Source organism: Variovorax paradoxus (genome assembly GCA_016806145.1).
Lineage (GTDB): Bacteria > Pseudomonadota > Gammaproteobacteria > Burkholderiales > Burkholderiaceae_C > Variovorax.
Map to the genome: position 1 here is coordinate 4458430 of CP063166.1, position 112203 is coordinate 4570632.

Consider the following 112203-nt stretch of genomic DNA (forward strand, 5'->3'; position numbering starts at 1 on the left):
TCTCGTAGACGTAGGCATTCGTGTCGGAGCGCCGGTTCTGCTCGACGAAGCCGCCGAGCGCGTAGACCCGGCCGCCGTCGGCCGCCACGGCCACGTGGTTGGCGCCGCGCGGCAGCGATGCGCCGTCGAGCCAGCGATCGGCCTGCGGGTCGTAGATGTGGTGGTAGTCGCGGTTGACCGCGCCCTCGCCGTAGCCGCCGACCACGTGCATGCGGCCCTGCGCGGCCGTGGCCCAGGCCATCTCGCTGCGCGGAAGCGGCAGCGCCGCGCGCGCCGTCCAGCGCCCCTGCGGGCCGCGCGGCGCGGGGCTGTCGGTGACGCGCTGCGACTCCTGCTCGGGCGTCATGTGGTGCGGCACGCCGCCCTGCAGCCGCGCATAGGGCTCGGCCGAGGACGGCACGGGCTGCGGCGCGGCGTGCGAGGCCGGATGCTGGGCGCGCGCGGCACCGCTCAGCGCGGCGGCGCCGGCCAGGACGAAATCTCGGCGTTGCATCGCGGTCTCCTCGTTCTTGGGATGGTCGGGGCGGGCGAAGGCGCTCGCTCGCGGGACGCTGCGCTCACGACAGCGGCGAAGCGGGGGGATCGCCGGCGCCGGCATCGGCGGCGGGCGGCGCGGCCGACTCGGGCACGGCCGGCATCGCCGGCAGGCTGCGCGACGAATCCGGGGGCATGTTGCCGCGGCCGATCGCGCCGCCGGCGGGCACCGTCATCTCCATGCGGATGCGCCCCGGCGTCTTGCCGCCGCGCAGGCCGCCACCCCGGGCCACCGAGGGCTTGAGGTAGGCGTAGAGCTGCAGCACCGTCTGCACGTAGTTCTGCGTTTCCTTGTAGTTCGGGATCTTGTTGCCCGCGCGCTGCACCGCGCCCTCGCCCGCGTTGTAGGCCGCCAGCGCCAGCTCGATCTGGCCCGGGAACATCGCGATCAGGTCGCGCAGGTAGTGCGAGCCGGCGGCGATGTTGATGCGCGGGTCGAACAGCTTCTTCTCGAGGCTCGCGCGCTGGTCGCCCGCCACGCCGTAGCGCTGCGCGGTGCCGGGCATCAGCTGCATCAGCCCGCGCGCGCCCTTGGGCGAGACGGCCTGCGCGTCGAAACCCGACTCGGTGGCGATCAGCGCCTGCAGCAGCTCGTAGTCGATCGCATGCTTGTTCGAGGCATCGCGCAGCGCGCTCTTGGCGATCTTGTAGCTCGGCGAGGCCTCGAACATGGCCAGCAGCGTCTGCGAGGCCGGCGACACCTTGCCATCGAACTTGCCGTCGAGCTTGCGGTTGCCGCGGCCCAGGCGGCCGAGCGGCGAGATGCCCTGCGTGGTGTCGAAGCTCTGGCCGTCGCGGAAGAACACCTGGTAGCGCTCGTCGACCTTCTCGGCCGCGAAGTGCGCCACGCCGTTGGCGTCGATGTAGCCGTAGACGTCAGCGGCGCGCGCCGGCCCCTGCAGCGCGAGCAGCAGGAAGGCCAGGAGCAGCGAAGGCTTGAGGAGGGACATGCGGGGTGGAATCAAACATCGATGTCGACGTCGTCGGCGCGCAGTTCCATCAGTTCGCGCCGCGCCGCGGCTTCGCCCTTGCCCATGAGCTTGGTGATCTCGCCCTGGGTGGCGCTGAAGTCGAAACGGCCCAATTGGACCTGCATCAGGCGCCGGGTGTCCGGATTGAGCGTGGTTTCCCACAATTGTTCCGCGCTCATTTCGCCCAGGCCCTTGAAACGGCTGATGCTCCAGGCGCCTTCGCGCACGCCGTCCTTGCGCAGCTTGTCGAGCGTGGCGGTCAGTTCGCCCTCGTCGAGCGCATAGACCTTGGAGGCCGGCTTCTTGCCGCGCGCGGGCGCGTCGACCCGGAACAATGGCGGCTTCGCGACATACACGTGGCCGGTTTCGATCAATTTGGGGAAGTGCCGGAAGAACAGCGTGAGCAGCAGCACCTGGATGTGCGAGCCGTCCACGTCGGCATCGGAAAGGATGCAGATCTTGCCGTAGCGCAGCCCGCTGAGGTCGGGCGTGTCGTCGGGGCCGTGCGGATCGACGCCCACCGCCACCGAGATGTCGTGGATTTCGGTGTTGGCGAACAGCCGGTCGCGCTCGACCTCCCAGGTGTTGAGCACCTTGCCGCGCAGCGGCAGGATGGCCTGGCTTTCCTTGTCGCGGCCCATCTTGGCGCTGCCGCCGGCCGAGTCGCCCTCGACCAGGAAGACTTCGTTGTGGCCGATGTCCTTGCTCTCGCAGTCGGTCAGCTTGCCGGGCAGCACGGCCACGCCCGAACCCTTGCGCTTCTCGACCTTCTGGCCCGCGCGCTGGCGTGTCTGGGCGGCCTTGATCGCCAGTTCGGCGAGCTTGCGGCCGTAGTCGACGTGCTGGTTGAGCCACAGCTCGAGCGCCGGGCGCACGAAGCTCGACACCAGCCGCACCGCGTCGCGCGAGTTCAGGCGTTCCTTGATCTGGCCCTGGAACTGCGGGTCGAGCACCTTGGCGCTGAGCACGTAGGAAGCGCGCGCGAACACGTCCTCGGGCAGCAGCTTCACGCCCTTGGGCAGCAGCGAATGCAGCTCGATGAAGCCCTTGACCGCCGTGAACAGGCCGTCGCGCAGGCCGCTCTCGTGCGTGCCGCCGGCGCTGGTGGGGATCAGGTTGACGTAGCTCTCGCGCACCGGCTGGCCGTCTTCCGTGAAGGCCACGCACCAGTCGGCGCCCTCGCCCTCGGCGAAGTTGTCGGCGTTCTTGTCGGCATGGCCGCTGCCCTCGAACAGCGGGATGACCGGATCGCCGTTGAGCGTCTGCATCAGGTAGTCGCTGAGACCGCCCTTGTAGAGCCACTGCTGCGTTTCCTTGGTCTTCTCGTTGACCAGCGTGACGCTCACGCCGGGCATCAGCACCGCCTTGCTGCGCAGCAGGTGGGTGAGCTCGCCCATCGGCAGCGCCGAGGACTCGAAGTACTTGGCGTCGGGCCAGGCGCGCACCGTGGTGCCCTGCTTGCGCTCGCCGGCCTCGAGCTTGCGCACCTCGAGCTGCTCGATCACGTCGCCGCCGCTGAAGGCCAGCTTCGCCACCGAGCCTTCGCGGTGCGTCGTCACCTCGAGCCGCTTCGACAGCGCATTGGTCACCGACACGCCCACGCCGTGCAGGCCGCCCGAGAAGCTGTAGGCGCCGCCCGAGCCCTTGTCGAACTTGCCGCCCGCGTGCAGCCGGGTGTAGACCAGCTCGACCACGGGCGCCTTCTCCTCGGGATGCAGGCCGAACGGGATGCCGCGGCCGTCGTCCTCGATGGCGACCGAGCCGTCGGCATGCAGCGTGACCCTGATCTTCTTGCCGTGGCCCGCGAGCGCTTCGTCGGCCGCGTTGTCGATCACTTCCTGGATGATGTGCAGCGGGTTGTCCGTGCGGGTGTACATGCCCGGGCGCTGCTTGACGGGCTCGAGGCCCTTGAGCACGCGGATCGAGCCTTCGGAGTAGCCGGAGGCGTCGGAGGAACTGGTTGGAGTCTTGGGGGGAGTCGCCATGGGGGCGGATTGTAGTCAGTCGCCGGGAAAAGAACTGGATGCGCATACAGGTGCGCGGCCCGGCGCGATTTTGATGCGATTCACGCATCGATCGGCCGCCGATAAATCATCAATGGCTGTCGCCGGCGGCGCGCATGCCGCAGCCGGCTCTTGGCTACAGTCGCCGCATGCAACCGTCTCCCACTCCCACCCTCTCGATCAGGCAGGTGCTGTTCTGCGGCGCCATGATCGTCACGCTCTCGATGGGCATCCGCCATGGCTTCGGGCTCTGGCTGCAGCCGATCACGCAGGCGCAGGACTGGAGCCGGCAGACTTTCTCGTTCGCGCTGGCGATACAGAACCTCTCGTGGGGCATCTTCGGGGTGTTCGCGGGCATGCTGGCCGACCGTTTCGGGGCGTTCCGGGTGCTGATCGGCGGGGCGGTGTTCTATGCGCTGGGCCTGCTGGGCATGGCGCATTCGCCGACGCCGCTGCTGTTCACCTTGAGCGCGGGCCTGCTGATCGGCGCGGCCCAGGCCGGCACCACCTACGCGGTGATCTACGGCGTGATCGGGCGGCAGATCCCGGCCGAGCGGCGCTCGTGGGCCATGGGGGTGGCGGCGGCGGCCGGCTCCTTCGGCCAGTTCCTGATGGCGCCGGTCGAGGGCCGGCTGATCGGCCAGTTCGGCTGGCAGACCGCGCTGGCGGTGGTCGCGGTGCTGGTGCTGGTGATCGTGCCGCTGGCCTTCGGCCTGCGCGAGCCGCGGCGCGAGGCGGCGGCCGCGCAGCGCGAGCAGTCGGTGCTGCAGGCCGTGGGCGAGGCCTTCCGCTACCCGAGCTTCGGCCTGCTGATGGCCGGCTACTTCGTCTGCGGCTTCCAGCTCGCCTTCATCGGCATCCACATGCCGACCTACCTGCGCGACAAGAGCCTGCCGGCCGACGTGGCCGGCTACGCGCTGGCGCTGATCGGCCTGTTCAACGTGTTCGGCACCTACACCGTGGGGCTGCTGGGCCAGAAGCTCGCCAAGCGCAAGATCCTGGCCGCGATCTACTTCGCGCGGGCGGTGTCCATCGCGCTGTTCCTCGTGGTGCCGACCTCGCCGCTGAGCGTCTACCTGTTCTCGGCCGCGATGGGCTTCCTCTGGCTCTCGACCGTGCCGGCCACCAACGCGATCGTGGCGGGCATCTTCGGCGTGGCCCACCTCTCGATGCTCAGCGGCTTCGTGTTCCTGAGCCACCAGGTCGGCTCCTTCCTCGGCGTCTGGCTCGGCGGCTACCTCTACGACACCACGGGCAGCTACGACGTGGTCTGGTATCTGGCGATCGCGCTCGGCGTGTTCGCGGCGCTGGTCAACCTGCCGGTGCGCGAGAGCGCGATCGCGCGCCCCGTGGGCCGGCCGGCCGCGCACGCGGGCTGATGCCGCGATCACAATGGCGGCCATGACACCCCTCTCGCGCCAACGGCTCGCTCGCACCGGCTGGTTCGCCGCCGCGGCGCTGGCGCTGGCGGGCGTGTTCAGCCTCTACACCCACCCCGAATTCGCGGTGATGCTGGTCGACCAGATCTGGTCGTGCTTCTGACCGTTCGCGAGCCCCGCGGGCGCAAGGCGCCATGAAAGATGTAACCAATCCCCCTTCTTCGCTCCACGGGCTGTCGGCGCCCTCGGAATGGATCGTGCGCTGGAGCCACCTGCTGGCGCCGGGCGCCAGCGTGCTCGACGTGGCCTGCGGCGCCGGCCGCCACATGCACTGGTTCGCGCAGCGCGGGCACCCGGCCACCGGCGTCGACCGCTCGCCCGAGGCCACGGCGGCCGCGGCCGCCTTCGGCACGGTCGTCACCGCCGACATCGAGGACGGCCCCTGGCCCTTCGCCGGCCAGGGCTTCGGCGCGGTGGTCGTCACCAACTACCTGTGGCGGGCGCGGCTGGCCGACATCGTCGCGGCCGTGGCGCCCGGCGGCGTGCTGCTCTACGAGACCTTCGCCGCGGGCAACGAGAGCGTGGGCAAGCCTTCGCGGCCCGACTTCCTGCTGCGCCCGGGCGAGCTGCTGGCCGCTTGCGAGGGGCTGCGCGTGGTGGCCTACGAGGACGGTTTCCTGAGCGAGCCGGCGCGCTTCGTGCAGCGCATCGCGGCGGTCCGGGCGCCCGCCGCCGCGGAGGAGCCGCCGGCGCGCCATCCGCTGAAGGCCGCCTGACCACCCCCTCGGGACCCGGGGCCGCCCGGGTGGCGGGCGGGGGGTGCGCTATTAGAATGCGTGCTTTCGTCCACGACAAAGAGATTCCCCCTTGGAGCAACTCACAGGCAGCATCGTCGCGCTGGCCACGCCGATGCACGACGACGGCAGCGTTGACTATCCCGCGCTGCGCCGGCTGATCGACTGGCACATCGACGAAGGCACCGACTGCCTCGGCGTCGTCGGCACCACCGGCGAATCGCCCACGGTCGACGTGGAAGAACACTGCGAAATCATCCGCGTGTCGGTCGAGCAGGCCCGGGGCCGCGTGCCCGTCATGGCCGGCTGCGGCGCCAACTCGACCAAGGAAGCGATCGAGCTCGCCAAGTTCGCCAAGGGCGTGGGTGCCAATTCCCAGCTCCAGGTCGTCCCCTACTACAACAAGCCCACGCAAGAGGGCCAGTACCAGCACTTCAAGGCCATCGCCGAAGCCGTGGGCGACCTGCCCACCGTGCTGTACAACGTGCCCGGCCGCACGGTCGCCGATATGGCGCACGACACCGTGCTGCGCCTGGCCCAGGTGCCCGGCATCATCGGCATCAAGGAAGCCACCGGCAACATCGAGCGCGCGCAGTGGCTGATCCGCGACCTGCCCGAGCGCTTCGCCGTCTACTCGGGCGACGACCCGACCGCCGTGGCGCTCATGCTGTGCGGCGGCAAGGGCAACATCAGCGTCACGGCCAACGTGGCGCCGCGCAAGATGCACGAGCTGTGCGTGGCCGCGCTCGCGGGCGACGTGAAGCGCGCGATGCAGATCCAGTTCGAGCTGATGCCGCTGCACCGCAACCTCTTCGTCGAACCCAATCCGATTCCGCTCAAGTGGGCCATGTCCCGCCTCGGCCTCTGCGGCGGTGCGCTGCGGCTGCCGCTGACCGAGCTCTCCGAGGCCAGCCGTCCGGCGGTCGAGGCCGCGCTACGCGCGACCGGGCTGCTCAAGGACTGATGCGCGCCGACGCGCCCTCCCCCTCCACAATCCCTCCACGATCTTCTTTTACCCTGCCGCGTCCGAGGTTAAGCAACCTTTTGCCTGAACCGAGCTCAGAACGGGCGGGCACAGCGGCCCATCGATTGACCGAACCATTCCAACAAGGAAGACGACGTTGAAGTACCTCTCGCGATTCGCACTCCTGGCCCTCGTCGCCAGCCTCGCCGCCTGCTCCGTTCTCGAGAGCGACAAGATCGACTACAAGAGCGCCGGCAAGGCCCCGACGCTCGAAGTGCCGCCCGACCTGTCCCAGCTCGCGCGTGACAACCGCTACGCCATCCCCGGCGGTGCCGTCACCGCCAACTCCTACCAGACCGGCGTCGCCAACGCGCCGGGCGTGCCCACCGCCGTCTCCAACCTCGGCGACGTGCGCATGGAGCGCACCGGCTCGCAGCGCTGGCTGGTCGTCAACCGCTCGCCCGACCAGCTCTGGGATCCGGTCAAGGACTTCTGGCAGGAAAGCGGCTTCCTGCTGACCACCGAGCAGCGCAACCTCGGCATCATGGAAACCGACTGGGCCGAGAACCGCGCCAAGCTGCCGCAGGACATCATCCGCGGCACGCTGGGCAAGCTGGTCGACTCGGTCTACTCCACCGGCGAACTCGACCGCTTCCGCACCCGCATGGAACGCACGCCGACCGGCACCGAGATCTACATCAGCCACCGTGGCATGCAGGAGGTCTACACGACCACGCGCCAGGACCAGACCGTCTGGCAGCCGCGTCCGTCCGACCCCGAACTCGAAGCCGAATTCCTGCGCCGCCTGATGGTCAAGCTCGGCGTCTCGCAGGAGCAGGCCAAGCAGGTCGCGGCCACCGCCGCCGCGGCACCGGTGCAGACCGCCCGCGTGTCCAACGTCGGCGGCCAGCCGATCGTGCAGCTCAACGACGGCTTCGACCGCGCATGGCGCCGCGTCGGCCTCGCGCTCGACCGCACCGGCTTCACGGTGGAAGACCGCGACCGCAGCGCCGGCGTCTACTTCGTGCGCTACGTGCCGCCGAACCCCGACAAGAAGGAGCCCGGCTTCTTCGGCAAGCTGTTCAGCTCGAGCAAGACCGAGTCGCCGCTCAAGTTCCGCATCCTGATCAAGAGCCAGGGCGAGAGCAGCACGGTGTCGGTGCAGAACGAAGCCGGCGCGCCCGAGACCTCGGTCAACGCCGAGCGCATCGTCAAGGTCATCGCCGACGACCTGAGGTAAGTCCCATGCTCCGCTTCCGAAGCCTCGGCAGCGGCAGCACGGGCAATGCCGCGCTGGTCGAGGCGACCAGCGGCGGCCGCACTTCCCGGCTCCTGATCGACTGCGGCTTCGGCATCCGCCAGCTCGATCAGCGGCTGGCCCGCGCCGGGCTCGCCGCGAGCGACATCGATGCCATCTTCGTCACGCACGAACACGGCGATCACATCGGCTGCGCCCACACCCTCTCGCGGCGCAACCGCATTCCCGTCTGGATGAGCGAAGGCACCTGGCTCGCCACGGGCGGGCGCGACTTCGAAGGGCAGCTGCGCCTCGCGCGCGACGACGAGGACTTCGCGGTCGGCGATCTCTCGGTGCATCCCTTCACCGTGCCGCACGATGCGCGCGAGCCGCTGCAGCTGCGCTGCACCGACGGCAATCGCACGCTCGGCGTGCTGACCGACCTCGGCCATGCCACCACCCACGTGCTTGCGCGATTGGGCGGCGCGCATTCGCTGCTGCTGGAGTTCAACCACGACAGCGAGCTGCTGGCCAACTCGGCCTATCCGCCGTTCCTGAAGATGCGCGTGGGCGGCAACTACGGCCACCTCTCGAACCAGGCCGCCGCGGACATCGCGCGCGCGCTGCTGCACGACGGGCTGCGCCACGTGGTCGCGGCGCACCTGAGCGAACAGAACAACCGGCCCGAGATCGTGCGTCAGCTGATGGCACAGGCACTCGGCGGCGACGAGGCCGAGATGCTCACCGCGAGCGCGGCCGAAGGCTCGCCCTGGCTCGACGTGTGAACACACGCGTTCGATCGGTAGCCGATCGAAAGGCGATTGAAAGCCCCATGAAGAAAGCCGCCCTGGAGGCGGCTTTGCTTCGTGTGCGGCGACGGCTTACTTGCTCGGCGCTTCGCCCTTCTTCGCGGCTTCGGTCGCGGCATTGGCCGCATCGAGTGCCGACGACGCGGCCGCCGAGGGTGCCGATGCGCCCGCCGACGGAGCCGATGCGGCAGGTGCGGGTGCGGGTGCGGGTGCGGGTGCGGGTGCGGGGGCCGGCGCGGGCTCGGTCACGGGCGCGGGCGGCGGCGTGGTCACGGCGGGCGCCGCATCCTCCTTCTTGCCGCAAGCCACCAGGGCGGAAGCGGCGAGCAGCGAGGCGAGCAGGACGGACGTTGTCTTCTTCATGAAAAGGCTCCTTTGGCAATGAAGGTCTTGAGGGACGAAAAAAATTCTAGACCCGCATGCCGTCGCTCTTATGTCTGGCCGCGGGATTCGCGGCATTGGCTTACAAGCCCAGCGTGCTCGCGGGAAAGGCGGGCCGGGCCTGGCGCCAGCATTCCTCGATCGACTCGCGCAGTGCGCTGCGCGCGCGTGCATCGGCGCTGCTGAGACCGCGGCCATGCTCGACGTCGATGCGATGAATGAACCACGAGGGCGTCCACCACGCGCTCGGCACGCCGCTGCCGGCCTGCGCATGCGGCACGCGCAGCGCGCGGCACTCGACGATGTGGTCCCAGGTGCGGCGCCAGCCGACGAAGCGCGCATGCCGGCGCTCCATGCCGTCGAAGCGCTCGGCCAGCAGCACCAGCCTGCGGCCGCTGGCCGACCAGGCCTGCAGCGCCTCGATGCTCGCGCGCTCGCCCAGCGGCCAGTCGGCGAAGTCGGGGTCGCTGAAGATCAGTTCCTTCCAGCCCTGCCGCGCGGCCGACGCGAGCGCGGTGCGCAGCAGTTGGTCGAATGCCTCGCGGCCATCGAAGCGGCCCTCGGGCAGCGGCGACGGCAACGCGGTGTCACTCGGCATGCAGCCAGCCCGCCTCGCACCATTCGGCCAGCAGCGACAGTGCATCGTCGCTGGCCTTCGCGAGTTCGCGCGGCCCGAGCGCGCGCCGGTCGGCGAGGCGCCGCATCAGCGTGGCATCGGCACCGCCCGCGCGAAAGCTCTCGCCGTTGATGTAGAGATGGCGCGCGTCGTAGAGCATGCGCGTGCGACGGTCCAGCCGCACCGCATGCAGCTCGTCGGGCGCCTCGCCGCCATCGTCGAACCAGGTGCTGGCCTTGGGCTCGGTCAGCGACTCGCCGAGCGCGCGGTCGATCGCATCGGGATCGCGCAAGGCCATCTCGACGGCCTTGCGCGCGAAGGCCTGCAGCGCGGCGGGCATGGCGCCGGGCGCCTCGACCGCGGGCTGCGCGGGATCGCGATAGCGCACGGCGGCCGACGGGCCCGCGTCCTCGAGTTCGTCGGCATGGGCCTGCGCGATGCGCGCGAGCAGATCGGCGCCGAGCTCGCCCGCGGACGGCGAACGCAGCCCGATCGAGAAGGTCATGCAGTCGCCGCCGACCGCCACGCCATCGTGCGCATAGCGCGGCGGCAGGTAGAGCATGTCGCCGGGCTCGAGCACGAAGCTCTGCTCGGGCTCGAAGCGCTCGAGGATCTTGAGCGGAACGTCGGGCTGCAGCCGCAGGTCGCCCTGCTTGCCGATGGACCAGCGGCGCCGGCCCTGCGCCTGCAGCAGGAACACGTCGTAGCTGTCGAAATGCGCGCCCACGCCGCCGCCGTCGCTCGCGTAGCTGATCATCAGGTCGTCGAGCCGCGCGTCGGGCAGGAAGCTGAACTGCCGCAACAGCGCATGGATGCCCTCGTGGTGCAGGTCCACGCCCTGCACCAGCAGGGTCCAGGCGGCCTGCTTCAGCGAGGGCAGCGAGCGGCGCGGCAGCGGGCCGTGCTTTAGGCTCCAGCCGGCCTTGCCGTGGCGGATCAGCCGGGATTCGACCTCCTCGCGTTCGGCCAGCGCGAACAGCGCGGAACGGTCGATGGGTGGCACCATGTCGGGCACCGCCTGTCGCACCAGCAGCGGTTTCTTCTGCCAGTGCCGCCGCATGAACTGCGCGGCGCTCAGGCCGCCCAGCAGGGGCAGCGGTGTTGTGATCTCCATGGGAGAATTCTGCAATGGAAATCTCTGAACAATGCGTGGTCGGCCTGACCTGGACCCTGAAAGACACGCTCGGCGATGTGCTGGACGTGCTCGACGAACCGGTCGAATTCCTGATCGGCGGCGACGATCTGTTCGACGTGATCGAGGCGGCCCTGCAGGGCCATGAGCCCGGCGACCGCGTCCAGCTGCAGGTCGAGCCCGAACAAGGCTTCGGCGACTTCAACGACCAGCTGCTCTTCCTCGAGCCGCGCGCCCTCTTCCCCGAAGGCACCGAGGAAGGCATGAGCTTCGAGGGCAGCGCGCTGCCCGCGGGCGTGAGCGAGAACATCCCGAAGGATGCGATGTACACGGTGTCCGAGATCTACCCCGAGCACCTCGTGCTCGACGGCAACCATCCGCTGGCGGGCATCGCGATCCGGCTCGACATCCTCGTGCGTTCGGTGCGCGAAGCCACCGAGGAAGAGATCGGCCGCGGCACCGCGGGCACGGCCTTCTTCAAGGTGCAGCCGGTCTCGCCGGGCAACGGCACGCTGCACTGATCCCTCGACCGCATCAACGACAAAGCCGGGCAGAGCCCGGCTTTTTTTCGACCGATGCGATCCGGCGATCGCAGGACTACATGCGCGAGAGCTGGCCGTTGTCGATGCGCACGCGGTCGCCGATGCGCAGGTCGCCCGGGTGCTGCACGTCGAAGGCACGGTAGCCGCCGCGGTCGGTCTGCACCGAGATGCGATAGCTCTCGTAGGCGCGCGGACCGTTCTGCTGCGCCTCGATGGTGTTGCCCAGCAGCGCACCGCCGATCACGCCGAGCGCGGTGGCCGCCGCGCGGCCGTTGCCACGGCCGAACTGGTTGCCCACCACGCCGCCGATGACGCCGCCGGCCACGGCACCGCCACCGGTGGTGCCAGTGCCGGCGGTCTCGCTGCGCAGCACCTCGATGTTCGCCACGTGGCCGTACTCGACGTAGGCGGCCTCGCGGTAGGGCACGGCCTGCGGCGGCGGCTGGTAGGGATAGCGGGAGGTCTGGTAGACCGGTGCGGGTGCCACGCAGGCGGTGAGCGTGGCCAGGGCCAGCACGGATGCGGTGACGGAAACGAAGCGCATTGAGATCTTCATGTTGAAAGGCTCCTCGGAAAGAACGGTGCGCCATGCGATGGAGCGGCGCACCCGCCTGTGTGTTCAACGCCGCAGTGGCCACGGCGATGACGCAAGGACACAAGCTGAAACCTGTGAGCCCCGCCCCGCTTCCGAGGTTCCTTTCTTTACCGCCGCGATACGCGCCGTTGCGCGCGGTTGCGCATCGCTGCAGTCAGCTGCCGGTCAGTGCTTGCCGGTGGAACCGTAGCCGCCCTCGCCGCGCTGCGTGGGCGCGAACTCGGTGACGACATGGAACTTCGCCTGCACCACCGGCACGATGACCAGCTGCGCGAGCCGCTCCATCGGCTGCAGCACGAAGGGCGTGTCGCTGCGGTTCCAGGCGCTGATCTTGAGCTCGCCCTGGTAATCGCTGTCGATCAGACCGACCAGGTTGCCCAGCACGATGCCGTGCTTGTGGCCCAGGCCCGAGCGCGGCAGGATCATCGCCGCATAGGCCGGGTCGCCGAGGTGGATCGCGATGCCGGTGCCCACCAGCTGCCAGGCATTGGGCTCCAGCGTGACGGGCGCATCGATGCAGGCCCTGAGATCGAGCCCCGCGCTGCCGGGCGTGGCATAGGTGGGCAACTGTTCCACCATGCGGGGATCGAGGATGCGGACGTCGACTTTCACTTGCTTGCTTTTCCTTGTTGAGATTCGGTCCCGCGGCGGTTCGCCTCCTCGAGCACCTGCTGCCACTTGGCCGCGCCCGGGAAGGCCAGCGTCTTGAGCTTGCCGGCGAACCAGAACGCCAGGCCGGCCAGCACCACCAGCACGTAGATCGGCACGCCGATCGACCACAGGATCACGAAGGCCACGCCGGCCACGCCGAGGATGGGTTTGGTGAGCGCACCGAAGGGCCCGCCCTGCGCGGACTCGGACCTGGCGGCCTTCGTGGCCGCGGCACGCGCGCGGGCCTGCGCCGGCGGCACCACCGCGCCCGGTCCCGCGGTCTGCGTCATGCCGACGTCGAGGCCGTGTTCGCCGGTCACGTCCGCCTGGCCACGCCCGAGGTTGCGCGCGGCCTGGGCCGTCAGCCCCTCGACATAGCGCACGAAGTCGCCATTGGGCGGGGTGTTCCATTCAGCCTTCATCAGACCCTCCAGTCGGGCAGCCGCGCCGCGATCTCCGTCATGAGCTCGCGCGCCAGCGTGAGCTTGGGCGCGCGAGGCAGTTCGCGCACGCCATCGGCGTCCACGAGCAGCAGCGCATTGTCGTCCTGGCCGAAGGTCAGCGGGCCGATATTGCCCACCAGCAGAGGGATGCCCTTGCGCTCACGCTTGGCCTTGGCATGCGCGACGAGGTTCTCGCTCTCGGCCGCGAAGCCCACGCAGAACAGCTTCTTCGCCTGCGCGCGCTCGCCGCGCGCCACGGTCAGCAGGATGTCGGGGTTCTCGACGAACTCGAGCACCGGCGTCTTGCCGCTGCCGTCCTTCTTGATCTTCTGGTCGCTCTGGGTCGCGGGGCGCCAGTCGGCGACCGCCGCCGTTGCTACGAAAACGCTAGCACGCGAGGATGCGCCGACGGTTGCCGCGAGCATCTCCTGCGCCGAGCGCACGTCGATGCGGGTGACGCCGCGCGGCGTCGGCAGGTGCACCGGCCCGGCCACCAGCGTGACCTCGGCGCCGGCTTCACGCGCGGCGCGGGCGATGGCGAAACCCATCTTGCCCGACGAGTGGTTGGTGATGCCGCGGATCGGATCGAGCGCCTCGAAGGTCGGCCCGGCCGTCACCAGCAGGTGCTGGCCCGCGAGCAGCTTGGGATGGAAGAAGGCGGTGATGTCTTCCAGCAACTGGGCCGGCTCGAGCATGCGACCGTCGCCGGTCTCGCCGCAGGCCTGCCAGCCGTTGCCCACGCCGAGCACGGTGGCGCCGTCGGCCGCCACCTGCGCCAGGTTGCGCTGGGTCGCGGGATGCATCCACATCTCGCGGTTCATGGCGGGCGCCAGAAGCAGCGGCACGCGGTCGCGCGGGCGCGCCAGGCACAGCAGGCTCAGCAGCTCGTCGGAGCGGCCCTGCACCAGGCGCGCGATGAAGTCGGCACTGCAGGGCGCGAGCACGATCGCGTCGGCCTCGCGGCTCAGGTTGATGTGCGGCATGTTGTTGGGCTCGCGCGCATCCCACTGCGAGGTGTAGACGGGGCGGCCCGACAGCGCCTGCATCGTGACCGGCGTCATGAACTGCTCGGCCGATTCGGTCATGACGACCTGGACCGTGGCCCCCGCCTTCACGAACAGCCGGCACAGCTCGGCCGATTTGTAGCAGGCGATGCCGCCCGTGAGTCCCAGAACGATGTGTTTGCCGGCGAGGTCTTGCATGGTGGGGCGGAGTGTAATGACCCGCGCATCCCCGCCGCGCCCTGGGGCGAACGGTCGTTCGCGGCGGCCCCGATGTCCCGCGCCGGGCGAGGTAACAGTGTCCACCCGCGCCGGGTGTCGCCGGGGGCACACCTATAATCTCAATTTCCCACTGCCCGGTCCTCGCGTCCGGAACTGGCATGACCAAATTTGTCTTCGTCACAGGTGGTGTGGTGTCTTCCCTCGGCAAGGGAATCGCCTCCGCCTCGCTGGCCGCGATCCTCGAATCCCGCGGCCTCAAAGTCACCCTCATCAAGCTCGATCCCTACATCAACGTCGACCCCGGCACGATGTCGCCGTTCCAGCACGGCGAGGTGTTCGTCACCGACGATGGTGCTGAAACCGACCTGGACCTCGGCCACTACGAGCGCTTCATCACGACGCGCATGCGCAAGGCCAACAACTTCACGACCGGCCAGATCTACAAGACCGTGCTCGAGAAGGAACGCCGCGGCGACTACCTCGGCAAGACGGTGCAGGTGATCCCGCACATCACCAACGAGATCCAGGAATACGTCAAGCGCGGCGCCGGCATCGGCACCGCGCACGAGGTCGACGTGGCCATCGTCGAGATCGGCGGCACCGTGGGCGACATCGAGTCGCTGCCCTTCCTCGAGGCCGTGCGCCAGATGAGCCTGCGCATGGGCCCGAACAACTCGGCCTTCGTGCACCTGAGCTACGTGCCCTGGATCGCCGCCGCCGGCGAACTCAAGACCAAGCCCACGCAGCACACGGCGCAGAAGCTGCGCGAGATCGGCATCCAGGCCGACGCCCTGCTGTGCCGCGCCGACCGCCCGATCCCCGACGACGAACGCGCCAAGATCTCGCTGTTCTCGAACGTGCCCGAATGGGGCGTGATCTCGATGTGGGACGTGGACACCATCTACAAGGTGCCGCGCATGCTGCACGAGCAGGGCCTCGATGGCCTGATCTGCGACAAGCTGCGCATCAACACGCCACCGGCCAAGCTCTCGCGCTGGGACGAGCTCGTCTACGAGGTCGAGCATCCGCAGCAGGAGGTCTCGATCGCCATGGTCGGCAAGTACGTCGACCTGTCGGACAGCTACAAGTCGCTCAACGAGGCGCTGCGCCACGCCGGCATGAAGAACCATGCGCGCGTGAAGATCGACTACGTCGACTCCGAGACCATCACCGCGCAGGACGTCTCGCGCCTGGCCAAGTACGACGCGATCCTCGTGCCCGGCGGCTTCGGCCAGCGCGGCGTCGAGGGCAAGATCCTCGCAGCCCGCTTCGCGCGCGAAGGCAAGGTGCCCTACCTCGGCATCTGCCTGGGCATGCAGGTCGCCACCATCGAGTACGCACGCCACGTGGCCGGCCTGCCCGACGCCAACAGCACCGAGTTCGACCCCGAGACCTCCTGCCCCGTGATCGCGCTGATCACCGAGTGGAAGGACGCCGACGGCACGATCAAGGTCCGCAACGAGAAGTCCGACCTCGGCGGCACCATGCGCCTGGGCGCGCAGAGCTCCGACGTGACCGACGGCACCCTGGCCCACAGCATCTACGGCGACGTGGTCACCGAGCGCCATCGCCACCGCTACGAAGCCAACGTCAACTACCTCGACCAGCTGCGCAAGGCCGGCCTCGTGATCTCCGCGCTCACGCAGCGCGAGCAGCTCACCGAGATCGTCGAGCTGCCGCAGGACGTGCACCCCTGGTTCATGGGCGTGCAGTTCCATCCCGAGTTCAAGTCCACGCCGTGGAGCGGCCATCCGCTGTTCAACGCCTTCATCAAGGCCGCGCTCGACCACAAGGGCCAGGGCGCCGGCAATGCGGGCAAGGCACTGAAGGCGGTGGCATGACCAGCGCCTACATCATCGCCAACGTCGAAGTCACGAACCCGACCCAGTACGAGGAGTACAAGAAGTGGTCGACCGCCGCCATGCAGGCGCATGGCGCCGAGGTCTGCGTGCGTGGCGGCAAGGTCGAGGTGCTCGAGGGCGACTGGGCGCCGCAGCGCATCGTGATCCTCAAGTTCCCGAGCGTCGAGGCCGCGAAGAAGTTCGACGGCTCGCCCGAATACGGCAAGGCGCGCGCAGCGCGCCAGGGTGCCGCGATCATGCGCATGATCGTCGTCGAAGGTCTGTGATCCGTTTTTACTGGAGAAAGAAAAGAAGATGAGTGCAATCGTTGACATCGTCGGCCGCGAGATCCTCGACAGCCGCGGCAATCCCACCGTCGAGTGCGACGTGCTGCTCGAATCGGGCACCATGGGCCGCGCGGCCGTGCCCTCGGGCGCATCCACCGGTTCGCGCGAAGCCATCGAGCTGCGCGACGGCGACAAGAAGCGCTACCTCGGCAAGGGCGTGCTCAAGGCCGTGGAGAACATCAACACCGAGATCTCCGAAGCCGTGCTCGGCCTCGATGCCAGCGAACAGGCCTTCCTCGACCGCACGATGATCGACCTCGACGGCACCGACAACAAGGGCCGCCTGGGCGCCAACGCCACGCTGGCCGTGTCGATGGCCGTGGCCCGCGCGGCCGCCGAAGAATCGGGCCTGCCGCTGTACCGCTACTTCGGCGGCATGGGCGGCATGCAGATGCCGGTGCCGATGATGAACGTCATCAACGGCGGCGCGCACGCCAACAACAGCCTGGACCTGCAGGAGTTCATGATCATCCCCGTGGGCGCGCCGAGCTTCCGCGAAGCCGTGCGCTACGGCGCCGAGGTGTTCCATGCGCTCAAGAAGATCCTGGGCGACCGCGGCATCAGCACCGCCGTGGGCGACGAAGGCGGTTTCGCGCCGAGCGTCGAGAGCCACGAAGCGGCGATCCAGCTGATCCTCGAAGCCATCGACAAGGCCGGCTACGTGGCCGGCGAGCAGATCGCGCTGGGCCTGGACTGCGCCGCCAGCGAGTTCTACAAGGACGGCAAGTACGTGCTGTCGGGCGAGAACCTCTCGCTGTCGGCCGAGAACTGGACCGACATGCTGGCGACCTGGGTCGACAAGTACCCGATCATCAGCATCGAGGACGGCATGCACGAAGGCGACTGGGACGGCTGGAAGCACCTGACCGAACGCCTGGGCAAGCGCGTGCAGCTGGTGGGCGACGACCTGTTCGTCACCAACACCAAGATCCTGCAGGAAGGCATCGAGAAGGGCATCGCCAACTCGATCCTGATCAAGATCAACCAGATCGGCACCCTGACCGAGACCTTCGCCGCGATCGAGATGGCCAAGCGCGCCGGCTACACCGCCGTGATCTCGCACCGCTCGGGCGAGACCGAGGACAGCACCATCGCCGACATCGCCGTGGGCACCAACGCCGGCCAGATCAAGACCGGCTCGCTCTCGCGCTCGGACCGCATCGCCAAGTACAACCAGCTGCTGCGCATCGAGGAAGACCTCGGCGACATCGCCGTGTACCCGGGCCGCGGCGCGTTCTACAACCTCAAGTGATGCCCCCTCCCCGGCCCGACGAGCCGCGCGCATTGCCGCTTTGTTCGCATTTCGCGGACCGGCGCTGCGCCGCCCTTGGCGGGCCGTGCGGGGAGCGCGGGTAAAGTCCGCGGACCATGCGCGCGCGCTTCATTCCCCCCATCGTTCTGCTCGTGCTGCTGGCCATCCTCCAGTGGCAGCTGTGGAACGGGCGCGGCAGCGTGCGCGACGTGGCGCAGCTGCAGGCCAAGCTGGCCTCGCAGAAGGATTCGAACGCCAAGGCCACCATCACCAACGAACGGCTGGCCTCCGAGGTCAACGACCTCAAGGACGGCCTCGAGATGGTCGAGGAACGTGCCCGCCAGGAACTCGGCATGGTCAAGCCCAACGAGGTCTTCGTCCAGATCGCCCACTGATCCAGGCGGGCCGCTCTCGCCGAGCCCTCGGCGCGCCGTGCACGCCGCCCAGCCGATGCCCGAAATCCTCTCCGCCCCCGCCTTCGCGCTCTGGGGCTCCCCCGTCACCTGGCTCGAATGCGTGGCCGCCGTGCTGGCACTGGCCATGGTCGGCTGCAACATGCGCGAGATCCACTGGGGCTGGCCGCTGGCGATCGTCAGCTCGCTGCTCTACGTGGGCGTGTTCGCGCAGGCGAAGATCTATGGCGACGCCTCGCTGCAGGTCTTCTTCGCCGTCGTCGCCTTCTGGGGCTGGCTGCAATGGCTGCGCGGCCACCGGGCCGACGGCTCCGTGCTGCGCGTGAGCCGTCTCTCGCGCCGCGGCCTCGCGCTCGCGCTGCTGGCCTGCGCGCTGGCCTGGCCCGCGGTCGCCCTCTTCCTGCGCCGCTTCACCGACACCGACGTGCCCTGGTGGGACGGCTTCGCCACCGGCCTGAGCCTGGTCGGCCAGTTCCTGCTCGGGCGCAAGTTCATCGAGAACTGGGTCGTGTGGCTGGCCGTCAACCTGGTCAGCATCGGCCTGTTCGTGCACAAGGGCCTGTGGCTCACGGTCGGCCTGTACGCCGTGTTCGCGGCGCTCAGCGTGGCCGGCTACCTGGCCTGGCGCCAGCGGCTGCCGAGGGCGGCCTCCGCATGACGCCCGTGCTGCCCACCGGCTGCATCGTGGCGCTGCTCGGCGCCGAGAGCACCGGCAAGACCGAGCTCGCGCGCGCGCTCGTGCAGCGCATGAACGAGCGCGGCATCCACGCCACCTTCGTCGGCGAGTACCTGCGCGAATGGTGCGAGCGCGAGGGCCGCACGCCGCGCGCCGACGAGCAGCAGGCCATCGCCGAGGAGCAGACCCGCCGCATCGATGCCGCGGCCGCGCTCGGCGTGGCGGTGGCCGACACCACGGCCGTCATGACCGCCGTCTACAGCGAGCTGCTGTTCGCCGATACCACGCTCTACCCCGATGCGCTCGCGGCTCAGCAGCGCTGCGCGATCACCCTGCTGACCGCGCTCGACCTGCCCTGGGTGGCCGACGAGATGCGCGACGGCCCGCACGTGCGCGAGCCGGTCGACGCGATGGTGCGCCGCGCGCTCGCCAGCGCGGGCGTGGCCTACACCGTGGTGCATGGCAATGGCAGCGAGCGGCTGGCCAGCGCCTGGCGCGCGATCCAGAGCGTGGCCGACCGCGGCGGCCTGGCGCGCGACGGCGGACGCGATGCCGCGCTGCCCGATCGCGACGCGGCCACGGCGGGCGAAGGCTGGACCTGGTCCTGCGACAAGTGCTCCGATCCCGAGTGCGAGCACCGCCTGTTCACCGACCTGCTCGCGCGCCGCGAGTGAGGCCGCCGCGCCCGCGCGGTGCCCTCCGACATGGTGCCGGCCGGCGCTGCGCCATCCTCTAAGCTTCGGCGTTCGTTGCCGTTGTTTCCCCTCTTCCTCTCGCCTGGAGAACCGATGCCCCCTCGCCGCCGCTTCCGCACCGCCGCCCTCCTCGCCGCCGCTCTCGCGGCCTCGGTGCTGGTCGGCGCCACCGCCAGCGCGACCCCGTTGCGCGCCACGGTCGAGAACGGCACCACGCCCACCGCCTGCGCCGAGGAGGACAACGTCTCGCTCGTGCTGCGCGGCGAAGGCATCCGGCGACTGCGCATCGAGGCGCTGCAGCCCTCCTACCTCGACAGCATCGGCAACGACGTCACCGCGCCCGACTTCTCGGGCTGCAACTTCGACGGCGGCGAGCATCCCACCGACCCCGCGCACCGCTTCGAGCCGCGCACCGTGGTGCTGCTCGACAACGCGCAGTGGCGCATCGTCGGCATGACGCTCGCGAGCTTCTGGCGGCCGCAGCGCGTGCCGGTGCGCGTGGGCACCGTCAGCGACCGCGGCTTCCATCTGCTGCAGGTGTTCCGCAAGGAAAACGGCAAGGCGCTCGAGGCGCTTGTGCTCTATCCCTCCGACGGCTACTGGCGCATCAAGCCCCTGCCCGAGGCGCGCTTCGGCGACGGCGTCTACGGCTCCTCGTTCCTGCTCGGCCCGGTCGAGCAGGTCGGCCGGCCGGTGGTCGACATCGCCTCGATCCGCATCGTGCCCAAGCCGCTGTCGATCCACCTGCGCTTCACACGCGGCGGCAGCGCCGTCGCCAACGTCGAGGAGATCAGCCGCGAACGCACCGCGCTCGACGTGCGCTTCTCGGCCCCCACGCGCGAGACACGGCCCTTCGCGGTGCTGCGCTCGATGTACGTGACGCCCGACAACGCCGACGTCAGCGAAGTGCGCTGGCAGGCCGCGCCCGACGCGCCGCCGGTCGCGACGCCGCTGCCCGAGGTGAAGACGCTCGAGGGCACGCAGTTCCGCTTCGGTCGCAGCGTGCCGTCGAAGCACAACACGAGCGCGCCCGATATCTTCTTCGGGGGGTTCGACAGCGCGAACCCGCGCGAAGCCAAGGCGCGCTGAGCGCCTCGTTCAACCCGCGCGCCGCACCTCGCCCGGCGTCACGCCGAGCACGCGCCGCATGCAGCGCGCCATGTGGCTCTGGTGCGAGAAGCCGCTCTCCAGCGCCACCTGGCTCGCGGACAGGTCGCTGCGCAGCAGCAGGCCGCGCGCGCGGTCGACGCGGCGGTGCACCACGTACGCGTGCACCGGCAGGCCGGTCGAGCGCTTGAACAGAGTCTTGAGGTGCGAGGCGCTGAGGCCCGCCACATCGGCCAATGAGGACAGCGAAAGATCGCCGTCGAGGTGGGCCTCGATGTGCTCGGTCACGCGGCGCAGCTGCGGCCGCGTGAGGCCGCGCGCGGGCACGGGCTCGGGGCGGCGCTGGCCGCTCAGCAGGTGCACGGCGAGCGCGGTGCCGAGGCTGTCGGCATACAGGGTGCCGTTGGGAAAGCCCGCGCGGCGTTCGGCGTCGAGGGCCCAGGCGATGTGTTCGATGTGGGCATCGCGGAACTGGTGGCGCTGCGCGAGTGTGGCGCACTCGGCAGGCAATCCCATCTCGTCGGCGGTGCGGCGCAGCAGCGCGGTCGACACGCGCAGCATCAGCGAGGTGCTCGCGGCCTCCTCGTGCCACACGTCGCTCACGCCCGCGGGCACGATGTCGAGGTCGCCGCGCGTGTAGAGGAAGCGGTGGAACTGGCAGGCACCGGCCACCGGTGCGCCCGTGTGGAGCTTGATGCGGTGCTCGGGCAGCGGCTCGTAGCCGACGATGCCGGCAGGCGTCTGCCGCAGTTCGATGCGCAGGTCGGTGTCGCTCATCGGGCCATTATCGGCCGCGCGCCGTCGTCCGTTCGTGCGCGGGCCCATCCGATCGTGCGCGACCGCCCTCGGCATGCGCGGAATCATCGCGGCCATGAACACCACTCTCCACCACGACAGCCACACCCGCTACCGCGGCAAGACCGCCGTCATCACGGGCGGCACCATCGGCATGGGCCTGGCGACGGCCCAGGCCCTGCTCGCGGGCGGCGCCCGCGTGATCCTGACCGGGCGCAATCCGACGAACCTCGAGGCCGCGCGGCGCGCGCTGGGCCCGCAGGCGCAGGCGCAGGTGCTGGCGAGCGACGCCGCCTCGCTGGCCGACATCGATGCGCTCGCGGCCACCGCGCGCGAGACGCTGGGCCACGTCGACCTGCTGCACGTCAACGCCGGCATCGCCACGCTCGAGCCCTTCGAGCAGGTCACGGAGGCCGGCTACGACCGTGCCTTCGCGATCAACACCAAGGGCGCCTTCTTCACGGTGCAGAAGCTCGCGCCGCTGATGAAGCCCGGCGCCTCCATCGTCTTCACCTCGTCGATCGCCGACGAGGGCGGCATGCACGGCATGGGCGTCTACAGCGCGACCAAGGCGGCGCTGCGCTCCTTCGCCTCGGGTTTCGCGGCCGAGCTGGTCGGGCGCGGCATCCGCGTCAACGTGGTGAGCCCGGGCTTCATCGACACGCCCACGCTCGGCGTGGCCGACGCCACGCCCGCCGAACGCGCGGAGTTCGTGCGCCTGGGCGACCAGATCACGCCGATGCGGCGCCACGGCAGCGCCGAGGAGGTGGCGCGCGCGGTGCTGTTCCTCGCCTTCGACGCCACCTTCACCACCGGCGCGCGGCTCACGGTCGACGGCGGCCTGGGCCAGAACCTCAGCCCGGCGCACGAGTGAACCGCATGCCCGATCCATGCAGGAAGCAACCATGACCCCCACCGACGTCTCCCTCATCGGCCTCGGCCCGATGGGCATCGCGCTCGCGCGCGCCCTGCAGCGTGGCCACACGCTCACGCTGTGGAACCGCACGCCGAGCCGCGCCGAAGCGCTGCTCGGCCAGGGCACCGTGCTCGCCGCCGATGCACGCGCGGCCGTCGCCGCCAGCCCCATCGTGCTGGTCTGCGTGGCCGACTACGCGGCCTGGCGCGCGATCCTCGCGCAGCCGGGCGTGGCCGAGGCGCTGCGCGGCAAGGTGCTGGTGCAGCTGAGCACCGGCACGCCGCAGGATGCGCGCGACGACTGGGCCCGCCTCGACGGCGTCGCGTACCTCGACGGCGCGCTGCTCGCCACGCCCTCGCAGATCGGCCGGCCCGACACGCCGCTGTTCATCTCCGGCGAGGCGCGCGCGCTCGCGGCCTGCCGGCCGGTGCTCGAGGCCATCGCGGGCCACATCACCTACCTGGGCGAGCCAATCGGCAATGCCGCCGCCTGGGACCTGGCCACGCTCTCGTGCATGTTCGGCGCGATGGCCGGCTTCTTCCACGGCGTGCGCATCTTCGAATCGGAGCGGCTGCCGGTGCGGGACTTCGCACACATGATCGGCACCATCTCGCCGGTGATCGGCGAGATGATCCGCGCCGAGGGCGAGGACATCCATGCCGAGCGCTACGGCGAACCCGAGAGCTCGATGGCGACCTGCGCGGGCTCGGGCCGGCTGTTCGTGCGGCAGGCGCGCGAGGCGAAGCTCGACGCGGGCTTTCCCGATTTCCTGATGGGCTGGTTCGAGCGCGCGCTCGCGGCCGGCTATGCGAACGAGCGGCTCGCGGCGATGGTCAAGGTGCTGCGCCAGCCGGGCTGAGCGCCCGGCACCGGCCTACTGCACCACCGGCGTGCCGGGGATCTGGTCGCCCGGCGGGCGGAAGATCTGCGCCGCATCGACCGCGTCGAAGCGGTACTGCTTGCCGCAGAAGTCGCAGCCCACCTCGATGTCGCCGCGCTCGGCGAGGATGCTCTCGGCTTCCTCGGCGCCGAGGCCGCGGATCATCTGCGCCACGCGCTCGCGGCCGCAGGTGCAGGCGAAGTGCGGGCCCAGCATGCCGCGCTGCGGCTCGAAGCGCAGCAGCTTCTCTTCCCAGAACAGGCGCCGCAGGATGGTCTCGACGTCGAGCGTGAGCAGCTCCTCGCGCGTGAGCGTCGAGGCCAGGATCGAGATCCGGTTGTAGTCCTCGTTGCGGCCGATCTGGTCCTCGTTGGCCTGGTCGCGATCGGCCGGCGAGGTGCCTTCGAGGTTGCCCTCGCCCTTGACCGGCAGGCGCTGGATCAGCAGGCCCGCGGCCACCTTGTCGTCGGCCGCCAGCACCAGCGTGGTGTCGAGCTGCTCGCTCTGCAGCATGTAGTGCTGCAGCACCTCGCTGAGCTTGCCGAGCTTCTCGCCCTCGTCGCCGAACAGCGGCACCACGCCCTGGTAGGGCTGCTGGCCCGGCAGCTTGTCCTTGGGGTCGAGCGTGATCGCGCAGCGGCCCTTGTTGTTCACGTTGACCATGTCGGGCAGCCGCGCATCGGCCGGCAGCTCCCCGATGGTCTTGGCGGTGGCGCGCAGGCTCAGGTCGGGCTTGACCTCGGCCACGGCCACCTTCACCGGGCCGTCGCCGAAGATCTGCAGGATCAGCGCGCCGTTGAACTTGATGTTAGCCTGCATCAGCGTGGCCGCGGCCGTCATCTCGCCGAGCAGCTCGACCACCGGCGGCGGGTAGGCGCCGGTGGCGGTGTTGGAGGCGCGCCGCGCGAGGATCTCCTGCCAGGCGTCCGTCAGGCGCACGATCATGCCGCGCACCGGCAGGCCATCGAACAGGAATTTATGCAGCTCGCTCACAACGGGGTTCTTTCTTCGGGTGCCTTCGCGCGCAGGCTCAGGCGATCTTCTTCAGGCCGGCCGCAAAGCGGCGGGCGTTCTTGACGTAGTGCTCCGCGCCCTGGCGCAGCTTGGCGGCGGCCGCTTCGTCGAGCGTGCGCACCACCTTCGCGGGCGATCCCAGGATCATCGAGTTGTCGGGGAATTCCGAGCCCTCGGTCACGAGCGCACCGGCGCCGACGATCGAGTTGCGGCCGATCTTGGCGTTATTCAAGACCACCGCCTGCATGCCGATCAGCGTGTTGTCGCCGATGGTGCAGCCGTGCAGCATGACCTGGTGGCCCACCGTGACGTTCTCGCCCACGGTCAGCGGGCAGCCGATGTCGCAATGGAGCACCGACAGGTCCTGGATGTTGCTGTTGCGCCCGATGGTCATGGCCTCGGTGTCGCCGCGCAGCACGGCGCCGAACCAGACGTTCGCGTTCTCGGCCAGCGTCACGCGCCCCATCACCTCGGCGCTGTCGGCGACCCAGGCGCCGTCGCCGAGTTGCGGCGCCACGCCGTCGAGTTCATAGAGGGCCATCGTGGGAGTCTCCGGAAAGGGAAAGAGGGGTGAAACCTAGAATTGTAGGGATGCACCCCCGATTGAGCGCCCTGGCCGCGTTGCGCCTCACCGACCCCGACGAGAAAGTGGCGGCAACCCGCGCGCTGGCAGCGCATATCGCTAGCGAAACCATAGCAGACGAACCCGTGCGCGTGCCCGGCGACGAGCTCGGCGTGCCGGGCCGTCCCGAGCGCCCGCTGCGCGTGTCGGCCATGGCGGTGGGCAAGCGCTCGCCGTTCAACACCGAGGGCCGCGCGGCGCTGGTCCATTCGATCTGCCACATCGAGTTCAACGCCATCAACCTCGCGCTCGACGCCGCCTGGCGCTACGACGGCCTGCCCGCGCGCTACTACCAGGACTGGCTGCGCGTGGCCGACGAGGAGGCGCAGCACTTCACGCTGCTGCATGCGCACCTGCAGACCATGGGCTGGCGCTACGGCGACTTCACCGGCCACGACGGCCTGTGGAGCATGTGCGAGAAGACGCGCGACGACGTGCTCGCGCGCATGGCGCTGGTGCCGCGCACGCTCGAGGCGCGCGGGCTCGACGCCACGCCGCTGATCCAGGCCAAGCTCAAGCGCGTGAACACGCCCGATGCGCTGCGCGCGGTCGAGATCCTCGACATCATCCTGCGCGACGAGGTGGGCCACGTGGCGATCGGCAACCACTGGTACCGCTGGCTCTGCGAGCGCGCGGGGATCGATGCGGAAAGTGCCTATCCGGCGCTCGTGGCGCGCTACGAGGCGCCGCGGCTCAAGCCGCCGTTCAACCTCGAGGCGCGCACGCGCGCGGGCTTCAGCGACGAGGAGCTGAAGGCCCTGGGCGGCGGCGGCGCCGCCTGACGCCCGAAGTCAATCCGGCTTCTTCATCACCACCAGCTTGGGCGAGAAGTGCTGCAGCACCTCGCCGCGCTGGTTGCGCGTCTCGCAGCGCACGCGGACCATCGCGCGGCCCGGCTTGGAACGCGAGGGCACGATCTCGACGATCTCGCTGACCACGTGCAGCACGTCGCCGGGGCGCGTGGGCTGCGGCCAGCGGATCTCGTCGCCGCCCGAACCGATGATGCCGTCGGCCAGCGGGATGCCGCTGTCGACCAGGAGGCGCATGGTGACGGCCGCCGTGTGCCAGCCGCTCGCGGCCAGGCCGCCGAAGAAGGTGCGCTTGGCGGCCTCCTCGTCGGTGTGGAAGGGCTGCGGGTCGAACTGCAGCGCGAAGGCCTTGATCTTCTCGGCGTCGAGCGCGTATTCGCCGCTGGTGAAGCGGTCGCCCACGGCGAGGTCGTCGAGGTACAGCTTCGCGCGGGTGGTGGTGTCGTTCATGGTGCGTTCCTCCTTCGCAAGATGGCACGGCGGCATTGTCGCCACCGTGCCGCGTCGTGTCGCGTGGACGCTCAGACGCGCTCGAGGATGGTCGCGATGCCCTGCCCGCCGCCGATGCACTGCGTGGCCAGCGCATAGCGGCCGTTCTCGCGCGCCAGCAGCGAAGCCGCCTTGCCCGTGATGCGCGCGCCGGTCGCGCCCAGCGGATGGCCGATCGACAGGCCGCCACCGTCGAGATTGACCGCGGCCGGATCGAGCCCGAGGTCGCGGATGCAGGCCAGCGCCTGCGAGGAGAAGGCCTCGTTGATCTCGACCACGTCGAGGTCGGCCACGCTCAGGCCCGCGCGTGCCAGCGCCTTGCGCGTGGCGGGAATCGGGCCGATGCCCATGATGGCCGGGTCGACGCCCACGGTGGCGAAGGACCTGATGCGCGCCAGCGCCTTCAGGCCATGGCGCGCGGCGAAGGCATCGCTGGTCACCAGCACCGCGGCCGCGCCGTCGGTCAGCGGCGACGAGGTGCCGGCCGTCACCACGCCGTCGGGACGGAAGGCGGGCTTGAGGTTGGCCAGCGCCTCGGCCGAGGTGGTGGGACGGATGCAGCCGTCGGCCTCGACCAGGTCGCCCGAGGCCAGGCGCACCGGCACGATCTCGCCGGCCAGGCGGCCCTGCTCGCGCGCGGCGGCGGCCTTGCGGTGCGACTCCACCGCCAGCGCCTCCTGGTCGGCGCGGCTCACGTTCCAGCGCTGCGCCACGTTCTCGGCGGTCTCGCCCATCGAGATGTAGGCGGCGGTGTTCGCCAGCAGCTCCGGGCTCGGCGAGAAGTTGAAGCCGCCCTGCGGCACCATGCTCATCGACTCCACGCCCACGCAGAGGAAGGCCTCGCCCATGCCGGCCTCGATCTGCGCGGCGGCAATGTGCACCGCCTGCATCGACGAGCCGCAGAAGCGGTTGACGGTCATGCCGCCCACCTCGTGCGGCAGGCCGGCCAGCAGGCCGACGATGCGCGCGAGGTTGTTGCCCTGTGAGGCCTCGGGGTAGGCGCAGCCCAGGACGATGTCCTCGAGCAGCGCGGGATCGAGGTCGGTGCGCTGCAGCAGGCCCTGGACCACGCCGGCGGCCAGCGTGTCGGGACGCACCCCGGCCAGCGCGCCCTTCTTCGCGAAATGGAACGGCGAACGGGCATAGGCGGAAATGACGGCTTTCATGGTGTGCTCCTTAAAACTACCATCCAATCGGTAGGCTGACAGGTCAAAAAAGAGGCACGCGGGGCGTGCCTGTGGGTGAATGCAGGTGTGTCAGACGGGCAGCGAGCTCCTCAGCTGCGCGATCGCCTCGTCGAAATCCTCCACGCGGCCGGTCATGCGCGACGCGAGCAGCGCGCCCTGGCAGACCGCGAACACATAGGCCCCGAGCGCCGCGGCATCGGGGCCGCCGCCTTCCGCGGGGCGCGCGGGCAGCAGCGCACCGAACACGCCCGCGAGCCACCGCACCTGCAGCTCGCGCAACTCCTGCACCGTGCGGCGCAGCTCGTCGTGGATGCAGTCCCAGCCCGGCGTCAGCGCGCCCGCGGGACAGACGGCCGAGCCGGCGCGCAGGCCGTTGCGGCACATGCGGAAATAGGCGTCGAGCGCCTCGCGCGGCGCGCGGGCCTTGGCCTCGTCCCAGCGCCGGAAGCCCTGGATCGCCTCGCGCAGCACGGCCACGCCCAGCGCCTCCTTCGACGGGAAGTGGTGGTACAGGCTGGCCTTGCGCACGCCGACCGCGTCGGCCACGTCCTGGAAGCTGAAACCCAGGTACGAGCGCGTGGTGATGAGCTCGCGCGCCGCGCCCAGGATCTGGTCGCGCGTGCTGCCGGTGGCGAGTGCCGCTGAGGCCGCTGAGGAAACGCTGCTCATGATGCTACCTACTATAAGGTAGGGAAAAAAGAAGGCCTATCGCACCGGCGACATGCCCGCGTCGGCGCCGGGGTCCGCAGCGCGTTCTCAGTCCGCCTTGATCCCGGCCGCCTTCACGATCCTGCCATTGCTCTCGAACTCGCTGGCGATCTCCTTGGCGAAGTCGGCCGCGGGCCCGCCCGTGGGCACGTTGTCGGTGGCCGTGAGCTTGGCGCGCAGCTCGGGGCTGGCCAGCGCCTTGTTGATCTCGGCGTTGTAGCGCGAGAGCAGCGCGGGCGGCGTGGCGGCCGGCGCGAACACGCCGAACAGCGAGTTGATGTTGGCGGCCTTGTAGCCCAGCTCGCCCAGCGTGGGCACCTGCGGCAGGCTCTCGAGCCGCGCCGGCGCGCCCACCGCGAGCGGCCGCAGCTTGCCCGACTGGATGTGCGCGCCCAGCGTCGGGCTGGCGTTGGTCGAGAGGATCTCGAACTGCCCGCCCAGCGCATCGTTGAGCTGCTGGCCGCCGCCCTTGTAGGGCACGTGCGTGATGTCGACGTTGGCGGCCGAGCGCAGCTGCTCGAGCACGATGTGGCCGAGCGAGGCCGGCCCCGAGGTGGCCCAGCGCACCGCGCCCGGATGGGCCCTGGCGTCGTCGAGCAGCGCGCGGAAGTCCTTCGCCTTGCTCGCGGGCGTGGCGATCAGCAGCACCGGCGAATACATCACGCTGGCCACCGGCGCCACGTCCTTCAGCGGATCGAAGGGCAGCTTGCCCAGGTGCGGGCTCAGCACCAACGGGCTGATGGCCGAGAAGCCCAGGGTCGCGCCGTCGGGCGCGGCCTTGGCCACCGCGTCCATGCCGATCGCGCCGCTGGCGCCCGCGCGGTTCTCGACCACCACCGTGGTGCCGAGCTGCGCCGCGAGCCGGTCGCCGAGCGCGCGCGCGACCACGTCGCTGACGCCGCCGGCCGGGTAGGCCACGATCAGCCGCAGGGTCTTGGGCACGGCGGGCGTTTGGGCCGCCGCGGTGCCGCAGAGGAAGGCGCTGGCCGCGGCCAGCGAGGCGAGCACCGCGGTGCGGCGCGTCGACGGGAAGAAGGAATGCATCGGATTCGTCATGGCCCTCGAGTCTGCCTCCATCAGTCGAGCTGCAGCTTGCGCTCGCGGATCAGCTTCGACCATTTCTCGTTGTCGGCCTTCACGAAGGCCGCGAACTCCACCGGGCCCAGCGAATGGACCTCGGCGCCCGCGGCGGCGAACTTGGCGCGGATCGCCGGCTGCGCGAGCGCCCTGGCAAGTTCGCCCGACAGGCGGTCGACCACCTCCTTGGGCATGCCCGCCGGTCCCACCAGGCCCTGGAAGCCCACCGACTCCATGCCCGCGAGGCCCAGCTCCTTCACGGTCGGCACGTCGGGCAGTTGCGGATCGCGCTGCGGCCCGGTCACGGCCAGCGCCTTGAGCTTGCCGCCCTTCACCTGCGGCAGCAGCACGCTGCCCGCGTCGATCAGGATCTGCGTCTGCCCGCCGATCAGGTCCTGCACCGCGGGCGCGCTGCCCTTGTAGGGCACGTGCGTCATGTCCAGGCCGGTGACCTGGTTCATCAGCTCGCCGTTGAGGTGCGTCGAGGTGCCGTTGCCGCCCGAGGCGAAGTTGACCTTGCCGGGCTGGCCCTTGGCCCAGGCCACGAACTCCTTGAGGTCCCGGGCCGGATGGTCGGGCCGCGTCACCGCGATGTAGCTGCCCTGGCTGATCTGGCCGATGTAGGTGAACTGCTTGATCGGGTCGTACGGCGGCTTGCTCTGCAGGTACGGCGCGATCGCGAACGGCCCGGTGTTGGCCAGCAGCAGCGTGTAGCCGTCGGCCGGCTGGCGCGTGAGCTCGGTGGCGGCGATCATGCCGCTGGCGCCGGGCTTGTAGTCGACCACCAGCTGCTGCTTGAGCGCCTCCTGCAGCGGCACCTGCACCGTGCGCGCCGCGAAGTCGATGCCGCCGCCGGGCGGATAGCCCACGATCAGGCGGATCGGCTTGGCCGACGGATAGCCCTGGGCCAGGGCGGGGCCGGTGGTGGCGGCGGCGGTTGCGGCGAGCGCCAGGCCGGCCAGGAAGACGCGGTGGATCCTCATGTCGATGTCTCTCGTGTTCGAAAGCCGCCGATTCTGCGGCAAGCCGCGGCACGGCCTCGAAGCACGGGAGGCGGGGAGCGCGAACCGCCGCCGCTTCAGGAACGCGCGCCCTGCTGGATCCAGGCGCGCAGCCGGGTCGAGAGGTAGTCGGCGGTCATCACCATGACCACGATGACCAGGATGCAGGTCGCCGTGTCCTGGTACTGGAACAGCTTCATGCTGCCCACCAGCTCGAAGCCGATGCCGCCCGCGCCCACCATGCCCAGCACGGTGGCCTGGCGCAGGTTGGTCTCGAAGCGGTAGACGATGACGCCGATCCATGCCGTCACGACCTGCGGGATCACGCCGAAGACGATGGTCTGGATCGGGCCCGCGCCGGTGGAGCGCAGCGCCTCGATCGGCCCCTGGTCGATCTCCTCGATCGACTCGGCGAAGAACTTGCCGAGCATGCCCGCGCCATGCAGCGCCAGCGCCAGCACGCCGGGAAAGGGGCCGAGCCCGACGGCCGCCACGAAGATCAGCGCGAGGATGATCTCGTTGATGCCGCGCGTGATGTTGAGCACCTGCCGCATCGCATGGAACACCGCCGCGTTCGGCGAGATGTTGCGCGCCGCGAAGAAGCACAGCGGCACCGCGAGCACCACCGCCAGCAGCGTGCCCCAGAGCGCGATCTGCACCGTCTCGATGGCGGGCTTCACCAGCTTGCCCATGAACTCCCAGTTGGGCGGCAGCATGCGGCCGAGGAAGTCGGCGATCCAGGGCATGCCCTTGGCGAGTTCGCCGAAGCTCACCTGGGCGCCGATCGCGGCCCACCAGAGCACGCCGAGCCCGGCCGCCGCGGCGACCAGGTATTTCCACCAGCCGGGGTTGCCGCCGCTGCGGGCGATCAACAGGTTGTAGCGTCCGATCGCGATCATGGCTGCTCCAGGGCGAGTTGCTGGACCGGCGGCAGCGCCGGCGCGTGCGCCGCGGCCACGGCCGCGTCTTCCTTCGGTTCCCCGGGGTCGGGCTCGAGGCCGCCCGGATAGATGCGCTGCAGCACCTCGTCGGTGAGCTCATCGGGCCGGCCCTCGAACACCACGCGACCGCCCGCCACGCCGATCACGCGCTGCGCGAACTCGCGCGCGTAGTCGACCTGGTGCAGGTTGCAGATCACGGTGATGCCGTCCTCGCGGCTGGCCTGCCGCAGGTAGTTCAGCACCTTGCGCGAGGTCTTCGGATCGAGGCTGGCCACGGGCTCATCGGCCAGGATCACCTTGGGCCGTTGCGCCAGCGCCCGCGCGATGCCTACGCGCTGCTTCTGGCCGCCCGAGAGCGTGTCGGTGCGCAGGTCGGCCTTGTGGTCGAGCTCGACGCGGCGCAGGCATTCGCGCGCGATCGCGATGTCGCGCGCCGGAAAGACCTGGAACCACGAGGCCAGCGCCGGCATCGAGCCCAGGCGCCCGGTCAGCACGTTCTTCAGCACCGACAGGCGCGGCACCACGTTGTAGTGCTGGAAGATCATCGCCACGTCGCGGCGCACGCGGCGCAGCCCCGCGCGATCGCGCCGCACCGGCGCGCCGTCCACCCGCACCTCGCCCTGCGTGGGCTCGGCGAGCTGGTTGATGCAGCGAAGCAGGGTGGACTTGCCGGCGCCCGAAGCACCGAGGATGACGACGAACTCGCCCTTGCCGACCGCGAGGTCGACCTGGTGGAGCGCGGTGAAGTCGCCGTAGCGCTTGCCAAGGCCGCGGATCTCGATCATTTCATCTTCCCCAGGTCGAGCTTCAGGATCCTGGCCGTGTCGCGGATCACGTTGTAGGCCGCGTCGTTGGTGGGGTGGAAGCCGTTGAGCAGGCCCTGGTCGGACCAGGGGATGTCCTTCACCTGCAGGAAGGCCGCCTGCACGCGCTGCTTGAGATCGGCGCCGAGATCCTTGCGCCAGACCGTGGGCGACTCGGGGATCGGATCCGAGCGCCAGACCTCGACCAGGTCCTCGCGCTTGACCAGCCCCTTCGCCACCGCGGCGTCGAGGATGCGGTCGGCGATGGCGGCCGCGTCGACCTTGCGGTTCTGCACCGCGATCGCGCTCGAATCGTGCGAGCCCGAGAAGATCACGCGGCCGAAGTCCTTGTCGGGATCGAAGCCGGCCTTCATCAGCCCCGCCTTGGGGAACAGGTGGCCCGAGGTGGAGCTGGGGTCGACGAAGGCGAAGGTGCGGCCCTTCAGGTCCTTCACGCTCTTGATGCCGCTGTCCTTGTGGGCCACCACCTGGCTGTAATAGAAGGTGCGGCCGGCCTTCTTGGTCTCGGCGACCGCGAAGGCCTCGATGTCGGCCACCGTGGTGCCCAGCACGTACGAGAACGGGCCGAGGTAGGCCACGTCGAGCCGCTTCGAGCGCAGCGCCTCGATCACGCCGTTGTAGTCGGCCGCCACGAAGGGCTTGACCGGCATGCCGAGGCCTTGGGCCAGCATGTCCATCATGCGCTGGCTGTTGGCGATCATCGCGCGCGAGTCCTCGGAAGGAATCAGCCCGACCGTGAGCGCCTGCTGCGCCCTCGCCGGTGGAAGGAAGGCCGCGCCCACGGCAGCGGCCGAGCCGAACAGCAAGCTTCTGCGTTTCATCATCTGTGTCTCCAGTCTTGTGCGGTTCCGGTCCCTCGCGCCGCCGTCGTGGCGGCCCGAGGATTCGTGGCGCTCCGGTCGTCTTTTTTCGTGCCGACCTGGAGCACCTGCGGCGAGTACATCACCGGCCCATTCATCGATCCAATTCAAATTTTTTCGTCGATGTATTCAATGAACCTATAGTCGGTTTCATCGAGAATTCCCGCTTTTTCCGGAGCCACCGCATGCGCCTGACACAGCTTCGTTCCTTCTTCGCGGTGGCCCGCGAAGGCAGCTTCACGCGCGCCGCCGAGAGCCTGCACGTGAGCCAGCCCACCATCACGACGCAGGTGCGCTTTCTCGAGGAGGCCTACAAGGTCGAGCTGTTCCATCGCCGCGGCCGGCGCGTGCAGCTCACGGTGATGGGCGAGCAGTTGATGCAGCTCGCGCAGCAGATCTTCAGCCTCGAGGCCGACGCCGTGAACCTGCTGGGCGACGCGGGCGAGCTGCGCACCGGCCACCTGCGCGTGGCGGCCGTGGGGCCCTACCACGTGACGAAGATGCTGGTCGACTTCAACCAGCGCTATCCCGGCATCAAGGTGACGGTGAGCACCGGCAACTCGCAGGACGTGCTGAACCAGCTGCTCGACTACAGCGCCGACGTCGGCGTGCTCGCGCAGATGGTGCGCGACGAGCGCTTCCTCGCGGTGCCCTTCATGAAGCAGCCGGTGGTGATCTTCGTGCCCTCCTCGCACCGCTTCGCGCGCCGCCGCGCGATCCGGCTGGCCGAGCTCGAGGGCGAGCGGCTGATCATGCGCGAGCAGGGCTCGACCACGCGCAAGGCGCTCGAGCTCGCGCTCGACAAGGCGCGCATCCGCACCGACGTGGTGATGGAGATCGGCAGCCGCGAGGTGATCCGCGAAGCCGTGCTGCAGGGCCTGGGCATCGCCGCGGTGTCGGAGGTCGAGTACGTGCCCGCGCCCGACCTGCATCGCGTGGCGATCAGCGACACCGAGATCTTCACCTCGGCCCATGCGCTGTGCCTGGCCGAGCGGCGCGACATGCGCATGGTCAGCGCCTTCTTCGACACGCTCTCGCCCGCGCTCTCCGCCGCGCCAGAGGGCCGGCGCCGCAGGAGCCACTGAGCGGCGGACTCAGCCGCGCGGATGGTGCTGCGCGTGCAGCTGCTTGAGCCGCTCGCGCGCCACGTGGGTGTAGATGGTGGTGGTCGAGATGTCGGCGTGGCCCAGCAGCATCTGCACCGCGCGCAGATCGGCGCCGTGGTTCAGCAGATGGGTCGCGAAGGCGTGGCGCAGCGTGTGCGGCGACAGCGGCACGTGGATGCCGGCCGCGGCCGCCTGCTTCTTCACGATGACCCAGAACATCACGCGCGTCATGCCCGCGCCGCGCGCGGTCACGAACAGGTCGGGCGTCTGCTGGCCGTCGAGGATCACGGGGCGCGATTCCTCGATGTAGCGCTCGATCCAGCGCCGCGCCTCGCCACCGAAGGGCACGAGGCGCTCCTTGCTGCCCTTGCCGAGCACGCGCAGCACGCCGTCGTTGAGGCTGATGTCGATCACCTTGAGCGACACCAGCTCGCTCACGCGCAGCCCGCTCGCATACATCAGCTCGAGCATCGCGCGGTCGCGCAGGCCCAGCGGCGTGTCGACGTCGGGCGCGCCGAGCAGGTCGTCGACCTGCTTCTCCGACAGCAGCTTGATCGCGCGCGGCATCTGGCGCGCGGGCATCAGCCGCAGGCTCGGGTCGGCCACGATGCGGCGCTCGCGCAGCGCCCAGCGGTAGTAGCGCTTGAACACCGTGAGCCGCCGGTTGGCCGAGGTGGCCTTGCCCTTGGCCGACAGCCGCACGCCCATGTAGGCCTGCAGGTCCGACTCCTGCGCGGCGCCGAGCGTCATGCCGCCGCGCTGCTGGTCGAGCCAGTGCGCGAACAGCGCGAGGTCGCGCCGGTAGGCGGCGAGCGTGTTCTTCGACAGGCCGTCCTCGAGCCAGAGGGCGTCGATGAACTCGTCGATGTCGGGGGTGGGTGCGGCGGCGGCCTCGGTCATGGATGGGCAAGATAGCAAAAAAAAGGCCGCTCCCCCGCGACGGGGAACGGCCCTTCCTGCGGATGGCGCGGAATCAGTCGAGCTTGAGCTTCTGCTTGGCCACGACTTCCTTGTAGACCTCGTACTCGGCCTTGATCTGGGCCGAGAACTGCTCGGGCGTGTTGGCCACGATCAGCGAGCCGGTGTCCTCGATGCGCTTCTTCACCGCCGGGTCTTCCACCGCCTTCTTCACGCCGGCGCTGATCTTGTCGACCACTTCCTTCGGCAGGCCCTTCGGGCCGAGGATGCCGTAGTAGGCCATGCGGTTCACCTGCTCGAGGCCGACTTCCTTGAAGGTCGGCACGTTCGGCAGCGCGGCCAGGCGCTGCGGCGCCGACACCACGATCGGGATCAGGCGGCCGCTCTGGATGAAGGGCATGGCCGAGGGGATGTTGTCGAACATGATCGGCACCTGGCCGGCCACCACGTCGTTGAGCGCAGGGCCCGCGCCGCGGTAGGGGATGTGCGTGACGAAGGTGTTGGTGAGGCTCTTGTAGAGCTCCATCAGCAGGTGGCCGATGCCGCCCGTGCCCGACGAGGCGTACGAGTACTTGCCGGGGTTCTTCTTCAGCTCGGCCACGAACTCGGCGTAGTTCTTCGCCGGGAAGCTCGGGTTGACCGCGATGATGTTCGGCGTGGCCGCGATGTTGATGATCGGCGTGAAGTCGTTGATCGGGTCGTACGGCGTCTTCGGGTTGATGGCCGGGTTGGCCGCGGTGCTCGACACCGTGGCCACGCCGAGCTTGTAGCCGTCGGGCGCCGAGCGCGCCGTCTCGGCCGCGCCCACGATGCCGCCGCCGCCGGCGCGGTTGATCACCACCACCGGCTGGCCCAGCACCTTGCCCAGCGGATCGGCCACCACGCGCGCCACGATGTCCGTCGTGCCACCCGGGGCAAAGGGAACGCTCAGTTCGACCGGCTTGTTGGGATAGCCCTGGGCGAAGGCCGGGCCCGCGACCGCGACCAGCGCGGCGGCACCGACGAAGGCACTCCATTGACGACGTTGCATCGATTACTCCTTGAACGATGGGGACGAAAATTGCGAAAGCAGCGATGCTAGCGGCTCGTCGCTGCGACCCGGGCTGTGGAATACCCATGGTTTGGGCGGTTTATGCTCGGCGCGGTGAACTACGCGCAGCTGCTTTTCCCCGACTTCTCCCTGATCGCCATCGGCTGGCTCCTGTGCCGCTACACCGCGCTGGACCGCAAGGTCTGGGACCAGGTCGAGAGCCTCGTCTACTACTTTCTTTTTCCCACGCTGCTGTTCCATTCGATCGTGCGCAGCCCGCTCGATTTTGGTGCGACCTCGAGCCTGCTGATGGCGGGCGTGGGCGTGAGCCTGTGCGGCGTGGCGCTGGCCTATGCGCTGCCCTGGGTGCCCGGCATCGGCTCGCACCTCGATCGGCGCGACCATGCGGCGAGCGTGCAGGTCGCGTTCCGCTTCAACTCCTTCATCTGCCTCGCGATGGCCGAGCGGCTCGCGGGACCCGAAGGCCTGCTGCTGATCGCGGTGCTGATCGGGGTGTGCGTGCCGATGATGAACATCGCGGCGGTGTGGCCGATGACGCGGCATGCGCAGACGGGGTTCGCGCGGCAGCTGGTGCGCAATCCGCTGATCGTGGCGACGGTGGCGGGCTTGCTGGCGAACGTGCTGGGGTTCACGGTGCCTGGCTGGCTCACGCCGACCCTGTCGCGGATCGGGGCGGCTTCGTTGGCGCTCGGGCTGCTGGCGGCGGGGGCGGGGATGCAGTTCGCCACGTTGGGGCGGGGGAAGGTGCTGGCGGCTTCGGTGCTGTCGATTCGGCACTTCGTGTTGCCGCTGGTGGCCTGGGGGCTGGCGCGGTGGTTGCGGCTGGATGCGGCGCAGGCTTCGGTGTTGATGGCTTTTTCTGCGGTTCCTACTGCTTCTAGTGCTTACGTGTTGGCGCAGAGGATGGGGTACAACGGGGCGTTTGTGGCGGGGTTGGTGACCATGTCTACGGTGTTGGGGGTGGTTAGTTTGCCGTTTGCCTTGGCTTTGCCTCGTTGAATCCTTCGACCGCTGTTTTTCTTGATTTTTGTGGGTCCTGCGGAGGCTGTTGGCCGGGTCTCGCCCCGGCGGGCGAGTCACTTTCTCTTGTCTCGCCAAGAGAAAGTAACCAAAGAGAAGGCGACCCCACTGTCTGTGTCCCTCCGCTTCGCTACGGGCAACCTGCGGTGCTCGGAGAAAGCGGGGGTCCGCAGAACTCGCTCCACTTCGTTGCGCTCAGACAGCTGCGGCCCTGATCCCGCTTTCTCCTGCGCTCCTCGGCACAGCCAGAGGGGATCAGGGTCAACGCGCCGTGGCGCGTCCTTGTGTGGGCGGGTGTCCTTCTGTTAGGTATCACACCGTGGCTAGCCGCTCCTTTGCCAGCTTGGTGCCCTCTGCAAGGGCTTTCAGCTTGCGCCATGCCACGTCCCTGCTCATGGGGGCTAGGCCGCAGTTCGTGCACGGGAACAGGCGCTCCTTCGGGACGAACTGCAGGGCGCGGCCGATGGTGTCGGCCACTTCTTCGGGAGTCTCGATCGCTTCGCTGGCCACATCGATCACGCCGACCATCACGTCCTTGCCGGCCAACAGGCTCATCAGGTCGGGCGGCACGTGGGAGTGGATGCACTCCAGGCTCACCTGGTCGATCCGGCTCTTGGCGAGCGCGGGGAACACCAGCTCGTACTGGCGCCATTCCTCGCCGAGGGTGCTCTTCCAGTCCGTGTTGGCCTTGATGCCATAGCCGTAGCAGATGTGCACGGCGGTCGTGCAGGTCAGGCCCTGCGCCGCGCGCTCGAGCGCCTGCACGCCCCAGTCGGCGGCATCCTTCATGTAGACATTGAAGGCGGGCTCGTCGAACTGGATGATGTCCACACCATCGGCCTGCAGCGCCAGGGCTTCCTGGTTGAGCAACTCGGCGAAAGCGAAGGCCATCTTGACCTTGTCGCCGTAGAAGCGGTCGGCCACGGTGTCGACGATGGTCATCGGGCCCGGCAGGGTGAACTTGAGCTTCTTCTTCGTGTGCGCACGCGCCAACTGCGCTTCGAAGGCATGCACGCGGTCCTTCAGGCGCAGGGCCGAGACCACCTGCGGCACCATCGCGTCGTAGCGGTTGTCGCGGATGCCCATCTTCACCTTGTGCTCGAAGTCGATGCCCTCGACCTGCTCGAGGAAACCGTGCACGAAGTGCTGGCGCGACTGCTCGCCGTCGCACACGATGTCCAGGCCCGCGTCCTCCTGGGCCTTGATCCACAGCAGCGTCGCGTCGGCCTTGGCCTGGCGCAGCGCATCGCCCTCGGCCGCCCATTGAGGCCACAGCTTGTTGGTTTCGGCCAGCCAGGCTGGCTTCGGCAGGCTGCCGGCGATGGAGGTTTCGAACATCTGGATTTTCCTTTTCAAGCGAAGACGGGATGGCGAGCGTACTGCGGGGCCTGTCAGGCCGCGCAGCTGTTTGATGGCGTGGGGATGGGGTCAGGCAACGCAGTCGGCAACCCACTGCGCGAGCACGTTCCCGTAGGGCTTGATGAAGTGCTCCTCCGCGAACTTCCCCTGCCTGACCGCCAGCTGGCTGCGTTCCTCCCGGTCGTAGACGATCTGCGTCAACGAGTAGTCCTGGTTCTTCAGGCTCGGGCTGTAGATCTTTCCGGCCGAGGAATTGGCGTTGTAGATCTCGGGGCGATAGATCTTCTGGAAGCTTTCCATCGTGCTGATGGTGCCGATCAGCTCGAGGCTCGTGTAGTCGCCAAGCAGGTCGCCATGGAAATAGAAGGCCAGGGGCGCAACGCCATTGGGCGGCATGAAGAAACGAACCTGCATCCCCATCTTGGCGAAGTACCGATCGGTCGAGGACAGCTCGTTCTGCCGGTACTCGGCGCCCAGCACCGGGTGCTGGTTTCCGGTCCGTTGATAGGTCTTGCTGGTCGAGGCGCTGATGCAGATGACGGGCGGCTTGCCGAAACGCTCCTTGTAGATGCGAGAGTTGGCGAACTGCTGGAACAGCTTTCCGTGCAGATCGCCGAAATCCTCGGGCGTGCCGAATTCCGCCCGGTCGGCGTTGTATGCGGGAAGCAGCACGCTGAAGTCGTAGTCGCGCACGTAGGAAGAGAAGTTGTTCCCCGCGATGCCGTCGATGCGCTGGTCCGTCGTCCTGTCGAGGATGCAGGTCTTCAGTATCTCGATCAGCGGGAATACGGCGTTGCCGCTCTCGGCATCCAGGCTCATCTCCACCGAGATGATCTCGAGCTCGACGGCGTAGCGATCGCCCGTCGGGTTGTCCCAGTGCGCGAGGTCGTTGAAGCGGTTGTCGATCATCCTCAAGGTGTTGCGCAAGTTCTGCTGCCGGCTCGCTCCGCGCGCCAGGTTGGCGAAGTTGGTGGTGATGCGCGTGCTGTCCGATGGCTGGTAGTTCTCATCGAAACGGATGCTCTTGAGGGTGAAGGTGGGTTCTTTGTTCATTGGAATCCGGCGATCAGATTTTTTCGAGAGAGAAGACGAATTCCTGTGTCAGGCCAGCGCCGCTTCCTCGGCCGCGGAGGGCGAGGCGTGGCGCAGCCATTCGATCAATGGCAATGCCCGCTGGACCGCCAGCCTCGACCGCTCGATGAGGGCCTGGTTCCGCAGGCGGTGGTCGACGAAATCGCTGTCGGTCGCGTAGACACCCAGCGGCAGGGTGCGCGCCTGGAAGAAGCTGAACAGCGGTCGCAGCTGGTGGTCGATCACCAGCGCATGGCGCTCGCTGCCGCCGGTGGCGGCCAACAGCACGGGCTTGTCGATCAGGGCGTCCTGGTCGATGAAGTCGAAGAAGTGCTTGAACAGTCCCGTGTATGCGCCGCGATAGACCGGCGTTGCGACGACCAGCACGTCGGCTCGTTCGATCGCCGCCAGTTCCCGCTCCACCGTGTCGGGCAGTTGGGAGCGCCGGAGCGCACCGCCGAACAGCGGTGCGAGGGGACCGAGTTCGATCAGGCGCTGTTCGCAAGGGACCGCGTCGGCGATCAGGTCGAGCAGGTGTTCCGCCAGCGCGGCGGACTTCGATGGGCGTTGCAGCCCGCCGGAAACAGCGACGAGACGGAGTGGACGTGTCATTTCTTCTTTCATCTGGATGAATGCTAGCCAGGGGAATCGATGACGTAAAATGTTTTTATTTCAACAATCCATGAGCGGGAGTCATGTGAATGCTTGAACGCCTCCACCTCAGCATCGTCCGGCAGGTCGAACAGCAAGGCTCGCTGACGGCCGCCGCGGGCGTGCTGAACCTGACCCAGTCGGCGCTGAGCCACAGCATGAAGAAGCTGGAGCATCAGCTGGGCACCGACATCTGGCTGCGCGAAGGCCGAAGCCTGCGCCTGACGCAGGCCGGCCAGTACCTGCTGGCGGTGGCGAACCGCGTGCTGCCGCAGCTCGACCTGGCCGAGGAGCGCCTGGGCCAGTTCGCGCAGGGCGAGCGCGGCGCGCTGCGCATCGGCATGGAATGCCACCCTTGCTACCAGTGGCTGCTCAAGGTGGTGTCACCCTACCTGGCCGCATGGCCCGACGTGGACGTGGACGTGAAGCAGAAATTCCAGTTCGGCGGGATCGGCGCGCTGTTCGGCTACGAGATCGACCTGCTGGTCACGCCCGACCCGCTCCATAAGCCGGGCCTGAAGTTCGAGCCCGTGTTCGACTACGAGCAGGTGCTGGTCGTGGCCAAGGGTCATGCGCTGGCTTCGGCGCCCTACGTGAAGCCGCGGCAGCTGACCGGGGAGGTGCTCATCAGCTATCCCGTGGATGTCGAGCGCCTGGACATCTACAACCATTTCCTGTTGCCGGCCGGCGTCACGCCCAAGCGCCACAAGGCGATCGAAACCACCGACATCATGTTGCAGATGGTGGCCAGCGGCCGCGGCGTGGCCGCGCTGCCGCGCTGGCTGGTCGAGGAGTACGCGCAGAAGATGGACGTGGTGCCGGTGCGGCTCGGCCCGCGCGGCATCGCCAAGCAGATCTTCCTGGGGGCGCGCGAGGCGGACACCGCCATCGATTACGTGCGGGCCTTCATCGAACTGGCCCGACAGCCTGCCATCGCCGTTGCGCTAGAAGCCGGCTGAGGAACATCAAGGCCGAGCGCAGCCGGCCACTCCAAAGAAAGAACCTACTCGGGAGCAACGGCCCCCAAGGCCCACTCCACGTGCTCCCGAACCAAGGCACTGGCGCCGTCCTTGCGGGACACCAGGGCCTCGCGAGCCCCCTCCTCGCCAGCCCTCAGCGCATTCCCCAGGGCCACCGCGATGTTCCGCAGCCACCGCTCATGGCCGATCCGCCGAATCGGACTCCCCTCGGTCCTGCGCAGGAACTCTTCCTCGGTCCACGCAAACAACTCGGCCAAAGTACGCCCCGTCAACCCGTCCCTCGCATCGAAGTCCGCCAGCGAACTCTTCTTGGCGAACTTGTTCCACGGACAGATCAACTGGCAGTCATCGCAGCCATAGATCCGGTTGCCCATCGACGTGCGCAGCTCGACCGGGATCGCCCCGCCATGCTCGATCGTGAGGTAGGAGATGCACCGCCGCGCATCGAGCCGCCGCGGCGCCACGATCGCCTGCGTCGGGCACACGTCGATGCAGGCGCTGCAGCTGCCGCAGTGCGAGCTCACCGGCTCGCTCTCGGGCAGCACCATGTCGACGTAGATCTCGCCGAGAAAGAACATCGAGCCCGCGTTCCGATCGAGCACCAGCGTGTGCTTGCCGCGCCAGCCCTGCCCGCTGCGCGAGGCCAGCTCGGCCTCGAGCACCGGCGCCGAATCGGTGAAGGCGCGATGCCCGAAAGGCCCGACTTCCAGCGCGATGCGCTCGGCCAGTTTCGCGAGCCGGTTGCGCAGCACCTTGTGGTAGTCGCGGCCGCGCGCATAGACCGAGACGATGGCCTCGCCGGGTCGGCGCAGGCGTTCGAACTCGATCGCCTGCCAGTCGGGATCGGTGTCGCGCGGCAGGTAGTCCATGCGCGCGGTGATCACGCTCACGGTGCCGGGCACCAGCTCGGCGGGCCGCGCGCGCCGCGTGCCATGCGCCGCCATGTAATCCATCTCGCCATGGAACCCATGGGCCAGCCATTGCATCAGACCGTCCTCGGCGCTCGACAGATCGACGCCCGCGATTCCGATTTGGGAGAATCCGAGTTCCCGGGCCAAGGCCTGAATACGCACAACGAGTGGATGGCTGCTGACGATCACTTGCCGATTGTAGAAATGCGCTGGCGCGACGAGGCCGACACCGAGGCCTTCGCTCGCTCGCTCGCGGCCTCTCCCGCCCTGCGCGATGCCTTCGTCGAACTGCACGGCGACCTCGGGGCCGGCAAGACCACTTTCGTGCGGCACCTGCTGCGCGCGCTCGGGATCACGGGGCGCATCAAGAGCCCGACCTATGCGGTGGTCGAGCCGCACGAGGCGCCCGACGGCCTCGCGATCTTCCACTTCGACTTCTACCGCTTCAGCGATCCGCGCGAATGGGAGGACGCGGGCTTCCGCGACATCTTCGCGGGCCCGGGCCTCAAGCTGGCGGAATGGCCCGAAAACGCGGCGGGGCGCACTCCAATTGCGGACCTAGCTATTAAAATCGAAGCAATGACCGACGACACACGCAGCGTGAAACTCCTGGCGAACACACCTCGCGGCGGCGACCTGCTGTCCCACGCCGCCGCATGAAGGCGGGCGGCCTCAAGCGGCGCGTGCTGCTGCAGGGCGGCAGCCTCGCGCTGGTGCTCGGCGTCCATCAGATCGCGCGCGGCGCCAGCATCCTCGCGGTGCGCGTCTGGCCCGCGGCCGACTACACGCGCGTGACCATCGAGTCCGACGTGCGCCTGCATTCGCAACAGCTCGTGGTCGGCAACCCGCCGCGGCTCGCGGTCGACATCGAGGGCATCGACCTCAGCAGCGAACTGCGCGAGCTGGTCGGCAAGATCAAGCCCGGCGATCCCTACATCAACGGCCTGCGCGTGGGACAGAACGCACCGAAGGTGGTGCGCATCGTGTTCGACCTCAAGCAGACCGTGGCGCCGCAGGTGTTCTCGCTGGCGCCCATCGCCGCCTACAAGCACCGGCTGGTGCTCGACCTCTATCCCGAGAAGGCCATCGACCCGATGGAGGCGCTGATCACCGAGCGCCTGCGCGACGCCCCGCGCACCAGCGGCAGCAACGACACCTCGGTGGCCAGCGCCCCCGCGGTGCCGCCGCCCGCGACGCCGCCCTCGGGCCTGGCACCCGACGGCGGGCCGCCGATCCTCGTGCGGCCATCGCCCAACGTGCCCGCCCCGCGCCCAGCGCCCACGCCGGTCGCTCCGCCCGTGCGCCCACCCGTCGTCGCAACCGCGCCGCCTCCCGTACAGGATCCGCTGGGCGATCTCATGGCGCAGCAGTCGATGCGGCCCGGTCCCGCGACGCCGCCGCCGGTGGTCGCGGAGAACCGCCCGCTGCCGATGCCGCCGAGCCCGCCCGCGGCCGCGCCTCGTCCCGTGGCTCCGCCGCCGCCGCCGCCGGTGGCGGTCGCGCGCGGCGGTGCCACCACCAGCCGCACCGACCGCATCATCATCGTCGCGCTCGATCCCGGCCATGGCGGCGAGGACCCCGGCGCCATCGGCCCGGCCGGCACGCGCGAAAAGGACATCGTGTTGCAGGTCGCGTTCCGCCTGCGCGACCGCATCAACGCCAGCAGCATCAACGGCAACCCGATGCGCGCCTTCCTCACGCGCGATGCCGACTTCTTCGTGCCGCTGGGCGTGCGCGTGCAGAAGGCGCGACGCGTGCAGGCCGACCTGTTCGTGAGCATCCACGCCGACGCCTTCACCACGCCGGCCGCGCGCGGCGCCAGCGTGTTCGCGCTGAGCCAGAGCGGCGCCTCGAGCAGCGCCGCGCGCTGGCTCGCCAACAAGGAGAACGACGCCGACAAGGTCGGCGGCGTGAACGTCGGCAACCACGAGGCGCAGGTGCAGCGCGCGCTGCTCGACATGAGCACCACCGCGCAGATCAACGACAGCCTCAAGCTCGGCGGCGCGATGCTCGGCGAGATCAAGGGTATCGGCGCGCGACTGCACAAGGGTCAGGTCGAACAGGCCGGCTTCGCGGTGCTCAAGGCGCCCGACATCCCGAGCGTGCTGGTCGAGACGGCCTTCATCAGCAACCCCGAGGAAGAAGCCAACCTGCGCCGCGTGCAGTACCAGGAAGACCTGGCCGACGCGCTGATGCGCGGCATCCAGCGCTATTTCGCGCAGAACCCGCCGCTGGCGCGCAGCCGGCAGCTCTGAGCCGGCCCGCGGGCCGGTTTTCAGAGGGCGGCGTGGGCAGCGCCGACCCCGCGCAGGCTCCCCTTCCCACGCCGCGGCCCGGCGCCCCGCACAGGCAGGCGCGGCGGGCTCCTACATGGGGTGGAACACCGTTCTGCAGAAGATCACTCCATCGATTTTTTAAACAGAAAGGTGGACATCATGAAAGCACGCATCTGGATTGCCGCTGCGGCGGCCACCTCGGTGATGGCACTGGCGGGCTGCGCGTCGGGCCCGAACCAGAACCTGGGCACGGGTGTCGGCGCGGTCGGCGGCGCGCTAGTCGGCAATGCGATCGGCGGCAACACCGCCAGCACCGTGGGTGGTGCCGCCATCGGCGGCATCATCGGCAACCAGGTCGGCCGCAATGCCGACGAACGCAACTACTACAACCAGCAGCGTTATCCGCAGGGCAACTACTACCCGCGCAACGGCCCGACCTACTGACCGTCCGGGTGCCTGGCACCCGTGCTGCACCAAAGAAAAGAGCGCCCCGCGGGGCGCTCTTTTTTTCGTGGGCGGGCGCGGCCTCAGGCGCCCTGTTGCGCACGCGCCTTCTCGGCCCGCGCCGCGCGCCAGGCGCCGAAGATCGCGAGCAGGCCCGGCACGAAGATCAGCGCCCAGATGATCTTGTCCAGATGCTGGCGCACCAGCGGCAGGTTGCCGAAGAAGTAGCCCGCGGTCGCGATGCCGAGCACCCACAGCAGCGCGCCGCCGACGTTGAACATGCTGAACTTGGCGCGGCTCATCTCGGCCACGCCGGCCACGAAGGGCGCGAAGGTGCGGATGAAGGGCATGAAGCGCGCGAGCACGATGGTGATGCCGCCGTAGCGTTCGTAGAAGGCATGGGCCTGGTCGAAGGCCTTGCGGTTGAAGAAGCGCGAACTCTCCCACTGGAACACCTTGGGCCCGAAGTAGCGGCCGATGCTGTAGTTGCACTGGTCGCCGAGGATCGCCGCGATCACCAGCAAGGTGCAGGCGATCGGAAAGCTCATCAGCCCCACGCCGCACAGCGCGCCCACGATGAACAGCAGCGAATCGCCAGGCAGGAAGGGCATCACCACCACCCCGGTCTCGACGAACACGATCAGGAACAGGAGCGCGTAGACCCAGGGACCGTAGGCGATGACGAAGGCCTCGAGGTGCTTGTCGACATGCAGGATGAAGTCGACGAGAAAGCTGATGATTTCCATGGGGGCGGATTATCCTTGCAGCGTCCGCCCCTCGATCGAAGACCCCAGGCCGCGAACGCGCCTGCAGAACACCCATCCCCACCTTGGAGACACCCATGACAGGTCAATACATCCAGCTCGCCGCCAAAGACGGCAGCGGCAGCTTCCGCGGCTACCTCGCCGTGCCGGCCTCGGGCCACGGGCCCGGCCTGGTGATCGCGCAGGAGATCTTCGGCGTGAACAAGACCATGCGCGACGTGGCCGACTACTACGCGGAAGAAGGCTACGTGGCGCTGGTGCCCGACCTGTTCTGGCGCCAGCAGCCCGACGTGGAACTGGGCTACAGCGAGGCCGACTGGCAGCAGGCCTTCAAGTTCTACGGCGGCTTCGACGAGGCCAAGGGCATGGAGGACATCCAGGCCGCGCTCGACGTGCTGCGCGACCGGCCCGAGGTGGTCGAGCGCCGGGCCGGCGTGCTGGGCTTCTGCCTCGGCGGCAAGCTGGCCTACCTCGCGGCCTGCCGCACCGATGCCGACGTGTCGGTGGGCTACTACGGCGTGGGCATCGACGCGGCGCTCGAGGAAGCGAAGAACATCAAGAAACCGCTGCTGCTGCACGTGGCCGAGCTTGACAAGTTCTGCCCGCCCGAGGCGCGCGAGCGCATCGTGCAGACGCTCCAGGGCCATCCCAAGGTTTCGCTGCACGTCTATCCGGGCGTCGACCACGCCTTCGCGCGCGCGGGCGGCGACCACTTCCACAAGCCCTCGGCGCTGATGGCGCACGAGCGCAGCATCGCCGCGCTCAAGTCTGCGATCGGCCCGCACTACGACCTCTCGGCGCTGTGGGACAAGCACTGCGAGTACGAGTTCGGCACGCGCAACGTCGACGACACCATGTCGACCATGGTGGCCGAGCCCTACGTCAACCACATCCCGACCATGACCGGCGGCGTGGGCTACAAGAACCTGCATGCCTTCTATACCCACCACTTCGTCAACAGCAATCCGCCCGACACCGCGCTGACCTCGATCTCGCGCACGGTCGGCGCGACGCAGGTGGTCGACGAGCTGCTGTTCACCTTCACCCACACCACCGAGATCCCGTGGATGCTGCCGGGCGTGGCGCCCACGGGCCGGCGCGTCGAGGTGCCGCTGCTCGCGGTCATCAAGTTCCGCGGCGACAAGCTCTACCACGAGCACATCTACTGGGACCAGGCCAGCGTGCTGGTGCAGGTGGGCCTGCTCGATCCGAAGCTGCTGCCGGTGGCCGGCATCGAGACGGCACGCAAGCTGCTCGACGAGACCCTGCCGTCGAACACGCTGATGCCCTGAACACGCGCGCCGCATGAAGAAGATCGACCCGCGGCTGCTGCAGGCCTTCGTGGCCGTCGCGCGCGAGGGATCGGTGTCCAGGGGCGCGCAGCGCCTCTTCCTCACGCAGCCGGCGGTCAGCCTGCAGCTCAAGGAGCTCGGCGCGCTGGTCGAGCTCGAGCTGTTCCAGCGCACGCCCACCGGCCTGCTGCTGACGCGCGACGGCGCGGCGCTGCTGAACCACGCGGAACACGCGCTCGAGGGGCTCAACGATTTCGCGATCGCCGCCGAGCGCATGAAGGGCGGCGTGCGCGGCGCGCTGCGCATCGGCACCATCCTCGACCCCGAGTTCACGCGCCTGAGCGGCCTGCTCAGGGAGCTGGTGACGCTGGCGCCCGAGCTCGAGACCGAGCTGCACCACGGCACCAGCGGCGAGGTGCTCGCGAAGCTGCTGAACAAGGAGGTCGACGTCGGCTTCTACCTCGGCGATCCCGACGCGAGCGACCTGCCGCAGGCCAGCTCGGCCTCGCGCCGCAGCGAGGGCAAGGCCTTCCATTCGAGCGTGCTCACGCGCTTCAGCTACCAGGTGATCGGCCCGCCGGGCTGGGGGCCGCAGGTGATGGGGCGCGACTGGCCCGACCTGAGCTGCCTGCCCTGGGTGCTGGCGCCGGCGACCTCCTCGCACTCGCGGCTGCTGGCGCCGATGCTGCAGGCGCGCGGGCTGGTGCTGAAGAAGGCGGCGCAGGCCGACCAGGAGTCGTCGATGCTCGCGCTGGTGCGCGCGGGCGTGGGCATCTCGCTGGCGCGCGACGCGGTGGCGCTGCGCGCCAGCCAGCGCGAGGGGCTGGTGATCGCCGACCAGGTCGGCATCGAGAGCGACCTGCGCTTCGTCTGCCTCGCGGGCGCGCTGCGGCGCCCCGAGGTCGACTGTGCGATGCAGGCGCTCGCGCGCGCCTGGCGGCTCACGCTCTGACCCGGCCTCAGGCGCGCGGCAGCGCCGAGCCTTCGAGCGCCGCGCCGGACCGCGCGGCCTCGCGCGGCGCGGCGGCCACCGTGCGCCAGCCTCTGGGCATCAGCGCCAGCATCAGGGCCGCGAGCAGCGCCGCGCCGCCCAGCGTGTAGAGGCCGGCGGCCGAGCCGCCATGGTTCTGTTCGACATAGGTGCGCAGGCTCGGCGCCACGAAGCCGCCGAGGTTGCCGATGGAGTTCACCAACGCGATGCCGGCGGCGATGCCCAGGCCCGACAGGCGCTCCGACAGGAAGGCGAAGAAGATCGGCGTGCCCGACAGCCAGGTCGAGGCGCCGATCGACAGCGCGGCGATCGCGAAGATCGGCGAACCGTGCGCCGACAGGCAGACGCACACGCCGAACACCGTGTAGAGCGAGGCCACCGTGAGGCGTCGCCGCTCGTGGTGCCGGTCCGACCAGCGCGTGACGAAGAAGACGACGAACAGCGCCAGCAGCCACGGGATGCTGGTGACGAAACCCACCATCAGCCCGATCTTCTGGCCGAGGATCTGCGACACCTGGCTCGGCAGGTAGAAGATCAGGCCATAGGCCGCGATCTGCACGATGAAGAAGTTCAGCGCGAAGAACATCACCTTCGGGTTGCGCAAGGTCTGCATCACGGTCTGCGGGCTGCCGGCCGCCTTCTGCGCCGCCTCCTGGTCGAGCACGGCCTGCAGCGCGTCCTGCTCCGCGGGCGCGAGCCACTTCGCGGCATGCGGCCGGTCGACGATCACGAAGAAGGCCCAGATGCCGACCACCACCGCCATCGCGCCCTCGATCAGGAACATCCACTCCCAGCCCTTGAGCCCGCCGATGCCGTGCATCTCGAGCAGCGCGCCCGACACCGGCCCGCCGATGACCAGCGCGCCCGCGAAGCCGAACAGCAGGATGCCGTTGGCCTGCGCCCGCACCCTGGCCGGGAACCAGTAGGTCAGCGTGAGCAGCACGCCCGGATAGAAGCCGGCCTCGGCGATGCCGAGCAAAAAGCGCAGCAGGTAGAACGAGGTCTCGGTGGTCGCGAACATCATGGCCGAGGCCACCAGGCCCCAGCTCACCATGATCCGGCTGAGCCAGATGCGCGGGCCGACGCGCGTCATGATCACGTTGCTCGGCACCTCGAAGATGGCATAGCTCACGAAGAAGATGCCGGCGCCGAGCGCGAAGGCGGCGTCGCTGAGGCCGGTGTCGATCTGCAGCGCGTGCTTCGCGAAGCCGACGTTGACGCGGTCGAGGATCGACATGATGTACATGAGGACCAGCATCGGCAGCAGGCGCCAGCGCGCCTTGTGGACGGCGGCGCCGACCAGGGGGCTGTAGGGATTCATCGTCGTTGTCTCCTTGTGTTCTTGGTGGGGTTCTCTGGCGCTAGTGGTTGCGCCGCGGAATCCCCGCGGTCTGCGCCACGCGCTGGTACTTGACGGCCGGCTTGAGCACCATGCCCTCGGACAGCGTGTCGACCATCGCGCGCTGGATCTCCTGCCACGGCGTCTGGCTCGCGGGGATCGGATAGCCGCCCGCGGCCTCGAGCTGGCGCGCGCGGGAGCGCAGTTCCTCGTCGTCCACGAGCATGTCGACGCGACGCGCCTCGAGGTCCACGCGCACGCGGTCGCCGGTGCGCAGCAGCGCCAGGCCCGCGCCCGCCGCGGCCTCGGGCGAGGCATTGAGGATCGAGGGCGAGCCCGAGGTGCCCGACTGCCGGCCGTCGCCGATGCAGGGCAGCGCCGAGACGCCGCTCTTGAGCAGGTGCGCGGGCGCGCGCATGTTCACCACCTCCGACGAGCCCGGGTGCCCGATCGGCCCCACGCCGCGCATGAACAGGATGCAGGAGGCGTCGATGTCGAGCGCCGGGTCCTCGATGCGGCGCTCGTAGTCCTCGGGGCCGTCGAACACGATCGCGCGGCCGACGAAGGCATCGGGGTCGCCGGGCGCGCTCAGGTAGCGCGCCCTGAACTCGTCCGAGATCACGCTGGTCTTCATGATCGCGCTGTCGAACAGGTTGCCCGACATCACGAGGAAGCCGGCGTTCTGTCGCAGCGGCGCCTCGAAGGGGCGGATCACGTCGGCGTCCTTCACCGGCGCCTGCGCGCAGTTCTGCGCCAGCGTGCGGCCCGTGACCGTGAGCGCGCCCTCGCGGATCAGGCCGTGGCGATGCAGCTCGGCCACCACGGCCGGCACGCCGCCGGCGCGGTAGAACTCCTCGCCCAGGTACTTGCCGGCCGGCTGCATGTCGAGCAGCAGCGGCACGTCGAGCCCCACGCTCTCCCAATCCTGTATGACCAGGTCCACGCCCGCGTGCTTGGCGATCGCGATCAGGTGGATCGGCGCGTTGGTCGAGCCGCCGATCGCCGAGTTGACGACGATCGCGTTCTCGAAGGCCGCGCGCGTGAGGATGTCCGAGGGCTTGAGGTCCTCGCGCACCATCTGCACGATGCGCCGCCCGGTCTCGTAGGCCATCTGCCCGCGCTCGCGGTACGGCGCCGGAATGGCGGCGCAGCCCGGCAGGCTCATGCCCAGCGCCTCGGCCAGCGCGTTCATGGTCGAGGCCGTGCCCATCACGTTGCAGTGGCCGATCGAGGGCACGGTGGAGCCCACCAGGTCGATGTAGCCCGGAAAGTCGATGCTGCCCTTGGCGAACAGCTCGCGCGCCTTGAACAGCGTGGTGCCGGTGCCGGTGCGCTGCCCGTCGTGCCAGCCGTTGAGCATCGGCCCGCCCGACAGCACGATGGCCGGGATGTTCGCAGTGGCCGCGGCCATCAGCGCGGCCGGGGTGGTCTTGTCGCAGCCGGTGGTCAGCACCACGCCGTCGATCGGGTAGCCGGTCAGCGTCTCGACCAGGCCCAGGTAGGCCAGGTTGCGGTCGAGCGCGGCCGTGGGCCGGCGGCCGTTCTCCTGGATCGGGTGCATCGGGAATTCCATCGCGATGCCGCCCATCTCGCGGATGCCGTCGCGCACGCGCTGCGCGAGCTCGCGGTGGTGCCGGTTGCACGGCGTCAGGTCGGAGCCGCTCTGCGCGATCGCGATGATGGGCCGGCCGGACTGCAGCTCCTCGCGCGTCAGCCCGTAGTTGAGGTACCAGGCCAGGTGGAGCACCGAGAGTTCGCTGTGCTCGGGGTTGTCGAACCAGGCGGCGGAACGGAGGGGGCGGGGGGTCATGGGAGGTCTTTCTCGAAGGGCGTTCTCGTGGTGCGGCGGAGCTTAGGGAGCGCGCCGCGCGAGCGCCAATGAGATCGGTTGCGAGGCTGTATAAGCGCTCCAAATACACCCATGCCCCGCCTGTCGGCCCGGCGCCGACGCGGCTTCTAGAATGGCCCGGTGAGCGCCCTTCCCACCTCCTCCCTCCCCCCCGCCGAACGCCGCCCGATCCGCGAACTCCCCGATGAGCTGATCAGCCAGATCGCCGCGGGCGAGGTGGTCGAGCGCCCGGCCTCGGTGGTGCGCGAGCTGCTCGACAACGCGCTCGACGCGGGCGCGACGCAGGTCACGGTGCGGCTGGCGTCCGGGGGCGTGCGGCTGATCTCGATCGAGGACGACGGCCTGGGCATTCCGCGCGAGGAACTCGTGGTGGCGCTGCGGCGCCATGCCACCAGCAAGATCGCGAGCCTCAATGACCTCGAGACGGTCGGCACCATGGGCTTTCGCGGCGAGGCGCTGGCCGCCATCAACGCGATCGCCGAGCTGAGCCTGCAGTCGCGCGCGGTGGGTGCCGACGGCGCCTGGTCGCTCGACGGCCGCACCGGCGAGCTGCGCCCGGTGGCGCGTTCGCGCGGCACCACGGTCGAGGTGCGCGAGCTGTTCTTCGCGACCCCGGCGCGGCGCAAGTTCCTCAAGACCGATGCCACCGAGCTCGCCCACTGCATCGAGGCGGTGCGCCGCCATGCGCTGGCGCGGCCCGATGTGGGTTTCTCGGTCTGGCACGACGGCAAGCTGGTCGAGCAGTGGCGCGCCAGCGAGCAGCGCGAACAGCGCCTGGGCGATGCGCTCAGCGAGGATTTCGTGGCGCAGAGCGTCGTCGTCGAGCACGTCGGCGGACCGGTGCGCGTGGCCGGCCGCGCCGGCATTCCCGATGCCGCGCGCTCGCGCGCCGACCACCAGTTCTTCTACGTCAACGGCCGCTTCGTGCGCGACAAGGTGCTGTCGCACGCGGTGCGCAGCGCCTACGAGGACGTGCTGCATGGCCAGCGCCAGCCGGTCTACGTGCTCTACCTCGAGATCGACCCCGCGCGCGTCGACGTGAACGTGCACCCGACCAAGATCGAGGTGCGCTTCCGCGACGGCCGCGAGGTGCACCAGGCGGTGCGCCATGCGGTCGAGAACGCGCTGGCCGCGCCGCGCGCCGGCGACGCCGCGCAGGCGGCCCAGGCGCAGCAGCCCTTCTTCAAGCCGGTGTCGCCGGTCACGACCGGCTCGTGGTCGCAGCCCGCCATCAATTTCAGGGCCGCCGAGCGCGGCGCCGGCGATTTCGAGGCCATGTGGCCGCGGCGTGCCAGCGAAACCCTGCTGGCGCCCGAACCCTCCGCGGCCCACTGGCCCGTGCTGTCCGATTCCGGCGTCGGCGCGGCGCCGGCCGCCGACTTCGGCACCCAGGCCCCGGCCGCGCCGTTCCAGGCTCCCGCGGGCCTCGCGGCCGAGCCCCAGGCGCTGGCCCACAACGACGAAGCCTGGCCGCTGGGCCGCGCGCTGGCCCAGCTGCAGGGCATCTACATCCTGGCCGAGAACAGCCAGGGCCTGATCGTGGTCGACATGCACGCGGCCCACGAGCGCATCGTCTACGAGCGCCTGAAGACCCAGCTCGACGGCGCCGCCATCTCGAGCCAGCCGCTGCTGATCCCCGCCACCTTCGCCGCCACGCCGCAGGAAGTGGCCACGGCCGAGGCCTGCACCGCCGTGCTCGCGACGCTGGGCCTGGAGATCACGCCCTTCTCGCCGCGCACCCTGGCGGTGCGCGCGGTGCCCGGCACCCTGGCCGACGGCGATCCGGTCGAGCTCGCGCGCAGCGTGCTGGCCGAGCTGTCGCAGCACGACGCGAGCACCGTGGTGCAGCGGGCCCAGAACGAGCTGCTGTCGACCATGGCATGCCACGGCGCGGTGCGCGCCAACCGCAAGCTCACGCTCGACGAGATGAACGCCTTGTTACGCCAGATGGAGGCAACCGAGCGTTCGGACCAGTGCAACCACGGCCGTCCGACCTGGCGCCAGCTGTCGATCCGGGAGCTCGACGCCCTGTTCATGCGCGGCCGCTGAGCCGAATCCGCGCGAAAAGCCGTCCCAAAAGCCGTCAATTGGCGGCTTTTTGAGGGTTTTTCCGGGTTTGGAGCCGTCATCCGCATGGCGGGCACGCACGTTGCATGGTGAGTTCGCCAAGACGCCGCAAAGGCGCTGGTCAGGGAGGTGTCGAAATGCACGTCGGCGTGTTTCGGCAGCAGGCAGATGAACTTTTTCGCCGGCATCGCTGTCCCTCATTCCCATGATGAAACGCTGGACCCTCCTCGCGTCAGTCCTATCGCTTTGCGCCATTCTTGCCGCCGGCTGCTCGACCTTCGACGAGCAGCAGCGTGAATGGATCTTCCAGCCCAGCGACCGCAGCTGGGGCAACACCGCCACCATGGCCCAGGGCATGCAGGACGTGTGGATCGACTTCCAGTCGTCCATCACGGGCGAACCCGCGCGCCTGCACGGCCTGTGGCTCGGCGGCGAGCCCGAGACCACCGAAACGCCGGTGCTGCTGTACCTGCACGGCGCGCGCTACAACGTGGCGGGCTCGGCCCCGCGCATCCAGCGCATGCACGAGCTCGGCTTCTCGGTGCTGGCCATCGACTACCGCGGCTTCGGCAAGAGCTCCAAGGGCCTGCCCTCGGAAGAGTCGGCGCGCGAGGATGCCCGCGCCGCCTGGACCTGGCTGGCCGCGCGCCATCCGCGCCAGCACCGCTACATCTTCGGCCACTCGCTGGGCGGCGCCATCGGCATCGATCTGGCCGCGCGCGTGAACGACGAGAGCGGCACCATCGTCGAGAGCACCTTCACCTCGATCGCCGACGTGGTCGGCAGCTTCAAGTGGGGCTGGCTGCCCTTCCGTCCCTTCATCACCCAGCGCTTCGAGGCGATCGACAAGGTCAAGGACATCGGCGCGCCGCTGCTGGTGGTGCACGGCACCGCCGACAGCCTGATCAACCCGACGCTGGGCCGCAAGCTCTACGACGCGGCCACCGTGCCCAAGCTCTTCGTGCTGGTGGAAGGCGGCTCGCACCACAACACCAACTCGGTCGGCGAAGCCCAGTACCGCGCGGCACTCACGCAGCTGTTCCGCATGAAGCCCGACAACATGGTGGCGCGCAACCAGCCCAAGCTGTCGCCGCCCTCGCCGGCGCTGCCGCCCGCGGTGTCGCAGCAGGACGTGCGCGGACAGGCGCCCGCGAGCGCCGCGCCTGCGGCAATCTGACACCCACCCATCCCCGTTCACGCCGAGCCTGGCCTGTCGCGAGCCCCGCCGAACGGCGAAGCGCTGCGCGAGGCTTCGACAGGCTCGGCCAGAACGGTTCCGGCTGATCGACCGCCAGCCCCTCAGGCCAGGTCGAACGGCAGCCGCCGCAGCGGCTTGCCCGTCAACTGCGCCACGGCATTGGCGAACGCGGGTGCCAGCGGCGGCAGGCCCGGCTCCCCCATTCCCTTGGGCGCATCGGCGCTCGGCACGATGTGGATGTCGAACTCCGGCACCTGCGTGATGCGCGCCACCGTGAAGTCGCCGAAGTTGCCCTGCTGCACCACGCCGTCCTTCAGGGTGATCGCGCTGCCCGGCAGGCAGGTCGACAGCCCCATCACGGCCGCGCCCTGCACCTGCGCTTCCACGCTGCGCGGATTCACGGCCAGGTTGCAGTGCACGCCGCTGGTCGCGCGGTGCAGCACCGGCTGGCCGTCCTTGACCGAGGCTTCCACCACATAGGCGACCACCGATTCGAAGGACTCGTGCACCGCCACGCCCCAGGCGCGGCCGTCCGCGAGCTTCTTCTTGCCGTAACCGCTCTTGTCGACCGCCAGCTGCAGCGCGGCGCGATGGCGCGGATGCTTGTCGCCGAACAGCTGCATGCGGTAGGCCACCGGGTCCTGCTTCGTGCTGCGCGCGATCTCGTCGATCAGCGTCTCCATCACGAAGGCGGTGTGGGTCGAGCCCACGCTGCGCCACCACAGCACCGGCACGTTGAGCTGCGGATGGTGCACCGTCAGGCGCATCGGCAGCGGATAGGGATCGCGCATGCCCTCGACCGCCGTGGCGTCGATACCGTCCTTCACCATGGCGCCGGCGAACACCGTGCCCGCGGTGATGGACTGGCCCACGATGACGTGGTCCCAGGCGAGGATCGTGCCGCGCTCGTCGAAGCCGATGCGCGCGCGATGCAGGTGCATGGGCCGGTAGTAGCCGCCCTTGATGTCGTCCTCGCGGCTCCACAGCAGCCGCACCGGCACGTCGAGGCCGGCGGCGCGCGTGGCCTTGGCGATCTCGCAGGCCTCGACCACGAAGTCGCTGGTGCTCACGAAGCGCCGGCCGAAGCCGCCGCCCGCCATCTGCACGTTGACCTTCACCTGCGCGGGCTCGAGCTTCAGCGCGCGCGCCGCGGCGAAGCCGTCGAGGTCGGCGGACTGGGTGCCGACCCACAGCTCGGCGCGCCCGTCCGACAGCTTCACGGTGCAGTTCAGCGGCTCCATCGGCGCGTGCGCCAGGTAGGGAAACACGAACTCGGCCTCGAGCTTGCGCGGCGCGCTGGCCAGCGGCGCCATGTCGGCGTCGAACTTGCGGTTGCCGGGGCGGTCGGCCAGTTCGCGGTACTGGGCCAGTTGCTTGTCGGAGTCGACCTTCTCGACCGCCGCCGTGTCCCATTGCAGCTTGAGCGCGTCGCGACCCAGCTTGGCGGGCCAGTAGCCGTCGGCCACCACGGCCACGCCCTCGGCGCCGCGGTCGAGCGGAATGCGCACGACGGCCTTCACGCCCTTGACGGCGCGCGCGGCGCTGTCGTCGACCGACGCCAGGCGGGCACCGAACACCGGCGGATGGGCCACCACCGCCGTGAGCTGGCCCGGGTGTTTCACGTCGATGCCGAAGTCCTGCCGGCCGCTGCTCTTGGCGGCCGCATCCAGGCGCTGGGTCGGGCGGCCGATGATGCGGAAGTCCTTCGGGTCCTTGAGCACCACCTTCTCGGGCACCGGCAGCGCCATCGCCGCCTCGGCCAGTTCGCCATAGCTCGCCTTGCGCCCGCCCGGGCCGAGCACCGTGCCGGCCTGCGTGCGCAGGGTGGAGGCATCGACCTTCCAGCGCGCCGCCGCGGCCGACAGCAGCATGGCGCGGGCGCGCGCGCCGAGCTCGCGGTACTGCACGAAGCTGTTCTTGATGGTGTTCGAGCCGCCGGTCAGGTGCATGCCGAAGAAGGGGTCGGCATAGGCGGCGTCGTTGGTGCCGCTGCGGCTGCGCACCAGCGCCCAGTCGGCGTCGAGCTCCTCGGCCAGGATCATCGGCAGGCCGGTCTGCACGCCCTGGCCGAACTCGAGCCGGTTGATGGTCACCATGACCTCGCCGTTGGGCGCGATCTGCACGAAGGCCAGCGGCTGCTGGGTCGGTTTGAGGCCGCCAGCGGCGGGAGCCGCGGCGCCGGCCTGCGCCAGGGCCAGGTGCGGGAAGGTGCCGAGCGCGAAACCGCTCGCGCCGACGATCTTGAGGAAGCTGCGCCGCGGCAGCGCGGCGGGCTCGTCGGCCGCGGGGCGGGCCATCAGGCGTTGCAGCGAACGCGGCAGGTCGTGGTAGTCGATGTGGGGCAGCATGGCTTTTCCTTCAGGCGAGGTTGCGGGCTGCATCGGCCACGGCCGCGCGGATGCGCGCATAGGTGCCGCATCGACAGATGTTGCCGGCCATGGCCGAGTCGATCTCGTCGGCGCTGGGCTGCTTGCCCGCGGGCAGCGACTGCAGGAAGGCGGTCGCGCTCATGATCTGGCCGCTCTGGCAGTAACCGCACTGCGCGACGTCGTGCCGCACCCAGGCGGCGTGCACGGCGGCGCCGACGCGGTCGCTGCCGTCGGTCATGCGTTCGATGGTGGTGATCTTCTTGCCGTCGGCGGCGGCGATCGGCGTGATGCACGAGCGGATCGCCTGGCCGTCGAGGTGCACGGTGCAGGCGCCGCACAGCGCGGCGCCGCAGCCGAACTTGGTGCCGGTCATGCCCAGCGTGTCGCGCAGGGCCCAGAGGATGGGCGTGCCGGGGTCGGCATCGACCGTGTGGTCACGGCCATTGACGTGGAGCGCAGTCATTGCTTGTTTTCTCCGTGGGTGGGTGGGGGACGGGATTCACTTGGCGCCGTCGAGCAGCCATTGCGCGAGCGCCTGCAGGTCGGCGTCGGGCACCTGGGCCTGCGGCGGCATCGGCATCGGGCCCCATTTGCCCGAGCTGCCGGCCTTGATGCTGGCCGCGAGCTGCGCGGCCGTGCCCTTGCCGTCGCCGTACTTCGCGCCAATGTCCTTCCAGGACGGGCCCACCACCTTGGTGGCGGGTTGATGGCAGGCGACGCAGGCGTACTTCTGGGCCAGCGCGAGGCTGGCATCGGCCTGCAGCGGCCACAGCGCGCCGGCGCCGACGGCCAGGGCCAGCACGAGCGGTGCTGCGATGGAGGTGATCTTTTCTGTGTTCATCGTGGAAAGGAGGGTTGCCTGATTCGACGGCGGGCCCGTGGCGCGCGACGCCGCAGCGCCGCTGGCCCACCGCCGGCGAGTGTGGGGCGTAGACCGGCCGCGCGTTTGCCTGATTCGCTCGCGTTCTTGCCTGAAACACCGAGACTGCGACGGAAATGCGCGCCGCGCGAAAGCGGCGGGCTAGACTTTTCGCGACCTGTACTTCGAAAGGATCCAGATGGACCTCGCCGAGCCCGCGCGGCTGGATTCCCCGGCCGTGCTCGACGACCTGCAACGCGCCGTGGCGCGCACCGCGCATGCCGACGGCGACTACCTCACGGCCATTCCTGCGCTCTCGCTGCACCGCCGCAGCGCCGCGACCGCGCCGCTGCACTGCCTCTACGGCTTCGGCCTGGGCATCACGGTCAGCGGGCAGAAGCGGGTGGCGCTCGGCGGCGAGGTGTTCGACTACGCGGCGGGCCAGTCGCTGCTGACCACGGCCGACCTGCCCGTGGTCTCGCACATCACCCGCGCCAGCGCGGCGCAACCCTTCGTCGGTCTGGCGCTGCAGCTCGATCCGCGCGCGGTCGTGCAACTGGCCGCCGAGATGGCGCTGCCCGCGCCGCCCCGCGACGGCAACCAGCGCGCCATGTCGCTCGGCGACCTCGACCCCACGCTGCTCGGCGCGGTGACGCGGCTGGTCGACCTGCTCGCCGAGCCGCGGCTGATCCCGCAGCTCGCACCGCTGCTGCAGCGCGAGATCATGGTGCGGCTGCTCGCGGGCCGCCACGGCCCGCAGCTGCAGCGCCTGGTGGCGATCGGCTCGCCAAGCCAGCAGGTGGCGCAGAGCATGGCCTGGCTCAAGCTCAACTTCACGCGCAACGTGCTGGCCGACGAACTGGCGGCCTCCGCGAACATGAGCCCCTCGACCTTCCGCCAGCACTTCCGCGCCGTGGCGGGCATGAGCCCGATGCAGTACCTCAAGCAGCTGCGGCTGCAGGAGGCGCGGCAGCTGATGCTGAACCAGGGCATCGACGCCGGCACCGCGGGCGTGCGCGTGGGCTACGAGAGCGCCTCGCAGTTCAGCCGCGAATATGCGCGGCTGTTCGGGGCACCGCCGCTGCGCGACATACGGCGCATGCGCGAGACGAGTTGATATAGAAACACAACAGCCGGACGCAGAGGACGCGAAGGTTTCGCGAAGAGCGCGAAAGAGAAATTCGAAAAATCTCCTTGCATTCCTTTTGCGTCCTTCGCGAGACCTTCGCGTCCTCTGCGTCCGGAAGTCCGCTCCCCGTCTTCGTCCCCCTCTATTTGCTACGCTCGACCCCTTCATGGGTCCCTTTTCCTCTCTCCCCGATCCACCGCGCTTCATCGCCCTCGCCGGCCCCACCGCCTCGGGCAAGACCGCCGTCGCGCTGGCAATCGCGCGCGAACACCCGGTGGAGATCGTCAGCGTCGACTCGGCGCTGGTCTACCGCGGCATGGACATCGGCACCGCCAAGCCGAGCGCCGACGAGCTGCGCGCGGCGCCGCACCACCTGATCGACATCCTCGACGCGCGCGAGAGCTACAGCGCCGCGGCCTTCGTGGCCGATGCGGCGCGGCTGATCGACGAGATCCGCGCGCGCGGCGCGATGCCGCTGCTGGTCGGCGGCACGATGCTGTACTTCAAGGCGCTGTTCGACGGCATCGACGCGATGCCCGCGGCCGATGCCGCGGTGCGCGCGCGCATCGATGCCGAGGCCGCCGAACGCGGCTGGCCCGCGATGCATGCGCGGCTCGCGCAGGTCGATCCGGTCACGGCCGCGCGGCTCGCGCCGCAGGACAGCCAGCGCATCCAGCGCGCGCTCGAGGTCTACGAGAGCAGCGGCCAGCCGCTGTCGCACTTCCATGGCAGCGACAGCAAGTCCACGCGCGGCGTCGAAGGCGGCCGACTGTTCTCGCTCGAGCCCGCCGACCGCGCCTGGCTGCATGCGCGCATCGCGCAGCGCTTCGACGCCATGCTGGCCGCGGGCTTCCTCGACGAGGTGCGTGCGCTGCGCGCGCGCGGCGACCTCTCGCCCGAGCTGCCCTCGATGCGCTGCGTGGGCTACCGGCAGGCCTGGGAGACCCTCGACGTCGCCGACCCGCCCGCTGCCGCCGCCCTGCAGGACCTGCGCGAACGCGGCATCGCCGCCACGCGCCAGCTCGCCAAGCGCCAGGTCACCTGGCTGCGCGGCATGCCCCACCGCACCGTGATCGCCTGCGACGCGCCCGACGCGCTGCCGTCGGCGGTGCACCTCATCGCGCCCACGCTTATCCCATGACCCTGCGCCTCTCCGACCTGGGCAAGCACTACGGCCAGGCGCCGGTGTTCGAGCACGTCAGCCTCGCGATAGAGCCCGGCGAGTTCGTCGCCATCGTCGGCGAATCGGGCGTCGGCAAGTCCACGCTGCTCAACTGCATGGCCGGCCTCGACCGCTGGGACACCGGCAGCGTGGTGCACGACGGCACCGACATCGGCGCGCTCGACGCCGAGGCCTGCGCGCTCTGGCGCCGGCGCCACGTGGGCTTCGTGTTCCAGGCCTTCCACGTGCTGCCGCACCTCGACGTGGCGCAGAACGTCGCGCTGCCGCTGATGCTGCTCGGCGAGCGCCGCGACGATTCGCGCATCGCGCGCATGCTCGAGGCCGTGGGCCTGCCGGGCATGGGCGCGCGGCTGCCGCAGACGCTCTCGGGCGGCCAGCTGCAGCGCGTGGCGATCGCGCGCGCGCTGATTCACCGGCCCGCGCTGCTGCTGGCCGACGAGCCCACGGGCAACCTCGATCCCTCAACCGCCGCCAAGGTCATGGATCTGCTGATCGCGCAGACGCGCGAACATGGCGCCTCGCTGGTGCTGGTCACGCATTCGGAGAGCGCGGCCGCGCGCGCCGACCGGCTGCTGCATCTCACGGCCGCGGGCATCCGCGTCGGCTGATGGCGCGCGCGCCCTGGCCGCTGGCCGCGATCGCGGCGATCTATGTCGCCACCGAGCTGTGGCAGGTGGCCGCGCGGCCCAGTTCGATGATCGGCATCCGGCTGGCCGTGTATGCGCTCGTATTCCTGGCCGCGCTGCGCGGCAGCCGCGCGGCGGCCTGGCTCTGGGGCGCGATCAGCGCAGTCGCGGCCGTCGCCAGCGCCTTCGCGCTCTGGACCTTGGTTTCCACACGCAACGCCAACGGCGTGGGCCCGGCGACGATCGCCTTCATCGGCTTCCAGGCCGTCTTCTATGCGGTGGGCACGGCCTACATCTTCGGCAGCCGCTCGCTGCGCGCCTTCCAGCAGTCGCGCGGCGCGTTGCGCGGCAAGGGGTCGGCGGCCCCGTCGCAATCGCCCTACGACGGCGCGCGCATCGCGCTCGGCAGCGACGCGCTGATGCTGGTGCGCCAGGGCAGCGTGCAGACCCGTGTCGAGCTCGCGGCCATCGATGCGATCGCGGTGCGCTCGCAGACCCTGGCCGAGGGCCTGCCGCGCGTGTGGATCGAGCCCTGCGCGCAGCGCGACGGAACGCAGCCGCTGATGGCGGTCACCACGCTGGCCGGCGGCTTCGCGCGCTTCGAGGCCTGGCTGTTCGAGCTGCCGGGCTTCGATGCGCCGGCCTACCGGCAGTTGCTCGAGTGCGGCGAGAACGCGAGCCGCATCGTCTGGCGCCGACCCTAGGCGGTGCCGCCGAGCAGCGCCGCGTAACGCCCCAGGTCCACGTTGCCGCCGCTGATCAGCACGCCCACGCGCTGGCCCGCGATCAGCGGGCCCGCCGCGCAAGCGGCCGCGAACGCGAGGCAGCCCGTGGGCTCGACCACCATCTTCATGCGCTCGGCGAAGAAGCGCATCGCCTCCACCAGCTGCGCATCGCTCACGGTGAAGATGTCGTCGACGTCGCGCCGGATGATGCCGAAGGTGTACTCGCCCAGGTGCTGCGTCTGCGCGCCGTCGGCGATGGTCTTGGGCGTGTCGATGTGCACGATGCGGCCCGCGCGGAACGACTGCTGGCCGTCGTTGCCGGCCTCTGGCTCGACGCCGTAGACCTTGCAGCCGGGCGCGAGCGCGCGCGCCGACAGGGCCGAGCCCGACAGCAGCCCGCCGCCGCCGAGGCAGACGAACAGGTGGTCGAGCGGGCCCGTTTCCTCGATCAATTCCTTCACGGCCGTGCCCTGGCCGCTGAGCACGTCGGGATGGTCGTAGGGCGGGATCAGCGTCATGCCGCGCTCGGTGGCGAGCCGGCGCGTCAGCGCCTCGCGGTCCTCGGTGAAGCGGTCGTACTGCACCACCTCGGCACCGTAGCCGCGCGTGGCCGCGAGCTTGGCGGCCGGCGCGTCCTTGGGCATCACGATCACCGCGGGCATCGACAACAGGCGCGCGGCCAGCGCGATCGCCTGCGCATGGTTGCCCGACGAGAAGGCGATCACGCCGCCCTTGCGCTGCTCGGCGTCGAACTTCGACAAGGCATTGAACGCGCCGCGGAACTTGAACGCGCCCATGCGCTGGAAGTTCTCGCACTTGAAGAAGAACTGGGCGCCCCAGCGGGCATCGGCGGTGCTGGATCGCAGCACCGGCGTGCGGTGGGCATGGCCTTCGAGCCGCGCGGCCGCGGCGGTGACGTCGTCGTAGGTGGGGAGTTGCATGGGCCTAAGTGTCGCGCAGTTGAAAGCGCGCGGGCAAGGCCGCGGGCACGAGAAGGCCGCCCCAAAAAAGAAGCCCGCGGTCTTCTCGACCGCGGGCTCTGCATCTGTTGCACGGGCGCCGGCTCAGGCCTCGGGCGCCACCTGCCCCGGCGACGCAACCGCGTCGGCCTGGCCGGTTTCTTCCTTCTGGTGCCGCGCCGCGATGAACAGGTACATCGCCGGCACCACGAACAGCGTGAACAGCGTGCCGATCGACAGCCCGCTGAAGATCACGATGCCCATCGCCTTGCGGCCCGCCGCGCCCGCGCCCGAGGCGATCACCAGCGGCAGCACGCCGAACACCATGGCGGCCGTCGTCATCAGGATCGGGCGCAGCCGCGTGCCCGAGGCCTCGACGATGGCGTCGAGCTTGCTCAGGCCCTGCTTCTGCAGCCGGTTCGCCACCTCCACGATCAGGATGCCGTGCTTGCTGATGAGGCCCATCAGCGTGACCAGCCCGACCTGCGTGTAGATGTTCATCGAGGCGAAGCCCCAGAAGATGAAGATCATGGCGCCGAACAGCGCCAGCGGCACCGACACTAGGATCACGATCGGATCGCGGAAGCTCTCGAACTGCGCCGCCAGCGCGAGGAACACGATGATCAGCGCGAACACGAAGGTGATGGCGAAGTTGCCCGACTCCTGCACGAACTGGCGCGACTGGCCCGCGTAGTCGACCGTGTAGCCGCTGGGCGCGAGCTGCTGCACCACGCCGCGCAGGTACTCGAGCGTCTCGCCCTGCGTGCCGCTGGGCACGCCCTGGATGGTCACGGAGTTGAGCTGCTGGAAGTGGTTCACCGTCTGCGGCTGCACGCTGTACTTCAGGCTCGCGACCGTGCTGGCCGGCACCACGCCGTTGGGCGTCTTGATGTAGAAGTTCAGCACGTCCGAGGGGTTGAGCCGGTCCACCTGCTGCACCTGCGGGATCACCTTGTAGGAGCGGCCCGAGATCGAGAAGTAGTTGACGTAGCCGCCGCCGAGCGCGGCGCCCAGCGCGTTGCCCACGTCCTGCTGCGTGATGCCGAGCGAGGCGATCTTGTCGCGGTCGACCACCACGGTGGCCTGCGGCAGGTCGATCTTCAGGTCGGCGTCGATGTAGTAGAACTTTCCTTCGGCGCGCGCCTTGTCCATGATCTGCTGCGCGAGCGTGTTGAGGTTCTCGAACGGCTCGGTGGTCTTGATCACGAACTGCACCGGCAGCCCCGAGGCGCCCGGCAGCGCCGGGAACTGGAAGGCCACCACCTTGGCACCGGCGATGCCGTTCCAGCGCTGCTGCAGGTCGGCCTGGATCTCGTGCGCGCTGCGCGTGCGCTGGTCCCAGGGCTTGAGCAGCACGCCGGCGATGCCGGCATTGGTGCTCGGCACGCCGGTCAGCTGGAACAGCTGCGCGTACTCGGGCGTGTCGTGCGCGACCTTGAAGATCTGGTCGGCATAGGTCTGCATCTGCGTGATGGTGGCCGTGGGCGCGCCCACCACCTGCGACAGCACGATGCCCTGGTCCTCCTCGGGCGCCAGCTCGGACTTCGACATCTTGAACATCACGAACAAGAGGCCGATGAGGATCACCCCCATCACGATCATCACCGGCCAGGTGCGCAGCACGCCGCGCAGGATCAGCTCGTAGCGGTGGTGCACGCGCTCGAAGACGTGCTCGATCTTCGACGCGAACTTGCCGCTGTCCTGCTCGGGCTTGAAGATGCGCGAGCACATCATCGGCGACAGCGTCAGCGCGACCACGCCCGACACCACCACGGCGCCCGCGAGCGTGAACGCGAACTCGGTGAACAGCGAGCCGGTCAGCCCGCCCTGGAAGCCGATGGGCACGTACACCGCCACCAGCACCACGGTCATCGCGAGGATGGGCCCGCCGAGCTCGCGCGCCGCGAGCAGGGCCGCCTGCATCGGCGTCTTGCCCTCGCGCATGTGGCGGTCGACGTTTTCCACTACGATGATGGCGTCGTCCACCACCAGCCCGATCGCCAGCACCAACGCCAGCAAGGTGAGCAGGTTGATCGAGTAGCCCAGCGCCAGCATCACGAAGAAGGTGCCGATCAGCGACAGCGGCATCGCGATCACCGGCACCAGCACCGCGCGCAGGCTGCCCAGGAACAGATAGATCACCACCGTCACGATCAGCAGCGCCTCGACCAGCGTCTTGATCACCTCGCTGATCGAGGTGTTGATGAAGTCGGTGGAGTCGTAGACGATCTTGCCGGTCAGCCCGCTGGGCAGCTGGGCCTGCAGCTCGGGAAAGGTGGTGCGCACCTGCTTGGCCACGTCGAGGATGTTGGCCTCGGGCGCGACCTTGATGCCGATGAACACCGAGCGCACGCCGTTGAAGGCGACGTTGAAGTCGTAGTTCTCGGAACCCAGCGTCACGTTGGCCACGTCCTGCAGCCGCACGATGGCGCCGTTGCTGCTCTTGATGGACAGCTGCTTGAACTCGTCCACGCTGTGCAGCGAGGTGCCCGCGGTGAGCGGCACGCTCACCATCTGGCCCTTGCTCTGGCCGACGGCGGCGAGGTAGTTGTTGGCGGCCAGCGCGGCGCTCACGTCGGTCGCCGTCACGCCGTAGGCGGCCATCTTCTGCGCGTCGAGCCAGGCGCGCAGCGCGAAGGTGCGCGCGCCCAGGATCTCGGCGGTCTGCACGCCGGGAATGGCATTGAGCTTGGGCTGCACCACGCGCACCAGGAAGTCGGTGACGTTGTTGTTGGGCAGCGTGTCGCTGTAGAAGCCGATGTACATGGCATCGGTGGTCTGGCCGGTGGCCACCGTCAGCACCGGCTGCTGCGCCTGCGGCGGCAGCTGGTTGCGCACCGAGTTGACCTGGGTGTTGATCTCGGTCAGCGCGCGGTTCGAGTCGTAGTTCAGCCGCAGGGTGGCGGTGATGGTCGACACGCCCAGGCTGCTCGAGGACGACAGGTAGTCGATGCCCTGGGCCTGCGACACGGCGGCCTCGAGCGGCTGCGTGATGAAGCCCGCGACCGTGGCGGCGTCGGCACCGTAGTAGGCGGTGCTGATGGTGACCACACCGTTCTCGGTCTTCGGGTACTGGTTGACCGGCAGGCCGGCCAGCGCGCGCAGCCCCAGCACCACGATCAGCAGGCTCACCACCATCGCCAGCACGGGCCGGCGGATGAAGATGTCGGTGAAGTTCATGCGAGCGGCCTCACTTTTCCTGCGGCGTCGGGTTCGGGTTGTTGGTCGGCTGGACGCTGTTGTCGACCTTCACCGGCGTGCCGTTCTTCAGCTTGTTCTGCCCGCTGCTCACCACCACCTGGCCGGCCTCCAGGCCCTTGACGATGGCGATCTGGTCGCCGCGCGTCGGACCGGTCTCGACGAAGACCTGCTGCGCGACCAGCTGCTGTCCGCTCGGCGCATTGGCGTTGGCCGCCGGCGCGGCGCCCGATGCGCCAGCGGCGGGCGCGGTCGCGGCCTTGAAGGCATCGGCCGTCTTCACCACGAACACCGTCGAGCCGTAGGGGTTGTAGGTGACGGCGGTGGACGGCAGCGTGAGCTGTTCGCGCGCACCGCCGATGTCGATCTTCACGGTGGCGAACATGCCCGGCAGCAGTTGCTGCTTCGGGTTCGAGACGGTCGCCTGCACCTGCACGTTGCGCGTGGCGGCATCCACCTTGGGGCTGATCGCATTGATCCTGCCGCTGAAGGCCTGGCCGGCGAAGGCATCGACCGCGAGGTTCACCACCTGGCCGACCGCGAGGCCGGCGAGCTGCTGCTGCGGCAGCGTGAAGTCGACGTAGATCGGGTCCAACGTCTGCAGGGTGACCAGCTTATCGCCCGCGTTCACGTACTGGCCCGGGTTCAGCGTGGTGATGCCCAGGCGGCCCGCGAACGGCGCGCGGATCGACTTCTTCGCCACCACGGCGGCCTGCTGCTCGACCTGCGCGCGCTTGGCCTTGAGGTCGTTGGTGTCGGCATCGATCTGCGCCTGGCTCACGGCCTGCACCGCGAGCTGCGCCTGGTCGCGCTTGAGCACGGTGGCGGCCTGCGCGGCGGCGGCCTCGGCCGCATGCAGCTGGGCGATGTCGGAGTCGGCGTTGAGTTCGACCAGCAGCGCGCCGGCCTTCACGTCCTGTCCGGACTTGAAATGCACCTGGCGCACCAGGCCGGCCACCTCGGTGCCGAGGTCTGCGCCGCGCACCGGGTTCAGCGTGCCGACCGCGGAGAACTGCGACTGCCACTGCAGCTTCTGCACCTCGACCGTCGACACGGTCTGCGGGCCCGGCTTGGGCACGGCGGCAATCAACGCGCGGATCTGCAGGAACTTGCCGAGCGCCAGCGCGGCAACGACCAGCAGCACGCAGCCGATCATGATGATCATTCTCCGGGTCATGGGTAGGCTTCTCTTCGAGTCAAGGATGAGGGGGTGAGCTGCCGCGGCATGAGGTTGTCATGCCGCGGCGGGGTTCAGTTGCGCGCCGGGGCGGAAGTGGCATCGGCGGCATCGGCGGCCGGGGCGATGGTCGCGTCGGCGAGTTCGCCGCGGTTCCACCAGCCGCCGCCCAGCGCCTGGAACAGCGCGGCCGTGTCGGCATGGCGCGCGGCCTGGGCCTGCACCAGCGCGGTGTGCGTCTGCAGCCAGGCCTGCTGCGCGGTCAGCAGCTGCACGTAGCTGACGGCGCCGGCGCGGAACTGCGCCGTCGCCAGGTCGAGCGACTGCCTGGCGAGCGACTCGGCCGTGGCCTGGGTCTGCAGCGCGGTGGCGTCGATCTCGAGCGCGCGCAGCGCATCGGCCACGTTCTGGAAGGCACCGAGCACGGTGTCGCGGTACTGCGCCGCGGCCGCGTCGTAGGCCGCGACCGCCGCGCGCTTCTGCGCGCGCAGCGTGCCGCCGTCGAAGATCGGCTGCGTGAGCGCGGCGCCCACGCTCCAGAAGTCGGTGGCCGAGCGGAACAGCTCGCGCGAGCGCGTGGCGCTGCTGCCGTAGCTGCCGGTGAGGTTGAACTTGGGATAGAGGTTGGCGGTGGCCACGCCGATCTGCGCGCTGGCCGCGTGCAGCCGGGCCTCGCTGGCGCGCACGTCGGGCCGCTGGCGCGCGAGCTCGGAGGGCAGCGACAGGGGCAGCTCGGCCGGCAGGCTCAGGCTCGCGAGATCGAATTCGGGCAGGCCGGCCTCGCTCGGCAGGCGGCCCGCGTAGACGGCGAGCTGGTGGCGCGTCTGCGCGAGCGACTTCTCGATCGCGGGGATCGTGGCCAGGGTCTGCGCGAGCTGGGTGCGCTGCTGCAGCACGATCGATTTGGCGATCGCGCCGGTGTCGAACTGCTTTTCGATCACGTCGAGCTGCTGCTGCTGCGCCTGCAGCACCTCGCGCGTGGCCTGCAGCTGCGCGCGCAGCGCGGCTTCGCGGATCGCGGTGGTCACGAGGTTGCCGGTGAGGGTCAGGTAGACCGCCTCGACCTGGTAGCGCTGCGCCTCGAGCGTGGCCTGCGCGCCCTCGAGCGCGCGGCGGTTGCCGCCGAAGACGTCGAGCGCATAGCTGACGTTGACCTGGGCGTTGTAGAGCGTGAGCAGCTGGCCGCCCGGCACCTGCGTCGTCACCTGCGAGGCGCGCTCGCGGGTGCCGCCCAGCGAACCGTTGACCTGGGGCCACAGCAGGCTGCCCGACTGCGCCTCGTAGTTGGCCTGGGCCTCGCGCAAGGTGGCCTGGGCCGAGGCCAGCGTGGGGCTCTGCGCGAGCGCGTCGCGGATCAGGCGGTCGAGCGGTTCGGAACGGAACACGGCCCACCACTGCGCGGGAATGTCGCGGCCCGGCAGCAGCAGCTGCGACTGGCCGCCCGGCACCGGCGCCTGCGCGGTGCGCTCGGGCACCGGCGAGGGCGTGTAGTCGGCGCCCTGCGCGGCGGGCGGCAGGCCCGGGGTCTTGAAGTCGGGGCCGAGCGTGCAGGCGCTCAGCAGCAGGGCCGCTCCCAGGACGACGCCCTGGCGGGGCCAGCCCGCGCGCCCGAGCGCGGGGCCGGCCGGCGAGGCGTGGCGAGGGTCCTGCGCTGCTTTGTTGTCTTGGTTTTGCATTGGGCGAGGGTTGTACACCCGGAAGGTCACGAAAAGCTGACCTGAAAAGAAAGAAAGGCCGGCGGAAATCGGGGCCGGGCCGGGCCGGATTGTCTGGCCGCGCGTTACGCGAGCATTGCGCGCGCCGCCGGCCGTTCCGGTGAAAACCCTAGCTGCGCCGCCGCTCCGAATTTCGTACTCTGTATACAGAGTTCAGAAACGGAGTCCCGCCATGCCCGCCCAGCTCGTCAGCATCGAGGTCGCGCCCGACCTCGTCGACCAGGTGTACCGCGCCCTGCTCGGCGCGATCAGCAGCGGCGAGCTCGCGCCCGGCGAGCGGCTCACGCAGGAGGACATCGCGCAGCGGCTTTCGGTGTCGCGCCAGCCGGTGCTGCAGGCGCTGCGGCTGCTCAAGAAGGACGGCTTCGTGCACGACGCGCCGGGCCGCGGCGTGCTGGTGGCGCCGCTCGATCCCGACTGGATGCGCAAGGTCTACCAGGTGCGCGGCGCGCTCGACGTGCTGGCCGCGCGGCTCGCGGCCGCCGAGCGCTTTCGCATCGACCCCAAGCTGATGGAACGCGGACGCCGCGCCGCGCGCGGGCGCAACGTCGAAGCCATGATCGATGCCGACATGGCCTTCCACCAGGCCATCTACGCGGCCTCGGGCAATCCGCTGATCGCGCAGAGCGCCGACCAGCACTGGCGCCACCTGCGCCGCGCGATGGGCGCGGTGCTGCAGGCCGAGCCGCAGCGCGAGTCGCTGTGGGACGAACACGAGGCCATCGCGGCCGCCATCGCCGCGGGCGACGCCGGCGAGGCCGCGCGCCTGAGCGAGGAGCACGTGGCGCGGGCCAGCGAGGCGCTGGGCCGGCGGCTGGCCGAGCAGCTCGCGCGCGCAGCCTCACCCGCATCGGCCCCCTCTTCCCTTTCCCACCCCCGCACGACCCAAGGAGACACCGCATGAAGCTGACCCCCGAGCAACGCGCGCAGTTCGAGCGCGACGGCTACCTGTTCTTTCCCGGCCATTTCTCCCCCGAGGAGACCCGCGTGCTGACCGACGCGGTGCCCGAACTCTACGGCCGCCGCGAGGCCTTCAACGTGCGCGAGAAGGGATCGGATGCGGTGCGCACGAACTTCGCGGCCCACCTCTACAGCGAACCCTTCGCGAAGCTCGCGCGCCATCCGCGCATGGTGGGCCCGGTGCGCGACCTCTTCGAGGAGGAGGTCTACATGCACCAGTTCAAGATCAACGGCAAGATGGCCTTCGAGGGCGACGTCTGGCAATGGCACCAGGACTACGGCACCTGGCTCAACGACGACCTGATGCCGACCGAGCGCGCGATGAACGTCGCGATCTTTCTCGACGACGTGAACGAGCACAACGGCCCGCTGATGTTCATCCCGGGCAGCCACCGCAAGGGCGTGGTCGACGCGAAGCACGACCTCACGACCACCAGCTACCCGCTGTGGACGGTCGACAACGCGCTGATCCGCCAGCTGGTGGATCGCGCCGGCGGCAAGGACGGCGGCATCGTCTCGCCCAAGGGCCCGGCCGGCTCGATGATCCTGTTCCACAGCTGCCTGGTGCATGCCTCGGGCAGCAACCTGTCGCCGTTCAACCGCGTGGCGGTGTATCTGAGCCTGTGCGCGGTCAGCAACCACATCCGCCGCCACAAGCGCCCCGAGTACATCGCGCACCGCGACTTCGCGCCGATCGAAATGCTGCCCGACGACTGCCTGCTGCGGCCCTACCCGGTCGACCTGCCGTGGAAGAACGGCCTGCCCGAGAGCGCGCTGCGCACCTCGACCGAAACGCTCGAAGCCGTCGCCTGAGCCCGCCAGAAGAACCACCGAGACAAGACCCCTTCCATGAGCCTCCACCAGAAACTCCAGCAGCGCGCCGCCGAAGGCCGCCCGATCCGCATCGGCCTGATCGGCGCCGGCAAGTTCGGTTCGATGTACCTCGCGCAGATCCCGCGCACGCCGGGCGTGCAGCTGGTCGCGATCGCCGACCTCTCGCCCGCGGCCGCGCGCGTCAACCTCGAGCGCGTGGGCTGGGAGGCCGCGCGCGCCAACGCAACCTCGGTGCAGGAAGCGCTCAAGTCCGGCGCCACCTGGATCACCGAGGACTGGCAGGCCGTGACGCGCGAGCCGTCGATCGACATCGTGGTCGAGTGCACCGGCAACCCGGTGGCCGCGGTCGACCACTGCCTCGACGCCTTCGCGCATGGCAAGCACGTGGTCAACGTGACGGTCGAGGCCGATGCCTTCTGCGGCCCGCTGCTGGCGCGCCGCGCGCAGCAGGCCGGCGTGGTCTATTCGCTGGCCTTCGGCGACCAGCCCGCGCTGATCTGCGACCTGGTGGACTGGGCCCGCACCTGCGGCTTCCCGGTGGTGGCGGCCGGGCGCGGCCACAAGTGGCTGCCGCACTTCAGCGAATCCACGCCCGAAACCGTGTGGGGCAACTACGGCCTCACGCCCGAGCAGGCCCAGCGCGGCGGGCTCAACCCGAAGATGTTCAACAGCTTCCTCGACGGCTCCAAGCCCTCGATCGAGAGCTCGGCGGTGGCCAATGCCACCGGGCTGGGCGTGCCCTCCGACGGCCTGCTCTATCCGCCGGCCAGCGTGGAGGACATCCCGTTCGTGACCCGCCCGCGCAGCGAGGGCGGCGTGCTCGAGCGCAAGGGCATGGTCGAGGTGGTGTCCTCGCTCGAGGCCGACGGCCGCAGGATCCCCTACGACATCCGCATGGGCGTGTGGGTCACGGTCGAGGCCGAGACCGACTACATCAAGAACTGCTTCGAGGAATACAACGCCCACACCGACCCGAGCGGGCGCTACTTCACGCTCTACAAGCGCTGGCACCTGATCGGGCTCGAGGTCGGCCTGTCGGTCGCGAGCGTGGCGCTGCGCGGCGAGCCCACGGGCGTGGCCACCTGCTGGAACGCCGACGTGGTCGCCACCGCCAAGCGCGACCTCGCACCCGGCGAGCTGCTCGACGGCGAAGGCGGCTACACGGTCTGGGGCAAGCTGCTGCCGGCCGAGCGCTCGCTGCGCATCGGCGGCCTGCCGCTGGGCCTGGCGCACGGCATCAAGCTGGTGCGCCCGGTGCGCAAGGGCCAGAGCCTGACCTGGGCCGACGTGGCGATGGACACCGGCACCCACGCCTTCAAGCTGCGCAGCGAACTCGAAGCCATGTTCGCGCCGAAGGAACAGGCCCGGGCCGCGTAGGAGTGTCTCGGCGCGGCGGTGCGGGCTCGCCCCGCGCCGCACCGCGCCCGATCCTGAAAACGCGCGCGACCGGCATTGCGCTGCCGGCCGCGACGTCGAAGAATATGCAACTCGCTGTCGAAATGGCGGTCGGCCGGCCGTCATTGGTGTGAGCGCTCTTGCGGTCCGCTTTTCGTGACGGAGTTGCACCATGCAGTACATGCTTTTGTTCTACCAGGCGCCTGCCGAATTCGAGCGGCGCGACGATGCGTCCGCCCTGGGCGGTTGAAGCCGCCGGGGCACGCGCCATGAACGACACGGCCGCCCGCGAGGCCGCCGAGCGAGCGGCTCGCCAGTCCTATGGCCGGCTGCTCGCGATCCTCTCGGCACGCACGCACGACATCGCCGGCTCCGAGGACGCGTTGGCCCATGCCTTCGCGCGCGCGCTCGAGCGCTGGCCGTCCGATGGCGTGCCCGAGCGGCCCGACGCCTGGCTGCTGAGCGTCGCGCGCAACCGTCGCCTCGATGCATGGCGCCACACCCGCGTGCAGGACGACGCCACCCAGACCCTGCTGCTGCTGGCCGGCGAAATGGACACCGCCGAGGCCGAGGGCCATGCGGTGCCCGACGACCGGCTGCGCCTGTTCTTCGTCTGCGCCCATCCGGCCATCGATGCCTCCGCGCGCACGCCGCTGATGCTGCAGACCGTGCTGGGCCTCGACGCCGCGCGCATGGCCGGCGCCTTCCTCACCTCGCCCGCCACCCTGAGCCAGCGGCTGGTGCGCGCCAAGACGCGCATCCGCAACACGCGCATCCCCTTCGAATACCCGCAGCAGCGCGAGCTGCCGCAGCGGCTGCAGGACGTGCTCGACGGCATCTATGCCGCCTACGGCACCGGCTGGGACGATGTCGACGGCGCCGATGCGCGGCCCGACGGCCTCACCACCGAGGCCATCGACCTCGGCCGCATCCTCTGCGCGCTGATGCCCGAGGAGCCCGAGCCGCTGGGTCTGCTCGCGCTGATGCTGTTCTGCGAGAGCCGCGCCGAGGCGCGCCGCAGCGACACCGGCGCCTATGTGCCGCTCGACCAGCAGGACACCGCGCGCTGGGACCCCGACCTGCTCGCCGAGGCCGAGGCCTGCCTGCGCCGCGCCTCGGCCATGCAGCGTCTGGGCGCCTACCAGCTCGAGGCCGCGATCCAGTCGGCGCACTGCGAGCGCCGCGTCGGCGCGCCGGTGCCGCCCGAGGCGCTGGTGTCGCTGTACGAAGGCCTGCTCGCGCTGCGGCCCAGCATCGGCGCGCAGGTGAGCCTGGCCTGCGCGCTCGCCAACGCGCGCGGACCCGACGCGGGCCTGCGCACGCTCGATGCGATCCCGCCCGACGAGGTCGCGAACTACCAGCCCTTCTGGGCCGCGCGTGCGCACCTGCTGGCGGCCGGCGGCGCGCGGGCCGCGGCGCGCCAGGCCTACGAGCGCGCGATCGGCCTCGCGAGCAGCGCGGCGGTGCGCACCTACCTCGGGGTCATGATGCTGCGCCTGTGAGGCTCGGCGCGCTCAGCCCGCGTCGGGCCGGGCATTGAAGGTGCGCGGGAACAGCGCCGCCTGCGAACGGTCGCGCAGCCGGTAGCTCATCGCCGGGCGCCCCGGCCCGCCCGCGAGCATGCCGGCCTCCTCCATGAAGCCGCCGTCGAGCATGCGCTTGCGGAACGCGCTCTTGTCGACCGGACGCCCGAGCACGACCTCGTAGGTGTGCTGCAGCGCCGGCAGCGTGAACGGCTCCTTGAGCAGGAAGGCCGGCAGCGAGGTGTATTCGACCTTGCTGCGCAGCCGCGCCACCGCCGCCGCGAGCAGCTCGCCATGGTCGAAGGCCAGCCGCTTGCGCAGCGCCGCCTCGACCTCGAACCACGCCACCTCGGCCGCGTTGGCGCCGCCGCGCAGCTGCATCGCCTGCGCCGGGATCAGCGCATAGAAGCAATGCGTGGCCGACCAGCCGCGCGGATCGCGCTTCGCCCCACCCCAGCTGCCGAGCTGCTCGAGGTAGGGCGTGACCACGCCGGTCTTCTCGCGCAGCTTGCGCAGCGCGCAGTCCAGCAGCGTCGCGTCCTCATCGACGTTCACGAAGCCACCCGGCAGCGCCCAGCGCCCCGGATAGGGTTCGGCGCTGTCGGCGGGGCGGCGCACCAGCAGCACCTGCAGCGCGTCGTCGAGCACGGTGAACATCGCCACGTCGACGGTGACGAGGGGGCGGGGAAAGTCGAGCGACGGAAAGGTCGATGCGGAGGCGTTCACGAAGGACTTGACGAGCATTCGATTAGTTGTACTATACAACCCTTATTAGTTGTACAGAACAACTAACAATCAAGACCAACAGAACAACAAGAAGGAAAGACATGAACAGGGCACAACGCGCCAAGCTCGCGCACGAAACACTGGAGATCCTCGACCGCGGCGCCTACGCCACCGCGGAAGGCCGCACGATCAGCCTCGAGAAGGAGATCGCCGCCTGCCTCGCGCAAACGCGCTACTTCGACGAGGCGCAGGCCGGCGAGCTCGTGCGAAAGGTCGAACGCTCGACCACCGGGCCGCACCGCGCCACCATCGAGGTCGTCAACGAGACCACCCTGGCCGGCATCTCGCGCCTCTCGGCCACGGGCCGCCATCGCATCGGCGCACTGAACTTCGCCTCCGCGCGCCATCCCGGCGGCGGCTTTCTCGGCGGGAGCCTCGCGCAAGAGGAGTCGCTGGCCACCAGTTCGGCACTGTACGCATCGCTGCTGCGCGCACCGCAGTTCCACGAGGCGCATCGGGCGGCGCCTTCGCTGCTCTATTCGCACGCGATGGTCGTCTCGCCCGACTGCCCCGTCTTCCGCCACGACGACGGGAGCCTGATGGAGCGACCCGAGGCCGCCACCTTCATCACCTGCGCCGCGCCGAACGCGGGTGCCATCGCGCGCAACCAGCCCGACGCGCTGGCGCAGATTCCGCAGGTGCTCCAGGCACGCGTGGCGTGCGTGCTGGCGCTCGCCGCGCGGCAGGCGTGCGATGCGCTGGTGCTCGGTGCCTGGGGCTGCGGCGTCTTCCGCAACGATCCGCGGGTCGTCGCGCAGGCGTTCCGTCACCACCTGGGCGCCGACAGCCCGTGGGCGACGCGCTTCGAGCGGATCGTCTTCGCGGTGCTCGATACCTCTGCGCAGCAGGAGACCTTCACGGCGTTCCAAGACATCCTGGCCGCCTGATTCGCGCCCATGCCGGCGCTCCGATGAAAAGAAACACCATGACCCGCTCTCTTTCGACCCACACCCGCACCGCCCTGATCGAGCGCATCGCCCAAGGCTTCGAACCCCGCTACCTGCTGTTCTGGGGCCACCAGCCCGAGAAGGACTGCAGCGCCGGCAAGGGCTGCTTCAGCCAATGGTTCGAGGCGCCGTTCGAGATCGAGGGTGTGCGCTACGCCACGGCCGAGCACTTCATGATGGCCGGCAAGGCGCGGCTGTTCGGCGACGTCGAGGTGCTGGGCCAGGTGCTCGCCGCGCGCACGCCGGCCGAGGCCAAGAAGCTGGGCCGCGCGGTGCGCGGTTTCGACGACGCGGCCTGGACGAACGCGGCCTTCGACCTGGTCGTGCAGGGCAACCTCGCGAAGTTCTCGCAGCACGCGGCGATGGGCGAATTCCTGTTGCGCACGGGCGAGCAGGTGCTGGTGGAAGCCAGCCCCCACGACGCGATCTGGGGCATCGGCATGACCGCGAGCCATGCCGATGCGCGCGAGCCGGCGCGCTGGCGCGGCCAGAACCTGCTGGGCTTCGCGCTCATGGCCGTGCGCGACCGACTGCGGGCGGGCTGAAACCATGACGACCTCGATGGAAGACCGCTTCCGGGGCGCCCTGCTCGGCCTGGCTTGCGGCGACGCCGTCGGCACGCGCGTGGAGTTCAGCCCGCGCGGCAGCTTCGTGCCCGTCACCGGCATGCAGGGCGGCGGGCCCTTCGGCCTCGCGCCCGGCGAATGGACCGACGACACCTCGATGGCACTGTGCCTCGCGGCCAGCCTGATCCATTGCCGCGGCTTCGATGCCGTCGACCAGATGAACCGCTACTGCAACTGGCGCAGCGTGGGCTACATGAGCAGCAACGGGCGCTGCTTCGACATCGGCATCACGGTGTCGAACGCGCTGTCACGCTACCTGGCGAACGGCGATCCCTTCGCGGGCGATCCCGATCCGCGCACGGCCGGCAACGGCGCGCTGATGCGGCTCGCGCCGGTCGCGATGTTCGGCGTGGCCGATACGCCCGCGCTGCTGCGGCATGCCGCCGACAGCACGCGCACCACGCACGGCGCGGCCGAGGCCATCGCCTGCTCGCGCCTGTTCGCGCTGCAGCTGCAGGCCGCGCTGCGCGGCGAGGACAAGGCGTCGATCCTCGCGCCGCGCGACATCGGCGAAGCACCGAGCCCCGGCGTGGCCGCGCTCGCTGCCGGCCGCTGGCGCGACAAGCCGCGCGACGCGATCAAGGGCTCGGGCTATTGCGTGGAATCGCTCGAGGCGGCGCTGTGGTGCTTCGCGCAGGCCGACTCCTTCGAGGAGGCGATCCTCGCGGCCGCCAACCTCGGCGACGACGCCGACACCACGGCCGCGATCTGCGGCCAGCTCGCGGGCGCCTTCCATGGCGTGGCGGGCATTCCGGCGCCGTGGCTGGCCACGCTCACGATGCGCGACGAGATCGACGCGATGGCGCGCGGTCTGTTCGCGCTCGCCCATCCGGCCTGATCCTCTCGCTACTGCGCGTACGACAGCGGCAGCGCGGTCGTGAACTTGATCTCCTCCATCGCGAAGCTGGAGCTGACGTCGAACAGCTCGGTGTCGGCGATCAGCCGCTTGTAGACCTTGTCGTAGGCCGCGATGTCGGGCACCACCACGCGCAGCAGGTAGTCGATCTCGCCGCTCATGCGATAGAACTCGACGATCTCGGGGATCACGTCGACCACGGCCTTGAAGCGATCGAACCAGGCCTGCGTGTGGGTGCTGGTGCGCACAGCGACGAACACCGTCACGCCCACGTTGACCTTCTGCGGATCGACCAGCATCACGTTGCGCGTGATCACGCCGGCTTCCTTGAGCCGCTGGATGCGGCGCCAGCACGGCGTCTGCGACAGGCCGACCTCGCTCGCGAGCTCGGCGATCTGGCGCCCGGCATCGAGCTGCAGCAGCTCGAGAATCTTCCTGTCTATGGCGTCGAGTTTTATTTTTGCCATGAAAAATAGAATCTGATTCTCAAAATTCAGGGAAATCGAGTCTACAACGCAAGCTTTTTCCTGTCGCGGCTTCGCAGAATCGAGGCATGGATATCTACCTCGACGCCAACGCCACCACCCCCGTTCTGCCCCAGGCCCGCGAGGCCGCGCTGGCCGCCATGGCCGGCGATTTCGGCAACCCCAGCAGCATCCACAACACCGGCCTCAAGGCCCGGGCGCTGATGGACGCGGTGCGCGAGCGCGCGCGCCGCGCGATCGGCGCGCCGACGGGGCGGCTCTTGTTCCTCAGCGGCGCGACCGAGGGCATCCAGACCGCCGTGCTGTCGGCCCTGAACGCGCTGCGCGCGCGGCGCCGGGCCGGCGAGAGCGTGCCCGAGCTGCTGCTCTACGGCGCCACCGAGCACAAGGCCGTGCCCGAGGCGCTGCGCCACTGGAACGCGCTGCTGGGCCTCGACCTCGAGGTGCTGGCGATTCCGGTGGGCCGCAACGGCCGCCACGACCTCGACTGGCTGCGCGCGCACGCACCGCGCGCCGGCATGGTCTGCACCATGGCCGCCAACAACGAGACCGGCGTGGTCAGCGACCTCGACGGCATCGCGGCCGCGCTGGTCTGCAGCCCGGCGCTGTGGATGGTCGACAGCGTGCAGGCGCTCGGCAAGCTGCCGCTGCGCCTGGGCGAGCGGCCCATCGACTACGCGCCCTTCTCGGGCCACAAGCTCTATGCGCCCAAGGGCATCGGCCTGCTCTACGTGCGCGAGGGCGCGCCGTTCACGCCGCTGATGGCCGGCGGCGGCCAGGAGGATTCGCTGCGCTCGGGCACCGAGAACATGTCGGGCATCGCCGCGCTCGGCGCGGTGCTGGCGGCGCTGGAGGAAGGCTTCACCTTCCGCCGCGCCGACGCGCTCGCGGCCTGCCGCGACCGCCTGGCGGCCGCGCTGGCCGAGGCCTTCCCGGGCCTGGTCTTCAACGCGCCGAGCGCGCTCAGCCTGCCGACCACGCTGAACTTCTCGGTGCCGGGCCTGAGCTCCAAGCTGCTGCTGGACCTGTTCGACGCGGCCGACATGCGCGTGAGCGGCGGCTCGGCCTGCGGCGCCGCCAAGGCGCGGCCCAGCTACGTGCTCGAGGCGATGGGGCTGCCCGCCTGGCAGACCGCGTCGGCGGTGCGGCTGTCCTTCGGCCCGGCCAGCGACGACGCCTTCATCGACGAGGCCTGCGCGCGCATCCGCGCCTGCGGCGAGTCGCTGCGCCGGAGCTGCCTGGGCCCGGTGCCGCAGAACGAGGCGCAGCCACCCGAGCGCCTCACCCGCTTCGTGGTCGACGGCGCCTGCTGCTACCTGCTGGCCGATGCCGAGAGCCGGCGCTGCGTGGTCATCGATCCGCTGCCCGAACTGAATGCGCAACTGACCCAGTGGCTGGGCTGCCATGGCTACACGCTGGCGGCCGTGCTCGACACCCACAGCCACGGCGACCATGCCTCCTCAGGGCCCGAACTGCGCGCCGCCGTGCCGGCGCGGCAGCTGGAGCCGGGCGCGGTGGATGCGCTCGGCTGGCCCGAGGGCGCGACCCAGATCGCGCTCGGTGCCCTGCGCCTCACGCGGCTGGCCGTGCCGGGCCACACCGCCGACTCCACCGTGTATTTGCTGCGCGATGCCAAGGGGCTGCGCCTGGCCTTCGTCGGCGACACCGTGATGCCCGGCGCGCTGGGCCGCGGCGATTTCGCGCAGAGCCGGCCGCTGGCCTTCGGCCCGTCGCTGCTGAAGCTGCAGCGCGCCCTCAAGCCCGACACGCTGCTGCTGCCGGGCCACGACTACGACGACCGCTTCGCGAGCACACTGGCCACCGAGCGCATGGCCCAGCCGCTGCTCGACGACGTGCTCGACGGCCGCCTCGACGCGCAGGGCTTCGCGAGCGCGAAGGCGGCGCTCGAGCGCGACCTCGGGCTCACCGAATACCGGACCATGGCCTGCGGCGCGCGGGTCGACCGCTGCGCCGGCAGCGGCACGCCCGAGCTGTCGCCCGAGGCCTCTGCCGCGCTGCTGCGCCAGCACCCGGGCCTGCTGCTGGTCGACGTGCGCGAGCCCTACGAGCAACGGCTCGGCCAGCCCGGCGTGCTCGACGCCGCGCGGCGCGAGGCCGTGCCGCTCTCGCGGCTGCTCAACGCCCTGCCCGACTGGCTCGCGCTGCCGGGCGAGACGCCGATCCTGTTCTTCTGCCGCAGCGGCAACCGCAGCGCGCAGGCGGCACGCGCGCTGCGCCGCCTCGGCCATGCGCAGGCCTGGAGCCTCGCGGGCGGTCTCGCGCTGTGGCCGCGCCATGCCGCGGACGAAGCGGGCACCTTGCACGAAGCGGTGCACTGATGCGCACGCGGCCCGGGAACCTTCGCCGCGCGCCCGAACCGCACTGACGCCAACAACGATGTCAGGGACCGTCTCGATGAACCTCCGCCGCCGCCTTCTGCTCTCCACCTGCGCCTGGGGCGCCACCGCCACCCTGGCCCATGCCCAGGTCCGGCGCGACGACGTCGCGGGCCGCTTCAAGAAGATCGAGGGCTTCGACTTCGACAAGCTGCCGTTCCAGGACGCGATCACGCTGGTCCATGGCAACGGCAAGCGCCGCATCGCGGTGTTCTCCGATCCGCGCTGCGGCCACTGCCAGCGCGTCGACAAGGACCTGAAGGCGATCGGCAACGTCACGGTCCATGTCTTCCTCTATCCGGTGCTCGGCGAGGAATCGGTGGCCAAGGCGCGCAACATCCTGTGCAGTGCCCGACCGGCCATGAACTGGGAGCAATGGATCGAGAAGGGCATCGACCCCGGCGCGCCCGCGGGCCGCTGCGATGCGTCGGCGCTGCAGCGCAACGCAGCGCTCGGCAAGCGCTACGACGTGAGCGGCACGCCCACGCTGATCTTCGGCGACGGCACGCGCGTGCCGGGCGCGATACGGGCGGCGTGGATCGAGCAGCTGCTCGACGCCGCCGAGCGTCGCTAATCCACCAGCGCGCTTTCGCGCACCCTGCGCCCGACCACCTGCGCGCCGCCCTGCGACAGCGTCACGCCCACCACCTGCCCGCCCTCGCGCTGGAACACGATCTGCGCGCCGATCTCGCCGACCGTGAAGCGGTCGGTGCCGATCGGCTTGAGCGGGTTGTAGCCACGGCCGCTCTCGCGCACCAGCAGGCGGCCGCCGCGCACGGTGAAGTCGAGCGACTTGGATTTCGTGACGCGGTACTCGCCGCGGTACTCGGCCAGCTTGTCGGCATCGACCGGCACCTCGACCGTGGGCGCGGGATAGCGGCTCTTGCCGATCGCCAGCATCACGCGCTGCAGCGGCGCGCGCGTGTTGCTGCTCAAGAGGATCATGGCCTCGCCGGTGTCGGGCGCGAGCAGCCACAGGGTGCGGTAGCCCTCGGTGACGCCCGCGTGGTAGTAGGTGCGACGGCCGCCCTCGGCGCCGCGCACCATCACCGCATAGCCGATCTCGGCGCCCTCGTAGCTGGCCAGCGGCGTGAGCAGCCGCACCGCGGCCGGCCCGAACGGACCGCTGGCCCCGGCGAGGATGGCGCGGCTGAAGACCATCATGTCGGCCGCGGTCGAACGCAGCGCGGCGATCGGCGCATAGGCCTTCATGTCGAGCAGCGACTGGCGCCGGTCGCCCGCGAAGGCCGGCGCCATGCGCGAGGCCTTGTCGCCGAGCAGGATCACGGTGTCGTTCATGCCCAGCGGCTCGGTGATGCGCGCGCGCACCAGCTCGCTCCAGGTGGTGTGGTAGCGGTCGGCCACCAGCAGGCCGACCAGCGCCATGCCGTAGTTGCTGTACGCGCCCGCGCACGGCGGTGCGGCGCCCAGCAGCTTGATGCGCGGCAGCGCGTCGTAGAGCTCCTGGCGCTCGAAGGCGCGCATCTGAGAGGCCAGCGCCGGGCCGCCGGTCACGCCGTCGGCCATCACCGGCATGCAGCCGGTGTGGGTCACCAGCTGCCGCAGCGTGACCGAGGCCACCGCCGGCGACAGCGGCGCCTTGATCTTGCCGGCCATCAGCTGGCCCAGGTTGTCGTCGAGCTTGAGGTCGCCGCGCTCCACTGCCTGCGCGAGCAGCAGACCCGTGAAGACCTTGGTGACCGAGCCGATCTCGAACATCGGCTGTTCGGCGCTCTCGGAAGACAGCGCGCGCGGCGGCGTCGGCGGCTCGGGGTTGTAGGCCGCGCCGTAGCTGGCCTTGCCGCCGCGCAGCAGGCCCACCACCACGGTGCCGCGCTCGGTGTCGAGCGCGGTGCGTGCGATCAGGGCCGGGTCGCTCGCGAGCGAGAGCGCGGCGCCGGGCGGCGACTGCGCGTTGGCGGGGCCGGCCAGCAGCAGCGCCAGCGCCGAGGCCATGGACAGCAGCGCCAGGCGCCGGAGCGAGGCATGGGGGCCGCGGGAGAGAAGCCGCATCGTCGATTCCTCGGGCAGGGACAGGTGCCGCATGGTGCCACGGCGCGCGGGCCACAATCGCCCCATGCGTGCATTGCTCACCACCTTCTCCTGGCAGGAACTGCGCCACCACCCCTGGCGCAACGCGGCGGCGGTGCTGGCCGTGATGCTGGGCGTGGCGCTCGCGTTCTCGGTGCAGCTCATCAACGCCTCGGCGCTCGACGAGTTCTCGAGCGCGGTGCGCTCGGTCAACGGCCAGCCCGACCTCGAGCTGCGCGCGCCGCAGGGCAGCTTCGACGAGGCGGTGTTCGAGACACTGGCGCGCCAGCCGCAGGTGACGCTCGCGAGCCCGGTGCTCGAGTTCCAGGCGCTCGCGCTGGTCGCTCCGACGCTCGGCGGCGAGGAGCGGCAGGTGCCGCTGCGCGCGATCGGCGTCGACGCGCTCGCGCTGCCCGCGATCGCGCCGGCGCTGATGCCGCAGCCCGATGCGGGCGCCGAACGCTTCGCGCTGTTCGCGCCGGACCTGGTGTTCCTCAACGCCGCGGCGCGCAGCGCGCTCGGCCTGCCCGCGCAGGCGCCGGCCGGTGCCGAGGAGACCGTGCGGCTGCGCAGCGGCGCCGACTGGCGGCGGTTGCGCGTGGCCGGCCATGTGGCGGCCGGCGGCGGCGCGATCGCGGTGATGGACATCGCCACCGCGCAGGAACGCTTCGGCCGCCTCGGCCAGCTCAGTCGCATCGACCTGCGGCTGGCCGCGGGCACCGACCGCGCGGCCTTCATCGCGGCGCTGCAGGCCACGCCCGGCTGGCCCGCCGGCCTGCAGTTCGCCGAGCCCGGCGACTCGGCCGAGCGCGTCAGCAACCTCTCGCGCGCCTACCGCGTCAACCTCACGGTGCTGGCGCTGGTGGCGCTGTTCACCGGGGCCTTCCTGGTGTTCTCGGTGCTCGCGCTCAGCGTCGCCAAGCGCGCGCAGCAGTTCGCGCTGCTCGGCGTGCTGGGCCTCACGCCGCGCCAGCGGCTGCGGCTGGTGCTGGCCGAATCGCTGGTGCTCGGGCTGATCGGCAGCGCGGCCGGGCTCGCGCTCGGCACCGCGCTGGCCGACGTCGCGCTGCGCGTGCTCGGCGGCGACCTCGGCGGCGGCTACTTCGAAGGCGTGGCACCCACGCTGCACTGGAGCGGCGCCTCGGCCCTGCTCTACGGCGCGCTCGGCGTGGCGGCCGCGCTGGTGGGCGGCTGGTGGCCGGCGCGCGCGGCGCAGGCGCTGCCCGAGGCGCAGACGCTCAAGGGCCTGGGCGCGCCGCCCGCGCAGGGCCGCAGCCACTGGCTGGCGCTGGGCCTGATCGCGCTGGGCGTGGCGCTCGCCAACCTGCCCGCGATCCGCGGCGTGCCGGTGGCGGCCTACCTGTCGGTGGCCTGCCTGCTGGTCGGCGGCATCACCGCGCTGCCGTGGCTGATCGCGCTGCTCTACGACCGCATCGCGCCGTTGCTGTCGCGCCGCGTGCTGCCGATGCTCGCGATCGAGCGCGCGCGCCGCATGCGCGGCACCGCGGCGGTGGCGGTCAGCGGCGTGGTCGCGAGCCTGAGCCTCGCGGTCGCGCTCACGGTGATGGTCGCGAGCTTCCGCGACTCGGTCACGCAGTGGCTCGACATCGTGCTGCCGGCCGACCTCTACGTGCGCGCCACCTCGAGCGGGCGCGGCGGCAACAGCGGCGCCGAGAGCAGCACCGACACCGCGACCTTCGCGCCCGACTTCGTGCAGGCGCTGTCGCGGCTGCCCGGCGTGGCGCGCAGCGGCACGCTGCGCACGCGCTCGCTGCAGCTCGACACGGCGCAGCCCGCGGTGACCCTGATCTCGCGCCACCTCGAAGGCGGCGTGGCGCAGGCGCTGCCGCTGGTGGGGCGCGCGCTGCCGGTGCCCGAAGGGCAGATCGGCATCTACGTGAGCGAGCCGATGGTCGAGCTCTACGGGGCGAAGCCCGGCAGCGTCTTCGCGCCGCTGTCGCACGCGCTGACGCCCGCCGCCGGCGGCGCGCCCGCCCGCTTCTTCGTCGCCGGCGTGTGGCGCGACTATGCGCGGCAGTTCGGCGCCATCGCGATCGAGGCGCGCGACTTCGAGCGCCTGACGGGCGAGCGCGACGTCAGCGACATCGCGCTGTGGCTCGCGCCTGGCGCCGTGGAGGGCACGGTGCAGGAAGCGGTGCGCGCGCTGGCCGCGCAACGCGCCGGCACCGAGATCGAGATCGCCTCGGTGGGCCAGATCCGCGCGGTCTCGCTGCGCATCTTCGACCGCAGCTTCGCCGTCACCTACTGGCTGCAGGCGGTGGCGATCGCGATCGGGCTGTTCGGCATCGCCGCGAGCTTCAGCGCGCAGGTGCTCGCGCGGCGCAAGGAGTTCGGCCTGCTCGCGCACCTGGGCTTCACGCGTGCGCAGGTGCTCGCGGTGGTGGCCGGCGAAGGCGCCGCCTGGACCGCCATCGGCGCGGTGGCCGGACTGGGCCTGGGCCTCGCGGTGTCGGTGGTGCTGGTGAAGGTGGTCAATCCGCAGAGCTTCCACTGGACCATGGACCTGCTGCTGCCCTGGGGCCGCCTGCTCGCGCTGTGCGCGGCCGTGGTGGCCGCGGGCACCGTCACGGCGTGGATGGCGGGGCGGGCCGCTGCCGGCAGGGATGCGGTGCTGGCGGTGAAGGAAGACTGGTAGGCGCCGCTTCGCGCGAGCAAAAAAAAAGCAGGCACGCGACCCGCGGAGGTCCGCGGTCCCGTGCCTGCCGGCGCTTTGTTCATGCGCCTTTTCCCCCTGCTCTCTTTTCTCGTTCTTCGGCTGAAGACGATCGGTGTTCGCCGGTCGTCGTTCCTGCCGCTCAGTTGCAGTACTGCGCGTTCGCGTCGGTGTTGAGCGGCGGCGGTTCCTCGGTCAGGAACTTCTGGATCGGCACGATCGTCGCGTTGCAGCTGTCGTCGGTGCGCAGGTCGAAGACGTGCCAGTAGCGCGTGCTGCTGGTCTCGCCGGCCGGCGGTGCGTACACGGCCTGGGCACCGCGGTTGTTCAGCTCCACGCGCGCGGGCGAACCGGTCTGCCCCGAACCGAAGTCACCCGAGTAGCGGTGGACGAAGAAGCGGTAGGTGCGATTGCGCGCGAGCTTGGCGAAGGTGGTGTATTCCGGGCCGAAGCTGCTCGTGTCGTCCACGTCGAGGTTGACGAACGGCGCGGTCGCGAGCGAACCCTGGCTCACGTAGTAGATGTGCTCGCCGAGGTTGGCACCCAGCGTGTGCGCATCGAGGTCGCGCGGCGTCTCGCCCCAGGTCAGCTTGATCGACACCGCGGCGCTCGTGAGCGTCAGGCAGCCTTCGATCGACTGGTCCTGCTCGCCGAGGTCCACGTTCACCGCGTTCGACAGCTCGGCGTTCTTGCTCGCCACCACGAAGGCGGCGCTGCTGCGCTTGGCCGGCACCGAGAAGTTGCCTTCGGCATCGGTCACGGCCGAGCCGACGCCGCTGTACGACTTGCCTTCGGAGGCCACGACCGCACCCGCGACGCGTTGGCCCGCCGCGTTCTGCACGCAGCCGTTGACGCGCACCGTGTTGTAGATCTGATCGGCGTTCCAGGTCGTGAAGTGCGTGACCGTGCCCTCGTAGTACTGGTTCGGCGCGGTGCCCTGCAGGCTCGCGCTGCCCTCTTCCACCCACAGGCCCGTGGCCGTGTTGTAGAAGAACAGCGGCACCGTCGGCGGCAGCGCGGCGCTGCGCGACGACGGTGCGATGCGCACGGTGGCGCTCACGCCCTGCGCGAGTTGCAGCGGTGCGCCATCGGCATCGACGAAGCTGGCGTCGAGCGCGCCGAAGCTCTCCATCGCGGCCGGCTCGCCGCTGGTGGCCGCGAGGTAGTTGCCGGGCATCAGGTTGACGTTGGTCGCGGGTGCGATCGGCGTGAGGCGGCCGGTGACCTGACCGGTCGGCGTGCTGCCGTCGGCGCGGCGCAGTGCGTTGGCCGGCAGGCGCACCATCGCGGTCGAGCCCGGCACCGCGAGGTCGCGCGCGGCGCCCGGATTGAAGGTGTCGCTGAAGGCCACCGGCAGCATCGGGATGTTGATGACGGTGCTGGCCTCGGCGGCCGCGAGCGCGGCGGTGGCACGGCTCTGCGGTGCGAAGCCGCTCTTCTCGTAGCCGAGCAGCACCGAGGCGCCGTTGGTGATGCCCTCGAGCGCGTAGGAGCCATCGTCCGCGGTCGTCGTGCTGACGCCGCCGGCCGTGACCTTGACCTGTGCGATGCCCGCGCCGTCGAGGGCGTTGGTCACGCGGCCCGTGACCTTCGCGTCCTTGCGCGCGGGCGTGCCGGGGTCGCCGGGGCCACCCGGGTCACCGGGACCGCCGGGGTCACCGCCGTTCTGGCCGGGCGGCAGGAACGCGAAGCCCGAGCCTCCGCCCCCGCCGCCGCACGCGGCAACAGCCAATGCGACCGCCACGGCGGCCATTGCAATCTTGAATTTCATGGGTTCTCTCCCCCTCTGTGGCAACTGATCGATGAATGCGGCCGCCATGCGGCAGCCTCGGTGTCCGATGCGCGGCATCGCATGCCATGCATCGAAGGGGACCGAGCGTATGCATCGCGGAACGCGGCAAACAGTGCCAAAAGTCACGCGCATGCAACGGCCGTTGCATGCACGCGGGGAAGTGAATACGGAAGATTTCGCGGCGGCCCGCGCGGTGCCGCGATCCATTGATGCAACCCGATTGCGCTAGCCCCGCCGGGCCCTGCAAGGGGGTTGCCGCGGGCTTCAGGGCGCGGGCGTCAGCCGGATCCGCTCCACCGTTTCCTTTTCCACCGCCGCGCGGCTGTAGACCAGCGGCACGTACTTGCCCTCGAGCCACAGCGGCGCGAGGTCGCGGTAGTTGGGACTGTCGGGATTGCCCGACTGGCCCGGCGTGTTGATCACGCGCGAGGCGTCCCAGTTGCCCACGTCGAGCACCATGCGGAACGAGGCACCCGAGGTCAGCCGGTAGTCGCTCGCGCGGTAGCTCGCGGCCATCGGCGTGAAGGACGACCCCGACATCGGCCAGTCGCCCACGTCGAGCTTCCTGCGCGTGGCTGCATCGACGATGCCGCCGAGCGGGTGGCGGAACTCGGCGCGGTGCAGCGCGCCCCATTTCCAGGCCGCGGGGTCGGGGCCGAGCTTGTTGCTCAGTTCCTGCATGGCGGGCGCGATGGTCTGTACCAGCATCGCATCGCGCTGCGCGTTGCTGACCCAGCCGAACGGGTTCTCGAGCAGCAGGACCATGCGCGTGTTGTCGCCCGGCAGCGCGTACTGCATGGCCGACTCGCCCGCGCCGGCCTTGAGCACGGCCTGGCGCAGCGGCTTGCTGCTCCACACCTCGTAGAGCGCGGCGGCCGCGCTCTCGCGGTCCATGGTGCCGTCCCAGCCCTGCAGCAGCGCGAGGCCGGCCGCGGTCTGCGCATCGCTGCTGCCCAGGCCCGCGAGCAGCTTGAGCAGCCGCTGCGCCGGCGTGGCGACGATGTCGTTCTGCATGCGCTGCGAGTCCTCGAGCGTGAAGCGCTGGCCCGCGGCCACCTTCGCCGCGAACAATTCCTTCAGGCGCCGCGCGCGTGCCGCGTCGCTCCACTCGTAGCCGATGCCCTTCTTCGCGGCCGGATGCTCGCTCGGGATGTTGTTCTCGTTCGCGGTCACCACATAGCCGCGCGCGGGATTGAACTCGGACGGCAGCTCGTCGCCGTTGCGGAAGCCCGACCACTCGTAGCGGCCGTCGCCGGGCACCGGCATCAGGCCGTCCCAGTTCGGACGGATCGGCGTGAGGCCGCCGGGGATCCAGCCGATGTTGCCGTCGCGGTCGGCATAGACCTGGTTCTCGCCGGGCGCGCCCCAGCGATTCATGGCGGCGCGGAACTGGTCCCAGTTGCGCGCGCGCATGTAGTCCATCGAACCGAAGTACGGTGCCATGCCCGGCTCGAGCCAGGCCGCGCGCAACGCATAGGCGCGGCGCTTGCCGGGCTCCGACAGCAGCACCGGCCCGTGGCGCGTGAAGGTGTTGACCAGCTCGCGCGGCGCGCGTTCGCCCTTCACCGCGATGCGCTCGGTCACGCGCAGCATCGGCTCCCAGCGGCCCTGGTAGCGGTACTCGTTGGGATTGCGCGGATTGAGCTGGTAGACGTAGAGGTCCTCCTGGTCCATGTAGAAGCGCGTGAGGCCGAAGGCGATGGTGCCGTTGTGGCCGATCGACAGACCCGGCAGGAAGGGCTCGCCGGCCCCGATGGCATCCATGCCGGGCGCGCTCAGGTGCGCCATGTAGCGCAGGCTCGGCGCGCCGTGCGCGCGGTGCGGATCGTTCGCGAGGATCGGCCGACCCGTGGCGCTGAGCTTGGGCGCGATCACCCAGTTGTTGCTGCCGTAGGCGGCCGTGGGGTCACCTTGATCCGCCTTGTCGGCCTGTGCCTCGTCGCCTGCCTGCGACACCGCGAAGCTGCCGGGGCCCGCGCCCTGCTGCGGCAGCAGCGTGTTGGCCTTGGTGAACTGCGGTGACTCGGTCGCGCGCAGATAGGCCGCGCGCAACTCGGTGGCAGGAATGGTGCAGGGATCGAGGCCCGGCGGCACGCGCGGATTGACGGGCGGGTCGAGCTCGCGCCGCAGCCAGTCGGCCTTGATGCCGGAGCCGCCCGCGCAGTAGGCGCGCGCGCGTTCGATCTCGGAGGTGAGGTTGAGCGTGAGGCCATGGTGGCGGATGCGCACTACGTCCTCGGGCGACCAGGTCGCGGGCTGGTAGCCCAGCAACTTGAACTCCGGCGGCAGCAGGTCGGGCTGCGCGCGCACCTGCGCCACGTAGGCGTTGACGCCGGCCGTGAAGGCCTCGGCCACGCGCTTGGCGTCGGAGCCGTAGGCCAGCCACTCGCGGTACATGTCGCCGCGATAGAGCACGGCGCGCGCGGCGCGGTCGCTCTCGACCCAGGCGGGACCGAAGTCCTGCGCCATCTCGCCGAGGCCGCGCTTGCGCCACAGGTCCATCTGCCAGAGCCGGTCGCGCGCGGCGATGAAACCCTGCGCGACGAAGGCGTCGTAGAGCGTGCCCGCGTAGAGGTGCGGCACGCCCCAGCGGTCGACCAGCACCTCGGCCGGCTTCTCGAGACCGGGCACGGCAAACGACGAGGGCGCGCGGGGCGCTGTACTCGTCGATGGCGCTGTTTCGGCGGGCGGTCCCGAGGCGCAGCCCGCGAGCGCGAGCAGCGCCGCCAGCGGCACGAGCCGCATGGCGAGGGAACCGGAACGGGGGGATGCGGTGCGCCGCGCGACGGGGCGCGGGCTGGGCGTGCGCTTCATGGATCTCGTCTCCTTCTTTTTATGGGCCGGCCCACGGTAATCGCTTTCGCCCGCGCGCGGGTTACAACGCGTGACGAGGCCGCTTGTAGACTCGTGCGGCCATGTCACCCGCCCTCCTGTCGCGCCGCGACCTCCTGCTCGCGGCGCTCGCCGCCTCTTCGGGTCTCGCGCCCGCCTGGGCCCTGCCGCCGCGCACGCTGCAGTTCCCGCGCGACTTCGGCAGCCATCCCGAGCTGCGCACCGAGTGGTGGTACATCACGGGCCATGCCCAGGCCGAGGGTGGCCGCGCCTTCGGCTTCCAGGTCACCTTCTTCCGCTCGCGCGTCGACGCCACGCAGGGCATGCGCTCGAAGTTCGCGGCGCAGCAACTGGTGTTCGCGCACGCGGCCGTCACCGACCTCGAGGGCCGCGCGCTGCGGCACGACCAGCGCATCGCGCGCGCGGGCCTGGGCGGCGCCTCGGCCAGCGAAACCGACACCGCGCTGCGTTTGCGCGACTGGTCGCTGCTGCGCGGCGAAGACGGCTACACGGCGCGCATTCCCGCCAGCGGCTTCACGCTCGAGCTGCGATTCGCGCCCACCCAGCCGGTGCTGCTGCAGGGCCGCGCGGGCCTCTCGCGCAAGGGGCCCGACGAGGCCCAGGCCAGCTACTACTACAGCGAACCGCAGCTCGCGGCGCAGGGCCGCATCGTGCTCGACGGCCGGCCCTTCGCGGTGCGCGGCAGGGCCTGGCTCGACCACGAATGGAGCGAGGCGCTGCTGCATCCCGAGGCCGTGGGCTGGGACTGGATCGGCATGAACCTCGACGACGGCGGCGCGCTCACGGCCTTCCACCTGCGCCGCGCCGACGGCAGCGCGCTGTGGTCGGGCGGTTCGTTCCGCGCGGGCGACGGCACGCTGCGCGTGTTCGGCCCCGACGAGGTGCGCTTCGAGGCCGGCCGTCCGTGGAACAGCCCGCGCACGCAGGCGCGCTACCCCGTGCAGTGGCGCGTGCGCACGCCCGCGGGCGAGTTCGAGGTGCGCGCGCTGCTCGACGACCAGGAGCTCGACAGCCGCGGCTCGACCGGCGGCGTGTACTGGGAAGGCCTGAGCGACCTGCTCGATGGCCAGGGCCGGCGCCTGGGGCGCGGCTACCTGGAGATGACGGGGTATGTGGCGCCTCTGAAACTCTAGAAAGCGGACAGCCGTACGCAGAGGGCGCGAAGGTTTCGCGAAAGACGCAAAAGAACAGCCTGAAATGTGTGGGCTGCGCTTTGACAGCGGCTACGCCCCGTGCCGGCACCTCCAGGCGCGGCGGTGGCACGCCAGCAGCCCACCTTCAAGGTTTTCTTTCGCGCCCTTTGCGAAACCTTCGCGCCCTCTGCGTACGGCTGTCCGATCCCGTTTTCTACCGCGCCTTGCGCCGATCGATGAAGGCGATGATCTCGCCCATGATCCCCTTGCGGAAGGCCAGCACGCAGATCACGAAGATCAGGCCTGTGACCATGGTCACCGACTCGCCCAGCGTGTTGAACCAGTCGATGGTGGTGATGCGCGCGAGCAGGTTGCCCAGCTCGCCGATCTTGTTCTCCAGCAGCACCACCACGGCCGAGCCCACCAGCGGCCCCGACAGGGTGCCCAGGCCACCCACCAGCGTCATCAGGATCACCTGGCCCGAAGCGGTCCAGTGCACGTCCGACAGGGTCGCGAAGCCCAGCACCAGCGTCTTGAGCGAACCCGCCAGCCCCGACAGCGCCGCCGAGATCACGAAGGCCAGCAGCTTGAAGCGCGACACGTCGTAGCCCAGCGACAGCGCGCGCGGCTCGTTCTCCTTGATGCCCTTGAGCACCTGCCCGAACGGCGAGTGGATGGTGCGCACGATCAGCAGGAAGGCGGCCGCCACGATCGCCAGCGCGACGTAGTACATCGTCAGGTCGTTGCTCAGGTCGAGCAGGCCGAACAGCTTGCCGCGCGGCACGCCCTGCAGGCCGTCCTCGCCGCCCGTGAACCTCGCCTGCAGCGCGACGAAGAACATCATCTGCGCCAGGGCCAGGGTGATCATCGCGAAGTAGATGCCCTGGCGCCGGATGGCCAGCACGCCGAACAGCCAGCCCAGCAGCGCGCCCACCAGCGTGCCCGCGATCAGGCCCAGCTCGGGCGTGAGGCCCCAGACCTTGATCGCATGACCCGCCACGTAGGCCGAGCCGCCGAGGAAGGCCGCATGGCCGAAGGACAGGAGCCCGGTGAAGCCCAGCAGCAGGTTGAAGGCCGAGGCGAACAGCGCGAAGCACAGCAGCTTCATCACGAACACCGGGTAGGCGCCGAAGAACGGCGCCAGCACCAGGGCGACGAGCAGCAGGCCGTAGAAGACGGTGGAGATCTTTTTCATGTTCATGCCGCCTGCTCTCACTTCTCTTTGCCGAACAGGCCGGCAGGACGCACCAGCAGCACGATGACCATGATGACGAACACGACGGTGGACGAGGCCTCGGGATAGAAGACCTTGGTGAAGCCCTCGATCACGCCCAGCCCCAGCCCGGTGAGGATGGCGCCCATGATCGAGCCCATGCCGCCGATCACGACGACGGCGAACACCACGATGATCAGGTTCTGGCCCATCAGCGGCGAGACCTGGATCACCGGCGCGGCCAGCACGCCCGCGAAGGCCGCGAGACCGGCGCCGAAGGCATAGGTCAGCGTGATCATCAGCGGCACGTTGACGCCGAAGGCCTCCACGAGCCGCGGGTTCTCGGTGCCCGCGCGCAGGTAGGCGCCGATGCGGGTCTTCTCGATCACGAACCAGGTGGCGATGCACACGACCAGCGAGGCCACGACCACCCAGGCGCGGTAGTTGGGCAGCACCATGAAGCCCAGGTCGGTGGCGCTCGAGAGTGCCTCGGGCGCGTCGTAGGCCAGGCCCGAGACGCCGTAGATGGAGCGGAACACGCCCTCGATGAGCAGCGTGAGGCCCAGCGTGAGCAAGAGGCCGTAGAGGTGGTCGAGCTTGTAGATCCAGCGCAGCAGCAGCCGCTCGATCAGCACGCCGAACAGGCCGATGACGATGGGCGCGGCGATCAGCATCACCCAGTAGTTGATGCCGAAATATTCCATCGCCATCCAGGTGAGCACCGCACCGAGCATGAACAGCGCGCCGTGCGCGAAGTTGATGACGTTGAGCAGGCCGAAGATGACGGCCAGCCCGAGGCTCAGGATGGCATAGAAGGAGCCGTTGACCAGCCCCAGGAGGAGCTGGCTCAACAAGGCGGGAAGGGAAATGGTCATAGGGGGTTCAGCAGGCGCGGGCCCGGACGGGCCCGCGGGGGTCGATCACTTCCAGAGCGCGCACTTGCTCTCGGCCTTCGTGGTGAAGACCTGGTCGCCCGGCAGCTTGGCCACGACCTTGTAGTAGTCCCAGGGCTGGCGCGACTCGGACGGCGCCTTGACCTGCATCAGGTACATGTCGTGCACGAAGCGGCCGTCGGCGCGCACCGTGCCCTTGGCGTAGAAGTCGTCGATGGGCATCTTCTTGATCTGCTCCATCACCTTGTCGGCGTCGGTGGTCTTGGCCGCCTGCACCGCCTTCAGGTAGGTCATGGTGGCCGAGTAGTCGGCGGCCTGGATGTCGGTGGGCATGCGCTTGGTCTTGTCGAAGAACTTGCGGCCGAAGGCGCGCGTGCGTTCGTCGAGGTTCCAGTCCCAGCTGGTGGTGAGCAGCAGGCCCTCGGTGTTCTTCAGGCCCAGGCTGTGGATGTCGGTGATGAACACCAGCAGACCGGCCATCTTCATCGACTTGGTGATGCCGAATTCCTTGGCCGCCTTGATCGCGTTGATGGTGTCGCCGCCGGCATTGGCCAGGCCGAGGATCTGCGCCTTGGAGTTCTGCGCCTGCAGCAGGAACGAGGAGAAGTCGGAGGCGTTGAGCGGATGCTTGACGCCGCCGACCACGGTGCCGCCCTTCTCCTTCACCACCTTCGCGGTGTCGGCCTCGAGCGCGGCGCCGAAGGCGTAGTCGGCCGTCAGGAAGAACCAGTTCTTGCCGCCCTGCTCCACCACGGCGCCGCCGGTGCCCTTGGCGAGCGCGACGGTGTCGTAGGCGTAGTGCACGGTGTAGGGGCTGCACTGCTCGTTGGTGAGCGCCGAGGTGCCGGCGCCGTTGACCACGAACACGCGCTTCTTCTCCTGCGCCACCTTGGCCATCGCGAGACCCGTGCCCGAGTTGGTGCCGCCGAACAGCATGGTCAGGCCCTGCGTGTCGATCCACTCGCGTGCCTTCGAGGCCGCGATGTCGGCCTTGTTCTGGTGGTCGGCGGTCAAGAGCTCGATCGGCAGGCCGTTGACCTTGCCGCCGAAGTCGTCGATGGCCATCTGGATCGCCACCGCGCCATTCTTGCCCTCCACGTCGGCGTAGAGACTGGACATGTCGGTGACGAAACCGATCTTGACCTTGTCCTGCGCCTGGGCGGCGCCCGCCGCCACGAAGGCAGTGGCGAGCAGACAGGCGGAAGCGATGGCGCTGCGTTTCATGGTGGTGATCCTCGTGGTGGTCTTGTGTTCTTCGGCGGGGCGGTCTCAGGCGCTCGTCACTTCCAGAGCGCGCACTTGGTTTCGGCCTTGGTCGTGAAGACCTGATCGCCCGGCAGGGTCTTGAGCACCTTCAGGTAGTCCCAGGGCTTCTTCGACTCGGCCGGCGACTTCGCTTCCACCAGGTACATGTCGTGGATGAAGCTGCCGTCGGCGCGGATCTGGCCCTTGCCGTAGAAGTCGTCGATCTTCATGCTCTTGAGCTGCGCCATCACCTTGTCGGAATCGGTGGTCTTGGCGGCGGCCACGGCCTTCAGGTAGGTGGTGGTGGCCGAGTAGTCGGCGGCCTGCACGTCGGTCGGCATGCGCTTGGTCTTCTCGAAGAAGCGGTTGGCGAACTTGCGCGTGTCGTCGTTCAGGTCCCAGTACCAGCTGGTGGTGTGCAGCAGGCCTTCGGTGTTCTTCAGGCCCAGGCTGTGGATGTCGCTGAGGAACACCAGCAGGCCGGCGGTCTTCATCGACTTGTTGATGCCGAATTCCTTGGCCGCCTTGATCGCGTTGATGGTGTCGCCGCCGGCATTGGCCAGACCGAGGATCTGCGCCTTCGAGTTCTGCGCCTGCAGCAGGAAGGACGAGAAGTCCGAGGCATTGAGCGGATGGCGCACCGAGCCCACCACCGAGCCGCCCTTCTCCTTCACCACCTTGGTGGTGTCGGCTTCGAGCGCATGGCCGAAGGCGTAGTCGGCGGTCAGGAAGAACCAGCTCTTGCCGCCGCGGTCGACCACCGCCGCGCCCGTGCCCTTGGCCAGCGCGACCGTGTCGTAGGCGTAGTGGATGGTGTAGGGGCTGCACTGCTCGTTGGTGAGCACCGAGCTGCCCGCGCCGTTGTTGAAGTACACGCGCTTCTTCTCTTCGGCCACCTTGGCCGTGGCCAGCGCCACGCCCGAGTTGGTGCCGCCGAAGACCATGGTCACGCCGGCGGTGTCGATCCACTCGCGCGCCTTCGAGGCGGCGATGTCGGCCTTGTTCTGGTGGTCGGCGGTCAGCAGCTCGATGGGCTGGCCCAGCACCTTGCCGCCGAAGTCGTCGATGGCCATCTGGATGGCGGTGGCGCCGCCCTTGCCTTCGAGGTCGGCGTACAGGCTCGACAGGTCGGTGACGAAACCGATCTTGACCTTTTCCTGGGCCTGCGCGCCGGTGGCTGCGAGGGCGAGGACGGCGATGGCGCCGGCGATGAGGCCGAGTTTCTTTTGCATGCGAAGTCTCCTGAAAGAATCTTTGTGAGATGAGGACGGGAACGTCGGGGTCTTGTGGACGGAAAGGGAAAGAGGTTCAGACGCCCAGCAGCTCGTTGAGCACCGGCATCTTGGCTTCGAGCTCGGCGGCGCCGAATTTCTCGACGATGCGGCCGTGCTCCATCACGTAGAAGCGATCGGCCAGCGGCGCCGCGAAGCGGAAGTTCTGCTCCACCATCACGATGGTGTAACCCTTGGAACGCAGGGTCGTGATCATTCGCGCGAGCGCCTGCACGATCACCGGCGCCAGGCCTTCGGAGATCTCGTCGAGCAAGAGCAGCTTGGCGCCCGTGCGCAGGATGCGCGCCACCGCCAGCATCTGCTGCTCACCGCCCGACAGCCGCGTGCCCTGGCTGTGGCGGCGCTCCGCCAGGTTCGGGAACATCGCGTAGATCTCGTCGACCGACATGCCCTGCCCCGCGCCTTTCAGCTCCGGTGGCAGCATCAGGTTCTCTTCGCACGACAGGCTCGCGAAGATGCCCCGCTCCTCGGGGCAATAGCCGATGCCCAGGTGCGCGATGCGGTGCGTGGGCATCGCGATCGTTTCCTTGCCGTTGACCTCGATGCTGCCCTTGCGCGCGCCGGTCAGGCCCATGATCGCGCGCAGCGTGGTCGTGCGGCCCGCGCCATTGCGGCCCAGCAAGGTGACGACCTCGCCGGGCTGCACCACCATGTCGACGCCGTGCAGCACATGCGATTCGCCGTACCAGGCCTGCAGACCCTTGATCTCCAATGCGGCGGTCATCAGTGAGCTCCCTGCAGTTGGCCGTCCGTGGTGCCCATGTAGGCCTCCATGACCTGCGGGTTCTTCGAGACTTCCGCATACGGGCCTTCGGCCAGCACGGCGCCACGCTGCAGCACGGTGATGGTGTCGGCGATGGTCGAGACCACGCTCATGTTGTGTTCGACCATCAGGATGGTGCGGCCCGCCGACACGCGCTTGATCAGCTCGGCCACGCGGTGCACGTCCTCATGGCCCATGCCCTGCGTGGGCTCGTCCAGCAGCATCAGCTCGGGCTCCATCGCGAGCGTGGTCGCGATCTCCAGCGCGCGCTTCCGGCCATAGGGCAGGTTCACGGTCTGCTCTTCGGCGAGATCCTCGAGGCCGACCTCGGCGAGCAACTCGCGCGCCCGGGCGTTGAGCGGCTCGAGCGACTTCTCGCTCTTCCAGAAGTGGTACGAGGTGCCGAGCCTGCGCTGCAGCCCCAGGCGCACGTTCTCGAGCAGCGTGAGGTGCGGGAACACGGCCGAGATCTGGAACGAGCGGATGATGCCGCGCCGCGCGATCTGCGCGGGGCGCTCGCCGGTGATGTCCTGGCCGTTGAAAAGAATCGTGCCGCTGGTGGGTTCGAGGAACTTCGTGAGCAGGTTGAAGCAGGTCGTCTTGCCCGCGCCGTTGGGTCCGATGAGCGCGTGGATCGAACCGCGCACGACCGAGAGGTCGACCTTGCTGACCGCGGTGAAGCCCTTGAATTCCTTGGTGAGCTGGCGTGTTTCGAGAATGACGTCGCTCATCTCGCGAAGCCGCCCGGGTAGTGACCGAAAAAGTCTGTCATGCGTTTGTTCTCACAGCGCCACCATCGAGCGCGGACCGATTGTTGGGGGGCGCCTCTCGCTTGCATACTGGGGCAAATGCCTATGCTGCAGTGCAACCTTCTCGAACGGTGACGCATGTCCGGCATGCATGCCATCGGCACACTGTCGCCGCAACGACAAAGCATGTGCACCGCAGCATGCCGCGCGCATGCGATCGCTGCTTCTTCGCGCGCACTTCCGAACTACATCGCGGCTGCAGCGCACGCGGTCCATCGGCGGCGGGCGGATGGCTTCGGCCCGCGCACGCCGACCTTCGCGATTCGCACAAGTCTTGTGCGCCCGTGCGTCTACACCGGCACGCCCGCGCTTCGTACGCTTCGGTCTTCTTCAGTCCCCCAGAGAAGTCCATGCAGCATCCCAGCATCCGCACGCTCACCGGCGCGCAGCCGACCACCCGCCTCGATCCCGCCACCACGGCGCTGATCGCGATCGATTTCCAGAACGAGTACTTCGACGGCCGCATGCCGATCCCCGATGGCCTGCCGGCATTGCGCCAGGCCCGGCGGCTGATCGAGGCGGCGGACCGGCATGCGGTGCCGGTGTTCCATGTGCAGCACCTCGCGCCCGCGGACAGCCCGATCTTCGCGCAGGGCAGCGCGGCCTTCGACATCCATCCCGAGCTGCGCCCCGACGCGCGGCACACGGTGCTGACGAAAGCGACGCCGAGCGCCTTCGCGGGCACCTCGCTCGATGCCGAGCTGCAGGCGCGCGGCATCCGCACCTTGATCCTCACCGGCCTCATGACCCACATGTGCGTGTCGGCCACCGCCTTCGATGCCGCGCCGCGCGGCTACCAGAACCTGATCGCGGGCGATGCCTGCGCGACGCGCGACCTCGACCTCGAGGACGGCGGCGTGCTCGGCCATCGCGAACTGCATCGCGCGGCGCTGCGCGGCGTGTCGGACGTGGTGGCCGAGGTGCGCTCGACCGACGAGCTGCTGCGGCTGCTCGATCAGCCGGCGCCGTAACGCGCCGCCGCGAAATCGACGAAGGCGCGCACCTTCGGCGACAGGTGGCGGTTCTGCGGATAGAGCGCGTAGAGGTTCAGTGCCGGCTGATCGAAGTCCGGCAGCACGCGCACCAGCTCGCCGCGCGCGAGATGGTCGCGCAGCAGGAAGGCCGGCGAGAGCGCGAGCCCGGTGCCGGCCAGCGCGGCCGTGCGCAGCACGATGCCGCTGTTGGCCTGCAGCCGGCCGCCGACCTCGACCGTGTGCACGCCGCCGTCGCGCGCGGTGAAGCTCTGCTGCCCCGCCTTGCCCGCGAGCGAGTAGTTGAGGCACTCGTGCGTCGCGAGATCCGCGGGCACGACCGGCGTGCCGCGCCGCCGCAGGTAATCGGGCGAGGCCACCCACCACTCCTCGAAGCTCGCGAGCCGCTTGACGATCAGCGTCGAGTCCGACAGACCATGGGCCAGCCGCAGGCCCACGTCGAAACCCTCCTCGATCAGGTCGACGAAGCGGTCGTTGCACACCAGGTCGACCTTGAGCTGCGGATGCGCTTCGAGAAAAGCCGGCAGCCATTGCGCGAGCGCCTCGAGCCCGAAGGACATCGGCGCGTTGATGCGCAGCAGGCCCGTGGGCTCGACCTGGTGTTGCGCGACGGCCAGCGCGGCGGCCTCGAGCTGGTCGAGGATCTGGCGGCCGTGCTGGTAGTAGGTCTGGCCGGCCTCGGTGAGCGCGAAGCGGCGCGTGGTGCGGTTGAGCAGCTGCACGCCGAGCGCGGCCTCGAGCTGCTTGACCTGGCGCGAGACGACGGTGTGCGAGACATCCATGGCCTCGGCCGCGGCCGTGAAGCCGCCGGCCTCGACCACCGCGCGAAATGCCTTCAAGGCGGCGAACTGATCCATGCGCGCGACTGTATGCGAACGAAACCCCCGGGCCTCTTGCGAAACCCGGGGGTCGATGGGAGATGTGGCGAACGCGGACTCAGTGCGCGCCGGCCGCCGCGTCGCTGCCCGCGCCGCCCGATTGCGGCCGCGCGAACCACACCAGCGGAATCAGCAGCAGGAACAGCACCGCCGATGCATAGAAGATGTCGTTCGAGGCCAGCATGAAGGACTGCTGGTCGACCAGGCGATTGATCTGGCCCATCACCTGCTCGGTGCTGAAGCCGTTGCTCGCGAGGCCCGACATCGCGCTGGTGGCCGCGATGTTGCCCTGGTTGATCGACTCCGCGAGCTGCGCGTGGTGCAGCGTCGCGCGGTTCTCCCACAGCGTGGTGGCGATCGAGGTGCCCATGGCGCCGGCCGTGATGCGCAGGAAGTTCGACAGGCCCGAGGCGGCCGGGATGCGGTCGGGCGTGAGGCCCGAGAGCGTGACCGTCACCAGCGGGATGAAGAAGAACGCCATCGCGATGCCCTGGATGAAGGTCGGGATCATGATGGTCCCGAAATCGGCCTGGGTGTTGAAGTTCGACCGCATCCACAGCACCAGCGCGAACACCAGGAACGAGAAGGTGGCGTAGCGGCGCGGGTCGACCTTGGCGATGGTCAGGCCCACCACCGGCGACAGGAAGATCGCCAGCAACCCTACCGGCGCCATCACCATCCCCGCCTGCGTCGCGGTGTAGCCCATCCACTGCTGCAGCCACAGCGGCAGCAGCACCACGTTGCCGAAGAACAGGCCGTAGGCCACCGCGGTCGCGACCGCGCCCGACCAGAAGTTGCGGCGCTTGAACAGCGACAGGTCGACCACCGGATGCTTCTCGGTCAGCTCCCAGATCAGGAAGAAGGCGAAGCCCACGACGGCCACCACCGCGAGCGTGACGATCTGCGCCGAGTGGAACCAGTCGAGCTCCTTGCCCTTGTCGAGCATGAGCTGCAGCGCGCCGACCCAGATCACCAGCAGCGCGAGGCCGATGGCGTCGATGGGCACCTTGTGGGTCAGGCTCTCGCGCTTGCGGTACAGCACCCAGGTGATGGCCGCGGCGACGATGCCCACCGGGATGTTGATGTAGAAGATCCAGGGCCAGGAGATGTTGTCGGTGATCCAGCCGCCGAGCAGCGGCCCCATCACGGGCGCGACCAGCGTGGTCATCGACCACATGGCCATCGCGAGGCCGGCCTTGGCGCGCGGATAGCTCGACAGCAGCAGCGTCTGCGACAGCGGGATCATCGGTCCCGCGACGAAGCCCTGCAGCGCGCGAAACGCGATCAGCGTGGTCATGTTCGGCGCCAGGCCGCACAGCAGCGAGCTGATCATGAACAGGATCACGCTCGCCACGAACAGGCGGACCTGGCCGAAGCGCTGCGTCATGAAGCCGGTGAGCGGCACCGCGATGGCATTGGCCACCGCGAAGCTGGTGATGACCCAGGTGCCTTGCGTGGTGCTCACGCCAAGGTCGCCCGAGATGGCCGGCAGCGACACGTTCGCGATCGACGAGTCGAGCACGTTCATGAAGGTGGCGGCCGAAAGCGCGATCGTCCCCCACACGCGGGCGGAGCCCTCGAGCGGAGGCGGTGCGACGTAGGCGGGTGCGGCGGCGGTGGCCATGGTTCAGCGCGACAGCGGTCGGAACGAAAGCGCCGTGGCGATCAACCGGGCTGGCCCTGCGCGGGGATCTGCGCGGCCGAGGCCGGCGAGATCGCGGGCGCGGCGCGGTTGGCGGGCACCGAGGGCACGTGCACCGCCTTGGCGGCCGCGCCGTTGCCGAGGTTGGCGGCCACGATGCGGTCGACCTCGGCATCGGCGCCGCGGTCGAGCTGGCTGTAGACCTGCGTCTGCGTGAGCGCGGTGGCGCGCGGCGCGTCGGCGAGCATCTTGCCGGCCTTCTGCGTGATGTCGACCTCGACGTCCATCGACAGGCCGATGCGCAGCGGGTTGGCCTTGAGCTGCTCGGCGTCGAGCGCGATGCGCACCGGCACGCGCTGCACCACCTTGATCCAGTTGCCGGTGGCGTTCTGCGCGGGCAGCAGCGCGAAGGCGCTGCCGGTGCCCACGCCGAGGCCGGCGACCTTGCCCGTGTACTCGACCTTCTTGCCGTAGACGTCGGCCGTGAGCTTCACCGGCTGGTCGATGCGGATGTTGCGCAGCTGCACTTCCTTGAAGTTGGCGTCGACCCACAGCTGGTTGAGCGGCACGATCGACATCATCGGCGTGCCGGCCGCGACGCGCTGGCCGAGCTGCACGGTGCGCTTGGCGACGTAGCCGTCGACCGGCGCGGGCATGGCGACGCGCTGCGTGGCCAGGTAGGCCTCGCGCACCTTGGCGGCGGCGGCCAGCACGCTCGGGTGCTCGGCCACGCTGGTGCCTTCGGTCAGCGACTGGTTGCTGGCGAGCTGCTCGCGCGCGGCGATCACGCCGGCCTGCGCCGCGGCCAGCGCGCTCTTCGCGTTGGCGAGCGTGGTCTCGGCATGGTTGAGTTCTTCCTTCGACACCGCGCCGTTGCCCGACAGCGCGCGGCGGCGCTGCAGGTCGTCCTGGGCCTTGGCGATGTCGCTCTGCGCCTTGACGATGTCGCTCTGGCGCAGCGTGACCTGCGCGGCCAGCGAGCCGTTGTTGGCGTACAGCGTGCGGGTCTGGCGCACGGTCTGCGCGAGCGCGGCCTCGGCCTGTTCGAGCGCGACCTTGGCATCGGCCGGGTCGAGCTGCACCAGCGGCTGGCCGGCCTTCACGTAGTCGGTGTCGTCGGCGTTGATCGCCATCACGGTGCCGCCGATCTGCGGCGTGATCTGGATCACGTTGCCCTGCACGTAGGCGTTGTCGGTGTCCTCGTAATGGCTGGCCACCAGCCATTCGTAGAGGCCCCAGCCGCCACCGACCACGACCACCGCGGCGGTGAGCGCGGTGAGTGCGCGGCGGCGCTTGCCGTTGCCTGCTTCGGGGACCGCGGCGGAGGAAGGAGCAGCGGTGGTCTGTGTGTTGTTGTCGCTCATGATGGTCTTTCCGGATTCGAAAGAGAGATTCAGTGGGCCGCGGCCGACGGGGTCGCGGAGGCCGTGGTGGTGGCGCCGGAAGCGGCGCTCGCGGTGTTCGACGGCGGCTGCCAGCCGCCGCCGAGCGCACGCGCCAGCGCGACCTGGGTGTCGAGCGCGCGCGCGGCGAGGTCGACGGCGAGTCGGCGCTGCGCCAGCACCGAGGTTTCGGCGGTCAGCACGTTGAGGTAGTTGCCGAGGCCCGCGCGGTAGCGCTGCACGGCGATGTCGTAGGCGCCCTCGGCGGCCGTCTGCGCGGCGCGCTGTTCGGCCTGCTGGCGCCCGATCGACTGGATGCTCGTGACCTGGTCGGCCGCGTCGCGCACGGCATCGATCACGGTGGCGTTGTAGCTCTCGACCGCGGCATCGAGGTCGGCCGACTTGCCGCGCAGGTTGGCGCGCAGCTGGCCGCCCTCGAAGATCGGCAGATGGATCGCCGGGCCCACGCCCCACTGCTCGCTGCCCGACTTCAGCAGTTTGCCGAAGCCCAGGCTCTGGAAACCGACGAAGGCCGTGAGGTTGACGTTGGGATAGAACAGGGTCCTGGCATTGGCCACGTCGCTGGTGGCGGCCTCGACGCGCCAGCGCGCGGCCGCGATGTCGGCACGGCGGCCCAGCAGGTCGGCCGGGATGTTGGGTTGCAGCACGATCGGCTTGACGCCGTCGATCAGCGGCGGCTTGAGCGCGTCGCTCGCACCGGGCTGGCCCACGAGCGCGTCGAGCGCGTGCTTCGCGATCGCGACCTGCTCGTTGAGCGCCTCGATCTGCTGGCGCGCCTCAGGCAGGCCGCCTTCGCTCTGGCGCAGCTCGAGCCGGGTGTCGAGACCGGCCGAGACGCGGTCGCGCACCAGCTTCAGGGTTTCGTCGCGCTGCGCCAGCGTGCGCTGCGCCACCGCGAGCTGCTCGTTGAGGCGCGCCCACTGGAAGTAGCTGCGCGCCACGTTGCTCGCGAGCAGCACGCGGGCCGCGTCGGCATCGGCGGCGGCTGCGTTGGCGGCGCCGATCGCGGCATCGAGCGCGGTGCGGTTCTTGCCGAAGAAGTCGAGCTCCCAGCTCGCGCCGAGCTGCAGCAGGCCGACGTTCTGGATCGAGCCGCCCAGCGGTTCGGGATAGATGTAGTTGGTGTTGAACTTCTGGCGCGTGGCGTCGAGGTCGAGCCCGACCTTGGGCTTGAGCGCCGCGCCCGCTACATCGGCATTGGCCTGCGCGCGCGCGAGGCGGGCCTGCGCGACCTGCAGGTTGGGGTTGCCGGCCACGGCCTGGTCGACCAGGCCGTTGAGCTGCGCGTCGCCGAAGGCCAGCCACCATTGGCTGTCGAGGGCGGGAGCGGCGGCCTTGTCGGCCGAGGCGATGCCGAGCGAGCCGGCATCGCGCAGCTTGGCATGGCCGCCGATGCCGGCCATGTCGGCACAGCCGGCCAGCGCGACCACCAGCAGCGCGGCGGCGACGACGGGGGTGCGGCGCAGGGCACGCACGGCGAATGAATCAGTCATTTTTTCCTCCACGGGCCGCGAGGGCCTGTGCGTTGTCGAGGATGCGGCGCAAGTAGGACTTGAGCTGCCCCCATTCATCGGCGGTGAAGTCCGCCAGCAATTCGTTCTGCACGCGGCTCAGGACGTGGGGCACTTCCTTGGCGGCCGCGCGGCCTTCGTCGGTGAGCTCGATGTTGACCACGCGCCGGTCTTCGAGCGAACGCACGCGCCGGCACAGGCCCTTGGCCTCGAGCCGGTCGAGCAGGCGCGTCATGGCGCCGGTGTCGAGCTCGCAGGCGCGCGCCAGTTCGGCCACCGTGGTGGCCGCGCCGATGTGCAGCTTGTAGAGCGGCACCCACTGCGGATAGGTCGGGCTGCCGGGCTCGCACATGCGGGTTTCCACCGACTGCGCCACCGTCGTGACGATCCGGCGCATCAGGTAGCCGATGCTTTCCTCGGTCGAATACGACTCCGCCCGGTAGAAATCGGGCGCACGACGCACCTCGTCCGGTGCAACCGGAGCGTCATCGGGAGCAGTGGCATCGTTCATGGCCCGAATATTAGCTGCCATGGCAATTATTGTCAAGGCGACCTTTGTGAAGGCAAAGGTTCTCTCGCTAGAATCGCGGCCCATGGCATCCTCCCCCTCGCCGGCCTCCACGGCCAAGGGCTCGCCCCGATCGCTGTCGGGTCTGGGCCCTTTTCTTCGTCCCTACCGTGTGCAGATCACGCTGGCCGCCGTCTTCCTGGTCATGGCGGCGGTCACGACGCTGGTGTTCCCCCTGGCCCTGCGCAGCCTGATCGACGGCGGCCTGGTCAACCCCGACAAGGGGGCCCAGACCATGGCGCTGCGCGAGCACTTCGGCGCCCTGTTCGCGGTCGCGGTCGCGCTCGGGCTGTTCTCGGCGGCGCGCTTCTACACGGTGAGCTGGCTCGGCGAACGCGTCACGGCCGACCTGCGCAACGCGGTCTACAGCCGGGTGCTGCGCCAGAGCCCGGTGTTCTTCGAGACCACCCAGACCGGCGAGGTGCTGTCGCGCCTCACGGCCGACACGACGCTGGTGCAGACGGTGGTCGGCTCCTCGCTGAGCATGGGCCTGCGCAACGCGGTGATGGGCGTGGGCGCGCTCGCGATGCTGATCTGGACCAATCCCTACGTGATGGTGCAGGTGCTCGGGCTGCTGGTGGTGGTGGTGCTGCCAAGCATGTGGTTCGGCCGCCGCGTGCGCCGCCTGTCGCGCGCCAGCCAGGACCGCGTGGCCGACTCGAGCGCGATCGCGGCCGAGGTGCTCAACGCGATCCCCGTGGTGCAGAGCTACACCGCCGAGGACCGCGAGGCCGGCCGCTTCGAGGGCTCGACCGAGAGCGCCTTCCGCACCGCCGTGCGCCGGACCAAGGCGCGCTCGGTACTGGTCGCCTTCATCATCATCGCGACCTCGGCGGCGCTGCTGTGGGGCCTGTACCAGGGCACGCAGGCGGTGCTGCGCGGCGACATCACGGCCGGCCACCTGGGCCAGACCGTGGTCTACGTGGCGATCCTCGCGAGCGCCACCGCGGTGCTCGGCGAGGTCTACGGCGACCTGCTGCGCGCCGCCGGCGCGACCGAGCGCCTGATGGAGCTGCTGCATGCGCCCGCGGCCATCGTCTCGCCCGCCGCGCCGGTGCGCTCGCCCGTGCCCGCCGCGGGCAGCGCGATCGTGTTCGACCGGATCACCTTCCACTACCCCTCGCGGCCCGGCACGCCGGCGCTGCGCGACTTCTCGCTGGCCGTGACGCCCGGCGAGACGGTGGCGCTGGTCGGCTCGAGCGGCGCCGGCAAGAGCACCGTGTTCCAGCTGCTGCTGCGCTACTACGACCCGCAGTCGGGCCAGCTGCTGCTCGACGACGCGCCACTGGCCTCGCTGGCACTGCACGATCTGCGCACGCGCATCGGCCTGGTGCCACAAGATGCGGTGATCTTCTCGACCAGCGCGCTCGAGAACATCCGCTACGGCCGGCCCGAGGCCAGCGTCGAGGAGGTGCATGCGGCCGCTCGTGCCGCCTTCGCGCACGACTTCCTGCAGGCGCTGCCGCAGGGCTACGACACCTTCCTCGGCGAACGCGGCGTGCGGCTGTCGGGCGGCCAGCGCCAGCGCATCGCGATCGCGCGCGCCATGCTCAAGAACCCGCCGCTGCTGCTGCTCGACGAGGCCACGAGCGCGCTCGATGCCGAGAGCGAACGCATGGTGCAGGCCGCGCTCGAATCGGCGATGGAAGGCCGCACGACGCTGGTGATCGCGCACCGGTTGGCCACGGTGCAGAAGGCCGACCGCATCGTGGTGCTCGACCACGGCGGCATCGTCGAGCAGGGCACGCATGCGGCGCTGGTGGCGCAGGGCGGGGTCTACGCACGGCTGGCGGCGTTGCAGTTCACGAGCTGACCGGCACCGATCGGGACCCGGTCCCCGGAAAGCAAAAAGGAGAGCCGAGGCTCTCCTTTTTTATTGCAGGGTTTCCTTGAGCCCCGCCGGGATCGGCAGCGGCATCACCGCGATCCCCTCGTCGAGCAGCGCCTCGGTCTGCTCGGGCGTGGCCTGGCCGCGGATGCCGCGCTCCTTGGTCTCGCCGTAGTGCATGCGGCGGGCCTCGTCGGCGAAGCGGTCGCCGACGTCCTCGGTCTTGGCCAGCACCTCGCGCACGGCACGCATCCAGCGTGCCTCGGGCGACATCTCGGCCGGCAGATTGGCGGGCGCCGATGCGGGCGCCGCGGCGTTCGAACGCTCGGCCTCGGGCGCCTTCGCGTTGCCGAGGTTCAGGCGCGGCGCGCTCAGCAGCTTGACGATCGCGGTGTTGGCACAGACCGGGCACTCGACCAGTCCGCGCGCGAGCTGGCTTTCGAAGTCCTCATTGGACCCGAACCAGCCTTCGAAGCCGTGGCCGTGCGCGCATTGGAGATCGAGGACCTTCATGCGCGCGATTATCCCTGGGCCGAGTCGCCCTGCCAGTCGAGGGCCCATGCGCCCGAGCCCGTGTTCTGCAGCCACAGCGCGCAGGCCAGGGTCTTGGCGTCGGTGACCGAGCCGTCGCGGCACCAGCCCAGAAGCTCTTCGGGCGTGGCGGTGAACACGTCGAGGAATTCGCCGTGGTCGAGCTGCCGCTCGCCGAGCGAGAGGCCGCGCGCGAAGTAGATGTGGATGACCTCGGTCGAATAGCCGACGGCCAGGTGCATCACGCCGGCACGCGCCCACTCGCTTGCGCGGTAGCCGGTTTCCTCGAGCAGTTCGCGCTGGCCGCAGACCAGCGGATCCTCGCCCGCGTCGAGCTTGCCCGCGGGGAACTCGATCATCACCTGACCCACCGGGTAGCGGAACTGGCGCTCGAGCACCACGCGGCCGTCGTCGAGCAGCGGAATCACCACCACGGCGCCCGGATGCACGACGTACTCGCGCGTGGCGCTGTGGCCGTCGGGCAGCTTCACGGTGTCGCGGCGGACTTCGAGGAAGTTGCCCTTGGCGAGCGATTCGCGCGAGGTCAGTTCTTCCCTGAGGTGCGAATCGCTGGGGGTACCGGTGGTCGTCATGGTGCGCTCCGTGGTCGGGTGGATGGCGAGCTCAGTGCCGGTGCTTCATCAGGTAGCGCCAGGTGAAGCCCGGGAAGGCCAGCACGATGAACAGCGCGCCGGTCACCGCATAGAACTCCCAGCCCTGCGCGGCGATCTGCCCTGCCCTGCGCTCGAACAGCAGGCCGATGCCGCCGGCGATGAAGTACAGCACCACCAGTTCGCCGAAGCGCATGGCCAGCGTCTTGCGCGCGCCGATCGCCACGGCGCCGAACAGCCGGTCGTTGACGAACGGCAGGTTGGCAGCCAGCAGGGCCAGCAGCAACACCACCCAGACCGAAGCCGTCTGCGACACCTTGTGCGGGCCCTGGCGCGCGGCGCGTCAGTTCGCCAGCGTGGCGACGATGGCCTTGGCGCACAGCGTCATCAGGCCGCCCGGCACGATGCCGAGGATCAGGATCAGCGCGCCGTTGATCGTGAGCACGGTGCGCACGTCGCGCGGCGCCGACACGGTGCTGGCCGTGACCGGTGCGTCGAAGTACATGACCTTGACCACGCGCAGGTAGTAGAAGGCGCCGACCAGCGACATCAGCACCGCGAACACGGCCAGGCCGATGTAGATGGCCTGGCCCGAGGCGATCAGCGCCTGCAGCACCGCCAGCTTGGCGTAGAAGCCGACCAGCGGCGGGATGCCCGCGAGCGAGAACATGGTGATCGCCATCACGCCGGCATACAGCGGGCTGCGCTGGTTGAGGCCGGCCAGGTCGGTGATCTCCTCGCTCTCGAAGCCCTCGCGCGCCAAGAGCAGGATGGTGCCGAAGCTCGCCAGGGTCGTCAGCACATAGGTCACGATGTAGAACATCGAGGCGCTGTAGGCGAACTGGGCGTTGTAGGTGTTGCCGTTGACCACGCCGGCCACCAGGCCGAGCAGCACGAAGCCCATCTGCGAGATGGTCGAGTAGGCCAGCATGCGCTTGAGGTTGGTCTGCGCGATGGCGGCCAGGTTGCCGACCAGCAGCGAGGCGATGGCCAGCAGCGCGAGCATCTGCTGCCAGTCGATCGCCAGCGGCAGCAGGCCTTCGACCAGCAGGCGGATGATGATCGCGAAGGCCGCGAGTTCGGGTGCGGCGCCGATCATCAGCGTGATCGCCGTGGGCGCGCCCTGGTAGACGTCGGGCACCCACATGTGGAACGGGGCGGCACCGACCTTGAACGCCAGGCCGGCCACGATGAACACCAGGCCGAACACCAGCACCTGGTGGTTGACCTTGCCGCTCGCGATGGCCTTGAACACCTCGTTCACGTCGAGCGAACCGGTGGCGCCGTACATCATCGACAGGCCGTAGAGCAGGAAGCCGCTGGCCATGGCGCCGAGCACGAAGTACTTCATGGCGGCTTCGCTGGCGACCGCGTTGTCGCGGCGCAGCGCCACCAGCGCGTAGCTCGAGAGCGTCAGCAGTTCGAGGCCGAGGTAGATCAGCAGGAAGTTGCTGCCCGAGATCATCACGAACATGCCCAGCAGCGCGAACATGCCCAGCGTGAACATCTCGCCGCCGCGCAGCATGTCGCGGTCGGCCGCGTAGGGACGGCCGTAGACCAGCGTGACCATCAGCGCCAGCGAGGCGAAGCACTTGAGCCAGTTGCCCATCGGGTCGCTCACGACCATGTTGCCGAAGCCGTAGATGGCCTTGCCTTCGCTCGCGGCCATGCCGGTCATCGCGGCCACCACGGCCAGCGTGATCAGGGTCAGGACGTAGGTGCGGGTGCGGCGCGCGCTGGTGTCCGACAGGTCGACCAGCGCGATGATGCAGGCCATGACCAGCAACACGATTTCAGGGTAGATCGTGACCCAGCTGAGTTTGTCAATCATCTCGTTCTCTTCTTCAGCCAGCCATCAGGAGGGGATCTTCGACACCGCCACATGACGCAGCAGCTGGGTCACGGAGGCGTCCATCACGTCGGTGAAGGGCTTGGGAAACAGGCCCATCCACAGCACCGCGATCGCCAGCAGCGCCAGCATCACGAACTCGCGCGCATTGATGTCGCTGAGTTCCTTCACGTGGTCGTTGCCGACCGGACCGAGGTAGACGCGCTTGTACATCCACAGGGTGTAGGCGGCGCCGAAGATCAGCGCGGTGGCCGAGGCCAGGCCGATCCAGAAGTTGGCCTTGACCGCGCCCAGGATCACCATCCACTCGCCGACGAAACCGGCGGTGCCCGGCAGGCCGCAGTTGGCCATCGCGAACAGCAGCATGAAGGCCGCGAACTTGGGCATGGTGTTGACCACGCCGCCGTAGTCGGCGATCTGGCGCGAATGCACGCGGTCGTAGAGCACGCCGATGCCGAGGAACATGGCGCCCGACACGAAGCCGTGGGCGATCATCTGCACGATGCCGCCGGCCACGCCGAGTTCGTTGAAGATGAAGAAGCCGAGCGTCACGAAGCCCATGTGGGCGACCGACGAATAGGCCACGAGCTTCTTCATGTCCTGCTGCACCATCGCGACCAGGCCGACGTAGATCACGGCGATCAGCGACAGCGCGATCATGAGCCAGGCCCATTCGTGCGCGGCATCGGGCGCGATCGGCATCGAGAAGCGCAGAAAACCGTAGGCACCGAGCTTCAGCATGATCGCGGCCAGCACGGCGGAGCCGCCGGTCGGGGCCTCGACGTGCACGTCGGGCAGCCAGGTGTGGACCGGCCACATCGGCACCTTCACCGCGAAGGCCGCGAAGAAAGCGAAGAACAGCAGCGTCTGGGCATGGCCGCTCAGCGGCAGCTTGTGCCACGTGAGGATGTCGAAGCTGCCGCCCGAGGTGTTGTACAGGTAGATCAGCGCCACCAGCATCAAGAGCGAGCCGAGCAGCGTGTAGAGGAAGAACTTGAAGGCCGCGTAGATCTTGTTCGGACCGCCCCAGATGCCGATGATCAGGTACATCGGGATCAGCGTGGCTTCGAAGAAGACGTAGAACAGCAGGCCGTCGATGGCCGAGAACACGCCGATCATCAGGCCCGACAGGATCAGGAACGCGCCCATGTACTGGTTGACGCGCTCGGTGATCACTTCCCAGGCCGAGATCACCACGATGATGGTGATGAAGGCGGTCAGCAGCACGAACCACACCGACAGGCCGTCGACGCCCAGGTTGTAGTTGATGTTGAAGCGCTCGATCCAGGGCGCCTTCTCCACGAACTGCATCGCGGCGCTGCCGTTCTGGAAACGCGTGATCAGAGGCAGCGTGACCAGGAAGCTCACGATCGACCCGACGAGCGCCACCCAGCGCACGCCCTTGGCGTGCTCGTCGCGACCGAACGCCAGCAGCACGGCACCGAATGCGATCGGCACCCAGATGGCAAGGCTCAACAAACCCATTTTTCTTTTACTCCAGCGCTTTGCGGCTTAGCGTTTGAACCAGACGAAGTACGTCATCAGGACGAAGATCCCGAGCAGCATCGCGAAGGCGTAGTGGTAGATGTAGCCCGACTGCAGCCAGCGGACCACGCCCGAGATGCGGCCGACCAGCTTCCAGGAGCCATTGACGACCGCGCCGTCGATCAGTGCCTGATCGCCGCCCTTCCACAGGCCCATGCCAAGGGCGCGGGCACCGCGCGCGATGATGTTCTCGTTGATCCAGTCGAGGTAGTACTTGTTCTCGAGCAGGCGGTACACGGGGCCGAAGGCGCGCTTGATGGCGGCCGGCAGCGCCGGGTTGATCATGTACATGTAGTAGGACAGCGCCACGCCCGCGAGCGCGAGCCAGAACGGCATGGTCTGCAGGCCGTGGATGGCCATCGCGCCGGCGCCGTGGAAGGCCTCCTCGAGCTCCTTCATGGCGTGGTGCTTCGAGGCGTCGACGAAGATCGCGTCCTTGAAGAATTCGCCGTAGAGCATCGGGTGGATCGTCAGGAAGCCGATGACCACCGAGGGGATCGCGAGCAGCACCAGCGGCAGCCACACCACCCACGGCGACTCGTGCGGCTTGTGGTCGTCGTGACCGTGGCCATGGCCGTGGTCGTCGTGCGCGTGATGGTCGTCGTGGTGCGCATCGGGGTTCTGGTCGTAGCGTTCCTTGCCGTGGAAGACCAGGAAGTACATGCGGAACGAATAGAAGGCCGTGACGAACACGCCGATCAGCACCGCGTAGTAGGCGAAGTTCGCGCCCCACAGGTGGCTTTCCTTCACCGCCTCGATGATGCTGTCCTTCGAGTAGAAGCCCGAGAACAGCGGCGTGCCGATCAGCGCCAGCGAGCCCAGCAGCGAGGTGATCCAGGTGATCGGCATGTACTTGCGCACGCCGCCCATCCAGCGGATGTCCTGGTTGTGGTGCATGCCGATGATGACCGAACCGGCACCGAGGAACAGCAGCGCCTTGAAGAAGGCGTGGGTCATCAGGTGGAACACCGCGACCGAATAGGCCGAGGCGCCGAGCGCCACCGTCATGTAGCCCAGCTGCGACAGCGTGGAGTACGCCACCACGCGCTTGATGTCGTTCTGGATGATGCCCAGGAAGCCCATGAACAGCGCGGTGATGGCGCCGATCACGAGGATGAAGCTCAGGGCCGTGTCGCTCAGTTCGAACAGCGGCGACATGCGTGCCACCATGAAGATGCCGGCCGTCACCATGGTCGCCGCGTGGATCAGCGCCGAGATCGGGGTCGGGCCTTCCATCGAGTCGGGCAGCCACACGTGCAGCGGGAACTGCGCGCTCTTGCCCATCGCGCCGATGAACAGGCAGATGCAGATCACGGTGATCAGCATCCAGTCGGTGCCCGGGAAGGTGATGCCGCCGAGCGTGCCGGCCTTGGCGAAGGCTTCGGTGTAGTTGAGCGTGCCCGCGTAGGCCGCGATCAGGCCGATGCCGAGGATGAAGCCGAAGTCGCCCACGCGGTTGACCAGGAAGGCCTTCATGTTCGCGAAGATCGCGGTCGGCTTGTTGAACCAGAAGCCGATCAGCAGGTACGACACCAGGCCCACCGCTTCCCAGCCGAAGAACAGCTGCAGCATGTTGTTGCTCATCACGAGCATCAGCATGGAGAAGGTGAAGAGCGAGATGTACGCGAAGAAGCGGTTGTAGCCCTCGTCTTCTTCCATGTAGCCGATGGTGTAGATGTGGACCATCAGCGACACGAAGGTCACGACGCACATCATCATCGCGGTGAGGCCGTCGACCATGAAGCCGACTTCCATCTTGAGGCCGCCGACGACCATCCACTCGTAGAGGGTCTGGTTGAAGCGGGCGCCGTCGACGATGACCGACTTGAGCGTCAGCGCCGAGATGACGAAGGCGACGAACACGCCGAGGATGGTCAGCGAGTGCGTGATCTTGCGGCCGATGTGGTTGCCGCCGAACTTGGTGCCGAAGATGCCGGCCAGGGCCGCCCCGACCAGGGGGGCCATGGGAACGGCCAGCAGCGTGGATGCGGAAAGGGTTGCGCTCATTCTGGTGTCAGCCTTGGGATCAGCCCTTGAGCGAGTTGAGTTCGTCGACGTTGATGTTCGACTTGTTGCGGAACAGCAGCACCAGCAGCGCGAGGCCGATGGCCGACTCGGCCGCGGCCACCGTCAGGATGAAGAACACGAAGATCTGGCCGTGCATGTCGCCCAGGAAGTGCGAGAAGGCGACGAAGTTCATGTTGACCGCGAGCAGCATCAGCTCGATGGCCATCAGCAGCACGATCAGGTTCTTGCGGTTCAGGAAGATGCCGATCACCGACAGCGCGAACAGCATCGCGCCCAGCGAGAGGAAGTGTCCGAGGGTGAGCGTCATGCCTTGTTCTCCTTTGCTGCCGTCGGCGCCGCTTCGGCCGGGGCTTCCACCACGGGTTCCGCAGCGCGGGTCACCGGCATCTGCACCACGCGCACGCGGTCGCGCGCCTTCACGCGCACCTGGTCGGCCGGGTCGACGTACTTGCTGTCCTTGCGGGTGCGCAGGGTCAGGGCGATGGCGGCGATGATGGCCACCAGCAGGATGACCGCCGCGATCTCGAGCGGATAGAGGTATTCGGAATACAGCAGCTTGCCCAGCTCGAGCGTGTTGGAGCTGTTGGCCGCGGCCACCGCGCGCGGCGCTTCGCCGAGGCGGAAGCCGCCCATCAGCACGGCCGCCATCTCGAGCGCGATCAGCGCGCCGACGGCCGCCGCCAGCGGGAAGTGCTTCCAGAAGCCCTGGCGCAGGCTGTCGACGTTGATGTCCAGCATCATCACGACGAACAGGAACAGAACCATCACCGCGCCCACGTAGACCAGCACGAGCGAGATCGCGAGGAATTCGGCGCGCAGCAGCAGCCAGATGGCCGACGCCTGGAAGAAGGCCAGCACGAGGTACAGCGCCGCGTACACGGGATTGCGGGCGGTGATGACGCGGAACGATGCGAACAGCAGCACCGCGGCAAACAGATAGAACAAACCGGTCTTGACGTCCATGAGTTCGAATTCGTAGGGGTTCAGGCCAGGCCGGATCAGCGGTACTTGGCGTCAGCCGCCTTGTTCGCCGCAATTTCTGTTTCGTAGCGGTCGCCAACGGCCAGCAGCATGTCCTTGGTGAAGTACAGGTCGCCGCGCTTTTCGCCGTGGTATTCGAAGATGTGGGTCTCCACGATCGAGTCGACCGGGCAGCTCTCTTCGCAGAAGCCGCAGAAGATGCACTTCGTCAGGTCGATGTCGTAGCGCGTGGTGCGGCGCGAGCCGTCGTCGCGCACATCCGATTCGATGGTGATCGCGAGCGCGGGGCACACGGCCTCGCAGAGCTTGCAGGCGATGCAACGTTCCTCGCCGTTCTCGTAGCGGCGCAGCGCGTGCAGGCCGCGGAAGCGCGGC

106 protein-coding genes (2 of these 106 cut by a window edge) are annotated in these 112203 nt (G+C 69.5%); 44 read left to right on the plus strand and 62 right to left on the minus strand.

The window, feature by feature from the left end:
- From INQ48_20820 to INQ48_20830, 3 genes are all read right to left on the minus strand, one after another.
- Positions 1-493, minus strand: partial view of a galactose oxidase gene (locus INQ48_20820; GenBank protein ID QRF55814.1) — the beginning only. 626 nt of this gene lie to the left of the window's left edge; 493 of the gene's 1119 nt are visible here — the first part of the coding sequence; the start codon lies at positions 491-493; its stop codon lies beyond the left edge, outside the window.
- A 64-nt stretch (positions 494-557) separates the two neighbouring features.
- Complete coding sequence (locus INQ48_20825; protein QRF55815.1) at positions 558-1484, minus strand: lytic transglycosylase domain-containing protein; 927 nt, start codon at positions 1482-1484, stop codon at positions 558-560.
- An 11-nt stretch (positions 1485-1495) separates the two neighbouring features.
- Positions 1496-3490 (minus strand): type IIA DNA topoisomerase subunit B, encoded by a 1995-nt coding sequence (locus tag INQ48_20830; GenBank protein QRF55816.1) that lies wholly within the window; start codon positions 3488-3490, stop codon positions 1496-1498.
- A 167-nt stretch (positions 3491-3657) separates the two neighbouring features.
- On the opposite strand from INQ48_20830, the gene INQ48_20835 reads away from it, so the two are divergent.
- The 6 genes from INQ48_20835 to INQ48_20860 all read left to right on the plus strand — a co-directional run bounded on the left by INQ48_20835 (position 3658) and on the right by INQ48_20860 (position 8667).
- Positions 3658-4887, plus strand: coding sequence for an MFS transporter (locus tag INQ48_20835; GenBank protein QRF55817.1), 1230 nt, complete (start codon positions 3658-3660; stop codon positions 4885-4887).
- A 22-nt stretch (positions 4888-4909) separates the two neighbouring features.
- Positions 4910-5050: a hypothetical protein gene (locus INQ48_20840; protein QRF55818.1), complete on the plus strand. Its 141-nt coding sequence runs from the start codon at positions 4910-4912 to the stop codon at positions 5048-5050.
- A gap of 31 nt (positions 5051-5081) precedes the next feature.
- Positions 5082-5663 (plus strand): class I SAM-dependent methyltransferase, encoded by a 582-nt coding sequence (locus INQ48_20845; GenBank protein QRF55819.1) that lies wholly within the window; start codon positions 5082-5084, stop codon positions 5661-5663.
- Positions 5664-5754: 91 nt separating this feature from the next.
- The gene (locus INQ48_20850; GenBank protein ID QRF55820.1) at positions 5755-6645 is read left to right on the plus strand and encodes a 4-hydroxy-tetrahydrodipicolinate synthase; all 891 of its coding nucleotides are present in this window, start codon (positions 5755-5757) and stop codon (positions 6643-6645) included.
- 157 nt (positions 6646-6802) lie between these two features.
- Entirely contained in the window at positions 6803-7885 is a 1083-nt protein-coding gene (bamC, locus tag INQ48_20855; protein ID QRF55821.1) for an outer membrane protein assembly factor BamC, read from the plus strand.
- A gap of 5 nt (positions 7886-7890) precedes the next feature.
- Complete coding sequence (locus INQ48_20860) at positions 7891-8667, plus strand: MBL fold metallo-hydrolase (GenBank protein ID QRF55822.1); 777 nt, start codon at positions 7891-7893, stop codon at positions 8665-8667.
- 96 nt (positions 8668-8763) lie between these two features.
- On the opposite strand, the gene INQ48_20865 is transcribed toward INQ48_20860, so the two are convergent.
- From INQ48_20865 to INQ48_20875, 3 genes are all read right to left on the minus strand, one after another.
- The gene (locus INQ48_20865; protein ID QRF55823.1) at positions 8764-9054 is read right to left on the minus strand and encodes a hypothetical protein; all 291 of its coding nucleotides are present in this window, start codon (positions 9052-9054) and stop codon (positions 8764-8766) included.
- Between the two features lie 100 nt (positions 9055-9154).
- Positions 9155-9670 (minus strand): hypothetical protein, encoded by a 516-nt coding sequence (locus INQ48_20870; protein ID QRF55824.1) that lies wholly within the window; start codon positions 9668-9670, stop codon positions 9155-9157.
- Entirely contained in the window at positions 9660-10802 is a 1143-nt protein-coding gene (locus INQ48_20875) for a cupin domain-containing protein (protein ID QRF55825.1), read from the minus strand. The genes INQ48_20870 and INQ48_20875 overlap by 11 nt, the downstream gene beginning before the upstream one ends.
- Positions 10803-10816: 14 nt before the next feature.
- Here INQ48_20875 and INQ48_20880 point away from each other — a divergent pair, with 14 nt between their 5' ends.
- Positions 10817-11341, plus strand: coding sequence for an FKBP-type peptidyl-prolyl cis-trans isomerase (locus INQ48_20880; GenBank protein ID QRF55826.1), 525 nt, complete (start codon positions 10817-10819; stop codon positions 11339-11341).
- A 76-nt stretch (positions 11342-11417) separates the two neighbouring features.
- Here the strand turns inward: INQ48_20880 and INQ48_20885 are convergent, their stop codons facing one another.
- From INQ48_20885 to coaBC, 4 genes are all read right to left on the minus strand, one after another.
- Positions 11418-11918, minus strand: a complete 501-nt coding sequence (locus INQ48_20885) for a glycine zipper 2TM domain-containing protein (protein ID QRF55827.1) — start codon at positions 11916-11918, stop codon at positions 11418-11420.
- A gap of 204 nt (positions 11919-12122) precedes the next feature.
- Positions 12123-12569 carry a dUTP diphosphatase gene (gene dut, locus INQ48_20890; protein ID QRF55828.1) on the minus strand — a complete coding sequence of 149 codons (447 nt, stop codon included), beginning with the start codon at positions 12567-12569 and terminating at the stop codon, positions 12123-12125.
- The gene (locus INQ48_20895) at positions 12566-13030 is read right to left on the minus strand and encodes a hypothetical protein (GenBank protein QRF55829.1); all 465 of its coding nucleotides are present in this window, start codon (positions 13028-13030) and stop codon (positions 12566-12568) included. The genes dut and INQ48_20895 overlap by 4 nt, the downstream gene beginning before the upstream one ends.
- On the minus strand, positions 13030-14253 hold the full coding sequence (coaBC, locus tag INQ48_20900; protein QRF55830.1) for a bifunctional phosphopantothenoylcysteine decarboxylase/phosphopantothenate--cysteine ligase CoaBC: 1224 nt from the start codon (positions 14251-14253) through the stop codon (positions 13030-13032). The genes INQ48_20895 and coaBC overlap by 1 nt, the downstream gene beginning before the upstream one ends.
- A 179-nt stretch (positions 14254-14432) precedes the next feature.
- Between coaBC and INQ48_20905 the strand changes: the two genes are divergently transcribed.
- The 7 genes from INQ48_20905 to INQ48_20935 all read left to right on the plus strand — a co-directional run bounded on the left by INQ48_20905 (position 14433) and on the right by INQ48_20935 (position 20587).
- Complete coding sequence (locus INQ48_20905) at positions 14433-16115, plus strand: CTP synthase (protein QRF55831.1); 1683 nt, start codon at positions 14433-14435, stop codon at positions 16113-16115.
- On the plus strand, positions 16112-16402 hold the full coding sequence (locus INQ48_20910; protein QRF55832.1) for a DUF1330 domain-containing protein: 291 nt from the start codon (positions 16112-16114) through the stop codon (positions 16400-16402). The genes INQ48_20905 and INQ48_20910 overlap by 4 nt, the downstream gene beginning before the upstream one ends.
- Before the next feature lie 28 nt (positions 16403-16430).
- The gene (gene eno, locus INQ48_20915; GenBank protein ID QRF55833.1) at positions 16431-17714 is read left to right on the plus strand and encodes a phosphopyruvate hydratase; all 1284 of its coding nucleotides are present in this window, start codon (positions 16431-16433) and stop codon (positions 17712-17714) included.
- 116 nt (positions 17715-17830) lie between these two features.
- On the plus strand, positions 17831-18109 hold the full coding sequence (ftsB, locus tag INQ48_20920) for a cell division protein FtsB (GenBank protein ID QRF55834.1): 279 nt from the start codon (positions 17831-17833) through the stop codon (positions 18107-18109).
- A 55-nt stretch (positions 18110-18164) separates the two neighbouring features.
- Positions 18165-18785, plus strand: coding sequence for a nicotinamide mononucleotide transporter (locus INQ48_20925; protein ID QRF55835.1), 621 nt, complete (start codon positions 18165-18167; stop codon positions 18783-18785).
- Positions 18782-19477, plus strand: coding sequence for an AAA family ATPase (locus INQ48_20930; protein QRF55836.1), 696 nt, complete (start codon positions 18782-18784; stop codon positions 19475-19477). Before INQ48_20925 ends, INQ48_20930 begins: the two co-directional genes overlap by 4 nt.
- 114 nt (positions 19478-19591) lie before the next feature.
- A complete protein-coding gene (locus INQ48_20935) occupies positions 19592-20587 on the plus strand; it encodes a hypothetical protein (protein QRF55837.1) in 996 nt (331 codons plus the stop codon).
- A gap of 9 nt (positions 20588-20596) precedes the next feature.
- Here INQ48_20935 and INQ48_20940 read toward each other — a convergent pair whose 3' ends face one another.
- The gene (locus INQ48_20940; GenBank protein QRF60822.1) at positions 20597-21430 is read right to left on the minus strand and encodes a helix-turn-helix transcriptional regulator; all 834 of its coding nucleotides are present in this window, start codon (positions 21428-21430) and stop codon (positions 20597-20599) included.
- Between the two features lie 46 nt (positions 21431-21476).
- On the opposite strand from INQ48_20940, the gene INQ48_20945 reads away from it, so the two are divergent.
- Both INQ48_20945 and INQ48_20950 read left to right on the plus strand, forming a co-directional pair.
- Positions 21477-22274, plus strand: a complete 798-nt coding sequence (locus INQ48_20945) for an SDR family oxidoreductase (GenBank protein ID QRF55838.1) — start codon at positions 21477-21479, stop codon at positions 22272-22274.
- A gap of 31 nt (positions 22275-22305) precedes the next feature.
- On the plus strand, positions 22306-23175 hold the full coding sequence (locus INQ48_20950) for an NAD(P)-binding domain-containing protein (GenBank protein QRF55839.1): 870 nt from the start codon (positions 22306-22308) through the stop codon (positions 23173-23175).
- A 15-nt stretch (positions 23176-23190) separates the two neighbouring features.
- On the opposite strand, the gene INQ48_20955 is transcribed toward INQ48_20950, so the two are convergent.
- Positions 23191-24189 (minus strand): Hsp33 family molecular chaperone HslO, encoded by a 999-nt coding sequence (locus tag INQ48_20955; GenBank protein QRF55840.1) that lies wholly within the window; start codon positions 24187-24189, stop codon positions 23191-23193.
- 37 nt (positions 24190-24226) lie between these two features.
- A complete protein-coding gene (locus INQ48_20960; GenBank protein ID QRF55841.1) occupies positions 24227-24751 on the minus strand; it encodes a gamma carbonic anhydrase family protein in 525 nt (174 codons plus the stop codon).
- Between the two features lie 50 nt (positions 24752-24801).
- On the opposite strand from INQ48_20960, the gene INQ48_20965 reads away from it, so the two are divergent.
- The gene (locus INQ48_20965) at positions 24802-25614 is read left to right on the plus strand and encodes a ferritin-like domain-containing protein (protein QRF55842.1); all 813 of its coding nucleotides are present in this window, start codon (positions 24802-24804) and stop codon (positions 25612-25614) included.
- A 9-nt stretch (positions 25615-25623) separates the two neighbouring features.
- On the opposite strand, the gene INQ48_20970 is transcribed toward INQ48_20965, so the two are convergent.
- The 8 genes from INQ48_20970 to phnD all read right to left on the minus strand — a co-directional run bounded on the left by INQ48_20970 (position 25624) and on the right by phnD (position 32689).
- Complete coding sequence (locus INQ48_20970; GenBank protein ID QRF55843.1) at positions 25624-26091, minus strand: MaoC family dehydratase; 468 nt, start codon at positions 26089-26091, stop codon at positions 25624-25626.
- A 71-nt stretch (positions 26092-26162) separates the two neighbouring features.
- The gene (locus INQ48_20975) at positions 26163-27296 is read right to left on the minus strand and encodes a thiolase family protein (protein QRF55844.1); all 1134 of its coding nucleotides are present in this window, start codon (positions 27294-27296) and stop codon (positions 26163-26165) included.
- A 90-nt stretch (positions 27297-27386) separates the two neighbouring features.
- Positions 27387-27986, minus strand: coding sequence for a TetR/AcrR family transcriptional regulator (locus INQ48_20980; GenBank protein ID QRF55845.1), 600 nt, complete (start codon positions 27984-27986; stop codon positions 27387-27389).
- Positions 27987-28073: 87 nt separating this feature from the next.
- Entirely contained in the window at positions 28074-29069 is a 996-nt protein-coding gene (locus INQ48_20985) for a tripartite tricarboxylate transporter substrate binding protein (protein ID QRF60823.1), read from the minus strand.
- Positions 29070-29101: 32 nt separating this feature from the next.
- Positions 29102-30085, minus strand: a complete 984-nt coding sequence (locus INQ48_20990; protein QRF55846.1) for a tripartite tricarboxylate transporter substrate binding protein — start codon at positions 30083-30085, stop codon at positions 29102-29104.
- A gap of 95 nt (positions 30086-30180) precedes the next feature.
- A complete protein-coding gene (phnE, locus tag INQ48_20995) occupies positions 30181-31002 on the minus strand; it encodes a phosphonate ABC transporter, permease protein PhnE (GenBank protein QRF55847.1) in 822 nt (273 codons plus the stop codon).
- Entirely contained in the window at positions 30999-31829 is an 831-nt protein-coding gene (gene phnC / locus INQ48_21000) for a phosphonate ABC transporter ATP-binding protein (protein QRF55848.1), read from the minus strand. The genes phnE and phnC overlap by 4 nt, the downstream gene beginning before the upstream one ends.
- On the minus strand, positions 31826-32689 hold the full coding sequence (gene phnD, locus INQ48_21005; protein ID QRF60824.1) for a phosphonate ABC transporter substrate-binding protein: 864 nt from the start codon (positions 32687-32689) through the stop codon (positions 31826-31828). The genes phnC and phnD overlap by 4 nt, the downstream gene beginning before the upstream one ends.
- Before the next feature lie 224 nt (positions 32690-32913).
- Between phnD and INQ48_21010 the strand changes: the two genes are divergently transcribed.
- Positions 32914-33813 carry a LysR family transcriptional regulator gene (locus tag INQ48_21010; protein ID QRF55849.1) on the plus strand — a complete coding sequence of 300 codons (900 nt, stop codon included), beginning with the start codon at positions 32914-32916 and terminating at the stop codon, positions 33811-33813.
- 9 nt (positions 33814-33822) lie between these two features.
- Here the strand turns inward: INQ48_21010 and xerD are convergent, their stop codons facing one another.
- Positions 33823-34734: a site-specific tyrosine recombinase XerD gene (gene xerD / locus INQ48_21015; GenBank protein QRF55850.1), complete on the minus strand. Its 912-nt coding sequence runs from the start codon at positions 34732-34734 to the stop codon at positions 33823-33825.
- A gap of 73 nt (positions 34735-34807) precedes the next feature.
- Positions 34808-35782, minus strand: coding sequence for a tripartite tricarboxylate transporter substrate binding protein BugE (locus INQ48_21020; GenBank protein ID QRF55851.1), 975 nt, complete (start codon positions 35780-35782; stop codon positions 34808-34810).
- Between the two features lie 102 nt (positions 35783-35884).
- Here INQ48_21020 and INQ48_21025 point away from each other — a divergent pair, with 102 nt between their 5' ends.
- A complete protein-coding gene (locus tag INQ48_21025) occupies positions 35885-36802 on the plus strand; it encodes an AEC family transporter (protein QRF55852.1) in 918 nt (305 codons plus the stop codon).
- A 333-nt stretch (positions 36803-37135) separates the two neighbouring features.
- On the opposite strand, the gene INQ48_21030 is transcribed toward INQ48_21025, so the two are convergent.
- The 3 genes from INQ48_21030 to msuE form a co-directional block, all read right to left on the minus strand.
- Positions 37136-38161: a methionine synthase gene (locus INQ48_21030; protein QRF55853.1), complete on the minus strand. Its 1026-nt coding sequence runs from the start codon at positions 38159-38161 to the stop codon at positions 37136-37138.
- A gap of 90 nt (positions 38162-38251) precedes the next feature.
- Entirely contained in the window at positions 38252-39235 is a 984-nt protein-coding gene (locus INQ48_21035; protein QRF55854.1) for a DUF1852 domain-containing protein, read from the minus strand.
- 48 nt (positions 39236-39283) lie between these two features.
- Positions 39284-39865, minus strand: coding sequence for an FMN reductase (gene msuE / locus INQ48_21040; protein ID QRF60825.1), 582 nt, complete (start codon positions 39863-39865; stop codon positions 39284-39286).
- A gap of 89 nt (positions 39866-39954) precedes the next feature.
- Here msuE and INQ48_21045 point away from each other — a divergent pair, with 89 nt between their 5' ends.
- On the plus strand, positions 39955-40863 hold the full coding sequence (locus INQ48_21045) for a LysR family transcriptional regulator (GenBank protein QRF55855.1): 909 nt from the start codon (positions 39955-39957) through the stop codon (positions 40861-40863).
- Between the two features lie 44 nt (positions 40864-40907).
- On the opposite strand, the gene queG is transcribed toward INQ48_21045, so the two are convergent.
- Positions 40908-41981 carry a tRNA epoxyqueuosine(34) reductase QueG gene (queG, locus tag INQ48_21050; protein QRF60826.1) on the minus strand — a complete coding sequence of 358 codons (1074 nt, stop codon included), beginning with the start codon at positions 41979-41981 and terminating at the stop codon, positions 40908-40910.
- Between queG and tsaE the strand changes: the two genes are divergently transcribed.
- The 3 genes from tsaE to INQ48_21065 all read left to right on the plus strand — a co-directional run bounded on the left by tsaE (position 41967) and on the right by INQ48_21065 (position 44515).
- A complete protein-coding gene (tsaE, locus tag INQ48_21055) occupies positions 41967-42455 on the plus strand; it encodes a tRNA (adenosine(37)-N6)-threonylcarbamoyltransferase complex ATPase subunit type 1 TsaE (GenBank protein ID QRF55856.1) in 489 nt (162 codons plus the stop codon). The genes queG and tsaE overlap by 15 nt on opposite strands.
- Positions 42452-44050, plus strand: a complete 1599-nt coding sequence (locus INQ48_21060) for an N-acetylmuramoyl-L-alanine amidase (protein QRF55857.1) — start codon at positions 42452-42454, stop codon at positions 44048-44050. The genes tsaE and INQ48_21060 overlap by 4 nt, the downstream gene beginning before the upstream one ends.
- A gap of 180 nt (positions 44051-44230) precedes the next feature.
- The gene (locus INQ48_21065; protein ID QRF55858.1) at positions 44231-44515 is read left to right on the plus strand and encodes a glycine zipper 2TM domain-containing protein; all 285 of its coding nucleotides are present in this window, start codon (positions 44231-44233) and stop codon (positions 44513-44515) included.
- A gap of 83 nt (positions 44516-44598) precedes the next feature.
- On the opposite strand, the gene INQ48_21070 is transcribed toward INQ48_21065, so the two are convergent.
- The gene (locus INQ48_21070; protein QRF55859.1) at positions 44599-45261 is read right to left on the minus strand and encodes a DedA family protein; all 663 of its coding nucleotides are present in this window, start codon (positions 45259-45261) and stop codon (positions 44599-44601) included.
- 95 nt (positions 45262-45356) lie between these two features.
- Between INQ48_21070 and INQ48_21075 the strand changes: the two genes are divergently transcribed.
- Positions 45357-46571: a dienelactone hydrolase family protein gene (locus tag INQ48_21075; GenBank protein ID QRF55860.1), complete on the plus strand. Its 1215-nt coding sequence runs from the start codon at positions 45357-45359 to the stop codon at positions 46569-46571.
- A 13-nt stretch (positions 46572-46584) separates the two neighbouring features.
- Entirely contained in the window at positions 46585-47523 is a 939-nt protein-coding gene (locus INQ48_21080) for a LysR family transcriptional regulator (protein QRF55861.1), read from the plus strand.
- 7 nt (positions 47524-47530) lie between these two features.
- Here the strand turns inward: INQ48_21080 and INQ48_21085 are convergent, their stop codons facing one another.
- Positions 47531-48883: an MFS transporter gene (locus INQ48_21085; GenBank protein ID QRF55862.1), complete on the minus strand. Its 1353-nt coding sequence runs from the start codon at positions 48881-48883 to the stop codon at positions 47531-47533.
- Positions 48884-48923: 40 nt separating this feature from the next.
- On the minus strand, positions 48924-50711 hold the full coding sequence (locus INQ48_21090; protein ID QRF55863.1) for a dihydroxy-acid dehydratase family protein: 1788 nt from the start codon (positions 50709-50711) through the stop codon (positions 48924-48926).
- A 159-nt stretch (positions 50712-50870) separates the two neighbouring features.
- Here INQ48_21090 and mutL point away from each other — a divergent pair, with 159 nt between their 5' ends.
- Both mutL and INQ48_21100 read left to right on the plus strand, forming a co-directional pair.
- On the plus strand, positions 50871-52799 hold the full coding sequence (gene mutL / locus INQ48_21095) for a DNA mismatch repair endonuclease MutL (GenBank protein QRF55864.1): 1929 nt from the start codon (positions 50871-50873) through the stop codon (positions 52797-52799).
- Between the two features lie 226 nt (positions 52800-53025).
- Positions 53026-53994 (plus strand): alpha/beta fold hydrolase, encoded by a 969-nt coding sequence (locus INQ48_21100; protein ID QRF60827.1) that lies wholly within the window; start codon positions 53026-53028, stop codon positions 53992-53994.
- Between the two features lie 122 nt (positions 53995-54116).
- Here INQ48_21100 and INQ48_21105 read toward each other — a convergent pair whose 3' ends face one another.
- The 3 genes from INQ48_21105 to INQ48_21115 are packed head-to-tail and all read right to left on the minus strand — an operon-like array spanning position 54117 to position 57201.
- Entirely contained in the window at positions 54117-56363 is a 2247-nt protein-coding gene (locus tag INQ48_21105) for a xanthine dehydrogenase family protein molybdopterin-binding subunit (protein QRF55865.1), read from the minus strand.
- A 10-nt stretch (positions 56364-56373) separates the two neighbouring features.
- A complete protein-coding gene (locus tag INQ48_21110) occupies positions 56374-56847 on the minus strand; it encodes a (2Fe-2S)-binding protein (GenBank protein ID QRF55866.1) in 474 nt (157 codons plus the stop codon).
- A gap of 36 nt (positions 56848-56883) precedes the next feature.
- A complete protein-coding gene (locus INQ48_21115) occupies positions 56884-57201 on the minus strand; it encodes a c-type cytochrome (protein ID QRF60828.1) in 318 nt (105 codons plus the stop codon).
- 241 nt (positions 57202-57442) lie between these two features.
- On the opposite strand from INQ48_21115, the gene INQ48_21120 reads away from it, so the two are divergent.
- The 4 genes from INQ48_21120 to INQ48_21135 all read left to right on the plus strand — a co-directional run bounded on the left by INQ48_21120 (position 57443) and on the right by INQ48_21135 (position 60885).
- Complete coding sequence (locus INQ48_21120; GenBank protein QRF55867.1) at positions 57443-58360, plus strand: AraC family transcriptional regulator; 918 nt, start codon at positions 57443-57445, stop codon at positions 58358-58360.
- A 178-nt stretch (positions 58361-58538) separates the two neighbouring features.
- Positions 58539-59513 (plus strand): tRNA (adenosine(37)-N6)-dimethylallyltransferase MiaA, encoded by a 975-nt coding sequence (gene miaA, locus INQ48_21125; protein ID QRF55868.1) that lies wholly within the window; start codon positions 58539-58541, stop codon positions 59511-59513.
- A complete protein-coding gene (locus tag INQ48_21130; protein QRF55869.1) occupies positions 59510-60163 on the plus strand; it encodes an ABC transporter ATP-binding protein in 654 nt (217 codons plus the stop codon). The genes miaA and INQ48_21130 overlap by 4 nt, the downstream gene beginning before the upstream one ends.
- Positions 60163-60885 carry a hypothetical protein gene (locus INQ48_21135; protein QRF55870.1) on the plus strand — a complete coding sequence of 241 codons (723 nt, stop codon included), beginning with the start codon at positions 60163-60165 and terminating at the stop codon, positions 60883-60885. Before INQ48_21130 ends, INQ48_21135 begins: the two co-directional genes overlap by 1 nt.
- Here the strand turns inward: INQ48_21135 and INQ48_21140 are convergent.
- The 4 genes from INQ48_21140 to INQ48_21155 all read right to left on the minus strand — a co-directional run bounded on the left by INQ48_21140 (position 60882) and on the right by INQ48_21155 (position 67916).
- On the minus strand, positions 60882-61847 hold the full coding sequence (locus INQ48_21140; GenBank protein QRF55871.1) for a threo-3-hydroxy-L-aspartate ammonia-lyase: 966 nt from the start codon (positions 61845-61847) through the stop codon (positions 60882-60884). The genes INQ48_21135 and INQ48_21140 overlap by 4 nt on opposite strands.
- A gap of 123 nt (positions 61848-61970) precedes the next feature.
- Complete coding sequence (locus INQ48_21145) at positions 61971-65045, minus strand: efflux RND transporter permease subunit (protein ID QRF55872.1); 3075 nt, start codon at positions 65043-65045, stop codon at positions 61971-61973.
- 10 nt (positions 65046-65055) lie between these two features.
- Positions 65056-66228 (minus strand): efflux RND transporter periplasmic adaptor subunit, encoded by a 1173-nt coding sequence (locus INQ48_21150; GenBank protein QRF60829.1) that lies wholly within the window; start codon positions 66226-66228, stop codon positions 65056-65058.
- An 86-nt stretch (positions 66229-66314) separates the two neighbouring features.
- Positions 66315-67916: an efflux transporter outer membrane subunit gene (locus INQ48_21155; GenBank protein ID QRF55873.1), complete on the minus strand. Its 1602-nt coding sequence runs from the start codon at positions 67914-67916 to the stop codon at positions 66315-66317.
- Between the two features lie 211 nt (positions 67917-68127).
- Between INQ48_21155 and INQ48_21160 the strand changes: the two genes are divergently transcribed.
- The 4 genes from INQ48_21160 (at position 68128) to INQ48_21175 (ending at position 72646) form a co-directional block, all read left to right on the plus strand.
- Entirely contained in the window at positions 68128-68859 is a 732-nt protein-coding gene (locus INQ48_21160) for a GntR family transcriptional regulator (protein QRF55874.1), read from the plus strand.
- Positions 68856-69728, plus strand: a complete 873-nt coding sequence (locus INQ48_21165) for a phytanoyl-CoA dioxygenase family protein (protein QRF55875.1) — start codon at positions 68856-68858, stop codon at positions 69726-69728. Before INQ48_21160 ends, INQ48_21165 begins: the two co-directional genes overlap by 4 nt.
- 36 nt (positions 69729-69764) lie before the next feature.
- Positions 69765-71126, plus strand: coding sequence for a Gfo/Idh/MocA family oxidoreductase (locus INQ48_21170; GenBank protein QRF55876.1), 1362 nt, complete (start codon positions 69765-69767; stop codon positions 71124-71126).
- Positions 71127-71413: 287 nt separating this feature from the next.
- Positions 71414-72646 (plus strand): RNA polymerase subunit sigma-70, encoded by a 1233-nt coding sequence (locus INQ48_21175; GenBank protein ID QRF55877.1) that lies wholly within the window; start codon positions 71414-71416, stop codon positions 72644-72646.
- Between the two features lie 12 nt (positions 72647-72658).
- Here INQ48_21175 and INQ48_21180 read toward each other — a convergent pair whose 3' ends face one another.
- Positions 72659-73411 (minus strand): NUDIX hydrolase, encoded by a 753-nt coding sequence (locus INQ48_21180; protein ID QRF55878.1) that lies wholly within the window; start codon positions 73409-73411, stop codon positions 72659-72661.
- An 83-nt stretch (positions 73412-73494) separates the two neighbouring features.
- Between INQ48_21180 and INQ48_21185 the strand changes: the two genes are divergently transcribed.
- From INQ48_21185 to INQ48_21195, 3 genes are read left to right on the plus strand one after another with little or no spacing between them, the layout of a single operon-like run.
- Positions 73495-74340 carry a TIGR02452 family protein gene (locus INQ48_21185; GenBank protein QRF55879.1) on the plus strand — a complete coding sequence of 282 codons (846 nt, stop codon included), beginning with the start codon at positions 73495-73497 and terminating at the stop codon, positions 74338-74340.
- Positions 74341-74378: 38 nt separating this feature from the next.
- Positions 74379-74945, plus strand: a complete 567-nt coding sequence (locus INQ48_21190) for an NADAR family protein (GenBank protein ID QRF55880.1) — start codon at positions 74379-74381, stop codon at positions 74943-74945.
- Between the two features lie 4 nt (positions 74946-74949).
- Positions 74950-75864 carry an ADP-ribosylglycohydrolase family protein gene (locus tag INQ48_21195; GenBank protein QRF55881.1) on the plus strand — a complete coding sequence of 305 codons (915 nt, stop codon included), beginning with the start codon at positions 74950-74952 and terminating at the stop codon, positions 75862-75864.
- 8 nt (positions 75865-75872) lie between these two features.
- Here INQ48_21195 and INQ48_21200 read toward each other — a convergent pair whose 3' ends face one another.
- Positions 75873-76349, minus strand: a complete 477-nt coding sequence (locus tag INQ48_21200; protein QRF55882.1) for an Lrp/AsnC family transcriptional regulator — start codon at positions 76347-76349, stop codon at positions 75873-75875.
- Between the two features lie 86 nt (positions 76350-76435).
- Between INQ48_21200 and INQ48_21205 the strand changes: the two genes are divergently transcribed.
- Together INQ48_21205 and INQ48_21210 are read left to right on the plus strand one after the other, a co-directional pair.
- Positions 76436-78706: an aminotransferase class V-fold PLP-dependent enzyme gene (locus tag INQ48_21205; protein ID QRF55883.1), complete on the plus strand. Its 2271-nt coding sequence runs from the start codon at positions 76436-76438 to the stop codon at positions 78704-78706.
- Between the two features lie 76 nt (positions 78707-78782).
- A complete protein-coding gene (locus INQ48_21210) occupies positions 78783-79337 on the plus strand; it encodes a DsbC family protein (GenBank protein QRF55884.1) in 555 nt (184 codons plus the stop codon).
- On the opposite strand, the gene INQ48_21215 is transcribed toward INQ48_21210, so the two are convergent.
- Positions 79334-80776, minus strand: a complete 1443-nt coding sequence (locus tag INQ48_21215; GenBank protein QRF55885.1) for a serine hydrolase — start codon at positions 80774-80776, stop codon at positions 79334-79336. The genes INQ48_21210 and INQ48_21215 overlap by 4 nt on opposite strands.
- A 64-nt stretch (positions 80777-80840) precedes the next feature.
- On the opposite strand from INQ48_21215, the gene INQ48_21220 reads away from it, so the two are divergent.
- Positions 80841-83450: an ABC transporter permease gene (locus INQ48_21220; GenBank protein QRF55886.1), complete on the plus strand. Its 2610-nt coding sequence runs from the start codon at positions 80841-80843 to the stop codon at positions 83448-83450.
- A gap of 160 nt (positions 83451-83610) precedes the next feature.
- Here INQ48_21220 and INQ48_21225 read toward each other — a convergent pair whose 3' ends face one another.
- Positions 83611-85239: a carboxypeptidase regulatory-like domain-containing protein gene (locus tag INQ48_21225; GenBank protein QRF55887.1), complete on the minus strand. Its 1629-nt coding sequence runs from the start codon at positions 85237-85239 to the stop codon at positions 83611-83613.
- A gap of 285 nt (positions 85240-85524) precedes the next feature.
- The gene (locus INQ48_21230) at positions 85525-88074 is read right to left on the minus strand and encodes a penicillin acylase family protein (GenBank protein QRF55888.1); all 2550 of its coding nucleotides are present in this window, start codon (positions 88072-88074) and stop codon (positions 85525-85527) included.
- A 101-nt stretch (positions 88075-88175) separates the two neighbouring features.
- On the opposite strand from INQ48_21230, the gene INQ48_21235 reads away from it, so the two are divergent.
- On the plus strand, positions 88176-89246 hold the full coding sequence (locus INQ48_21235) for a carotenoid 1,2-hydratase (protein ID QRF55889.1): 1071 nt from the start codon (positions 88176-88178) through the stop codon (positions 89244-89246).
- 214 nt (positions 89247-89460) lie between these two features.
- On the opposite strand, the gene INQ48_21240 is transcribed toward INQ48_21235, so the two are convergent.
- The 6 genes from INQ48_21240 to INQ48_21265 form a co-directional block, all read right to left on the minus strand.
- Complete coding sequence (locus INQ48_21240; protein QRF55890.1) at positions 89461-90447, minus strand: branched-chain amino acid ABC transporter permease; 987 nt, start codon at positions 90445-90447, stop codon at positions 89461-89463.
- A gap of 11 nt (positions 90448-90458) precedes the next feature.
- On the minus strand, positions 90459-91334 hold the full coding sequence (locus tag INQ48_21245; protein QRF55891.1) for a branched-chain amino acid ABC transporter permease: 876 nt from the start codon (positions 91332-91334) through the stop codon (positions 90459-90461).
- Positions 91335-91379: 45 nt separating this feature from the next.
- On the minus strand, positions 91380-92576 hold the full coding sequence (locus INQ48_21250) for an ABC transporter substrate-binding protein (protein ID QRF55892.1): 1197 nt from the start codon (positions 92574-92576) through the stop codon (positions 91380-91382).
- 56 nt (positions 92577-92632) lie between these two features.
- Positions 92633-93829, minus strand: coding sequence for an ABC transporter substrate-binding protein (locus INQ48_21255; protein QRF55893.1), 1197 nt, complete (start codon positions 93827-93829; stop codon positions 92633-92635).
- Positions 93830-93905: 76 nt separating this feature from the next.
- Positions 93906-94613, minus strand: coding sequence for an ABC transporter ATP-binding protein (locus INQ48_21260; GenBank protein QRF55894.1), 708 nt, complete (start codon positions 94611-94613; stop codon positions 93906-93908).
- Positions 94613-95383 carry an ABC transporter ATP-binding protein gene (locus tag INQ48_21265; protein QRF55895.1) on the minus strand — a complete coding sequence of 257 codons (771 nt, stop codon included), beginning with the start codon at positions 95381-95383 and terminating at the stop codon, positions 94613-94615. The genes INQ48_21260 and INQ48_21265 overlap by 1 nt, the downstream gene beginning before the upstream one ends.
- Before the next feature lie 428 nt (positions 95384-95811).
- Here INQ48_21265 and INQ48_21270 point away from each other — a divergent pair, with 428 nt between their 5' ends.
- Positions 95812-96432: a cysteine hydrolase gene (locus INQ48_21270; GenBank protein ID QRF55896.1), complete on the plus strand. Its 621-nt coding sequence runs from the start codon at positions 95812-95814 to the stop codon at positions 96430-96432.
- Here the strand turns inward: INQ48_21270 and INQ48_21275 are convergent.
- From INQ48_21275 to INQ48_21295, 5 genes are all read right to left on the minus strand, one after another.
- Entirely contained in the window at positions 96417-97310 is an 894-nt protein-coding gene (locus tag INQ48_21275) for a LysR family transcriptional regulator (protein ID QRF55897.1), read from the minus strand. The two genes, INQ48_21270 and INQ48_21275, sit on opposite strands and share 16 nt — an antisense overlap.
- Before the next feature lie 79 nt (positions 97311-97389).
- Entirely contained in the window at positions 97390-98955 is a 1566-nt protein-coding gene (locus INQ48_21280; GenBank protein ID QRF55898.1) for a DHA2 family efflux MFS transporter permease subunit, read from the minus strand.
- A 41-nt stretch (positions 98956-98996) separates the two neighbouring features.
- Entirely contained in the window at positions 98997-100337 is a 1341-nt protein-coding gene (locus tag INQ48_21285; GenBank protein ID QRF55899.1) for an efflux RND transporter periplasmic adaptor subunit, read from the minus strand.
- Between the two features lie 29 nt (positions 100338-100366).
- Complete coding sequence (locus tag INQ48_21290) at positions 100367-101869, minus strand: efflux transporter outer membrane subunit (GenBank protein ID QRF55900.1); 1503 nt, start codon at positions 101867-101869, stop codon at positions 100367-100369.
- A complete protein-coding gene (locus INQ48_21295; GenBank protein QRF55901.1) occupies positions 101862-102398 on the minus strand; it encodes a MarR family transcriptional regulator in 537 nt (178 codons plus the stop codon). Before INQ48_21295 ends, INQ48_21290 begins: the two co-directional genes overlap by 8 nt.
- A gap of 82 nt (positions 102399-102480) precedes the next feature.
- Between INQ48_21295 and INQ48_21300 the strand changes: the two genes are divergently transcribed.
- Complete coding sequence (locus INQ48_21300; protein QRF55902.1) at positions 102481-104268, plus strand: ATP-binding cassette domain-containing protein; 1788 nt, start codon at positions 102481-102483, stop codon at positions 104266-104268.
- A 60-nt stretch (positions 104269-104328) separates the two neighbouring features.
- On the opposite strand, the gene INQ48_21305 is transcribed toward INQ48_21300, so the two are convergent.
- The 9 genes in view from INQ48_21305 to nuoI are tightly spaced (at most 35 nt apart) and all read right to left on the minus strand, a layout consistent with a single transcriptional unit that may run on beyond the window.
- A complete protein-coding gene (locus INQ48_21305) occupies positions 104329-104796 on the minus strand; it encodes a DUF1178 family protein (protein ID QRF55903.1) in 468 nt (155 codons plus the stop codon).
- An 8-nt stretch (positions 104797-104804) separates the two neighbouring features.
- Positions 104805-105407, minus strand: coding sequence for an NUDIX hydrolase (locus INQ48_21310; GenBank protein QRF55904.1), 603 nt, complete (start codon positions 105405-105407; stop codon positions 104805-104807).
- Between the two features lie 31 nt (positions 105408-105438).
- Entirely contained in the window at positions 105439-105741 is a 303-nt protein-coding gene (locus tag INQ48_21315) for a DUF2818 family protein (protein ID QRF55905.1), read from the minus strand.
- 27 nt (positions 105742-105768) lie between these two features.
- Positions 105769-107256 (minus strand): NADH-quinone oxidoreductase subunit NuoN, encoded by a 1488-nt coding sequence (nuoN, locus tag INQ48_21320; GenBank protein QRF55906.1) that lies wholly within the window; start codon positions 107254-107256, stop codon positions 105769-105771.
- 24 nt (positions 107257-107280) lie between these two features.
- Positions 107281-108759, minus strand: a complete 1479-nt coding sequence (locus INQ48_21325) for an NADH-quinone oxidoreductase subunit M (GenBank protein QRF55907.1) — start codon at positions 108757-108759, stop codon at positions 107281-107283.
- Positions 108760-108786: 27 nt separating this feature from the next.
- Positions 108787-110826, minus strand: a complete 2040-nt coding sequence (gene nuoL, locus INQ48_21330; GenBank protein ID QRF55908.1) for an NADH-quinone oxidoreductase subunit L — start codon at positions 110824-110826, stop codon at positions 108787-108789.
- 19 nt (positions 110827-110845) lie between these two features.
- Entirely contained in the window at positions 110846-111154 is a 309-nt protein-coding gene (gene nuoK / locus INQ48_21335; protein ID QRF55909.1) for an NADH-quinone oxidoreductase subunit NuoK, read from the minus strand.
- Positions 111151-111810: an NADH-quinone oxidoreductase subunit J gene (locus INQ48_21340; GenBank protein QRF55910.1), complete on the minus strand. Its 660-nt coding sequence runs from the start codon at positions 111808-111810 to the stop codon at positions 111151-111153. The genes nuoK and INQ48_21340 overlap by 4 nt, the downstream gene beginning before the upstream one ends.
- Before the next feature lie 35 nt (positions 111811-111845).
- Positions 111846-112203 carry the 3' portion of an NADH-quinone oxidoreductase subunit NuoI gene (gene nuoI / locus INQ48_21345; GenBank protein ID QRF55911.1) on the minus strand. It continues 161 nt past the right edge of the window, so 358 of the gene's 519 nt are visible here — the last part of the coding sequence; the start codon falls outside the window, past its right edge; the stop codon is at positions 111846-111848.

Coding starts and splice junctions, on each gene's coding strand:
- INQ48_20825 (QRF55815.1), bottom strand. CDS start 1,484: ATGTCCCTCCTCAAGCCTTCGCTGCTCCTGGCCTTCCTGCTGCTCGCG.
- INQ48_20830 (QRF55816.1), bottom strand. CDS start 3,490: ATGGCGACTCCCCCCAAGACTCCAACCAGTTCCTCCGACGCCTCCGGC.
- INQ48_20835 (QRF55817.1), top strand. CDS start 3,658: ATGCAACCGTCTCCCACTCCCACCCTCTCGATCAGGCAGGTGCTGTTC.
- INQ48_20840 (QRF55818.1), top strand. CDS start 4,910: ATGACACCCCTCTCGCGCCAACGGCTCGCTCGCACCGGCTGGTTCGCC.
- INQ48_20845 (QRF55819.1), top strand. CDS start 5,082: ATGAAAGATGTAACCAATCCCCCTTCTTCGCTCCACGGGCTGTCGGCG.
- INQ48_20860 (QRF55822.1), top strand. CDS start 7,891: ATGCTCCGCTTCCGAAGCCTCGGCAGCGGCAGCACGGGCAATGCCGCG.
- INQ48_20865 (QRF55823.1), bottom strand. CDS start 9,054: ATGAAGAAGACAACGTCCGTCCTGCTCGCCTCGCTGCTCGCCGCTTCC.
- INQ48_20870 (QRF55824.1), bottom strand. CDS start 9,670: ATGCCGAGTGACACCGCGTTGCCGTCGCCGCTGCCCGAGGGCCGCTTC.
- INQ48_20875 (QRF55825.1), bottom strand. CDS start 10,802: ATGGAGATCACAACACCGCTGCCCCTGCTGGGCGGCCTGAGCGCCGCG.
- INQ48_20880 (QRF55826.1), top strand. CDS start 10,817: ATGGAAATCTCTGAACAATGCGTGGTCGGCCTGACCTGGACCCTGAAA.
- INQ48_20885 (QRF55827.1), bottom strand. CDS start 11,918: ATGAAGATCTCAATGCGCTTCGTTTCCGTCACCGCATCCGTGCTGGCC.
- INQ48_20895 (QRF55829.1), bottom strand. CDS start 13,030: ATGAAGGCTGAATGGAACACCCCGCCCAATGGCGACTTCGTGCGCTAT.
- coaBC (QRF55830.1), bottom strand. CDS start 14,253: ATGCAAGACCTCGCCGGCAAACACATCGTTCTGGGACTCACGGGCGGC.
- INQ48_20905 (QRF55831.1), top strand. CDS start 14,433: ATGACCAAATTTGTCTTCGTCACAGGTGGTGTGGTGTCTTCCCTCGGC.
- INQ48_20910 (QRF55832.1), top strand. CDS start 16,112: ATGACCAGCGCCTACATCATCGCCAACGTCGAAGTCACGAACCCGACC.
- eno (QRF55833.1), top strand. CDS start 16,431: ATGAGTGCAATCGTTGACATCGTCGGCCGCGAGATCCTCGACAGCCGC.
- ftsB (QRF55834.1), top strand. CDS start 17,831: ATGCGCGCGCGCTTCATTCCCCCCATCGTTCTGCTCGTGCTGCTGGCC.
- INQ48_20925 (QRF55835.1), top strand. CDS start 18,165: ATGCCCGAAATCCTCTCCGCCCCCGCCTTCGCGCTCTGGGGCTCCCCC.
- INQ48_20930 (QRF55836.1), top strand. CDS start 18,782: ATGACGCCCGTGCTGCCCACCGGCTGCATCGTGGCGCTGCTCGGCGCC.
- INQ48_20935 (QRF55837.1), top strand. CDS start 19,592: ATGCCCCCTCGCCGCCGCTTCCGCACCGCCGCCCTCCTCGCCGCCGCT.
- INQ48_20940 (QRF60822.1), bottom strand. CDS start 21,430: ATGGGCCCGCGCACGAACGGACGACGGCGCGCGGCCGATAATGGCCCG.
- INQ48_20945 (QRF55838.1), top strand. CDS start 21,477: ATGAACACCACTCTCCACCACGACAGCCACACCCGCTACCGCGGCAAG.
- INQ48_20950 (QRF55839.1), top strand. CDS start 22,306: ATGACCCCCACCGACGTCTCCCTCATCGGCCTCGGCCCGATGGGCATC.
- INQ48_20960 (QRF55841.1), bottom strand. CDS start 24,751: ATGGCCCTCTATGAACTCGACGGCGTGGCGCCGCAACTCGGCGACGGC.
- INQ48_20965 (QRF55842.1), top strand. CDS start 24,802: ATGCACCCCCGATTGAGCGCCCTGGCCGCGTTGCGCCTCACCGACCCC.
- INQ48_20970 (QRF55843.1), bottom strand. CDS start 26,091: ATGAACGACACCACCACCCGCGCGAAGCTGTACCTCGACGACCTCGCC.
- INQ48_20975 (QRF55844.1), bottom strand. CDS start 27,296: ATGAAAGCCGTCATTTCCGCCTATGCCCGTTCGCCGTTCCATTTCGCG.
- INQ48_20980 (QRF55845.1), bottom strand. CDS start 27,986: ATGAGCAGCGTTTCCTCAGCGGCCTCAGCGGCACTCGCCACCGGCAGC.
- INQ48_20985 (QRF60823.1), bottom strand. CDS start 29,069: ATGCATTCCTTCTTCCCGTCGACGCGCCGCACCGCGGTGCTCGCCTCG.
- INQ48_20990 (QRF55846.1), bottom strand. CDS start 30,085: ATGAGGATCCACCGCGTCTTCCTGGCCGGCCTGGCGCTCGCCGCAACC.
- phnE (QRF55847.1), bottom strand. CDS start 31,002: ATGATCGCGATCGGACGCTACAACCTGTTGATCGCCCGCAGCGGCGGC.
- phnC (QRF55848.1), bottom strand. CDS start 31,829: ATGATCGAGATCCGCGGCCTTGGCAAGCGCTACGGCGACTTCACCGCG.
- phnD (QRF60824.1), bottom strand. CDS start 32,689: ATGAAACGCAGAAGCTTGCTGTTCGGCTCGGCCGCTGCCGTGGGCGCG.
- INQ48_21010 (QRF55849.1), top strand. CDS start 32,914: ATGCGCCTGACACAGCTTCGTTCCTTCTTCGCGGTGGCCCGCGAAGGC.
- xerD (QRF55850.1), bottom strand. CDS start 34,734: ATGACCGAGGCCGCCGCCGCACCCACCCCCGACATCGACGAGTTCATC.
- INQ48_21020 (QRF55851.1), bottom strand. CDS start 35,782: ATGCAACGTCGTCAATGGAGTGCCTTCGTCGGTGCCGCCGCGCTGGTC.
- INQ48_21025 (QRF55852.1), top strand. CDS start 35,885: ATGCTCGGCGCGGTGAACTACGCGCAGCTGCTTTTCCCCGACTTCTCC.
- INQ48_21030 (QRF55853.1), bottom strand. CDS start 38,161: ATGTTCGAAACCTCCATCGCCGGCAGCCTGCCGAAGCCAGCCTGGCTG.
- INQ48_21035 (QRF55854.1), bottom strand. CDS start 39,235: ATGAACAAAGAACCCACCTTCACCCTCAAGAGCATCCGTTTCGATGAG.
- msuE (QRF60825.1), bottom strand. CDS start 39,865: ATGACACGTCCACTCCGTCTCGTCGCTGTTTCCGGCGGGCTGCAACGC.
- INQ48_21045 (QRF55855.1), top strand. CDS start 39,955: ATGCTTGAACGCCTCCACCTCAGCATCGTCCGGCAGGTCGAACAGCAA.
- tsaE (QRF55856.1), top strand. CDS start 41,967: ATGGCTGCTGACGATCACTTGCCGATTGTAGAAATGCGCTGGCGCGAC.
- INQ48_21060 (QRF55857.1), top strand. CDS start 42,452: ATGAAGGCGGGCGGCCTCAAGCGGCGCGTGCTGCTGCAGGGCGGCAGC.
- INQ48_21065 (QRF55858.1), top strand. CDS start 44,231: ATGAAAGCACGCATCTGGATTGCCGCTGCGGCGGCCACCTCGGTGATG.
- INQ48_21070 (QRF55859.1), bottom strand. CDS start 45,261: ATGGAAATCATCAGCTTTCTCGTCGACTTCATCCTGCATGTCGACAAG.
- INQ48_21075 (QRF55860.1), top strand. CDS start 45,357: ATGACAGGTCAATACATCCAGCTCGCCGCCAAAGACGGCAGCGGCAGC.
- INQ48_21080 (QRF55861.1), top strand. CDS start 46,585: ATGAAGAAGATCGACCCGCGGCTGCTGCAGGCCTTCGTGGCCGTCGCG.
- INQ48_21085 (QRF55862.1), bottom strand. CDS start 48,883: ATGAATCCCTACAGCCCCCTGGTCGGCGCCGCCGTCCACAAGGCGCGC.
- INQ48_21090 (QRF55863.1), bottom strand. CDS start 50,711: ATGACCCCCCGCCCCCTCCGTTCCGCCGCCTGGTTCGACAACCCCGAG.
- INQ48_21100 (QRF60827.1), top strand. CDS start 53,026: ATGAAACGCTGGACCCTCCTCGCGTCAGTCCTATCGCTTTGCGCCATT.
- INQ48_21105 (QRF55865.1), bottom strand. CDS start 56,363: ATGCTGCCCCACATCGACTACCACGACCTGCCGCGTTCGCTGCAACGC.
- INQ48_21110 (QRF55866.1), bottom strand. CDS start 56,847: ATGACTGCGCTCCACGTCAATGGCCGTGACCACACGGTCGATGCCGAC.
- INQ48_21120 (QRF55867.1), top strand. CDS start 57,443: ATGGACCTCGCCGAGCCCGCGCGGCTGGATTCCCCGGCCGTGCTCGAC.
- miaA (QRF55868.1), top strand. CDS start 58,539: ATGGGTCCCTTTTCCTCTCTCCCCGATCCACCGCGCTTCATCGCCCTC.
- INQ48_21130 (QRF55869.1), top strand. CDS start 59,510: ATGACCCTGCGCCTCTCCGACCTGGGCAAGCACTACGGCCAGGCGCCG.
- INQ48_21135 (QRF55870.1), top strand. CDS start 60,163: ATGGCGCGCGCGCCCTGGCCGCTGGCCGCGATCGCGGCGATCTATGTC.
- INQ48_21140 (QRF55871.1), bottom strand. CDS start 61,847: ATGCAACTCCCCACCTACGACGACGTCACCGCCGCGGCCGCGCGGCTC.
- INQ48_21145 (QRF55872.1), bottom strand. CDS start 65,045: ATGAACTTCACCGACATCTTCATCCGCCGGCCCGTGCTGGCGATGGTG.
- INQ48_21150 (QRF60829.1), bottom strand. CDS start 66,228: ATGATCATCATGATCGGCTGCGTGCTGCTGGTCGTTGCCGCGCTGGCG.
- INQ48_21155 (QRF55873.1), bottom strand. CDS start 67,916: ATGCAAAACCAAGACAACAAAGCAGCGCAGGACCCTCGCCACGCCTCG.
- INQ48_21160 (QRF55874.1), top strand. CDS start 68,128: ATGCCCGCCCAGCTCGTCAGCATCGAGGTCGCGCCCGACCTCGTCGAC.
- INQ48_21165 (QRF55875.1), top strand. CDS start 68,856: ATGAAGCTGACCCCCGAGCAACGCGCGCAGTTCGAGCGCGACGGCTAC.
- INQ48_21170 (QRF55876.1), top strand. CDS start 69,765: ATGAGCCTCCACCAGAAACTCCAGCAGCGCGCCGCCGAAGGCCGCCCG.
- INQ48_21175 (QRF55877.1), top strand. CDS start 71,414: ATGAACGACACGGCCGCCCGCGAGGCCGCCGAGCGAGCGGCTCGCCAG.
- INQ48_21180 (QRF55878.1), bottom strand. CDS start 73,411: ATGCTCGTCAAGTCCTTCGTGAACGCCTCCGCATCGACCTTTCCGTCG.
- INQ48_21185 (QRF55879.1), top strand. CDS start 73,495: ATGAACAGGGCACAACGCGCCAAGCTCGCGCACGAAACACTGGAGATC.
- INQ48_21190 (QRF55880.1), top strand. CDS start 74,379: ATGACCCGCTCTCTTTCGACCCACACCCGCACCGCCCTGATCGAGCGC.
- INQ48_21195 (QRF55881.1), top strand. CDS start 74,950: ATGACGACCTCGATGGAAGACCGCTTCCGGGGCGCCCTGCTCGGCCTG.
- INQ48_21200 (QRF55882.1), bottom strand. CDS start 76,349: ATGGCAAAAATAAAACTCGACGCCATAGACAGGAAGATTCTCGAGCTG.
- INQ48_21205 (QRF55883.1), top strand. CDS start 76,436: ATGGATATCTACCTCGACGCCAACGCCACCACCCCCGTTCTGCCCCAG.
- INQ48_21210 (QRF55884.1), top strand. CDS start 78,783: ATGAACCTCCGCCGCCGCCTTCTGCTCTCCACCTGCGCCTGGGGCGCC.
- INQ48_21215 (QRF55885.1), bottom strand. CDS start 80,776: ATGCGGCTTCTCTCCCGCGGCCCCCATGCCTCGCTCCGGCGCCTGGCG.
- INQ48_21220 (QRF55886.1), top strand. CDS start 80,841: ATGCGTGCATTGCTCACCACCTTCTCCTGGCAGGAACTGCGCCACCAC.
- INQ48_21225 (QRF55887.1), bottom strand. CDS start 85,239: ATGAAATTCAAGATTGCAATGGCCGCCGTGGCGGTCGCATTGGCTGTT.
- INQ48_21230 (QRF55888.1), bottom strand. CDS start 88,074: ATGAAGCGCACGCCCAGCCCGCGCCCCGTCGCGCGGCGCACCGCATCC.
- INQ48_21235 (QRF55889.1), top strand. CDS start 88,176: ATGTCACCCGCCCTCCTGTCGCGCCGCGACCTCCTGCTCGCGGCGCTC.
- INQ48_21240 (QRF55890.1), bottom strand. CDS start 90,447: ATGAACATGAAAAAGATCTCCACCGTCTTCTACGGCCTGCTGCTCGTC.
- INQ48_21245 (QRF55891.1), bottom strand. CDS start 91,334: ATGACCATTTCCCTTCCCGCCTTGTTGAGCCAGCTCCTCCTGGGGCTG.
- INQ48_21250 (QRF55892.1), bottom strand. CDS start 92,576: ATGAAACGCAGCGCCATCGCTTCCGCCTGTCTGCTCGCCACTGCCTTC.
- INQ48_21255 (QRF55893.1), bottom strand. CDS start 93,829: ATGCAAAAGAAACTCGGCCTCATCGCCGGCGCCATCGCCGTCCTCGCC.
- INQ48_21260 (QRF55894.1), bottom strand. CDS start 94,613: ATGACCGCCGCATTGGAGATCAAGGGTCTGCAGGCCTGGTACGGCGAA.
- INQ48_21265 (QRF55895.1), bottom strand. CDS start 95,383: ATGAGCGACGTCATTCTCGAAACACGCCAGCTCACCAAGGAATTCAAG.
- INQ48_21270 (QRF55896.1), top strand. CDS start 95,812: ATGCAGCATCCCAGCATCCGCACGCTCACCGGCGCGCAGCCGACCACC.
- INQ48_21275 (QRF55897.1), bottom strand. CDS start 97,310: ATGGATCAGTTCGCCGCCTTGAAGGCATTTCGCGCGGTGGTCGAGGCC.
- INQ48_21280 (QRF55898.1), bottom strand. CDS start 98,955: ATGGCCACCGCCGCCGCACCCGCCTACGTCGCACCGCCTCCGCTCGAG.
- INQ48_21285 (QRF55899.1), bottom strand. CDS start 100,337: ATGAGCGACAACAACACACAGACCACCGCTGCTCCTTCCTCCGCCGCG.
- INQ48_21290 (QRF55900.1), bottom strand. CDS start 101,869: ATGACTGATTCATTCGCCGTGCGTGCCCTGCGCCGCACCCCCGTCGTC.
- INQ48_21295 (QRF55901.1), bottom strand. CDS start 102,398: ATGAACGATGCCACTGCTCCCGATGACGCTCCGGTTGCACCGGACGAG.
- INQ48_21300 (QRF55902.1), top strand. CDS start 102,481: ATGGCATCCTCCCCCTCGCCGGCCTCCACGGCCAAGGGCTCGCCCCGA.
- INQ48_21305 (QRF55903.1), bottom strand. CDS start 104,796: ATGAAGGTCCTCGATCTCCAATGCGCGCACGGCCACGGCTTCGAAGGC.
- INQ48_21310 (QRF55904.1), bottom strand. CDS start 105,407: ATGACGACCACCGGTACCCCCAGCGATTCGCACCTCAGGGAAGAACTG.
- nuoN (QRF55906.1), bottom strand. CDS start 107,256: ATGATTGACAAACTCAGCTGGGTCACGATCTACCCTGAAATCGTGTTG.
- INQ48_21325 (QRF55907.1), bottom strand. CDS start 108,759: ATGGGTTTGTTGAGCCTTGCCATCTGGGTGCCGATCGCATTCGGTGCC.
- nuoL (QRF55908.1), bottom strand. CDS start 110,826: ATGAGCGCAACCCTTTCCGCATCCACGCTGCTGGCCGTTCCCATGGCC.
- nuoK (QRF55909.1), bottom strand. CDS start 111,154: ATGACGCTCACCCTCGGACACTTCCTCTCGCTGGGCGCGATGCTGTTC.
- INQ48_21340 (QRF55910.1), bottom strand. CDS start 111,810: ATGGACGTCAAGACCGGTTTGTTCTATCTGTTTGCCGCGGTGCTGCTG.